The 113,207-nt window shown below is 57.3% G+C and carries 114 protein-coding genes, 1 tRNA gene and 5 pseudogenes (2 of these 120 cut by a window edge); 65 read left to right on the top strand and 55 right to left on the bottom strand.

The window, feature by feature from the left end; translation table 11 throughout:
• The 6 genes in view from BK660_RS18245 to BK660_RS18270 are tightly spaced (at most 57 nt apart) and all read left to right on the top strand, a layout consistent with a single transcriptional unit that may run on beyond the window.
• On the top strand, positions 1-55 hold the 3' portion of the coding sequence (locus BK660_RS18245; protein WP_123434418.1) for a sugar ABC transporter ATP-binding protein. It extends 1,499 nt beyond the left edge of the window; 55 of the gene's 1,554 nt are visible here — the last part of the coding sequence; its start codon lies beyond the left edge, outside the window; the stop codon is at positions 53-55.
• Positions 52-1,029 carry an ABC transporter permease gene (locus BK660_RS18250; RefSeq protein WP_123434419.1) on the top strand — a complete coding sequence of 326 codons (978 nt, stop codon included), beginning with the start codon at positions 52-54 and terminating at the stop codon, positions 1,027-1,029. Before BK660_RS18245 ends, BK660_RS18250 begins: the two co-directional genes overlap by 4 nt.
• Positions 1,030-1,032: 3 nt before the next feature.
• Positions 1,033-2,052 carry a LacI family DNA-binding transcriptional regulator gene (locus BK660_RS18255; RefSeq protein WP_123434420.1) on the top strand — a complete coding sequence of 340 codons (1,020 nt, stop codon included), beginning with the start codon at positions 1,033-1,035 and terminating at the stop codon, positions 2,050-2,052.
• A 57-nt stretch (positions 2,053-2,109) separates the two neighbouring features.
• Entirely contained in the window at positions 2,110-3,027 is a 918-nt protein-coding gene (gene rbsK, locus BK660_RS18260; protein WP_123434421.1) for a ribokinase, read from the top strand.
• Complete coding sequence (gene rbsD / locus BK660_RS18265) at positions 3,024-3,428, top strand: D-ribose pyranase (protein WP_123434422.1); 405 nt, start codon at positions 3,024-3,026, stop codon at positions 3,426-3,428. Before rbsK ends, rbsD begins: the two co-directional genes overlap by 4 nt.
• A 43-nt stretch (positions 3,429-3,471) precedes the next feature.
• A complete protein-coding gene (locus tag BK660_RS18270) occupies positions 3,472-4,500 on the top strand; it encodes a nucleoside hydrolase (protein ID WP_123434423.1) in 1,029 nt (342 codons plus the stop codon).
• A 32-nt stretch (positions 4,501-4,532) separates the two neighbouring features.
• On the opposite strand, the gene BK660_RS18275 is transcribed toward BK660_RS18270, so the two are convergent.
• Positions 4,533-4,745 carry a hypothetical protein gene (locus BK660_RS18275; RefSeq protein WP_123434424.1) on the bottom strand — a complete coding sequence of 71 codons (213 nt, stop codon included), beginning with the start codon at positions 4,743-4,745 and terminating at the stop codon, positions 4,533-4,535.
• A 132-nt stretch (positions 4,746-4,877) separates the two neighbouring features.
• On the opposite strand from BK660_RS18275, the gene BK660_RS18280 reads away from it, so the two are divergent.
• Both BK660_RS18280 and BK660_RS18285 read left to right on the top strand, forming a co-directional pair.
• Positions 4,878-5,183: a hypothetical protein gene (locus BK660_RS18280; RefSeq protein WP_123434425.1), complete on the top strand. Its 306-nt coding sequence runs from the start codon at positions 4,878-4,880 to the stop codon at positions 5,181-5,183.
• A 164-nt stretch (positions 5,184-5,347) separates the two neighbouring features.
• On the top strand, positions 5,348-5,668 hold the full coding sequence (locus BK660_RS18285; protein ID WP_123434426.1) for an I78 family peptidase inhibitor: 321 nt from the start codon (positions 5,348-5,350) through the stop codon (positions 5,666-5,668).
• Positions 5,669-5,740: 72 nt separating this feature from the next.
• Here the strand turns inward: BK660_RS18285 and BK660_RS18290 are convergent, their stop codons facing one another.
• Positions 5,741-5,953 (bottom strand): cold-shock protein, encoded by a 213-nt coding sequence (locus tag BK660_RS18290; RefSeq protein ID WP_003179963.1) that lies wholly within the window; start codon positions 5,951-5,953, stop codon positions 5,741-5,743.
• Between the two features lie 292 nt (positions 5,954-6,245).
• Entirely contained in the window at positions 6,246-6,545 is a 300-nt protein-coding gene (locus BK660_RS18295; RefSeq protein WP_123434427.1) for a hypothetical protein, read from the bottom strand.
• Between the two features lie 383 nt (positions 6,546-6,928).
• Here BK660_RS18295 and thrS point away from each other — a divergent pair, with 383 nt between their 5' ends.
• The 9 genes from thrS to BK660_RS18340 all read left to right on the top strand — a co-directional run bounded on the left by thrS (position 6,929) and on the right by BK660_RS18340 (position 14,384).
• Positions 6,929-8,851 carry a threonine--tRNA ligase gene (gene thrS / locus BK660_RS18300; protein ID WP_010455934.1) on the top strand — a complete coding sequence of 641 codons (1,923 nt, stop codon included), beginning with the start codon at positions 6,929-6,931 and terminating at the stop codon, positions 8,849-8,851.
• Positions 8,851-9,402 carry a translation initiation factor IF-3 gene (infC, locus tag BK660_RS18305; RefSeq protein ID WP_172668659.1) on the top strand — a complete coding sequence of 184 codons (552 nt, stop codon included), beginning with the start codon at positions 8,851-8,853 and terminating at the stop codon, positions 9,400-9,402. Before thrS ends, infC begins: the two co-directional genes overlap by 1 nt.
• 60 nt (positions 9,403-9,462) lie before the next feature.
• Complete coding sequence (rpmI, locus tag BK660_RS18310) at positions 9,463-9,657, top strand: 50S ribosomal protein L35 (RefSeq protein ID WP_008145659.1); 195 nt, start codon at positions 9,463-9,465, stop codon at positions 9,655-9,657.
• A 27-nt stretch (positions 9,658-9,684) separates the two neighbouring features.
• Positions 9,685-10,041, top strand: coding sequence for a 50S ribosomal protein L20 (gene rplT, locus BK660_RS18315; RefSeq protein WP_007905879.1), 357 nt, complete (start codon positions 9,685-9,687; stop codon positions 10,039-10,041).
• Between the two features lie 109 nt (positions 10,042-10,150).
• Entirely contained in the window at positions 10,151-11,167 is a 1,017-nt protein-coding gene (gene pheS, locus BK660_RS18320) for a phenylalanine--tRNA ligase subunit alpha (RefSeq protein ID WP_007905876.1), read from the top strand.
• 26 nt (positions 11,168-11,193) lie between these two features.
• Positions 11,194-13,575, top strand: a complete 2,382-nt coding sequence (gene pheT / locus BK660_RS18325; protein WP_123434428.1) for a phenylalanine--tRNA ligase subunit beta — start codon at positions 11,194-11,196, stop codon at positions 13,573-13,575.
• A 3-nt stretch (positions 13,576-13,578) separates the two neighbouring features.
• Complete coding sequence (gene ihfA, locus BK660_RS18330; RefSeq protein ID WP_002553164.1) at positions 13,579-13,881, top strand: integration host factor subunit alpha; 303 nt, start codon at positions 13,579-13,581, stop codon at positions 13,879-13,881.
• On the top strand, positions 13,862-14,218 hold the full coding sequence (locus tag BK660_RS18335) for a MerR family transcriptional regulator (protein ID WP_003179985.1): 357 nt from the start codon (positions 13,862-13,864) through the stop codon (positions 14,216-14,218). The genes ihfA and BK660_RS18335 overlap by 20 nt, the downstream gene beginning before the upstream one ends.
• Before the next feature lie 89 nt (positions 14,219-14,307).
• Positions 14,308-14,384 (top strand) — tRNA-Pro (locus BK660_RS18340).
• A 755-nt stretch (positions 14,385-15,139) separates the two neighbouring features.
• Here the strand turns inward: BK660_RS18340 and BK660_RS18345 are convergent.
• Positions 15,140-16,009 carry an SDR family oxidoreductase gene (locus BK660_RS18345; RefSeq protein ID WP_123434429.1) on the bottom strand — a complete coding sequence of 290 codons (870 nt, stop codon included), beginning with the start codon at positions 16,007-16,009 and terminating at the stop codon, positions 15,140-15,142.
• A gap of 113 nt (positions 16,010-16,122) precedes the next feature.
• Here BK660_RS18345 and BK660_RS18350 point away from each other — a divergent pair, with 113 nt between their 5' ends.
• Positions 16,123-17,043, top strand: coding sequence for a LysR family transcriptional regulator (locus tag BK660_RS18350; protein ID WP_123434430.1), 921 nt, complete (start codon positions 16,123-16,125; stop codon positions 17,041-17,043).
• 115 nt (positions 17,044-17,158) lie between these two features.
• On the opposite strand, the gene BK660_RS18355 is transcribed toward BK660_RS18350, so the two are convergent.
• The 5 genes from BK660_RS18355 to BK660_RS18380 all read right to left on the bottom strand — a co-directional run bounded on the left by BK660_RS18355 (position 17,159) and on the right by BK660_RS18380 (position 22,418).
• Positions 17,159-17,698, bottom strand: a complete 540-nt coding sequence (locus BK660_RS18355) for a cytochrome P460 family protein (protein WP_123434431.1) — start codon at positions 17,696-17,698, stop codon at positions 17,159-17,161.
• A gap of 133 nt (positions 17,699-17,831) precedes the next feature.
• Positions 17,832-18,608 (bottom strand): alpha/beta fold hydrolase, encoded by a 777-nt coding sequence (locus tag BK660_RS18360; RefSeq protein WP_123434432.1) that lies wholly within the window; start codon positions 18,606-18,608, stop codon positions 17,832-17,834.
• 356 nt (positions 18,609-18,964) lie between these two features.
• On the bottom strand, positions 18,965-20,302 hold the full coding sequence (locus BK660_RS18370; protein ID WP_123434434.1) for an OprD family outer membrane porin: 1,338 nt from the start codon (positions 20,300-20,302) through the stop codon (positions 18,965-18,967).
• 190 nt (positions 20,303-20,492) lie between these two features.
• A complete protein-coding gene (locus BK660_RS18375; protein ID WP_123434435.1) occupies positions 20,493-21,275 on the bottom strand; it encodes a sulfite exporter TauE/SafE family protein in 783 nt (260 codons plus the stop codon).
• Between the two features lie 237 nt (positions 21,276-21,512).
• Complete coding sequence (locus tag BK660_RS18380; RefSeq protein WP_123434436.1) at positions 21,513-22,418, bottom strand: AraC family transcriptional regulator; 906 nt, start codon at positions 22,416-22,418, stop codon at positions 21,513-21,515.
• A 109-nt stretch (positions 22,419-22,527) separates the two neighbouring features.
• Here BK660_RS18380 and BK660_RS18385 point away from each other — a divergent pair, with 109 nt between their 5' ends.
• Positions 22,528-22,869 carry a carboxymuconolactone decarboxylase family protein gene (locus tag BK660_RS18385; protein ID WP_123434437.1) on the top strand — a complete coding sequence of 114 codons (342 nt, stop codon included), beginning with the start codon at positions 22,528-22,530 and terminating at the stop codon, positions 22,867-22,869.
• Between the two features lie 176 nt (positions 22,870-23,045).
• Complete coding sequence (gene rclC, locus BK660_RS18390; RefSeq protein ID WP_123434438.1) at positions 23,046-23,621, top strand: reactive chlorine resistance membrane protein RclC; 576 nt, start codon at positions 23,046-23,048, stop codon at positions 23,619-23,621.
• A 71-nt stretch (positions 23,622-23,692) separates the two neighbouring features.
• Here the strand turns inward: rclC and BK660_RS18395 are convergent.
• The 3 genes and pseudogenes from BK660_RS18395 to BK660_RS32455 form a co-directional block, all read right to left on the bottom strand.
• Positions 23,693-24,361 (bottom strand): annotated as a pseudogene (locus tag BK660_RS18395) (aldehyde dehydrogenase family protein); the annotation flags it as partial.
• 207 nt (positions 24,362-24,568) lie between these two features.
• The gene (gorA, locus tag BK660_RS18400; RefSeq protein ID WP_123434439.1) at positions 24,569-25,930 is read right to left on the bottom strand and encodes a glutathione-disulfide reductase; all 1,362 of its coding nucleotides are present in this window, start codon (positions 25,928-25,930) and stop codon (positions 24,569-24,571) included.
• A 46-nt stretch (positions 25,931-25,976) separates the two neighbouring features.
• Entirely contained in the window at positions 25,977-26,210 is a 234-nt protein-coding gene (locus BK660_RS32455) for a hypothetical protein (protein ID WP_148057445.1), read from the bottom strand.
• A 483-nt stretch (positions 26,211-26,693) separates the two neighbouring features.
• Here BK660_RS32455 and BK660_RS18405 point away from each other — a divergent pair, with 483 nt between their 5' ends.
• From BK660_RS18405 to BK660_RS18415, 3 genes are all read left to right on the top strand, one after another.
• Positions 26,694-27,446, top strand: coding sequence for a glutathione S-transferase family protein (locus tag BK660_RS18405; RefSeq protein ID WP_259698510.1), 753 nt, complete (start codon positions 26,694-26,696; stop codon positions 27,444-27,446).
• Positions 27,447-27,755: 309 nt separating this feature from the next.
• The gene (locus BK660_RS18410) at positions 27,756-28,730 is read left to right on the top strand and encodes an alpha/beta fold hydrolase (protein ID WP_123434441.1); all 975 of its coding nucleotides are present in this window, start codon (positions 27,756-27,758) and stop codon (positions 28,728-28,730) included.
• A 101-nt stretch (positions 28,731-28,831) separates the two neighbouring features.
• Positions 28,832-29,572, top strand: coding sequence for a cysteine hydrolase family protein (locus BK660_RS18415; RefSeq protein ID WP_221178649.1), 741 nt, complete (start codon positions 28,832-28,834; stop codon positions 29,570-29,572).
• A 12-nt stretch (positions 29,573-29,584) separates the two neighbouring features.
• Here the strand turns inward: BK660_RS18415 and BK660_RS18420 are convergent, their stop codons facing one another.
• The 3 genes from BK660_RS18420 to cynS (BK660_RS18430) form a co-directional block, all read right to left on the bottom strand.
• Complete coding sequence (locus BK660_RS18420; RefSeq protein ID WP_185045109.1) at positions 29,585-32,488, bottom strand: winged helix-turn-helix domain-containing protein; 2,904 nt, start codon at positions 32,486-32,488, stop codon at positions 29,585-29,587.
• Between the two features lie 425 nt (positions 32,489-32,913).
• Complete coding sequence (locus tag BK660_RS18425) at positions 32,914-33,156, bottom strand: DUF2790 domain-containing protein (protein ID WP_404942946.1); 243 nt, start codon at positions 33,154-33,156, stop codon at positions 32,914-32,916.
• A 61-nt stretch (positions 33,157-33,217) separates the two neighbouring features.
• The gene (cynS, locus tag BK660_RS18430; RefSeq protein WP_123434444.1) at positions 33,218-33,685 is read right to left on the bottom strand and encodes a cyanase; all 468 of its coding nucleotides are present in this window, start codon (positions 33,683-33,685) and stop codon (positions 33,218-33,220) included.
• A 130-nt stretch (positions 33,686-33,815) separates the two neighbouring features.
• Between cynS (BK660_RS18430) and cynR the strand changes: the two genes are divergently transcribed.
• From cynR to BK660_RS18450, 4 genes are all read left to right on the top strand, one after another.
• Entirely contained in the window at positions 33,816-34,700 is an 885-nt protein-coding gene (gene cynR / locus BK660_RS18435; RefSeq protein ID WP_123434445.1) for a transcriptional regulator CynR, read from the top strand.
• Between the two features lie 151 nt (positions 34,701-34,851).
• Positions 34,852-35,481, top strand: a complete 630-nt coding sequence (locus tag BK660_RS18440) for a glutathione S-transferase family protein (RefSeq protein WP_123434446.1) — start codon at positions 34,852-34,854, stop codon at positions 35,479-35,481.
• 206 nt (positions 35,482-35,687) lie between these two features.
• Positions 35,688-36,608 carry a LysR family transcriptional regulator gene (locus BK660_RS18445; RefSeq protein ID WP_123434447.1) on the top strand — a complete coding sequence of 307 codons (921 nt, stop codon included), beginning with the start codon at positions 35,688-35,690 and terminating at the stop codon, positions 36,606-36,608.
• Positions 36,608-37,519: a LysR family transcriptional regulator gene (locus BK660_RS18450; protein WP_123434448.1), complete on the top strand. Its 912-nt coding sequence runs from the start codon at positions 36,608-36,610 to the stop codon at positions 37,517-37,519. Before BK660_RS18445 ends, BK660_RS18450 begins: the two co-directional genes overlap by 1 nt.
• A gap of 14 nt (positions 37,520-37,533) precedes the next feature.
• On the opposite strand, the pseudogene BK660_RS33085 reads toward BK660_RS18450, so the two are convergent.
• A pseudogene (locus BK660_RS33085) lies at positions 37,534-37,689 on the bottom strand (alpha/beta hydrolase); the annotation flags it as partial.
• 127 nt (positions 37,690-37,816) lie between these two features.
• Between BK660_RS33085 and BK660_RS18460 the strand changes: the two are divergent.
• From BK660_RS18460 to BK660_RS18475, 4 genes are all read left to right on the top strand, one after another.
• Complete coding sequence (locus BK660_RS18460) at positions 37,817-38,440, top strand: DJ-1/PfpI family protein (protein WP_123434449.1); 624 nt, start codon at positions 37,817-37,819, stop codon at positions 38,438-38,440.
• Positions 38,441-38,484: 44 nt separating this feature from the next.
• Entirely contained in the window at positions 38,485-39,030 is a 546-nt protein-coding gene (locus tag BK660_RS18465; RefSeq protein WP_123434450.1) for a cysteine hydrolase family protein, read from the top strand.
• 32 nt (positions 39,031-39,062) lie between these two features.
• Complete coding sequence (locus tag BK660_RS18470; protein WP_123434451.1) at positions 39,063-39,743, top strand: glutathione S-transferase family protein; 681 nt, start codon at positions 39,063-39,065, stop codon at positions 39,741-39,743.
• A gap of 226 nt (positions 39,744-39,969) precedes the next feature.
• Positions 39,970-42,015 (top strand): 2Fe-2S iron-sulfur cluster-binding protein, encoded by a 2,046-nt coding sequence (locus BK660_RS18475; RefSeq protein ID WP_123434634.1) that lies wholly within the window; start codon positions 39,970-39,972, stop codon positions 42,013-42,015.
• Between the two features lie 19 nt (positions 42,016-42,034).
• Here the strand turns inward: BK660_RS18475 and grxC are convergent, their stop codons facing one another.
• From grxC to cynS (BK660_RS18495), 4 genes are all read right to left on the bottom strand, one after another.
• Entirely contained in the window at positions 42,035-42,298 is a 264-nt protein-coding gene (grxC, locus tag BK660_RS18480; protein ID WP_123434452.1) for a glutaredoxin 3, read from the bottom strand.
• Positions 42,299-42,327: 29 nt separating this feature from the next.
• Positions 42,328-42,990: a carbonic anhydrase gene (locus BK660_RS18485; protein ID WP_123434453.1), complete on the bottom strand. Its 663-nt coding sequence runs from the start codon at positions 42,988-42,990 to the stop codon at positions 42,328-42,330.
• Positions 42,991-43,031: 41 nt separating this feature from the next.
• Positions 43,032-43,280, bottom strand: a complete 249-nt coding sequence (locus BK660_RS18490) for a DUF2790 domain-containing protein (protein ID WP_123434454.1) — start codon at positions 43,278-43,280, stop codon at positions 43,032-43,034.
• 104 nt (positions 43,281-43,384) lie between these two features.
• The gene (cynS, locus tag BK660_RS18495; protein ID WP_123434455.1) at positions 43,385-43,852 is read right to left on the bottom strand and encodes a cyanase; all 468 of its coding nucleotides are present in this window, start codon (positions 43,850-43,852) and stop codon (positions 43,385-43,387) included.
• A 157-nt stretch (positions 43,853-44,009) separates the two neighbouring features.
• On the opposite strand from cynS (BK660_RS18495), the gene BK660_RS18500 reads away from it, so the two are divergent.
• Complete coding sequence (locus BK660_RS18500; RefSeq protein ID WP_148057446.1) at positions 44,010-44,567, top strand: cupin domain-containing protein; 558 nt, start codon at positions 44,010-44,012, stop codon at positions 44,565-44,567.
• A gap of 128 nt (positions 44,568-44,695) precedes the next feature.
• Here the strand turns inward: BK660_RS18500 and BK660_RS18505 are convergent, their stop codons facing one another.
• The 7 genes from BK660_RS18505 to BK660_RS18535 form a co-directional block, all read right to left on the bottom strand.
• Positions 44,696-45,172, bottom strand: a complete 477-nt coding sequence (locus BK660_RS18505; RefSeq protein WP_123434457.1) for a nuclear transport factor 2 family protein — start codon at positions 45,170-45,172, stop codon at positions 44,696-44,698.
• A 50-nt stretch (positions 45,173-45,222) separates the two neighbouring features.
• On the bottom strand, positions 45,223-45,855 hold the full coding sequence (locus BK660_RS18510; protein WP_123434458.1) for a carbonic anhydrase: 633 nt from the start codon (positions 45,853-45,855) through the stop codon (positions 45,223-45,225).
• A gap of 231 nt (positions 45,856-46,086) precedes the next feature.
• Positions 46,087-47,034 (bottom strand): LysR substrate-binding domain-containing protein, encoded by a 948-nt coding sequence (locus BK660_RS18515; protein WP_123434459.1) that lies wholly within the window; start codon positions 47,032-47,034, stop codon positions 46,087-46,089.
• Between the two features lie 212 nt (positions 47,035-47,246).
• A complete protein-coding gene (locus tag BK660_RS18520; RefSeq protein ID WP_123434460.1) occupies positions 47,247-47,675 on the bottom strand; it encodes a response regulator transcription factor in 429 nt (142 codons plus the stop codon).
• 114 nt (positions 47,676-47,789) lie between these two features.
• Positions 47,790-48,365, bottom strand: coding sequence for a response regulator transcription factor (locus BK660_RS18525; protein WP_259698519.1), 576 nt, complete (start codon positions 48,363-48,365; stop codon positions 47,790-47,792).
• A gap of 62 nt (positions 48,366-48,427) precedes the next feature.
• Positions 48,428-50,266, bottom strand: coding sequence for a PAS domain-containing sensor histidine kinase (locus tag BK660_RS18530; RefSeq protein WP_259698520.1), 1,839 nt, complete (start codon positions 50,264-50,266; stop codon positions 48,428-48,430).
• A 178-nt stretch (positions 50,267-50,444) separates the two neighbouring features.
• A complete protein-coding gene (locus BK660_RS18535; protein ID WP_123434462.1) occupies positions 50,445-51,044 on the bottom strand; it encodes a lecithin retinol acyltransferase family protein in 600 nt (199 codons plus the stop codon).
• Between the two features lie 309 nt (positions 51,045-51,353).
• On the opposite strand from BK660_RS18535, the gene BK660_RS18540 reads away from it, so the two are divergent.
• A complete protein-coding gene (locus BK660_RS18540; protein WP_123434463.1) occupies positions 51,354-51,800 on the top strand; it encodes a cupin domain-containing protein in 447 nt (148 codons plus the stop codon).
• Between the two features lie 77 nt (positions 51,801-51,877).
• On the opposite strand, the gene BK660_RS18545 is transcribed toward BK660_RS18540, so the two are convergent.
• Complete coding sequence (locus BK660_RS18545) at positions 51,878-52,507, bottom strand: LysE family translocator (RefSeq protein WP_123434464.1); 630 nt, start codon at positions 52,505-52,507, stop codon at positions 51,878-51,880.
• Between the two features lie 408 nt (positions 52,508-52,915).
• On the opposite strand from BK660_RS18545, the gene cynS (BK660_RS18550) reads away from it, so the two are divergent.
• Entirely contained in the window at positions 52,916-53,383 is a 468-nt protein-coding gene (cynS, locus tag BK660_RS18550) for a cyanase (protein ID WP_123434455.1), read from the top strand.
• A 61-nt stretch (positions 53,384-53,444) separates the two neighbouring features.
• Positions 53,445-53,777, top strand: coding sequence for a hypothetical protein (locus tag BK660_RS33625; RefSeq protein WP_123434465.1), 333 nt, complete (start codon positions 53,445-53,447; stop codon positions 53,775-53,777).
• 148 nt (positions 53,778-53,925) lie between these two features.
• On the opposite strand, the gene BK660_RS18560 is transcribed toward BK660_RS33625, so the two are convergent.
• Both BK660_RS18560 and BK660_RS18565 read right to left on the bottom strand, forming a co-directional pair.
• Entirely contained in the window at positions 53,926-54,939 is a 1,014-nt protein-coding gene (locus tag BK660_RS18560; protein WP_123434466.1) for an SLAC1 anion channel family protein, read from the bottom strand.
• Between the two features lie 301 nt (positions 54,940-55,240).
• Positions 55,241-55,423: pseudogene (locus tag BK660_RS18565) on the bottom strand (aromatic ring-hydroxylating dioxygenase subunit alpha); the annotation flags it as partial.
• 1 nt (position 55,424) lies between these two features.
• On the opposite strand from BK660_RS18565, the pseudogene BK660_RS18570 reads away from it, so the two are divergent.
• Together BK660_RS18570 and BK660_RS18575 are read left to right on the top strand one after the other, a co-directional pair.
• Positions 55,425-56,084: pseudogene (locus tag BK660_RS18570) on the top strand (cyclase family protein); the annotation flags it as partial.
• Between the two features lie 62 nt (positions 56,085-56,146).
• On the top strand, positions 56,147-57,790 hold the full coding sequence (locus BK660_RS18575) for an arylsulfatase (RefSeq protein WP_123434467.1): 1,644 nt from the start codon (positions 56,147-56,149) through the stop codon (positions 57,788-57,790).
• A 17-nt stretch (positions 57,791-57,807) separates the two neighbouring features.
• Here BK660_RS18575 and BK660_RS18580 read toward each other — a convergent pair whose 3' ends face one another.
• The 12 genes and pseudogenes from BK660_RS18580 to BK660_RS18635 form a co-directional block, all read right to left on the bottom strand.
• Positions 57,808-58,194 (bottom strand): hypothetical protein, encoded by a 387-nt coding sequence (locus BK660_RS18580; protein ID WP_123434468.1) that lies wholly within the window; start codon positions 58,192-58,194, stop codon positions 57,808-57,810.
• The gene (locus tag BK660_RS18585) at positions 58,191-58,553 is read right to left on the bottom strand and encodes a P-II family nitrogen regulator (RefSeq protein WP_123434469.1); all 363 of its coding nucleotides are present in this window, start codon (positions 58,551-58,553) and stop codon (positions 58,191-58,193) included. The genes BK660_RS18580 and BK660_RS18585 overlap by 4 nt, the downstream gene beginning before the upstream one ends.
• Positions 58,550-60,334: a DUF1538 domain-containing protein gene (locus BK660_RS18590; RefSeq protein WP_123434470.1), complete on the bottom strand. Its 1,785-nt coding sequence runs from the start codon at positions 60,332-60,334 to the stop codon at positions 58,550-58,552. Before BK660_RS18590 ends, BK660_RS18585 begins: the two co-directional genes overlap by 4 nt.
• Before the next feature lie 138 nt (positions 60,335-60,472).
• A pseudogene (locus BK660_RS18595) lies at positions 60,473-60,910 on the bottom strand (response regulator); the annotation flags it as partial.
• A 74-nt stretch (positions 60,911-60,984) separates the two neighbouring features.
• Complete coding sequence (locus tag BK660_RS18600) at positions 60,985-61,485, bottom strand: outer membrane beta-barrel protein (protein ID WP_123434472.1); 501 nt, start codon at positions 61,483-61,485, stop codon at positions 60,985-60,987.
• 294 nt (positions 61,486-61,779) lie between these two features.
• Entirely contained in the window at positions 61,780-62,742 is a 963-nt protein-coding gene (locus BK660_RS18605; protein ID WP_259698511.1) for a helix-turn-helix domain-containing protein, read from the bottom strand.
• Positions 62,739-63,110 (bottom strand): hypothetical protein, encoded by a 372-nt coding sequence (locus BK660_RS18610; protein ID WP_123434473.1) that lies wholly within the window; start codon positions 63,108-63,110, stop codon positions 62,739-62,741. Before BK660_RS18610 ends, BK660_RS18605 begins: the two co-directional genes overlap by 4 nt.
• 157 nt (positions 63,111-63,267) lie before the next feature.
• Positions 63,268-63,615, bottom strand: coding sequence for a hypothetical protein (locus BK660_RS18615; protein ID WP_259698512.1), 348 nt, complete (start codon positions 63,613-63,615; stop codon positions 63,268-63,270).
• Positions 63,616-63,696: 81 nt separating this feature from the next.
• Positions 63,697-64,176, bottom strand: coding sequence for a hypothetical protein (locus BK660_RS18620; RefSeq protein WP_123434474.1), 480 nt, complete (start codon positions 64,174-64,176; stop codon positions 63,697-63,699).
• Complete coding sequence (locus tag BK660_RS18625; protein WP_123434475.1) at positions 64,173-64,997, bottom strand: transcriptional regulator; 825 nt, start codon at positions 64,995-64,997, stop codon at positions 64,173-64,175. The genes BK660_RS18620 and BK660_RS18625 overlap by 4 nt, the downstream gene beginning before the upstream one ends.
• A 302-nt stretch (positions 64,998-65,299) precedes the next feature.
• Positions 65,300-65,761 carry a hypothetical protein gene (locus BK660_RS33095; protein ID WP_123434476.1) on the bottom strand — a complete coding sequence of 154 codons (462 nt, stop codon included), beginning with the start codon at positions 65,759-65,761 and terminating at the stop codon, positions 65,300-65,302.
• 103 nt (positions 65,762-65,864) lie between these two features.
• On the bottom strand, positions 65,865-66,545 hold the full coding sequence (locus BK660_RS18635; RefSeq protein WP_123434477.1) for a DUF3313 domain-containing protein: 681 nt from the start codon (positions 66,543-66,545) through the stop codon (positions 65,865-65,867).
• A 285-nt stretch (positions 66,546-66,830) separates the two neighbouring features.
• Between BK660_RS18635 and BK660_RS18640 the strand changes: the two genes are divergently transcribed.
• The 7 genes from BK660_RS18640 to BK660_RS18670 all read left to right on the top strand — a co-directional run bounded on the left by BK660_RS18640 (position 66,831) and on the right by BK660_RS18670 (position 73,219).
• Positions 66,831-67,811, top strand: a complete 981-nt coding sequence (locus BK660_RS18640) for a quinone oxidoreductase family protein (RefSeq protein WP_123434478.1) — start codon at positions 66,831-66,833, stop codon at positions 67,809-67,811.
• Between the two features lie 13 nt (positions 67,812-67,824).
• Positions 67,825-68,673 (top strand): TauD/TfdA dioxygenase family protein, encoded by an 849-nt coding sequence (locus tag BK660_RS18645; protein ID WP_123434479.1) that lies wholly within the window; start codon positions 67,825-67,827, stop codon positions 68,671-68,673.
• An 81-nt stretch (positions 68,674-68,754) separates the two neighbouring features.
• Positions 68,755-69,807, top strand: a complete 1,053-nt coding sequence (locus BK660_RS18650) for a beta-keto acid cleavage family enzyme (RefSeq protein ID WP_123434480.1) — start codon at positions 68,755-68,757, stop codon at positions 69,805-69,807.
• A 91-nt stretch (positions 69,808-69,898) separates the two neighbouring features.
• The gene (locus tag BK660_RS18655) at positions 69,899-71,230 is read left to right on the top strand and encodes an MFS transporter (RefSeq protein WP_123434481.1); all 1,332 of its coding nucleotides are present in this window, start codon (positions 69,899-69,901) and stop codon (positions 71,228-71,230) included.
• A complete protein-coding gene (locus BK660_RS18660; RefSeq protein ID WP_123434482.1) occupies positions 71,227-71,889 on the top strand; it encodes a DsbA family oxidoreductase in 663 nt (220 codons plus the stop codon). Before BK660_RS18655 ends, BK660_RS18660 begins: the two co-directional genes overlap by 4 nt.
• Positions 71,886-72,212: a Rieske (2Fe-2S) protein gene (locus BK660_RS18665; RefSeq protein ID WP_123434483.1), complete on the top strand. Its 327-nt coding sequence runs from the start codon at positions 71,886-71,888 to the stop codon at positions 72,210-72,212. The genes BK660_RS18660 and BK660_RS18665 overlap by 4 nt, the downstream gene beginning before the upstream one ends.
• On the top strand, positions 72,209-73,219 hold the full coding sequence (locus tag BK660_RS18670; protein ID WP_123434484.1) for a YeiH family protein: 1,011 nt from the start codon (positions 72,209-72,211) through the stop codon (positions 73,217-73,219). The genes BK660_RS18665 and BK660_RS18670 overlap by 4 nt, the downstream gene beginning before the upstream one ends.
• A 390-nt stretch (positions 73,220-73,609) precedes the next feature.
• Here BK660_RS18670 and BK660_RS18680 read toward each other — a convergent pair whose 3' ends face one another.
• Positions 73,610-74,644 carry an AraC family transcriptional regulator gene (locus BK660_RS18680; protein ID WP_123434486.1) on the bottom strand — a complete coding sequence of 345 codons (1,035 nt, stop codon included), beginning with the start codon at positions 74,642-74,644 and terminating at the stop codon, positions 73,610-73,612.
• A 353-nt stretch (positions 74,645-74,997) separates the two neighbouring features.
• Here BK660_RS18680 and BK660_RS18685 point away from each other — a divergent pair, with 353 nt between their 5' ends.
• From BK660_RS18685 to BK660_RS18725, 9 genes are all read left to right on the top strand, one after another.
• Positions 74,998-75,564: an RBBP9/YdeN family alpha/beta hydrolase gene (locus BK660_RS18685; RefSeq protein WP_123434487.1), complete on the top strand. Its 567-nt coding sequence runs from the start codon at positions 74,998-75,000 to the stop codon at positions 75,562-75,564.
• A 128-nt stretch (positions 75,565-75,692) separates the two neighbouring features.
• The gene (locus BK660_RS18690; RefSeq protein ID WP_123434488.1) at positions 75,693-77,696 is read left to right on the top strand and encodes a DUF1302 domain-containing protein; all 2,004 of its coding nucleotides are present in this window, start codon (positions 75,693-75,695) and stop codon (positions 77,694-77,696) included.
• Between the two features lie 41 nt (positions 77,697-77,737).
• Complete coding sequence (locus BK660_RS18695) at positions 77,738-79,096, top strand: DUF1329 domain-containing protein (RefSeq protein WP_123434489.1); 1,359 nt, start codon at positions 77,738-77,740, stop codon at positions 79,094-79,096.
• 148 nt (positions 79,097-79,244) lie between these two features.
• Positions 79,245-80,333: a WD40/YVTN/BNR-like repeat-containing protein gene (locus tag BK660_RS18700; protein WP_123434490.1), complete on the top strand. Its 1,089-nt coding sequence runs from the start codon at positions 79,245-79,247 to the stop codon at positions 80,331-80,333.
• Between the two features lie 15 nt (positions 80,334-80,348).
• On the top strand, positions 80,349-82,886 hold the full coding sequence (locus BK660_RS18705) for an efflux RND transporter permease subunit (RefSeq protein WP_123434491.1): 2,538 nt from the start codon (positions 80,349-80,351) through the stop codon (positions 82,884-82,886).
• 6 nt (positions 82,887-82,892) lie between these two features.
• On the top strand, positions 82,893-84,671 hold the full coding sequence (locus BK660_RS18710) for an acyl-CoA dehydrogenase C-terminal domain-containing protein (protein ID WP_123434492.1): 1,779 nt from the start codon (positions 82,893-82,895) through the stop codon (positions 84,669-84,671).
• 41 nt (positions 84,672-84,712) lie between these two features.
• Complete coding sequence (locus tag BK660_RS18715; protein ID WP_123434493.1) at positions 84,713-86,356, top strand: fatty acid--CoA ligase; 1,644 nt, start codon at positions 84,713-84,715, stop codon at positions 86,354-86,356.
• A 530-nt stretch (positions 86,357-86,886) separates the two neighbouring features.
• Positions 86,887-87,210, top strand: a complete 324-nt coding sequence (locus BK660_RS18720; protein WP_027921435.1) for a hypothetical protein — start codon at positions 86,887-86,889, stop codon at positions 87,208-87,210.
• Positions 87,211-87,412: 202 nt separating this feature from the next.
• On the top strand, positions 87,413-87,703 hold the full coding sequence (locus BK660_RS18725) for a hypothetical protein (protein ID WP_148057447.1): 291 nt from the start codon (positions 87,413-87,415) through the stop codon (positions 87,701-87,703).
• An 89-nt stretch (positions 87,704-87,792) separates the two neighbouring features.
• Here the strand turns inward: BK660_RS18725 and BK660_RS33100 are convergent, their stop codons facing one another.
• Positions 87,793-87,999, bottom strand: coding sequence for a hypothetical protein (locus tag BK660_RS33100; protein WP_123434495.1), 207 nt, complete (start codon positions 87,997-87,999; stop codon positions 87,793-87,795).
• A gap of 327 nt (positions 88,000-88,326) precedes the next feature.
• On the opposite strand from BK660_RS33100, the gene BK660_RS18735 reads away from it, so the two are divergent.
• The 3 genes from BK660_RS18735 (at position 88,327) to BK660_RS18745 (ending at position 90,879) form a co-directional block, all read left to right on the top strand.
• Positions 88,327-88,542 (top strand): TOBE domain-containing protein, encoded by a 216-nt coding sequence (locus BK660_RS18735; protein WP_027921432.1) that lies wholly within the window; start codon positions 88,327-88,329, stop codon positions 88,540-88,542.
• Between the two features lie 74 nt (positions 88,543-88,616).
• A complete protein-coding gene (locus BK660_RS18740; RefSeq protein ID WP_123434496.1) occupies positions 88,617-89,636 on the top strand; it encodes an ABC transporter substrate-binding protein in 1,020 nt (339 codons plus the stop codon).
• Positions 89,637-89,652: 16 nt separating this feature from the next.
• Entirely contained in the window at positions 89,653-90,879 is a 1,227-nt protein-coding gene (locus BK660_RS18745; RefSeq protein ID WP_123434638.1) for an RtcB family protein, read from the top strand.
• Between the two features lie 21 nt (positions 90,880-90,900).
• On the opposite strand, the gene BK660_RS18750 is transcribed toward BK660_RS18745, so the two are convergent.
• The 4 genes from BK660_RS18750 to BK660_RS18765 form a co-directional block, all read right to left on the bottom strand.
• Entirely contained in the window at positions 90,901-91,326 is a 426-nt protein-coding gene (locus tag BK660_RS18750) for a hypothetical protein (protein ID WP_123434497.1), read from the bottom strand.
• Positions 91,327-91,449: 123 nt separating this feature from the next.
• Complete coding sequence (locus BK660_RS18755; protein WP_123434498.1) at positions 91,450-91,863, bottom strand: VOC family protein; 414 nt, start codon at positions 91,861-91,863, stop codon at positions 91,450-91,452.
• A gap of 181 nt (positions 91,864-92,044) precedes the next feature.
• The gene (locus BK660_RS18760) at positions 92,045-92,647 is read right to left on the bottom strand and encodes a TetR/AcrR family transcriptional regulator (RefSeq protein WP_123434499.1); all 603 of its coding nucleotides are present in this window, start codon (positions 92,645-92,647) and stop codon (positions 92,045-92,047) included.
• Entirely contained in the window at positions 92,634-93,485 is an 852-nt protein-coding gene (locus BK660_RS18765) for a 3-hydroxybutyryl-CoA dehydrogenase (RefSeq protein WP_123434500.1), read from the bottom strand. Before BK660_RS18765 ends, BK660_RS18760 begins: the two co-directional genes overlap by 14 nt.
• A 167-nt stretch (positions 93,486-93,652) precedes the next feature.
• Here BK660_RS18765 and BK660_RS18770 point away from each other — a divergent pair, with 167 nt between their 5' ends.
• Positions 93,653-94,669 (top strand): AraC family transcriptional regulator, encoded by a 1,017-nt coding sequence (locus BK660_RS18770; RefSeq protein ID WP_123434501.1) that lies wholly within the window; start codon positions 93,653-93,655, stop codon positions 94,667-94,669.
• Between the two features lie 19 nt (positions 94,670-94,688).
• Here BK660_RS18770 and BK660_RS18775 read toward each other — a convergent pair whose 3' ends face one another.
• On the bottom strand, positions 94,689-95,594 hold the full coding sequence (locus BK660_RS18775) for a hypothetical protein (protein WP_123434502.1): 906 nt from the start codon (positions 95,592-95,594) through the stop codon (positions 94,689-94,691).
• 448 nt (positions 95,595-96,042) lie between these two features.
• On the opposite strand from BK660_RS18775, the gene BK660_RS18785 reads away from it, so the two are divergent.
• Positions 96,043-97,857 carry an ABC transporter ATP-binding protein gene (locus tag BK660_RS18785; RefSeq protein WP_123434503.1) on the top strand — a complete coding sequence of 605 codons (1,815 nt, stop codon included), beginning with the start codon at positions 96,043-96,045 and terminating at the stop codon, positions 97,855-97,857.
• Here the strand turns inward: BK660_RS18785 and BK660_RS18790 are convergent.
• The 3 genes from BK660_RS18790 to BK660_RS18800 all read right to left on the bottom strand — a co-directional run bounded on the left by BK660_RS18790 (position 97,829) and on the right by BK660_RS18800 (position 101,264).
• Entirely contained in the window at positions 97,829-98,764 is a 936-nt protein-coding gene (locus tag BK660_RS18790) for an alpha/beta hydrolase (protein WP_123434504.1), read from the bottom strand. The genes BK660_RS18785 and BK660_RS18790 overlap by 29 nt on opposite strands.
• A gap of 231 nt (positions 98,765-98,995) precedes the next feature.
• On the bottom strand, positions 98,996-99,994 hold the full coding sequence (locus BK660_RS18795; RefSeq protein WP_123434505.1) for an NAD(P)H-quinone oxidoreductase: 999 nt from the start codon (positions 99,992-99,994) through the stop codon (positions 98,996-98,998).
• A gap of 58 nt (positions 99,995-100,052) precedes the next feature.
• A complete protein-coding gene (locus BK660_RS18800) occupies positions 100,053-101,264 on the bottom strand; it encodes a YbfB/YjiJ family MFS transporter (protein ID WP_123434506.1) in 1,212 nt (403 codons plus the stop codon).
• 113 nt (positions 101,265-101,377) lie between these two features.
• Between BK660_RS18800 and BK660_RS18805 the strand changes: the two genes are divergently transcribed.
• Positions 101,378-102,253 (top strand): LysR family transcriptional regulator, encoded by an 876-nt coding sequence (locus BK660_RS18805; protein WP_123434507.1) that lies wholly within the window; start codon positions 101,378-101,380, stop codon positions 102,251-102,253.
• A 160-nt stretch (positions 102,254-102,413) separates the two neighbouring features.
• Here the strand turns inward: BK660_RS18805 and BK660_RS18810 are convergent, their stop codons facing one another.
• Positions 102,414-103,136, bottom strand: coding sequence for a pirin family protein (locus BK660_RS18810; protein ID WP_123434508.1), 723 nt, complete (start codon positions 103,134-103,136; stop codon positions 102,414-102,416).
• Positions 103,137-103,498: 362 nt separating this feature from the next.
• On the opposite strand from BK660_RS18810, the gene BK660_RS18815 reads away from it, so the two are divergent.
• A complete protein-coding gene (locus tag BK660_RS18815) occupies positions 103,499-104,449 on the top strand; it encodes a GlxA family transcriptional regulator (protein ID WP_123434509.1) in 951 nt (316 codons plus the stop codon).
• Between the two features lie 185 nt (positions 104,450-104,634).
• On the top strand, positions 104,635-106,119 hold the full coding sequence (locus tag BK660_RS18820) for an ATP-binding protein (RefSeq protein ID WP_123434510.1): 1,485 nt from the start codon (positions 104,635-104,637) through the stop codon (positions 106,117-106,119).
• On the opposite strand, the gene BK660_RS18825 is transcribed toward BK660_RS18820, so the two are convergent.
• The gene (locus BK660_RS18825) at positions 106,084-108,888 is read right to left on the bottom strand and encodes an ATP-binding protein (RefSeq protein WP_123434511.1); all 2,805 of its coding nucleotides are present in this window, start codon (positions 108,886-108,888) and stop codon (positions 106,084-106,086) included. The genes BK660_RS18820 and BK660_RS18825 overlap by 36 nt on opposite strands.
• 334 nt (positions 108,889-109,222) lie before the next feature.
• On the opposite strand from BK660_RS18825, the gene BK660_RS18830 reads away from it, so the two are divergent.
• The 3 genes from BK660_RS18830 to BK660_RS18840 all read left to right on the top strand — a co-directional run bounded on the left by BK660_RS18830 (position 109,223) and on the right by BK660_RS18840 (position 112,176).
• Positions 109,223-109,798, top strand: a complete 576-nt coding sequence (locus BK660_RS18830) for a flavodoxin family protein (RefSeq protein WP_123434512.1) — start codon at positions 109,223-109,225, stop codon at positions 109,796-109,798.
• Between the two features lie 32 nt (positions 109,799-109,830).
• Positions 109,831-110,655, top strand: coding sequence for an alpha/beta fold hydrolase (locus BK660_RS18835; RefSeq protein ID WP_123434513.1), 825 nt, complete (start codon positions 109,831-109,833; stop codon positions 110,653-110,655).
• A 75-nt stretch (positions 110,656-110,730) separates the two neighbouring features.
• Entirely contained in the window at positions 110,731-112,176 is a 1,446-nt protein-coding gene (locus BK660_RS18840) for a catalase (protein ID WP_311202908.1), read from the top strand.
• A 208-nt stretch (positions 112,177-112,384) separates the two neighbouring features.
• Here BK660_RS18840 and BK660_RS18845 read toward each other — a convergent pair whose 3' ends face one another.
• Positions 112,385-112,825, bottom strand: a complete 441-nt coding sequence (locus BK660_RS18845) for a helix-turn-helix domain-containing protein (RefSeq protein WP_123434515.1) — start codon at positions 112,823-112,825, stop codon at positions 112,385-112,387.
• 207 nt (positions 112,826-113,032) lie between these two features.
• Between BK660_RS18845 and BK660_RS18850 the strand changes: the two genes are divergently transcribed.
• A protein-coding gene (locus tag BK660_RS18850) for an MBL fold metallo-hydrolase (protein WP_123434516.1) crosses the window boundary here: on the top strand, positions 113,033-113,207 show its 5' portion. 812 nt of this gene lie beyond the right edge of the window; only the first 175 of its 987 coding nucleotides appear in the window; the start codon lies at positions 113,033-113,035; its stop codon lies beyond the right edge, outside the window.

Here is a 113,207-nt window from a genome sequence, read left to right on the forward strand (position 1 = left end):
CTACCAAAAACGTGATGCGTTGCTCAACGAAGCAGCGCCTAGGGACCTTCCATGAAAACTGCATCTTCTGCCGGCAAACGTAGTGGCAACTTCTACGGCCTGGGCACCTACCTGGGCCTGGCCGGTGCCTTGCTGGCGATGATTGCGCTGTTCTCGGTATTGAGCAGCCACTTTCTTTCTTATGACACGTTCAGCACCCTGGCCAACCAGATTCCTGATCTGATGGTGCTGGCGGTCGGCATGACGTTCGTGTTGATTATCGGCGGCATCGACCTCTCGGTCGGTTCGGTGTTGGCACTGGCGGCATCAACGGTCAGCGTGGCCATTCTCGGCTGGGGCTGGAGTGTTCTACCCGCCGCGTTGCTCGGTATGGCGGCGGCCGCATTGGCCGGGACCATCACCGGTTCGATCACCGTGGCCTGGCGGATTCCGTCGTTCATCGTGTCTCTGGGCGTGCTGGAAATGGCCCGGGGCGTGGCGTATCAGATGACCGGATCGCGCACCGCTTATATCGGTGATGCCTTCGCCTGGTTATCCAACCCGATTGCCTTCGGCATCTCGCCTTCGTTCATCATTGCCTTGCTGATTATCATCATTGCCCAGGCCGTGCTGACCCGTACGGTATTCGGTCGCTACCTGATCGGCATCGGCACTAATGAAGAAGCGGTGCGTCTGGCGGGGATCAATCCAAAACCCTACAAGATTCTGGTGTTCAGCCTGATGGGGCTGCTGGCCGGCATTGCCGCGCTGTTTCAGATCTCCAGGCTCGAGGCCGCGGATCCGAATGCCGGCTCCGGGCTGGAGTTGCAGGTCATCGCCGCTGTCGTCATCGGCGGCACCAGTTTGATGGGTGGCCGTGGCTCGGTGATCAGCACCTTTTTCGGCGTCCTGATCATTTCCGTATTGGCAGCGGGCCTCGCGCAGATCGGCGCGACCGAGCCCACCAAACGCATCATCACCGGCGCGGTGATCGTGGTGGCGGTGGTGCTGGACACTTATCGCAGTCAGCGCGCAAGCCGGCGGACCTGAATCATGGCAACGATCAAGGATGTAGCCGCACTCGCGGGCATTTCCTACACCACGGTGTCCCATGTGGTGAACAAGACCCGGCCGGTCAGTCAGGAGGTGCGGATCAAGGTCGAGGAAGCGATCAAGACACTGGACTACGTGCCGAGCGCCGTAGCCCGTTCATTGAAAGCCAAAACCACCGCGACCATCGGGTTGCTGGTGCCCAACAGCCTCAACCCGTACTTCGCCGAGCTGGCCCGAGGCATCGAGGATTACTGCGAGCGTAAGGGTTATTGCGTCATTCTCTGCAACTCCGACGACAACCCGGACAAGCAGCGCAGCTACCTGCGCGTATTGCTCGAAAAGCGCATCGACGGTTTGATCGTGGCGTCGGCCGGCGGTGATGCGGGGCTGGCGGAAGGCCTCGCCGGTGTGCGCACGCCGATGGTCATCGTCGACCGCGGGCTGGAAGGCGTGAATGCCGATCTAGTGCGCATCGATCACGAATACGGCGCGTACCTGGCCACTCGACATCTGCTGGAACTGGGGCATCGGGACATCGCCATGATCGGCGGTCCGGCGGGTACCAGCGTGGCACAAATGCGTCTGGCCGGTTATTGCCGTGCCTTGCAAGAGGCGGGCGTCGATGTGAATCGCGCGCGCATGCTGGAAAGCGATTTCACCAGCACCGGCGGTTACAACGCGGCGGCGATTTTGCTGGAGCGCAATCCGCCCAGCGCGATCTTTGCCGGCAACGACATGATCGGCATCGGCGTGCTGCGAGCGGCCGCCGAACGCAACGTTCGCGTACCGAGCGAGCTGTCGGTGATCGGCTTCGACGATATCCAGATGAGCCGATATGTCTACCCGGCGCTGACCACGGTGGGGCAGTCGATCCTGCAACTCGGTGAGATGGCGGCTGAAGTGCTTTTGCGCAGGATCGCCACACCGGACATCGCCACCGATCAGCGCATCGTGACGCCCAGTATTGTGCTGCGAGAGTCGACTGCGCCGCTCGCCGGCGTGTTCGCCCAGTTTCGTTGAAACGCCGCGCAGCTAAACCAGAAGCACTGCAGACACAGAATTAATGAGTAGCAATGTATGCCAGCAAAAGTAGTGGTGATAGGCAGTCTGAACATGGACCTGGTAACCCGGGCGCCAAGGCTGCCGCGTGGCGGTGAAACGCTGATCGGTCAGTCGTTTGCCATGGTGTCCGGTGGCAAGGGCGCCAATCAGGCCGTCGCAGCAGCCCGTTTGGGTGCCGAGGTGTCGATGGTCGGTTGCGTGGGCAACGATGCCTATGGCGCAGAACTGCGCGCAGCGCTGTTGGTCGAGGGTATCGATTGTCAGGCCGTCAGTACGGTTGAAGATTCCAGCGGCGTGGCGTTGATCGTGGTCGATGACAACAGTCAGAACGCCATTGTCATTGTCGCGGGTGCCAACGGCTCGCTGACGCCGCAAGTCATCGACCGTTTTGACGCCGTATTGCAGGCGGCGGATGTGATTATTTGTCAGCTGGAAGTACCGGATGCAACGGTGGGCCATGCCCTCAAGCGGGGTCGTGAGCTGGGCAAGATCGTCATTCTCAACCCTGCGCCCGCCAGTCGCCCATTGCCGGCGGACTGGTTTGCCGCCATCGATTACCTGATCCCCAACGAAAGCGAAGCTTCCGCCCTGACGGGATTGACGGTGGATTCCCTGGAGTCTGCAGAAACCGCCGCAACCCGATTGATCGCAATGGGCGTGGGTAAAGTGATTATCACCTTGGGCGCCCAAGGTTCGCTGTTCGCCGACGGCTCGCGTCTGGAGCATTTCCCGGCACCGAAGGTCAAGGCCGTCGATACCACCGCTGCAGGGGACACCTTTGTCGGTGGTTTCGCCGCCGCATTAGCGTCCGGCAGCAGTGAAGCGGACGCGATTCGTTTCGGTCAGGTTGCCGCGGCCTTGTCGGTCACCCGGGCTGGCGCACAACCCTCGATTCCCACCTTGTCCGACGTACAGGCGTTTAAAGCACCATGAAAAAAACACCGCTGCTCAATATCGCGTTGTCGCGGCTGATTGCCTCGCTGGGTCATGGCGACATGGTCGTGATCGGCGATGCCGGACTGCCGGTCCCGCCAGGTGTCGAACTGATCGATCTGGCGCTGACCCAGGGCGTTCCGGACTTCATCAGTACCTTGAAGGTTGTACTGAGCGAAATGCAGGTCGAAAGCCATGTGCTGGCCCGCGAGATCCTCGACAAGCAGCCGCCGGCATTGAGTGTTCTGGACGAGTTGAGCGTTGAAGGCGCGCTGGGTTCGCGCGAGTTGCTCAGCCACGACCAGTTCAAGATCCTCAGCCGTCAGGCGCGGGCGATTGTTCGTACAGGCGAATGTGCGCCGTACTGCAACATCGTGCTGGTGTCGGGGGTGACGTTCTAGCGCCCTGTACTGATCGTTTTTCCCCACGCACAAGGAGTGCGAAATGCCCCACTATGCTATGAAGTTGCATCATCTGCTTCGGAGTCTGCTGCTTTTGTCCCTGATTACTGCAACGAGCGCCCACGCGGCGGAAAAGATCGATTTGATCATCGACACTGATCCGGGTACCGACGACGTGGTCGCTTTGCTGTTTGCCCTGGCATCGCCCGAAGAGCTGAACGTTCGTGCGCTGACTACCGTGGCCGGCAACGTGCGTCTGGACAAGACGTCGCGAAACGCGCGACTGGCCCGTGAGTGGGCAGGGCGCGAAGACGTGCCGGTTTATGCCGGTGCGCCGAAGCCGCTGATGCGCATGCCGATCTATGCCGAGAACATTCATGGCAAAGAAGGGCTGTCAGGCGTCACCGTCCACGAACCCAAGAAAGGGCTGGCTGAAGGCAGTGCGGTCAATTACTTGATCGAGACCTTGAAAACGGCCAAACCCCACAGCATCACCATCGCCATGCTCGGTCCGCAGACCAATCTGGCCCTGGCGTTGATCCAGGAGCCTGAAATCGTTCAGGGCATCAAGGAAGTGGTGATCATGGGCGGTGCGCACTTTAACGGTGGCAACATTACGCCGGTCGCCGAGTTCAACCTGTTCGCCGATCCGCAGGCGGCCGAAATCGTGTTGAAAAGTGGTGTGAAACTGACTTATCTACCACTGGACGTGACCCACAAGATCCTCACCAGCGAATCGCGCCTGAAGCAGATCGCGGCGATCAACAACAACGCCAGCAAGCTGGTGGGCGATATTCTTAATGCTTACATCAAAGATGACATGGAGCACTACGGAATTCCGGGTGGCCCGGTGCATGACGCCACCGTCATCGCCTACCTGCTCAAGCCTGAGCTGTTTAGCGGTCGCTCGGTCAACGTGGTCGTCGACAGTCGTGAAGGCCCGACCTTTGGTCAAACCATCGTCGACTGGTATGACGGCCTGAAAGCGCCGAAGAATGCTTTCTGGGTTGAGAGTGGTGATGCCCAGGGCTTCTTCGACTTGCTGACGCAGCGTCTGGCTCGTTTGAAGTGATTTTCAAGCCCGCAGGTGCCAGCCTGCGGGTTTTACACCCGTCCAGCCTCTACGGCGGCTTTTTGGTCCGCCAGGTGTTTTTCGAAGATCTGCTCGATGAACGACTGGGCGGCCTCGGTTCCAAGGTCCCGGACCAATAGATCGATACCGATAATGGCGAGCTCTTCCGTACTGCTTGGGCTGTAAGAGCTGTGCCCGTCCTGCCATTTGGCTTTGATGTCGGCGTCGATGCTTACGGTGGTCATGATGGTGCTCGTGAAGTCGGGGAAGTCTGAGTATCGAGTTAACCATTTTGCGCGGCGTTTGGCACTCCGACTTAGGCATGGGAGGAGGGCTATGCGACACTTGGTCTTTGATGAATTTTCAAGGACCGCGCTGTGCAGATCGATTTGAACACCCCTGACGGTTTGACCCTTGAGGCAGTGCGCCAACTGTTGGCCTCCGCCAGTGACGATGAACACACGCAACTGCGGGTCACTCAAGGCGGCATCGCTTACATCTCCTCGGGAGTCGTAGGCGGCACTGACATCGGCGGGCTGCGTTTTCGGCTGGAGACGTGGGCCAAGGGTTCGGGCTATGTAGGATTGGTCGCTGCCAGCGACGAAGTCTGGGTCATGCAGATTTTCAACGCGTTGAAAGACAACTGGCCGAACCCGCCGTACGACTACATCGACGTCTATTGAGCGCTGTTCATATTCAGTCACGATTGAGTGCTGAAGGGCTGGGCGATGCTCAGGCAAACTCTGCGCTTGTGCGGATCGAGGGCAGGGTGAGGGCATTCACCTTGAAACCTAACGCCGAAATGGCGGTCGCACGATCTCTGCTTAATTATTGAAAAGGAGGCTTCATGCCTTGGAAGCTCGCGTCATTGGGTACTGTGTTGGCCGTCACTCTGCTGGCAGGTTGCAGCAGTACGTCATCCGAGTCGGCAACTGACCCTGTAACGACGACTGACACGGGTCATAGCCGCTGCGAATCAAAGGCTGCGCAATTCACCGTCGGCAAAACGGCTTCGCCCGAATTGCTGGAGCAGGCGCGCACTCGCGCAGGCGCACACAACGCCCGGTTCCTGTCGCCGAACGATATGGTGACCCTGGAGTACCGCTCTGATCGCCTGAACCTGAACACCGATGCCAATAGGGTGGTCACGCGCGTCAACTGCGGCTGATCGCACCAGGCTTTTGTTTCGCCCATAAAAAACCCCGTCACATGGACGGGGTTTTTTTAGTGCGCCAGAAACTTACTCTGGGCGAACTTGTGCAGCTTGCATACCCTTTTGGCCTTTCTCAGCCACGAAGGAAACGGTTTGGCCTTCTTTCAGGCTTTTGAAACCGTCGCTTTCGATAGCTTTGAAGTGTACGAACAGGTCGTCACCGCCACCTTGAGGAGTGATGAAGCCGAAGCCTTTTTCATCGTTGAACCATTTAACGGTGCCGGTTTGGCGATTAGACATGGTGTATCTCCAAGAAACATATATTTTCAGTAGTGCTGTGCTGCTCAGGCCAACTGGGCACACCGGAGTATCATAGTCGAAATGTTCGCTTTGGGAGCCCCCCGGACGTGCTGTTTGCCCTCATATAGCATGCTTTTCGTCGCGTCGAATGGCTGAAAGCCCCGGTTTAAGCGGCTTTGCGCTAAAAAACAGGGCAGTAAAAAAAGCCATAAAACCTGCGTAAATTATGTAAATCGGCCCTTTTTTGGCTGATTTTGACCTGCCAATCCTTCAAAAGCCGACCTGTGAACCCTTATTTCTGGACTCGGCACGCCGAGATTTCTTTCAGTGCACGCTGACTCAATTCGGCGCCAGGTGGATTGTTTTTGTCCATCAACTGAGTGATCTCCTGGGAGGTGAATTTTTTATCGAGAACTTCGGCACCGCATGCACAGTGCTTCTGCGCTTCAGCCATATTCAACTTTTGGCTGGCAGCTTTGGTGCAATCGCTCATGTACTGGGCTTTCACACCGGCTGGCCATGCGGCATGTGCGCTCAGTGGCAGCATCAAGGCAAGCGGGGCGGCGAAGGCAAAAAGACGGGTAAGACGCATGTCAGGAACTCCTTGGGGTCGATAATCTGTAGCGATTCTCAGCCTATTTGAGGTGGCCCGTACATCTCAAGTTCACTCTGCGCGGTAAAAGTGTGGAAATCTTCATTGTCTGGCTACGCAGGCGTCGACGACCGTTCATCTGTGCTAGCATGCCTCGCTCGGGCGTTTGCAAGCTCCGGAGACCTTCAGTCCCGGTGGCGGTAATTGCCCGAATAACCCTGATTTGAATCCCAGTCACTCTGGTTCGGTTTTCCGGTTGGCCGCAAGGCTCCTGCCGCTGTAAGGCAGGCGTTCGTCATTGAATGGCCTGGATCGGATCTTGTACTGGCTCATCCCAACCCACGTGACCTTTGGTAGGGGTCACCACTAGGAGAGGAGGCGCCATGCCAACTATTACTCTTCCCGACGGCAGTCAACGTTCATTCGATCACCCGGTTTCCGTAGCCGAGGTCGCTGCATCCATTGGTGCTGGCCTGGCCAAAGCCACCGTGGCCGGCAAGGTCAATGGCAAGCTGGTCGACGCCAGCGACATCATCGACAGCGATTCCACGCTGCAAATCATTACGCCAAAGGATGAAGAGGGGCTGGAGATCATTCGCCACTCTTGCGCCCACCTGGTTGGCCATGCGGTCAAGCAGTTGTACCCGACCGCCAAAATGGTGATCGGGCCGGTCATTGACGAAGGCTTCTATTACGACATCGCCTTCGAGCGTCCTTTTACTCCGGACGACCTGGCCGCCATCGAACAGCGCATGCAACAGCTGATCGAAAAAGATTACGACGTGATCAAGAAAGTCACTCCGCGCGCCGAAGTGATCGAAGTGTTCAAGGCCCGTGGCGAAGACTACAAGCTGCGCCTGGTCGAGGACATGCCGAACGAACAGGCCATGGGCCTGTACTATCACGAAGAATACGTCGACATGTGCCGCGGCCCGCACGTGCCGAACACACGTTTCCTGAAATCCTTCAAGCTGACCAAGTTGTCCGGCGCCTACTGGCGTGGCGATGCCAAGAACGAGCAATTGCAGCGCGTTTACGGCACCGCTTGGGCAGACAAGAAGCAGCTGGCGGCTTACATCCAGCGCATTGAAGAAGCTGAAAAGCGCGATCACCGCAAGATCGGCAAGCGCCTGGGCCTGTTCCACACCCAGGAAGAGTCGCCGGGCATGGTGTTCTGGCACCCGAACGGCTGGACTCTGTACCAGGTCCTCGAGCAGTACATGCGCAAGGTTCAGCGCGACAACGGCTACCTGGAGATCAAGACTCCTCAAGTCGTTGACCGCAGTCTGTGGGAGAAATCCGGGCACTGGGCCAACTACGCCGACAACATGTTCACCACCCAGTCGGAAAACCGCGACTACGCCATTAAGCCAATGAACTGCCCTTGCCACGTGCAAGTGTTCAATCAGGGCCTGAAAAGCTACCGCGAGTTGCCGATGCGGCTGGCCGAATTCGGTGCTTGCCACCGTAACGAGCCATCGGGAGCGTTGCACGGCATCATGCGTGTGCGTGCGTTCACTCAGGATGACGCCCACATCTTCTGCACTGAAGAGCAGATGCAGGCTGAATCGGCTGCGTTTATCAAGCTGACCATGGACGTTTATGCCGATTTCGGCTTCAAAGACGTCGAGATGAAGCTGTCCACTCGTCCGGAAAAACGCGTTGGTTCTGACGAATTGTGGGATCGCGCCGAAGCGGCATTGGCTGCAGCCCTTGATAGCGCGGGCCTGCCGTACGATCTACAGCCGGGCGAAGGTGCGTTCTACGGTCCGAAGATCGAGTTCTCGCTGAAAGATTGCCTCGGTCGTGTCTGGCAGTGTGGTACCCTTCAGCTCGATTTTAACCTGCCTGTCCGTCTGGGAGCCGAATACGTCTCCGAAGACAACAGTCGCAAGCACCCGGTAATGTTGCACCGGGCGATCCTGGGCTCCTTCGAACGTTTCGTCGGAATCCTGATCGAGCACTACGAGGGTGCATTCCCTGCGTGGCTGGCTCCGACCCAGGCAGTGATTATGAATATCACTGATAAACAAGCCGATTTTGCTGCTGAAGTTGAAAAAACCCTCAACGAAAGCGGATTTCGTGCCAAGTCTGACTTGAGAAATGAAAAGATCGGCTTTAAAATCCGCGAGCATACTTTGCTCAAGGTTCCCTATCTCTTGGTTATCGGAGATCGGGAAGTCGAGATGCAGACTGTCGCTGTGCGTACTCGTGAAGGTGCTGACCTGGGCTCGATGCCCGTCGCCCAGTTCGCTGAGTTTCTCGCGCAAGCGGTTTCCCGGCGTGGTCGCCCAGATTCGGAGTAATTATTATTAAGCGTGAAATGAGACAAGATAAACGAGCTGCACCGAAAGCCCCGATCAACGAGAATATCTCGGCACGCGAGGTTCGGTTAATTGGGGCTGAAGGCGAGCAGCTTGGGATTGTGTCAATTGAAGACGCGCTTCTTAAGGCTGAAGAAGCCAAGCTCGATTTGGTGGAAATTTCCGCCGATGCAGTACCCCCTGTTTGCAAGCTGATGGACTACGGCAAGTCGATCTTCGAGAAGAAGAAGCAGGTTGCTGCGGCCAAGAAAAACCAGAAGCAGATCCAGGTTAAAGAAATCAAGTTTCGTCCAGGGACGGAGGAAGGGGATTACCAGGTAAAACTGCGCAACCTGGTACGTTTCCTGAGTGATGGGGACAGGGCCAAGGTATCCTTGCGATTCCGCGGCCGTGAGATGGCCCACCAGGAGCTGGGGATGGAACTCCTCAAGCGAGTTGAAGGTGACTTGCTCGAGTACGGTTCGGTCGAACAGCATCCTAAGATGGAAGGACGCCAGCTGATCATGGTCATCGCCCCGAAAAAGAAGAAGTAATCATCAGGGCACGGCAGGCCTTCTGATTATGTTTATCAACTGAATGCGGAGTATCCGAACATGCCAAAAATGAAAACTAAAAGTGGTGCTGCTAAGCGGTTTCTGAAAACTGCTAACGGTATCAAGCACAAGCACGCTTTCAAGAGCCACATCCTGACTAAAATGTCGACCAAGCGTAAGCGTCAACTGCGCGGTAGCAGCTTGCTGGCACCGTGTGACGTGGCAAAAGTCGAGCGCATGCTGCGCCTTCGTTAATTTAGTCAAGAATAGAGGAAGTAACTCATGGCTCGTGTAAAGCGTGGCGTCATTGCCCGTAAACGTCACAAAAAAATTCTGAAACTTGCTAAAGGCTACTACGGCGCTCGCTCGCGCGTATTCCGTGTTGCCAAGCAAGCGGTAATCAAGGCAGGCCAATACGCCTACCGTGACCGTCGTCAGAAAAAACGTCAGTTCCGCGCTCTGTGGATCGCTCGTATCAACGCTGGTGCACGTATCAACGGTCTGTCCTACAGCCGTTTCATCGCCGGCCTGAAAAAAGCGTCCATCGAGATCGACCGTAAGGTTCTGGCTGATCTGGCAGTGAACGAAAAAGCGGCGTTTGCTGCGATTGTCGAGAAAGCTAAAGCCACCTTGGCTTAAGTACCCCCGACAGTCACCCGGCCTCACCTCTGTGGGGCCAGGTGTTAAACGTCATAAATAGGGGAAGAGCCTTCAAGCTCTTCCCCTATTTTGTATCTGGAGTCTGTACATGGAAAACCTGGACGCGCTCGTCTCTCAAGCACTAGAGGCTGTGCAAAGCGCTGAAGATATCAATGCCCTGGAGCAAATCCGGGTTCACTACCTTGGCAAAAAGGGTGAATTGACTCAGGTGATGAAGACCCTGGGGAATTTGCCGGCAGAAGAGCGTCCGCAAGTCGGCGCCCTGATCAATGTTGCCAAGGAGCGTGTCACAGAGGTTCTCAATGCCCGCAAGGCACTGTTTGAAGAGGCCGACCTGGCCGCCAAACTGTCTGCCGAGTCCATTGACGTGACCCTGCCTGGCCGCGGCCAGACCTCCGGTGGTCTGCATCCGGTTACCCGGACTCTGGAACGTATCGAACAGTTCTTCACTCACATCGGCTACGGCATTGCCGAAGGCCCTGAGGTCGAAGACGACTATCACAACTTTGAAGCGCTCAACATCCCAGGCCATCACCCGGCCCGGTCGATGCATGACACCTTCTATTTCAATGCCAACATGTTGCTGCGCACCCATACCTCGCCGGTACAGGTCCGCACCATGGAATCGAAACAGCCGCCGATCCGCATCGTCTGCCCAGGTCGTGTGTACCGTAGCGACTCCGATATTACCCACTCGCCGATGTTCCACCAGGTCGAAGGCCTGTTGGTTGATCGCGATATCAACTTCGCCGACCTGAAAGGGACCATCGAAGAATTCCTGCGTGTGTTCTTCGAAAAAGAACTGGCCGTGCGTTTCCGTCCTTCGTACTTCCCGTTCACCGAGCCATCCGCCGAAGTCGACATGGAATGCGTGATGTGCAGCGGTAAAGGCTGCCGCGTCTGCAAGCAGACGGGCTGGCTGGAAGTGATGGGCTGCGGCATGGTTCACCCGAACGTGTTGCGCATGTCCGGGATCGACCCGGAAGAGTTTTCGGGCTTTGCCTTCGGCATGGGCGTTGAACGTCTGGCCATGCTGCGTTACGGCGTGAACGACTTGCGTCTGTTCTTCGACAACGACTTGCGGTTCCTCGCGCAATTTCGCTAGTCGTAACGAATTCTTAGGAGAGCAGGATGAAATTCAGTGAACAATGGCTGCGTGGCTGGGTAAGCCCGCAGGTAAGTCGTGACGAGCTGGTTGCTCGTCTGTCGATGGCCGGTCTTGAGGTCGATAGCGTTACGCTGGCCGCCGGCGAATTCACCGGTGTGGTGGTGGGCGAGGTGCTGAGCACCGAGCAGCATCCGGACGCTGACAAGCTGCGTGTGTGCCAGGTCAGCAATGGCTCTGAGACCTTCCAGGTCGTCTGCGGCGCGCCAAACGTGCGCCCGGGCCTGAAGATCCCGTTCGCCATGATCGGTGCCGAGCTGCCGGGCGACTTCAAAATCAAGAAAGCCAAGCTGCGTGGCGTTGAGTCCAACGGCATGCTGTGCTCGCAGGCCGAGCTGCAAGTGGGCGAAGGCAACGATGGTCTGATGGAATTGCCGGTCGATGCGCCGGTCGGTCAGGACATTCGTGAGTACCTGAGCCTGGACGACGCCAGCATCGAGGTCGACCTGACCCCGAACCGCGGCGACTGCCTGTCCCTCGCCGGTCTGGCCCGTGAAGTCGGCGCGCTGTACGACGCCACCGTCACCCGGCCGGTCGTTGCCACCGTTGCAGCCGTGCACGACGAAGTGCGTTCGGTTGAAGTGCTGGCGCCAGCCGCTTGCCCGCGTTACCTGGGTCGTGTGATCCGTAACGTCGACCTGTCCAAGCCTACGCCGCTGTGGATGGTTGAGCGTCTGCGTCGTTCCGAAGTGCGCAGCATCGACGCGGCTGTCGACATCACCAACTACGTGATGCTGGAGCTGGGTCAACCGCTGCACGCCTTCGATCTCGCCGAAATCAATGGCGGCATCCGCGTGCGCATGGCCGAAGAAGGCGAGAAGCTGGTGCTGCTCGACGGCCAGGAAGTCACCCTGCGTAGCGATACCCTGGTGATTGCCGACCACACCCGCGCTCTGGCTATCGCCGGCGTCATGGGTGGCGAGCACAGCGGTGTGAACACCGCGACCACTCGCGATATTTTCCTTGAAAGCGCGTTCTTCGATCAGATCGCCGTCGCTGGCAAAGCCCGTTCCTATGGCCTTCACACCGATGCCTCGCACCGCTACGAGCGTGGCGTGGACTGGCAACTGGCCCGTGAAGCCATGGAGCGCGCCACTGGCCTGCTGCTGGAGATCACTGGCGGTGAAGCCGGTCCGATCATCGAAACCGTCAGCGAACAGCACCTGCCGAACATTGCTCCTGTGACGTTGCGCGCACAGCGCATCACCCAAATGCTGGGCATGGAAATGGATTCGGCCGAAGTCGAGCGTCTGCTCAATGCTTTGGGCCTGAGCGTTTCAGCCGATGGAGCAGGGCAGTGGCGCGTTGAAGTGCCAAGCCATCGCTTCGACATCAGCCTGGAAGTCGATCTGATCGAAGAGCTGGCCCGTCTGTACGGTTACAACCGTCTGCCGGTTCGCTACCCGCAAGCTCGCCTGGCGCCACAAGCCAAGGCCGAAGCGCGCAGCGAGCTGCCTGAGCTGCGTCGCCTGCTGGTCGCTCGTGGTTACCAGGAAGCGATCACCTACAGCTTCATCGATCCGAAACAATTCGAACTGTTTAATCCGGGTGTGGAACCGCTGCTGTTGGCCAACCCGATTTCGAACGACATGGCGGCTATGCGCTCGTCCTTGTGGCCAGGTCTGGTCAAGTCGCTTCAGCACAACCTGAACCGTCAACAGGATCGCGTCCGTCTGTTCGAAAGCGGCCTGCGCTTCGTCGGTCAACTCGAAGGCCTGAAGCAAGAGCCAATGCTGGCCGGTGTGGTGTGCGGTAGCCGTCTGCCGGAAGGCTGGGCACAGGGTCGCGACGTCGTGGACTTCTTCGACGTCAAGGCTGACGTGGAAGCGGTATTGGGCTTTGCCGGTGCGCTGGGCTCGTTCACTTTCGTGCCGGGCAAACACCCGGCGCTGCACCCGGGTCAAACCGCGCGCATCGAACGTGAAGGCCGTCTGGTAGGTTTTGTCGGCGCCATCCACCCCGAATTGTCGAAAACCCTCGGTCTCGACCGTCCGGTCTTCGTGTTCGAGCTGGTTCTGGCAGAAGTGGCGTTGGGCAAAATGCCTAAATTCCAGGAGTTATCGCGCTTTCCTGAAGTGCGTCGTGACCTTGCACTGATCGCCGAAAAAGACGTCGCAGCCAACGCCGTACTGGACGTAATCCGTGAAAATGCAGGGGAATGGCTGACGGACCTCAGGCTATTTGACGTGTATCAGGGTAAAGGCATTGATCCTGATAGAAAAAGCCTCGCAGTCGGCTTGACCTGGCAGCATCCATCGCGCACTCTTAATGACGATGAGGTGAATACCACGACGCAAAATATCCTCACCTCGCTCGAACAAAGGTTGAACGCCACGTTAAGGAAGTGACGTATGGGGGCTCTGACGAAAGCTGAGATGGCGGAACGTCTGTATGAAGAGCTGGGCCTGAATAAACGGGAGGCCAAGGAATTGGTCGAACTGTTTTTTGAAGAAATCAGGCACGCTCTTGAAGACAACGAACAAGTCAAATTGTCCGGTTTCGGCAATTTCGACCTTCGGGACAAACGCCAGCGGCCTGGCCGCAATCCGAAAACGGGGGAAGAAATCCCGATCACGGCTCGCCGTGTGGTCACCTTTCGTCCAGGGCAGAAGTTGAAGGCCCGAGTTGAGGCTTATGCTGGAACCAAGTCATAACGACGAGCTCCCCGTCATCCCAGGCAAACGCTACTTCACCATCGGTGAAGTCAGCGAGCTGTGTGCGGTAAAACCGCACGTGCTGCGTTATTGGGAGCAGGAGTTTCCTCAACTCAACCCCGTCAAACGCCGCGGGAACCGCCGGTATTATCAGCGACAGGACGTGCTGATGATCCGGCAGATCCGCGCGCTTCTTTACGATCAAGGGTTCACCATCGGCGGCGCGCGCCTGCGCTTGTCCGGCGATGAAGCCAAAGACGACACCACTCAATACAAACAAATGATTCGGCAGATGATTGCCGAGCTGGAAGATGTGTTGGTGGTTCTCAAGAAATAATTTCCTGCGTTTGAATACTTCCAGTTTTCAAAAGCTTGCGATATATTCTTGAGCGTCCTTCGAGAAGAGGGATGAGTTTCACGCCTAGTCGGGGCGTAGCGCAGTCCGGTAGCGCACTAGCATGGGGTGCTAGGGGTCGAGTGTTCGAATCACTCCGTCCCGACCATATTCTTCAATGATTTGGGCCAGTGTTCACAGCACTGGCCTTTTTCATGTGCGTGAGATTTGCGGGATAATGTGAGTTCGCGCCGCTTTTGGCCCTTTTTCGCGCTGCCATTGGCACCAATCCTGTCTGATATTTCTCTTCCTTTCTCAGCTTTTTCGCATGTCAGATAGCCTTGCCAAACGCCCTGTTTCCGGGCGATTCGGGCGTTTTTCCTCACCCGCTCCGCGGCGCTAAACCCTGGAAGCTCAGTTCCGATTCTTCGTTCTTAAAGGTCACCATCCAAAATCAGCGAAACCGGCTGTACGTCACGCGGGCCGTGCCTTTGAAGACAAACGGAAGCAGCGAAAGCCGGACTTCCGATTGTGCGCTAGGGAAACGGAACAGAGCGCGGGGAGGGCGCATCTATTCGAATTGATTGCTGACGGGCTGTGGGCCTTCTGAAGACCCTTTGATCACAAGGCCCAGGGGCCGATTTGGAATCAAACCATCGCGTCCGAGAGCCTGACTCATACCTCCAAATTCGACGTTTTTTGGCCCAAACCGCAGTGCCAAACAGACCGCAAATTCACCCGACTTCTTGCTGTTTTGGTGACAAACCATTTTGCAGGTAGTTGGCACCGATTGAGTGCCGCTGAACCCTCGAAAGATCCGTCGGCCGCGGCTTCTAGCGGTCAGCTCGGAATCTCTTGCAAGGTCCTAGTCGGTGCCAAATCCGCTGCTAACTCACAATACGTTGCTAACTCAAGGCGCGATATTTAAAGATTGAAGGCTTCCCGAAGAATATCCTCCAAGTCTTTCGGCTTACGGCCCAACAGTGTTTCAAGCGTACGACTGCTCTGGTCGAAAGCGCCTTTATCGATGGCCTTACCCCAGTCGCTGATGAATTTCGCGACCGCGGTTGGCCAGCCTTCACTTTCCCGAGCGGCAATGAATACTTCAGCGGAAATTGGCTGGTACTCAACCGGCATGCCCGTCAATCGAGAAAACCCGTCGGCGATATCCTGAAATGACCACGTCTGTCCCGCATTCAGCAAGTAGGTGCGGTTCTCATGCCCAGTCTGGGTGAGCAGTGTGGCCCCTGCTTCTGCCAGCTCTGCGTAGGTGGCCGGCCCGATTCGACCTTGACCTGCCGGGACGCTGAAGCCTTCTTTTGCCGCATTGGCACCGATGAAGAAGGGCAAATCGTCGGCGTATAACGGATGTTGAATAATCGTGTACGTGAGGCCCGACTTTTCTAGCAGTCGCTCGGTAGCTATATCGCTCTCCGTCACCCCTTCAATCGGTGCCAGCTCATCGTTGATCCGTTGAATACTGGTGTAAACCACATGGCGAACACCTGCCCGGCCGGCAGCAACGATCACGTTTTTATGGTGGGCAACACGATCACTGAACGCTACGGCTGATACCAGGTAGATTTTTTCTACTCCTTCGAATGCCGCCACCAACGAATCGTAATCGGTGTAATCCCCGTAGCGCACTTCTATTCCTAATACAGCCAAAGGCTCAGCCTTCTCAGTATCACGTGCCATTGCCACAACATTTGATGCCGGGATTTTTTGTACCAGTGAACGCAAGACTGCATTGCCCAATCTGCCTGTCGCGCCAGTAACTAGAATTTTTGCCATGAGCTTTGCTTTCCAATCGTGATGATCCGGTAGGCACAATCATGACGAAAGCATCAGGGATAAATTAGTCTCCAATCGGTAGAATCACCTTCAACCAAAAGTTGGAGATGACCATGGAAACTCTCGGCAATCTGGAATCGTTCGTTCGTGCCGCGGAGGCCAGCAGCTTCTCCGAAGCCGCCAGGCGTATGGGGGTTTCGGCTGCTGCCGTGAGTAAGAATGTGGCACGGCTCGAAGCCAATTTAGGCACCCGACTCTTCCAGCGCAGCACAAGAAGCCTGACCCTCACTGAGGCAGGAGAATTGTTCTATCAACAAGTTTCGGGCGGCCTCGAAACCATCCAGGGTGCTATCGCGCAATTGGGCGAAGCCCGAGAAGTCCCGGCAGGACGATTGCGGGTCAATTTGTCTCCGTCTTTCGCTTACGATTATGTCCTGCCACTACTCAAAAGTTTCAAACAGCGTTACCCCGAGGTTGTTCCGGACTGGCACTTGGAAATCCGTCGCGTCGATTTGATTGGTGAAGGTTTTGATGTGGCCATCGGTGGCGGAATTGAATTGTCTCCGGGAATCGTAGCGCGAGAGTTGGCCAAACTTCATCTTGTCGCTGTTGCAGCTCCGCAGTGGTTGGAGGGGCGGACAATGCCTGTTGTTCCTGGAGAGTTGCAGGGGGTGGATGGCATCGTCATGCGTTCGACCAGCTCAGGGCGTTTGCTCAACTGGACACTTCGGGATGCTGGAGAAGGGCGGTTTGACCTCAACCTGAAACCAACGGCCATCATGAACGATCCAGAAGCGTTGTGTAGCTGTGCACTGATGGGGCTGGGTGTCGGGCTGGTACCAATGGAGCGCGCATGGCCCTGGTTGCAAAGCGGTGATCTGGTTCGATTGTTACCGGATTGGTACGTGGATCTCGGTGTCGTTTCGGTGTACTTCTCGTCTCGAAAAGCTTTGCCGGCCAAAACACGGGTGTTCGTGGATTTTCTGCTGGAGCATTTTCAAGGATCGCTCAGCCAGCGTTTCCGTGCCGATTGACGCCTATGGCAATTGGCTCAGCAATATATCCGCGACACGACGTAATTCAGCTTTGCTTGCAGCAGCCTTGGCTGCAGGCCAGTCCCTAGTGAGGCTGCTAACGAGTCTTGGCCAGTTATTCTGAGTACTTTGTGAAGATCAGGTCTGTCGCAGGGGGCAGTTTCGTATGGCAGGCGAAGCAGCCATTTATGATCTTTTCACTGGGATTGGGTTTGCCGTTTTCAAACTGCCCATAACCCCATCCGCCTGTACTGGCGTAGCGCTTGGAGTCTTTGACTTCGATCTGGACGTTCGTGGGCTCCCCCGCGATAAAAGACTGGTCCCGACCAAACACAGCATTGTTTTGCGCGGAGGGTTCATATTTATAAGCGAGCCGAGCGATGACAGTGCCATCTGGAAATGGAAGTGTCCTATCCCTAAACGCTTTCATGGCGACATCATTTCCCAGAATTACACGGATGTCAGGTTTATCACCTTCCTCATGAGCAATGCTGACAAATTGCCAGTTTCGGTAGCCCGGCGGGAGTGTCACGCCGAAAATTGGCGATCCTTCTGCGACTGGGGCAGGGGTTGAATCAGCGTATGCAGCAACCGAAAAAACCAGCCCGCAGAGAAAACTGGTGATCGCGGTTAGAACGAGCCATTTTAAAGTCATCACAAATTCTCCAACGATGGTTTACGCAGTTGTGTCGACTACATTGACGACGGCCTGCAAGAGCATCCGGCCTTGCGACCGGATGCTGATTGAACGAATGCCGCGACCGCACATCGACGGTTGCAAGCAGTCGTCATTTGGCGGTGGCAGCCGTTTCAATCAGGCTGGCAACAACCTTCGGATTGGATACCATCACGACGTGGGAAGCGCCTTTGACCGCCACGGTCTTTTTGGCATGCGCACGTTCGGCCATGAACGCCTGGGCTTGCGCGGGGATGTTCTTGTCCTTGTCACCGTAAACGAACCATGAAGGGATGGTTTTCCACGCCGGTTCGCTCGATTTTTCGTTCAGCGCCGCTGCGGTCACAGGGCGTTGGGTCGCAGCCATAACCTTGGCGTCGGCGTTCGACACGTCCGCGGCGAACTGATCGTGAAACTTGTCCTGTTGGATGTAGAGGTCCTTACCACCGTCGGCTAACTCAACCGGTGGCGCCAACGTTGGGCCAAGTGTGTTACCTGGGAAGCGACCTGCCAGGTCTGCGGTGGACTCGCCTGCATCGGGTGCAATAGCAGCGACGTAAACCAGGGCTTTGACGTTGGCATTTCCATAGGCCGCTTCGCTGATGACCGGCCCGCCATAAGAGTGCCCGACCAATACAACTGGCGTCTTGATGCTCGCCAACACATCAGCTACCGACTGTGCGTCGCCCTTGAGCGAGCGAAGTGGGTTGGAGGCCGCGATCACTGGATAGCCGTCCTTTTCCAGAATCTTGACCACGCCATTCCAACTGCTGGAGTCGGCGAAGGCACCGTGCACTAACACCACGGTCGGTTTGACCGGAGCAGCGAGCGCAGCGGTCGCACTGACCATTGCCGCCGCGAGGGTCAGACCTGCGAATAACTTGTTCATCGAGTGTTCCTGTATGTGAAGAGAATTGTCGCAGTGAGGTCAATTTGAAATGAGTGCAGGGGCACGCCTCTGCTACTGGCTGCAAATCGATCAACTGCGTGGGTCATGGTCTGCTTGAGGCAAGCATGTGAGAACGACCAGAAAGAACAATCTACTGTTTCACTTTGTGGAATGGTTGCGGGGTTCACCGAAGCCTGCGAGTGGCGGCAGGGCAGACAGACAGAAAACTTGAGGGGGAGGGGCGGCGACTTCATCCAGTCAGGTATCCATCACAAAACGCCCGCGTCGAGGGCGATAGTCCGTGTGATGGAGAAGTCCCGCTTGAATGGCTCAGTACGCAGCGTGGTTGTGGGGACCTACAACAAATAGCTGTAGTTGAAGATCAGGCGTGTCTGGTCCTGGTCTGGTAGCGCAGAGTTGTCACCGCGATAAGTTCCATGGCGCAGGGTCGTCCCAAAGCCTTTCAATGGCCCGATTGGAATGACGTAGTCAATCCGTAAATCACGTTCCCATTCCGCGTGATCGCTTCCACCTCGAATGTCTTTGATGTTGTCGCCGCTCAGGTATGAGAACGAGGCTTTCAACCCTGCCATACCGAGCTTCGTGAAATCGTAGGAATACTGACCGAAATTGGTCTGTTCGCCAGCCCTGGAAAAGTTGCCCACCATCGCGTCAGTGAACAGATAAAAAGCTGTGCCTCCGTTTCCCTCTGGGTTGTTATGACTGTCTACAACGTTGCCCTGGTTGAGCCATACGAAGCCCCCATCATCGTTGACGCTTTCGTGGCCTAACATCAATGCGTGACCACCCAGGCTGTAGGTGAACATGGCGCTCCAGGTTTTGTTGTCGACTTCCCCTGGGGTCTTGGCAAAACCCCCGTTATTGTTGAAACGGTATCCGGCGTCGCCATTTTTTCCGTCGGAACTGCTATCGAAGTACCGCAAATCTGATTTGAAGGACTGTTCGTCACCTAGCGGCAGGACATGAACCAGGCCAAGGAAATTCTGTTTGTAGTAGTTTTCGAGTTTGGCGAAGTAGTACTGAAACGTCAGGTCCTTGGTCGCTTTCCAGTCACCGCCAGCGAAGCGAAAATCGTTCGATTCTTGTGTGCCACCTGCAACGGACAATCCCGTGGGGTTACTGGTAGCCCGCCCTGAGGATTGGTCGAGCTTACCGGCTGTAAGTGTGAGGCCATCGATTTCCTTGGAGGTGAGGATGCCGCCTCCAAAATTTTGTATGACGAGCCGTGAATCTGTGGCAACAAGAATCGGCAGGTTAGGCGTGAAAACATTGCCGACGGCTAACTCTGTTTTTGAGAGACGTGTTTTGATATTCGCGCCTGCTCTGCCCCATGAGTGAACGGCGGAGCCGTCAGAGTCACTTGGGAAGAACGTGTTAGCGTCGGGGTGATGGCCTTTGCCGCCGTCCAGATGGATGGCAACCAACGAAGATATGTCGAGGCCAAACCCTACCGTGCCTTGAGTAAACCCCGATACGAAACCGAACTTAAGCGCTGTTGCTGTTTCGCGCTGGTCGGCCCCGCCCTCGTGATTATCGTTTGAGTAATACATTGTGCGAGAACTGATGGTCGCTTGACTGTCTTCAAGGAAACCATGCGTTGTGGAGTCTGCGGCATGGGTACCGATTGAGAAACCAGCGAGAATCATCGCAACTGGCAAGGTATTTCTTTCCATAAAAGCTCCTGAGTTGTCGGCGCTGATTGAAAACTGACTCACCTTGCCATTTGAAAAATGAAGCTGTTCTTATCTGGTTTTTAGTCGATCCGGATAGCTTAGCAGCAGTCCCGCTAGAGGGGGGGTAAGGTCCACCCTTGGCAAAATAGCCACAAGCGCTTCGGCGAGGGTGGACGACTCGACTGACGAGTCATGTCAAAAAATCCATACCAACCACTACCAGCATCAGCGCGAAAAGCAGCTTCAGGATTCTGGGTGACAGCTTGTGAGCGAGCTTCGCACCGACGGGTGCGAAAAACATGCTGGTAAGGGCGATGCCAATCACTGCCGGCAGGTAAATAAAACCGAGGCTGTGTTCTGGCAACACTGGATCGTGCCATCCAAGAATCATGAAGCTGATCGTGCCCACTACTGCTGTTGGGAAGCCGCAAGCGGATGATGTTGCCACGGCCTGCTGCATGGTCAGGCTGCGCCAGGTCAGGAACGGCACAGTCATGGAGCCTCCACCGATTCCAAAAATAGCCGATGCCCAGCCGATAACAATCCCCGCCATGGCCAGCGCAGGTTTGCCTGGCAAGCCACGGCTGACTTTGGGTTTGAAGTCCAACGCCATTTTGATCGCGACTGCTATTGCGAACACACCAATGATTTTCTGCAAATCCGGGCCGGCGATGAAGCTTGCAGTCACTGAGCCCAAACCGGCGCCGATAAGAATTCCGACTGTCATCCAGGCGAACACCTTCCAGTTCACCGCGCCGGCGCGATGATGGGTGCGTACGGACAGGATCGTTGTAAATATGATGGTTGCAAGTGAAGTGCCCACCGCCAGATGAGTCAGTACCGAACTGTCAAAGCCCTGGAGGGTGAAGCTGAACACGAGCACTGGGACGATGATGAGGCCGCCGCCGACCCCAAACAAACCAGCCAATACTCCGGCACATGCGCCGAGAGCCAGATAGAGCAGAAATTCCACGGTAATCTCCGGAGACCATGGCCTGTTGCTGACGCGGCGATTGCGCGAATTCAACATGCGATGTCAGGTAGGGAAGCGTATTCGACTCGGTGTCCGTGTCGACGGGTCATCTTCCGCTGCTGTCAAAAACTTCGGAATTACCAGCTTGTACAATCCAGCGTTTCATCTGATGCAATGGTCAGGCTAGTAGGTCGAACTGAGTGTGCTTTTCTCCGGCAGATGAAAATATCGAAGAAACTAGATTCCGCGTCGCACTCTCCCGGGCGCTTCTCCATAAATCTCTTTGAATTTCTTGCTGAATGCCGCCTGAGATTGATACCCGACCTGGGCCGCAATATCACTCAATCCCAAGTGTGAGTGACTCAAGAGGCTGAAGGCCAACTCCATTCGGACCTGCGTCAATAACACCCACGGCGATACGCCAGCTACCCGAACGAATGCCCGCATAAAGGTCGCGCGCGACATGCTCGCGGTTTCGGCCAAGCCTTCAATTGTCCACTCGTGAGCCGGGTCAGCCAACATCGCCTGCCAAGCGCGGCCTAAGCGTTTATCGCTGAGCAAGGCCAGCGTACCGCTATCGTGTCCATGGCTGGCCAAGTGTGCGCGAAGGATCAACGTGAACAACGCCTGAGAAAAAGCATCGAGCAAAAATCGTGCACCGACCTGGTCGCCATCTGCTTCACCACGCAACAGTTCGACTAGCGCCGCTAAGGGTCCGTTGGCGGGTAGGGCACCGCTAGGGATCACCAGATATTCAGGGAGGGCTGCAAACAACAGTGAAGCCCGGTTGTAGTGAAAACCACCACAAAGCATATCCAGATCCTTGCTGACGCCACCGATGCGGTATATCGGTAATACCCCGCCAGAGACGAGTTTCGGCGCGACGGGCTCAACCGTTTTTCCAGGGCTATGCATGACATGCGGCGCTCCACGTGGCAGCAGCAATATGTCTCCGGCTCGCATTGGCAGGCGCTGACCCTGCGGAAACTCCACCCGGCATTCACCTTCCAGCACAATGTGATAAGGCGCCTTTCCCAGGACCTCCTGCTCGTGATCACGAGCCCAGTCCCCCTGAAACTGACATCGCAGATCGAGACTCCCTCGAACGTTAGCCAAGCTTATGAGTTTATCGATTGAATTCATTTGAGAGCTTCGCAGAAAAAACTGAGCGGATTGAACAAACTCAAATCGCGCCGTAAGGGAAAACTGAGCGTGTAGAAACAGTACACCAACCTGCTCAGGAGTTAATGCAATGTTCAGTAACTGGTCCGAATTGTTGCCCACCATCCAGAAAGCCTTTGGCGCACTGGGCAAGAGCAACCCTAAAATGGTCAAGGCTTACATGGCCCTCGGTGAAGCCGCTGCCGAAAATGATGTGTTGGATGTCAAAACACGCGAGCTGATCTCGATTGCTGTTGCCGTCACCACTCGATGCGACGGTTGTATCGCCGCTCACACAAATGCAGCGATCAAGGCTGGTGCGAGTCGCGAGGAGGTCGCTGCGACGTTGGCTACGGCAATTTCGATGAACGCTGGCGCTGCATACATCTATTCGCTGCGCACGCTTGAGGCGTATGACTCGTTGAAAAACTGAGCGGCTACATCATTCCTCTGAGGCCTCGGCACTGTGAAGTTCCGGGGCTTTTTTTATGCCTTAAAAACCTCAAGGACACCTTGAGAGGATCAAGCAATAACTTGAGCATGACGCACAAAAGTGCCGGCGGAAAACCCCCCAGACTGGCTCCACATTCAATTATTCGGAGAAGTCTCATGCTCACCTCATTCACTGGCTGGCTACGGTTCATCAGTAAAGTTGACACGTTTGGCTCATCACTCATGCGACTGGCAATCGCTGTGGTTTTCCTTTGGATTGGTTTCCTCAAATTCATCCCTTACGAGGCAGATAGCATCACGCCGTTTGTTGCCAACAGCCCGTTCATGTCGTTCTTCTATGAGCACCCGCAGGAATACAAAGCGCACCTCACCCATGAAGGTGAACTGAATGCTGACAAGCGTGCCTGGCAGACAGCCAACAACACGTATGGCTTTTCTACTGGCCTGGGCGTTGTCGAAATCCTGATTGGATTATTGGTGCTGTCCAACCCGATCTCACGACGTACGGGTTTGCTCGGTGGTGCGATGGCCTTCGGTACGCCACTGGTGACGTTGACCTTTCTGATCACCACACCTGAAGCCTGGGTTGGTGCGCTAGGCGATGGCCAACACGGCTTTCCCTATCTGTCCGGTGCCGGTCGCCTGGTACTCAAGGACGTACTGATGCTGGCCGGCTCTCTTCCTGTGATGGCGGACTCCGCCCGACAATTACTCCGCGAACGTCGCGTTTAATTACGCATACCAGCCAACCTCGTGTTCAGAGCGTCGGCGACCGCGCTGTTGGCGGTCGCTGAAGGTTGTGACTAGCGCCTTACGCCAAGATCGACCTGCGTCATGCGACTGCGAATGGTGAACACACCATCGCCGGAAAGAATCGCACTGCGCGCAAACAATCGACCACTCTTCCAGTCCGAAAGACCCGGCTCCGGCTTATTCAACGCGTACTGCCCATCGACCCAGCGCGTGATGCCGTTGCCGACAAATGGCGCGTTGACCGCGTTGTAGAAGCGCTCATGTGCCGCGTCATCCTCACTGATCAACGACACCGTGAACTGCGGGCTGTAGCAGTTGAACAAGGCAATCGCAGGGTCCAGGTCGTCAACGATCTTCAGGCTGCTTTCCGGGGTTTCTTCCCATTCCCACTCACGACCCAGTTGATCTTCCGGCGGCGATTCGGCCAGCGCTTCGGTGCGTTAGCCTTCGGCGCGATAGACCTCGATGGTCGCAGTTTGCCAATCCTTTGGCAGGAACGCCTCGTTGCCTTCGACGATGTGCAATTTGCAGCCTTGGCCCTGTACCTTGCCAGCCTGTTGCAACGCGCCGAGAAACAGCGACACCAGTTCGGCAGCGCGGTCGCCGTGGATTATGCAAACGTTCAGGGGGTTGCAGACCTTGCGGTCGAGGGAGTTGCGCATCACGGCGGCGAAGTGCGTGGCATCAGCATCGGTGTGGTCGAGCGACCACGCGCCTTGGCTCGCTCGATAGCTACCGCCGCGGCCTGCTGGTCAGCCAACGGGATCAATAACAACTCACTGCTGGTCGCTCCACCAACAGGTGGTTCCCGAGCTGGAAGCGAGCTGCCAGCTCGGGAGTGAGACTAAACGTTCGAGTGCAAGGGACATGAAGCGGTTTCACTGCGGTGTGGTCGACCGAAAAATGTATCCGATCAACCACCCACGTCAGCTGCCGGCGACAGGTGTACGCAAGGTTACAAACTCTTCTGCCGAAGTGGGGTGCACACCGATGGTTTCATCGAACAAGCGCTTGGTCGCACCTGCCTTCAGAGCGATTGCCAGCCCTTGAATGATGTCCCCTGCGTCCGGACCGACCATATGCGCGCCCAATACTCGATCAGTACGTGCATCCACCACCAGCTTCATCAGCGTCTGCTCGGATGACTCCGTGAGGGTCAGTTTCATCGGCTTGAAGCGGCTCTCGTAGACTGTCACTTTGTGGCCATTCTCCAGCGCTTGCTCCTCAGTCAGTCCAACGGTGCCAATGTTTGGCTGACTAAATACCGCGGTAGGAATATGCCTGTAATCTACTGGGCGATATTGCTCGGGCTTGAACAGGCGGCGCGCAACTGCCATACCTTCTGCCGTAGCTACCGGGGTCAATTGCACTCGGCCAATCACATCACCCAACGCAAGAATCGAAGGTTCACGAGTTTCATAGTTGTCGTTGACGTCTATGTAACCCTTCTCATTGAGTTCGACGCGGGTATTCTCCAGGCCCAGATTATCGAGCATTGGCCGCCGCCCGGTAGCGTAGAAAATGCTGTCGGTCTCCAGTTGACTACCGTCGTTGAGCGTAGCCAGTAGACTGCCGTCCGATTGTTTGTCGATCTGGACGATATCCGTATTGAATTTCAGTTGCAGACCGCGTTTGGTCAGTTCTTCCACCAGGTGGGTGCGAACTGATTTATCAAACCCGCGCAGGAACAGATCACCGCGATACAGAAGGCTCGTGTCGGCACCCAGGCCGTTGAAGATTCCGGCAAACTCGACCGCTATGTAACCGCCACCGACCACCAGCACACGCTTAGGCAGTTGCGGCAGAAAGAAGGCCTCATTAGAAGTGATGGCATGCTCACGACCCGGGATATCCGGAATTTGTGGCCAGCCGCCGGTCGCAATCAAAATGCGTTCGGCACTGAAGATCTGCCCATTGACTTCGACGTGGTTCGGATCGGTCAGGCGTGCGTGGCCTTCAAGCAACGTCACGCCACTGTTAATCAGCAGCTTGCGGTAGATGCCGTTGAGTCGCTCGATCTCGCGGTTCTTGTTGGTAATCAACTTTTCCCAGTCGAATTGTGCTTTGCCGGCAGTCCAGCCAAAGCCCTCGGCCTGTTCGAAGTCATCGGCAAAATGCGAACCGTAGACCAGCAATTTTTTCGGCACACAACCGACGTTGACGCAGGTACCACCGAGGTAGCGGCTTTCGGCAACTGCCACTTTCGCGCCAAACCCCGCGGCAAAACGTGCTGCTCGTACACCACCGGAGCCCGCACCAATTACAAACAGATCAAAGTCGTAGGTCATTTCATTTCTCTACAAGGGGTGAACGGCTCTTGGCTGTCCAAAGTCATTAATGGGTAGGGTGTCGAAGCGTCAGCGCGCGCTTCAGTGAAGTGCGCAACTTCAGGAAAAAAACACTGCCGGCAGATGGCTTAGAGCAATCTTTCAGCGCTGCAAAACCGGAATCGCGGGCAAGCGCTCCCATCAGTTGGGGGAGTAGAAAGCCGCTTTCGTGCTCACTTTGCGACATGACCGAATAGTCCGGCCATGAGCTGCTAATGCTGGAGTGATTGAAATCAATCATGTGAAGACTCCCAAGATGAAGAACGCTGCAATGACCCGAAACGGTTAGTTGCTTCTGGTACCAGTCTCGCCATCAAGGGGTGATTAGAGAATGGGCAAGGATGTCATGACTTAATTGTGCTGGATGAAACAATGGGGTCAGAACGTCGACTGAAGCTAAGACCGCGACCCAACCAAGTCATGTCATGCGTGACTTGTCCGTAGACCGGGATCATGCACTTGGCCGTTGCCATTCGTCTGGTCGGCAAGCTTGCGCAGAAGGTCAAACGCCGTCAGCCGAGAGCCCTCGCTGAAGCGCTCGGGAGCGTACTTTTTCACTCGACTTACAGGTTGAACCAGGAAAAGGGCGGGGCGGTTACTCGTGGGAGCCTCTTGTTCACTTGTCAACGGATTGGTCTACATTGAATGGGCTTGCAAAGGTGTACGTCATCACCAACATCGGTTACAGCAACGTCTGATTGACGACGACCTCCTCGCGGTCTACATGCCGCAGTTGATTCCGTATGCCCACAAGCTCGTTTTTGATGTGTTGCAGACACGGCATCTCTGGCATCGCAACTCGACTTCTCAAGCCAGGGTCTCGATAACGTCCATCTATGTTGGAGCAATCGTCATGAGCCTCACCCTCTATGGTTTTGACGGCAGTCCATACGTGCGCACAGTGAAGATGTTACTCAAGGAAAAAGGTGCGGAATTTAATCAGCTACAGGTAAACGTGATGAAGGGTGAACCGCATTCGCCGGAACACCTCGCACGGAATGCATTCGGCAAGGTACCCGTCGTCGATCACGACGGTTTCAGAGTGATCGAAACAGCGGCGATCATGAGCTACCTGGATGAGGTTTTGCCTGGGCCTTCGCTGACCCCGAAAACTCCGCGGGATCGAGCCAGAAGTCATATGGCTCAGTCAATTTACGACTCCTATGGCTATGGCTCGATGGTTCCAGTCTTCGGTTATTACCTGTTCCCTGACTTTATCGGAGGACAGAATGATGCCTCTCGCCTGCAAGGCATCGAAAAGTCGAAACTAGTGCTTACCGAGTTGATGAAGATCAAAGGCAGCGATCCATTTCTTGCCGGCCCGTCGCTGAGTATTGGCGATTTATACCTGGCACCGGCGTGCGCTTACTTGGCGATGACTCCGGATGCAGAACAAGTGTTTGCAATCAACGGCTTTGCTGATTGGTGGTCCCGCATCCAGGCATTGCCCAGCTTCACATCCACCCCACCGCAGTAGTTTCGTTGCAGATCGTGCTCAGTACGCCAAGACGTTTTCTCTTAGGCTCCGACGCGACATTCGGGCATGCGGACAGGCTTGAATCTGACGCTTGAAACCTCTTTTGACGTTTTTACACATCCTCGATTGAGGGTGTGTAAAAACGTTTTTTTGTGGCGCAAAGAAATGGTTGGGGGCTTTGCACTTCATAACACCGTTTTACATCTCTTTACTCGTTGACGCGCCTACGGCCGCTCATAGTTTGTCGGTCTCCCGCTCATGACAAGATCAGGTATCACTGATCTTGCTGCTGGCTATCGGAGTAGAAAAATGACCGACAAATCTCCGCTTTCCCATGATGAAGCGACTCGCCGCAGTCTGATATTGATCGGCGTTGGTGCGGCAGTCACTACCCTGCTACCGAAAGCCGCTCAGGCGCAAACTGCTGCGCCAGCAAAATCACACAACGTCACGGCCAATACGATTTCTACCAGCGAAGGGGTAGTGCTCTACTACAAGGACTGGGGCCCGAAAACCGGACCAGTCGTTACCTTGAGCCATGGTTGGCCACTGGACTCTGACAGCTGGGATGGTCAGGCGTTTTTCCTCGCAAACCAAGGCTTCCGGGTGATTGCTCATGACCGACGTGGGCATGGGCGATCCAGCCAGCCGTGGGACGGGAATGACATGGATCACTATGCCGATGACTTGGCCACGGTGATCAATACCTTGGATCTGAAGAACGCCACGATTATGGGTTTCTCCACGGGTGGGGGGGAGGTCGCTCGTTACGTGGGCCGTCACGGCACATCGCGTGTGGCGAAAATCTGTCTGATATCTGCCGTGCCCCCTCTGATGTTGAAAACTGCTGAAAATCCAGGCGGTTTACCTATCGATGTGTTCGACGGCATCCGTGCCGGGATGATTGCCGACCGCTCGCAATTGTTCAGAGACATTCCGGCGGGCCCGTTTTATGGGTTCAATCGGCCAGGGGCCAAAACCTCCCAAGGAATGATCGACTCCTGGTGGCGTCAAGGCATGGTGGGTGGGTTCAAAAACACCTTTGATTCAATCAAGGCCTTTTCAGAAACGGACTTCACCCAGGACCTCAAAAAATTCGATAAACCGACTCTCATTGTCCATGGAGACGATGACCAGATCGTGCCTATCGACGCCGCTGGCCGGGCCTCGAAAAAACTTGTTCCTGACGCAACCCTATTGGTTTATTCGGGGGCGCCCCACGGTTTGACGGAGACCCATCGAGAGCAACTCAACAAGGACCTTTTGGCATTTCTACGCAGTTGATGGTCGCAACTGACTGGAGAGAAATCATGTCTGAGAAATTCCGTCCCATCGGCAGGCGCTCATTTGTAATGGGCGCTGTTGCAACCATGGCAGCAGGCGCAATGCCTGCCTTTGGCGCTGAAAAAGCGCCCCCCGCAGGACTTGAGAAGTACGCCGCCCCAAAAAATCCAGCATTGCCGAAATCGACGATGAAGCTGGATCTTTCCCGGACAGCACTTGTGGTGATCGATCCGCAGATTGACTTCATGAGTTCCAAGGGGCTTGCATGGGGAATGACTGGCGAATCCGTGACGGAGCAAAATCTTGTTCCTAATCTCTTGAGCCTGTTCAAAGCTGCGAAGGCTTCAGGCATTACCGTCGCCATTTCTCCGCACTATTACTGGGCCACGGATCACAACTGGAAGATCCAGGCTCCCGTCGAAGTGATGCAGCATTCAATAAAACTCTTTGATCGCAAGAGCGCTCTCGATCTGGATGGTTTTGCCAACTCGGGAAGCGATTTCATGCCCGAATTCAGGCCGTACATAGAAGACGGCAAAACCTTCGTCTGCTCACCTCACAAGCTCTACGGCCCGCAGGTCAACGACTTGACTCTTCAGCTGCGCAAGCAACTCGTTGACCAGGTGATTCTGACGGGAATGCTTGCCAATCTCTGTGTCGAATCACACATGCGTGAACTGCTTGAACAAGGGTTCGAAGTCGCGGTGGTGCGCGATGCAGTGGCGGGACCGAAACTACCCGAAGGTGATGGTTACTTGGCCGCAATCATCAACTACCGGTTCATGGCTAACGCCGTATGGACCACCGAGGAAGTGCTCGGAATGTTGGGAGGCAAGGTGTAATTGAACAGCCTGTCACGGGGCCAGACTTGGCCTCGTGAGGGGTAGCTCCCATGTCATGAGTTTCAATTTTTCTGGTCGACTCAACGCGTGCAGCAACTGTTTTGCCGTGCACAGATCTGCTGAATCAAAGCCTTCAGTAAATCGGCAATACACCGATTGAAGCAGGTCGCCTGCTTCGGTAATCCGACCCTGCAGCAGTTGCAAACGAGTCAAGGAAATGGCTGCTCGTAATTCCCAAGCCAATGCTGATTGGCGTGCTGCGCAAGCCAGTGATCGATTCAAGTATTGCTCGGCCAATGCCAGATCTGGATTCGGGCGCAATGCGTACAATTCGGCGATGACGCGCAGGATCTCGGGCGTATCAAATGTCTCTCCGACGTTCTCCATCATCTCTAGCGCGCCGCCAGCGACTTCCAGTGCATTGGCATACCTGCCTTTGGCTGCGAATCCTTCTGCAAGGCTTTTCACAAACATGGTTGTGAGCACCTGGTGGTTTCCGATGCTGAGCACATTCAAGCAATCGTGCAGAAGGTGGATGCCTGCATCAACTTGGCCTTGGCAAATCAGAAGGATGCCTTTCAATCCTAAGCCTGCCGCATGATCGGTCTCGAAGGCGTTTTGTTGTGCTTTTGACAGGAGCTTATCAATCGTATTTTGGGCTGCCTTCCAGTCGCCAATCCACAAGAAAACTGTCGTTAGATAGATCTTTGAAAGACAGATGGTAGCGGGATGTCGCAGGTTGTATGCATCCTCCAGAGCTTGTCTGCCAATATGTACAGCTTGATCCGGGTAGCCACGCAACCATAGAACTCTAGCCAGGGAGGCCAGCGCGCGAATGCGATAGTCATAACCGAAGGAGAAGTCATCACCCGTTACTTTCAATAACCCAGGATTTGACTTCGTTCTGCATGATCGCAACCCCCACTCCTTCTGACCGAAAGGATGATTTTCTTCACCCAGTGTCCATTGCATCATGGCGATCTCTTTAGGGTCAGTGATTCGCGCGCCAAGACTCAAATTTTGCTGGTGACTCTTTCTGTGCCCGCTGAATTCACCAGCGCTTTTCGTAACGAAATTTCGGGGTGGAGGAAAGAGGACATCATCTAGATTCTCGACGTATTTAAAACCCCTTTCGCGAGTAGTGGGCGATGCATGCAGAGTGCCTGACGTGAGCATTGAGGACATCGAGAACGTCCCATCCTGCACCCTTCGCGGAGAGGTTCCGTTAGCGACTTCCATTCGTGCGGCCAAGGCCCGCTCGCTCCAGCGTCGGCATTCATCGAGCATCGATAGACCAACGAAAAGCGGGGCGGATGCCGCCGCGAGACGAATGCCGAGCAGTGCGTTTCCATGCTCGGAAAATGCCCATTCCAGAGTTGTGCAAATATTTCCCAACTGTTCGATGTAGCGTTGAATTCGCTGGTATTCCGGGAGCGTCTCACCTGGTACGTTGAGCCTCTCAAGGAGCGAAATCAGGTAGATGGCATGACGTTCGGTGGTCAAGTCGACTTCACCGCTCGCTCTTAATTTTTCCAGCGCATAGGCCCGCATCGTATGTGGCAGCCGGTAGCGCATGGATCGATCGGCACGTTCAGCAAGGATCAAAGACTTTGTGACTAGCCGCCCAATAGCGTCAATGACCAGGGACTCATCGATTTGCGATTTGACTATCTCCGTGACCATTTCAAGGGAGAAGACACCGGTCAGGACTGACAGTCGCCGTAGCACCATAGCCTCGGTTTCAGACAGCAGGTCACAGCTCCAATCGAACATCGCCCTAAGCGTTTGATGGCGTGGCAGTGCTGTACGCCGACCGTCCCAAAACAGGCTGACACGATTGTTGAGCAGCTCCGCGATGCCCCGGATGCCATAGGCTTCAACCTGGCCAGCAACCAACTCTATGGCCAAGGCAATTCCATCAAGTTTGCGACAGATGTGACCCACCACTGGCGCGTCGCCATCAGTCAGGATGTATGCGTTGTCGTTGTTATGAACTCGCTCGACAAGCAGCTGCACCGCCGCAAACGTTAACGCGCTCGCCGCCGTTAATCCCCGCAGCTCTGGCGGACAGGCTAGAGGGCACAACCGATAGAGGTGCTCACCTTCAGCCCGTAACGGTTCGCGACTGGTGACCAGAATGTGCACTTGCTCAGTTTGCGCATATAGTTTTTCCGCAAGGCGGGTGGTGGCAACTATGACGTGATCACAGCTGTCCAGCACCAGCAGTAATCGCTTGCCTCGCAGACAGGTAATCAACGCCTCAAGGACATCGTTACCGCGACACTGAATGCCCAATGCGGATGCCAGTGTTCCCGCTAATAAACTCGGATCAGTGATTGCACTCAAATCCTGAAAGAGCAGTTGCCCCTGGAAATGTGGCGCCAAATGGTGGGCCGCTGCCAATGCAACAGTGGTCTTGCCCATACCGCCAGGGCCGCAAATCGTTACGAATCGGTGAGACTCGATTAGGTCGGCGACTGCAGGCACGGTTTCGTCACGACCTATCATGCGTATCAGGCGTGGAGGCAGTTCGCCGACTGGGCACTGGTACGATGTTTGTGCGCTGTCAGAGCTTGGAGCGTGGGATATAGAAGCTACGAAGCTGTAGCCACGACCGGGAATGTTGGTGATATAGCTCACGTCGTTTTCGGCACATGACAATACTTTTCGCAACGCAGAAATGTGCACACGCAGACAGCTCTCATCCACGATCACGTCCTGCCAAACCGTTCTAATCAGATCGCGGTTGCTGACCACTTCACCCGCATGTTCAACCAGTGCAATAAGCACGTCGAGGGCGCGGCTACCCAGATCTATCGGGGTTCCGCTTTTCAATAACAGTCTTTGGGAAGGGAGCAGATGAAAGTGGCCGAAGATTATCGACTGGGGGCTTTGCGCATCCAATGAACCAGGCACTGACCTGTTCATGATCCGCAAGCTCGCGCGGTTTGGCGCTGGGTGTTTCGATCAATTGATCGGGGACGTGACTCGATAGCTGAGGCCATATTCATGGGCATCACTGACGGTGGGTGAACTTACCTTGGCAGCCCACTGTGTAGCGTCCGTGACTCCAGTTCCAAGCGTGCCGTACTGATAGCTCCCTGTGTAAAATTTTATTCATTCTGCAGTGTAGGCGTCGTGTGCGGCTTGGGTGATGAAATTTGTAACTCACAGCCTGAATCGGCTGATGTGCCTTGCTGAATGGGTAGGCAGAGCGCGCAGTCGTCGGACATTGAAATACTTTGGAATCAGGTTTTCTGAATTCTCAGGTTTAGCCTGACGTGACGATTGGACATTACTTCAGATTAGACTGCGCGTTGTCTGTGATGGTGGGTGTTAACTCAGCCCGTGCTGCATCCACCACCTTCCACCAGGTACGTCGCCACACGCCGTACACCTTTGGAGTCTTCATACACCATCTCGGCTTGCACGACCCCGCAGGCGTTGCTGGTATCAGAAGTGCTGATGGTTTTCGCTACATCCGAAGGGAAGCCAGTGCGCCCGGTCTGTGCATCATTGGCGGCGAACGCGCTACCTGCAGCAACGGTGAGGAACAACGCAATAATGGTTTTCATGGTTTTCATGGGCTTTTCTCTAGTCAGTATTGAGTGATGGCCCGCACGAAGGGCGCGGGCCGGCACCCGTTTAGAAAGGGCGCAGCGGCAGAAACTTACCGTCGAGGGTAATCACAGCACGGTGACCGCCTTCCGGGTCTTCGACTTTCTTCATGTTCAGCTTGAAGTTGATCGCGCTGATGATGCCGTCGCCGAACTGTTCATGAACCAGGGCTTTGAGGGTGGTGCCGTAGATCTGGATCATTTCGTAGAAGCGATAAATGGTCGGATCGGTGGGGACACCCGACAGGCTGCCGCGCAGCGGGATGATCTGTAGATGCGCTACGGAATAGGCATCCAGGTCCAGTTTGTCGCCAATCACTTTGGCCGCTTTTTCTGGCAGAGGGTGCTGACCGAGCAGGGCTGCGGTGACGTAAGCCAGGCCAAGACCGGTGCCTTCAGCCAAGTCTTCAAAGGACAGGTTTTTGCGGGCTTTGGCTTCCAGAATTTCGGCGGTCAGTTCAAGGCTGGTGTCGTTGTAAGCGTGAGACTGTTGCATGTGTATCTCCTATCGGTTTTGCTGGGTTGGTATTGCTTGGGTGTGAAGCAATCCTCTGCCGATAGACCGATAGCGTCCAAGACCGATATACAATGCAGCACATAAGCAGTGCCTATAGAGGGGAGTTGCCATGCTGCTAAGACATTTGCGGTATCTGTTGGCGGTCGCGGATAACGGCGGCTTCACCCGTGCCGCGCAAGTGCTGCATGTTTCCCAGCCCACGTTGTCGCAACAGATCCGGCAGTTGGAAGAAACGCTCGGAGTTGTTTTGTTCGACCGAACCTCGCGCACGGTCAAGGCGACCGATGCAGGGCAGGCCTATATCGAATGCGCACGTCGCGTGTTGGTAGAGTTAGCGGCTGGTAAGCGAGCACTTCACGATGTGAAGGATTTGTCTCGCGGCACCCTGCGCCTGGCAATGACTCCGACTTTTATGGCGTATCTCGTCGGCCCGCTGGTTCGGGACTACACGGCTCTCTATCCCAACATTCATCTGGAGATTTTTGAGTTGTCGATGGGCGATATCGAAACCGGGTTGGCGGATGATTCCCTGGATATCGCCATTGCATTTGATCAAGTCAGGAATGCCGACATCGAATCGATCCCTGCATTTATCGAGTCCTTGGGGCTGATGGTCGGGCGAGATCACCCGCTATACGAATGCAAGAGCGCGCTGACTTCGGAGCAGGTTGCTCAGCTGGAGTTCGCGCTCCTGACACCCAACTTCGTCACGCGGGTCTGTATTGATGAATACTTCGCAAAAACCAACATCACGCCGAAGGTTGTGATTGAGGTCAACTCGGTTAATACATTGCTCGAGGTCATTCGGCATACGCCTGTTGCCACGATTCTTCCGGAAGCTATCGCCACCCAGGACCGTGCCCTTCGAAAAATAGCGCTGGTAGGAAAGGGGCCGCATCGCGGGGCCGCGTTGCTGCGGCGCAAAAACAATTATCACAGTGCAGCGTCGGTCGCTTTTATGAGCTTGATGCTGGGAAAGGACGTGGACCCGTAAAACCCGACATTCAGGAAGCTGGTATTCATCATTTCAGCCTGCGGAATGCTGGATTGTAAAAGCTGGTCATTCCTGTGTTTGAGAGGGGAGGAGAAGATAGCTTCCTCGACGCGATAACCGGGTCGAACTCAAACAACAATCGGAGTACGTCATGTCCCAGCAAGCGATCAAACTTTATCGTCACCCTTTGTCCGGTCACGCTCATCGTGTCGAATTGATGTTGTCCCTGCTTGGCTTACCAACCGAACTTGTTTTTGTAGACTTGATGAAAGGCGCGCACAAAACCCCTGAGTTTTTGGCTCGCAATAGTTTTGGGCAAGTGCCCGTGATCGATGACAACGGCACCGTCCTGGCGGACTCCAACGCAATTCTGGTTTATCTCGCCGCCAAATACGGTAAAGGGCAATGGTTGCCAAGCGATCCAGTCGATCAAGCCAACGTTCAACGCTGGCTGTCGGTGGCCGCCGGTCAGATCAATTCCGGCCCTGCCACTGCCCGGTTGATCACCGTTTTCGGAGCAGGTTATGACGCGGAAGAGGCCATCAAACGTTCTCATGGCTTGCTTAAAGTCATGGAAGAAGAGCTGGGGCGCAACACCTTTCTGGCTGGCGATAAGCCAACCATCGCTGATGTTGCCGCTTACACCTATGTGTCCCATGCGCCGGAAGGTAACGTCGCACTCACTGACTACCCGAATGTCCGTGCCTGGCTGAGCCGTATCGAAGCTCTGCCGAACTTCGTTGGCATGCAACGCACCGCGAAAGGCTTGCAAGAAGCGTGATTCAAAACAAAGGGGCTTGCCGAAATGACTTCCGGCAAGCCCCTTTTTTATTTTTTCCGCAGTTTTTCCCTGCAAATAGCATTTTTTTGCAAAAACCTCCGGCACATAACGTGCGAAAGACGCTATCGCCAACAATACTGCCAGATTGAGCTGTAAGCGTTCGCAATCACATACCTCGTTGTTCTTTGATCAAGAGAGGGTCGCCCATGGATCGCTTTCATGAGATGCAGATTTTTATGGCGGTGGCCGAGGAGGAAGGTTTTGCCGCCGCGGCGCGTCGGTTGAATATCTCGCCTCCCAGCGTGACCCGTGCAATCGCCGCGATGGAAGAACGAATTGGCACCCAACTCCTTTCCCGAACGACCCGCAGCTTGCACCTGACTGAAGCAGGGCAACGCTATCTGGAAGATTGTCGACGGATACTGAACGAAGTCGATGAAGCTGAGGAGGCCGCCGCCGACAGCTATTCGATACCGCGCGGGCACTTGACAGTAACCGCTCCGGTTATGTTTGGTGAGCTGTACATAGCGCCGCTGTTGGCGGAGTACCTGGACCAGTTTCCCTCTGTGCATCTCAATGCTTTGCTGGTCGACCGCGTAGTGAGCATGGCTGACGAAGGCGTAGACGTGGCAATACGCATCGGGCATTTGCATGAGAACAATCAGCACGCCATCAAAGTTGGTGAAGTGCGACAGGTAATATGTGCCGCACCTGCTTATTTTGAGCAGTACGGCAGGCCGCAGCACCCTGGAGAGTTGAGTACAGCCAACATTGTCATGTCGTCCGCCAGCCACCTCTTGAGCGATTGGCAATTTGTGAATGAAGGCAATGCACTGAGCTTTCGTTTTGAACCACGGTTGGTGGTAACCGCGAATCAGGCAGCAATCAATATTGCTTGTTTGGGCTGGGGGCTCACTCGTGTTTTGTCCTACCAGGTAGCCGGTCATGTTGCTAATGGCGGGCTGGAGGTGGTGCTCCAGGAGTTTGAGCCACCAGCGCTACCGATTCAGGTGGTTTACCAAAAAAACAATCGAGTGCCCGCGAAGGTTCGTACGTTTGTTAATTTTCTCGCGGACCGACTTGGCCAGGATGCCGCCCTGAAGCCCGTTGTGAAGAGCGCAGACTGATGGATCGCTATCATGAGATGCAGATGTTTGAGGCATTGTCCGAACGTCCCAGCCTCGCCTCAGCAGCACGCCGTCTTGATGTATCCGGTCCGACGGTCGTTCGTGCCATTGCTCGGCTGGAGGCGCGGCTGGGAGTAGCGTTGTTGGTGCGTAGTACGCGAGGGGTCGCGTTGACCGAGGCCGGTGCAGCTTTCATGGTGGATTGTTCGCGCATTCTCAAGGAGATTGAGGAGGCTGAAGCTTCTGCCAAGGGGCTGCATGTCGAAGCTCAAGGCAATCTGAAGGTGATGTTGCCATTGCTTTTCAGCCGGTATGTCATGACATCGATGTTGGCAAATTATATGAGCATGTATCCGGCGGTCAGGGTATTCGCCCAATACCATGATCGGTTTCCGAACATGAATGAGGATGGGCTGGACGTCGCGGTGTTGGTGGGCAACTTGCCAAATTCGTCTTTGATTGCGCGGCCTGTCGGTCATGTGCGTTCAATCGTATGTGGCAGCCCTGCTTACCTTGCAAGACAGGGTGAACCACAAGTACCTGAGGACCTCAGGCATCATCGATTGGTTGCCACGCACGCTTATCGAGACAAGGTTCAGTGGGACTTTCAACAGCAAGGAGAGCTAAATGCCATCAAGGCTCGTACGCGGTTGAGTTGTGCCACCGTGCAGGCAGCCATCGATGCGACAGCTCACGGTGCAGGACTGACGCGCTGCCTCAGCTATCCGTTGTACGACTATTTGAATAGCGGGCAATTGCGTCGTGTTTTACAAGCCTATGAGTTACCCGCGTTGCCCGTGCATGTGGTCTACCGCGAGGGGCGCAAAGCATCGATGCGTGTGCGCAGTTTTGTCGATTTCATCGTCGACGGCCTCCGCGAGCATCCGGCCATGCGCGCGGATGCTCCCTGAGTTAATGCCTCTGGTTACTTTGCGGTAGCTGTCGTTTCAATCACGCTGGCAACGGCTTTCGGATTGGACACCATCACAACGTGGGACGCGCCTTTGACCGCAACGGTCTTTTGGGCGTGCGCCCGCTCAGCGATAAACGCCTGTGCCTGTGCAGGAATGTTCTTGTCTTTATGAGCGTTTCAGTGAGCGAAACAGTGGATTGTATTTTTTGGCCGTTCTCCGAATAGCGGTTAAAGCGGAGCATGCACCCACACACTCAGACAGATATTCACACCCGCCGATGGAGGCTATTTCCTGATGAAACGCGTGCTTATGTTGTTGGCCAATGGCGTTGAGCCTCTCGAAATGGCGGCCTTTACCGATGTGCTTGGCTGGGCCGATTTAATCGGTGATGACTCTATTGAATTGGTCAACGCCGGCCTTCGTAGAACAATCGTTACCACGTTTGGGCTCACCCTGACCCCGCGCTTCTTACTGAATGAACTGGATTTGAGCAGCTTTGATGCGTTGGCATTACCCGGTGGTTTTGAACCCGCGGGTTTTTACGAGGAAGCACTAAGCGAACCCTTTCTGGACACCATCCGCCACTTTGTCGAGGCCGGTAAACCAGTGGCCAGTGTCTGTGTGTCTTCGGTATGCCTGGGCGTCGCTGGAGTGCTGCGGGGAAGAAGTGCCACGACCTACCACCAGGAAGGTGGCAAACGAAAAAGTCAGCTGCTTGAGACCGGTGCTCATTTCGTAGACCGGCCGTTGATCGTCGATAACAACATCATCACCTCAAGCGGGCCAGGCACTGCTACCGAAGTCGCGTTTCTGCTGCTGGAGAAACTGACCAGCGCTGAAAACTCTGCGCATGTCCGCAAAAAAATGCGCTTTGCGACCCCGTCTCAAGAATGGTTCGAGACACCCCAAGTCCCCTGATTCAAACACTTCGCTCTGTACCCATAATTTATTTAGGTAACTGTATGACTGGCACTGCACTCATCGTCGTTGACATCCAGAATGACTATTTTTCTGGCGGTAAATGGGAACTCAATGCTACCGACGCGGCCGCTGACAATGCTGCTCGTGTGATCGGTGCGGCACGTGAACGGGGGGATTTAGTCGTCCATATCCGTCACGAAACCTTAGCCCCCAATGCGCCGTTTTTTGTCCCGGGAACCGAAGGTGCGCAGTTGCACGAGAAGGTGCGCAACCTCGCGGACGAGTTGGTTATCGTCAAACACTTCATGAACCCGTACCGCGAAACTGAACTGCTTCATGTGCTTGAACACAACGAGATCGAACGGGTCACGGTGGTCGGAAACATGAGCCACATGTGTATTGATGCTGTCACTCGCGCGTCTGACGACTTCGGTTTCGAGACGACGGTTATTCACGATGCCTGTACGACTCACGACCTGGAGTTCAATCACGTCAAGGTTCCTGCACCTCTGGTGCATGCGGCTTTCATGGCGGCCCTGCAATTTGGTTACGCCAAGGTGCTAAGCGCAGATGAGTATCTGGCCTAGTTTTTTTGCTGTTTTGCCCAGAGGTCAAACAAATGTCCAATCTCTCTAGCGCTGTGGATTACTACTACTGGCCAACGCCCAACGGGCAGAAAGTCGCCATCTTTCTTGAAGAGTCGGGACTGCCTTATACCTCTCACCCAATCAACATCAGCAAGGGTGAACAGTTTTCTGCCGAGTACACCCGCCTTTCGCCGAATCAGCGCATTCCGGCTATCGTCGATAGCGAGGCTGGCGTGTCAGTTTTTGAGTCGGGTGCCATTTTGTTGTACCTGGCACAACGGCACAGGCAATTTATCCCTGCTGATAACCAACAGGCGGCTGAAGTCCTGCAGTGGCTGTTCTGGCAGGCGGCGAGTTTGGGCCCAATCCTGGGGCAGACTGTGTTTTTCCTGAATTTTGCTTCCGAACATGTCCCGCTCGCGGTGGCGAGATTCAGTAAAGAGACGGAGCGCCTTTACGGGGTGTTGGAGAAACAGCTGACTGAGCAACCGTACATCGCCGGCGAGTATTCGATAGCCGACATGGCGATTTACCCTTGGGTGCTTCAGTACGACAAACAAGGAATAACACTCGATGGATACCCGCACATAGCCGCGTGGTTAGCCAAAATCAGTGCGCGTCCAGCCGTGATTCGTGCCTACGCTAAAGGGGAGTTAATTCGCCCCTCGGGACAAACCGAGCAAGACAGGAAAAAGCTCTATGAGCTTCCTTAGCTCATTCGTTGTTGTTAGTGAGTGTGTTAGCTCAAAGGCCCTTTCAAGCCTTCGAGCCCGCGAAGTATTTGCAGGCCGTGGGCCTGCGAAACGCTGAGTTGATGATCACCGGTAAGCGCGAGTTTGACCCGCCGCCGGGAAACATCTTTCCTCGCTGAACGGCGAGTGAAATGCACCTGTTTACGAATGTGAATACGTAGAGGTGATCATGAGTCAGACAGACGGGCTGGGGGAATCACCCTGGCATGAAGGCGAACGGCACTTGCAAGAAAGCGTTGGCGTCGCGCAGGTCATGGAGGCAAATGGGCGCAGGGTCGTACGCGACTTTATGCCAGACCAACATCGACTGTTCTATAGCCAACTCCCGTATTTGATTTTGGGTGCTGTCGATGAGAACGGCACTCCTTGGGCAACACTTGTCGAAGGCTCCCCAGGCTTTGCCCATTCTCCCGATCCGCGTGTGCTTCAAATCGACTGCCTACCTGCGGACGGTGACCCTGTTAAGTCGGGATTGAAAAAGGGTGACGCTGTCGGGTTATTGGGTATCGACCTGAAGACTCGAAGGCGAAATCGTATGAATGGCAACATCAGCACCGCCTCTCCTGGCGGTTTTGCCATTTCTGTCGTTCACAGTTTCGGTAATTGCCCGCAGTACATCCAGCTACGTAGTGTCGAGCCCGTCAGTCTGGGGCATGCTTGCTCCAATACCGTAGCCGAGCATCTCAATGAACTTGATGAGGCCGCAAAGGAGACGATCAACAAAGCTGATACGTTTTTTGTTGCCAGCTACCTGGACCAGGACGGCAAGCGTTCAGTGGATGTTTCTCACCGGGGCGGCAACCCAGGCTTCGTCAGGATTGAAGGTAACGTTCTGACGATTCCCGATTTTGCGGGCAACCTGCACTTCAATACCTTGGGCAATTTTTTACTCAACCCACGCGCTGGGCTAGTGTTCATCGATTTTGAAACCGGCGATGTACTGCAAGTCGCTGGACGCACCGAAATCATTCTCGACAGCCCGGAGATCGGGGCATTCCAAGGAGCAGAGCGGCTATGGACGCTGACCGTTGAACAGGTGGTTCGACGTCACGCGGTTTTGGCGCTACGTTGGCAGTTTGAGGGCTTTTCACCCAACAGTCTGATGACGGGTAGTTGGGAGCAAACCGCGGGACGTTTACAGGCTGATGCCTTACGTGACAAATGGCGGCAGTTACGGGTAACCCGCATTGTTGATGAAAGCAGCTCAATTCGATCCTTCTACTTTGAACCTGACGATGGTGCAGGCTTGCCGCGCTTTGAGGCTGGCCAGCACTTGCCGGTACGTATTTGCGTGACCGAAGGCGAGGCACCTTTGGTCAGAACTTACAGCCTGTCGGGCGCACCCTCCGACAGTTTTTTTCGCATCAGCGTCAAGCGTGACGGGGTGGTTTCGTCGCATTTGCATGACCGCGTTCAGGTGGGCGATCTGATTGAGGCTCGTGCACCGCAGGGGCGTTTCACCGTTCATGCCGATGAGTATCGGCCCTTGGTGCTATTGGCAGCAGGGGTCGGGATAACGCCCATGCTCTCGATGCTACGTGAGGTGATCTATCAAGGGGAGCGTATCCGGCGCACACGTCCCACCTGGTTTATTCAAAGTGCACGCACTTTGTCTGAACTTGGGTTTCGCGACGAATTGTATGAATTGGCAGTTCGCGCCAAAGATAAAATCCGTGCGTTACGAGTACTCAGTCAACCAGAGCCTCATGCACGCGTAGGCGAACACTATGAAATGGCTGGACGCATCGATGTCGAGTTACTCAAGGCGTTGTTGCCCTTGGACGATTATGATTTTTACCTGTGTGGACCTGGGCCATTTACCCAAGCGCTGTACGACGGATTACGCGAATTGCGCATTGGCGATGATCGTATACATGCAGAGACTTTTGGCCCGTCGACGTTGGTCCGTCAGCGGGATCAATTGACTCCAGCAGTCGAGCAAGTGCCAGCGGCAAGCAGCCCGGTCAAAGTGTTGTTTGCAGGATCGTCTAAAGAGGCACGTTGGGAGCCAGGTGGCGCAAGCTTACTGGAGTTAGCTGAAAGCCGTGGTCTGAATCCAGACTTTAGTTGTCGGGGTGGGTCGTGCGGAACTTGCCGTACCAAACTGATTAGTGGGCAAGTGCACTACTTGAATTTGCCAGCAGAGATGCCGGCCGAAGGGGAAGTGCTGATTTGCTGCGCTGTACCTGCACAAGCCAAGGAGGGCGACGCCCCCCTTGTACTGGATTTGTAATGTGGGTGCCATCGACCGCTCATCCCACCAAGCGTGGGCTGAGCGCTTCGTCGATACCGCCTTCGCTTTCAAGTTGAGCCAGGTCGTCGAACCCGCCTACGTGGTGATTACCGAAAAAGATCTGTGGGACAGTGCGGCGCCCACTTCGGCTAACCATTTCATTCCTCACCGGTGCGGACTGTACGTCGATTTCGGTATAGCGAATGCCTTTGGCATTAAGCAGCTTCTTGGCAGCACGGCAGTAAGGGCAGGTACTGGTGGTGTACATAGTGACTTCAAGCATGGTGGTTACTCCGTAAATAGTTTTGGTGATTAAGCAACGTCTTTTGCAGGACGGGCATGCACGGCAACGGTGGTCGGGTGCTTGGCCAGTGATTTGAACGTTTTGTTGTCGGCATCCAGAGCATCGACTGAACCGGTTCCGATGTCGTAAACCCAACCATGAAGATTCAGCAGACCTTTTTCCTGAGCCAGGCGCACGCTCGGGTGGGTTTGAATATTGGCCAGTTGGGCGATGACGTTTTCCCGGACCATCGAACTTACCTTGGCTGCTTCATTTGCATGAGGGCGCGATTCGTTGATGACTTTCGCTGACTCGGAATGCTGCAACCAGCCAGCAACAGCGGGCAGGTGATCCATGCATTTGCACTTGGCGACAGCGGTCATGGCACCGCAATCGGAATGGCCGCAGATCACGATGTCGGTGACGCCGAGCACAGCGACTGCATATTCGACTGTTGCCGACACACCACCGGGATGCGGGCTGTAGGACGGCACGATGTTTCCGGCGTTACGGATCACGAACAGTTCGCCAGGTTCTTGCTGGGTCAGCAGTTCAGGTACAACGCGGCTATCGGAGCAAGTGATGAACAACGTACCTGGATGCTGGGTGGTTGCCAGGTGTTTGAACAGATCAGTCCGTTGTGGAAATGCGTCCTTTTGGAACTTCAAAATACCGTCGATGAGCGCTTTCATAATGTGAACCTCTGATTGATTGCTAAGTGATGGAATGACGATCAGTTGGTGCAGCCGGCACCGATCACGCTGTATTCCAGAATATGGGTACTACCGTGTGAATCTTTGTAAGTCATTTGCACGGGGGTTGGACCGCACACATCCGCCGCAGGGGTGATGTTGACTACCTTGGCGATATCCAGGTGCATGCCGTAGGCGTATGGAACGGCATTCGGCGTGACCACAGCTTCCTGTGCATAAGCTGACAGCGAAGCCGTCAGGGACAAGGCGAGAAACAGAATTTTTTTCATGACGAATCCTCCAGTCAAAGTTGGTGTTCAATAAAGTTGGTTAGTAAATTTTTTGGAGCAGGCCCGCAGTGGCTGCGGGCCGAATTACAGTTTCATTTGCATCCTTAGAAAGGACGCAGTGGCAGGAACTTGCCGTCGAGGGTGATCACTGCGCGGTGGCCGCCTTCTGGGTCTTCGACTTTCTTCATGTCCAGCTTGAAGTTGATCGCGCTGATGATGCCGTCGCCGAACTGCTCATGAACCAGGGACTTCAGGGTGGTGCCGTAGATCTGGATCATTTCGTAGAAGCGGTAAATGGTCGGATCAGTCGGGACGCCAGACAGGCTGCCGCGCAGCGGGATGACTTGCAGGCGGGCTACCGAGTCGGCGTCCAGGTCCAGTTTTTGGCCAATCACTTTGGCTGCGCTTTCTGGCAGTGGGTGTTGACCGAGCAGAGCGGCGGTGACATAAGCCAGGCCCAGGCCAGTGCCTTCAGCCAGGTCGGCAAAGGACAGACCTTTGTTGGCTTTTGCGTCCAGAATTTCGGCGGTCAGTTGCAGGCTGGTGTCGTTGTAAGCGTGAGACTGTTGCATGGTGGATCTCCTGTCGGGTTTTACTGAGTGGGTGTTGCAAGGTTGGTGTCGCTTGGTGTGAAGCAATGTTCTGCCGATTCACCGATAGCGTCCAAGACCGATATCCAATGCGGCGCATAAGCAGTACCTATGCATGGTGGCTACGGAGGATATGAGCGTGAAAACGTCTGAGATGTTGTTGCTGGTACCCAACGGTTATCCCGTGTGGATCGACGTGCCGCAGGCGACCACGGGAGGTGCGGGCACGGCGATGCGCTTTGTGTTGCCGGTCAATGCCCACAATTTGCCGTTAATGCATCGCCATGAGACGAAACTGGTGGTGGCGCTCAGTGGCGCATTGGAGATTCGTTCGGGTCGACAACGAATTGCGTTGCTCAAAGAAGGCGACGCGGTAAAACTTCATGCCGGAACCGCGCACCGAATCCATCAGCAGGGAGCGTGCCCAAGCACGGTAGGAATTGTGTTGTGGCCTGGAGTGGTTGAGTCGGCTTTTCGCGAGCTGGCTGACGCGGCTAAACACAACACTATTCTGCGTAGCGAGATGGTTGAGATACTTTCCCGCTATGGTGTTGTTTGGACTACTGGTGCTGCGAGAGAAGAGCCTCAAACGCCAATCGTGCGTCCGCTCCAGGAGTGGTTCGCCGAATTGCCAGAGACCGTCGCGAAATTACTGGCACTCAAATGGGCGGCGTTGGGAGACAATCTCGCACAGTAGTCTTTGCGTAGACCTGAAAATCGCGTTGGCAAGCGCATGAGCACTTACCAAATGATCAACTGGGGGCGGCCAACAAAAAAAGCACCGCCCAATTTTCTGCCTGATTACCTTGGTCGAGAAGGTGCACGTTAAAGACCCAAATCAGAAAGGCCAGGATGATCATCAGGACGACGGCCGAGTGGCCAACGGAATTTTCGCTCTGTCTCTTTGATTGGCATATCGTTGATGCAGGCAAAACGATGTGCCATCAGACCGTTTTCAGCGAACTCCCAATTTTCGTTCCCGTAGGAGCGGAACCAATTACCTGAGTCGTCATGCCATTCATAGGTATACCGCACAGCGATGCGATTATCGGTGAACGCCCACAGTTCTTTGATCAGTCGATATTCCAGTTCTTTGTTCCATTTTCTGGTCAAGAACGCAGCGGCCTCTGCGCGATTTGTTGCGAAGTCGACGCGATTTCGCCATTTGGTATCAGGCGTGTAGGCGAGAGAAACCTTTTCCGCATCTCGTGTGTTCCAGCCATCTTCGGCAAGACGGACTTTGAGGATCGCCGTCTCACGAGTGAAAGGTGGTAGCGGTGGACGAGTTTCAGAGTCGGCCATGATTTTTACTCCCGATAGGTTTCCCAGGTTTTCGATAGGAGTTGCTGAGGTTATGCCTTTGTTTCAGGGAACTCTGCGAGTGAAACGAACGTATTTGTTTTTCCGTCAAGCGTGTCAATTGACCCGGTTTCTATGTCATAGACCCAGCCATGCAGGTTCAGTTTTTTTTGCTCTAGAGCGAGTCTGACGCTCGGGTGGGTTTTTAAGTTGGAGAGTTGAGCGATCACGTTTTCTCGAACCATGGAGCTGACGCGCTCTTTATCGGAGGCGTGCGTACGGGTCGCATTCATCACCTTTGCAGACTCCGCGTAGCTCATCCAGGCGGCTACAGCCGGCAGATGGTTCAACGATTTTCCACTTGAAACGGCGGTCATTGCCCCGCAATCGGAGTGCCCGCAGATGACGATATCTTCAACGCCAAGTACCGCAACGGCGTATTCGACAGAGGCCGTCACGCCGCCAGGTTGTGGTCCATAGGACGGCACTATATTTCCAGCATTACGAATAACGAATAGCTCTCCTGGCTCCTGCTGTGTCAGCAATTCCGGAATAACTCTACTGTCCGAACACGTGATAAATAAAACTTTTGGATTTTGAGTCGTGGCAAGGTATTTGAAGAGGTCGGTTCGCTGCGGGAACACTTCTTTTTGAAACTTGATGAAACCTTCAATGAGCGCTTTCATAGGCAAGTTCCGGTGTTTAGGGCATGGGTGGAATTTCGAAGGCCGATGTTAGATTGCTCGTTGAATGCCGTCCAAGAACAAGAAGGAGCAATGATTCATTGGTTATGTTGGATCAATCTAATGTGCGTGCAACTTTCTCTTGGCTGAAAATAAAAGATGGAAGTCCCGCAAAATCCACAGCCAAGTAAAGCAACAATAAGACGTGGGTGGGCGCTATTGTTGATCAGGATATTAAGCAGCCACCTTTGTCGGGCTTATTTCGATCAGCGTTGCATTTTTTTCGCTCAGGTAATGACTAACGCGTGAGCGCAACCAACGCTCTGCGGGATCGTTGTCCAGCGTGGCGCTCCATGACATTGAAAGATCGAGGGCAGGGAGGGGCATCGGAACGGGATCCGCGCGTAATCCACTTTGCCGAGTCATGGCTCTGGCTACGTAATCAGGCACTACGGCTAGCAAATCCGTGCCTTCGAGTAGTGTTTTAAGAGCACTGTATTGTGGAACTGCGAGGACAACTTGACGTTGCCGCCCAAGAGATCCCAACGCTCGGTCAATATAATCGGACGTTTCACCATTGACTGAAACAGAAACGTGCGGTCGATTGCTGTACTCGTTGATGTCCAACGCTCCTGCGTAAGCGTTTGCACTCAAAACGGAAGGGCGGATGCTTCGCAGAAATTTTCGTTTGGCATTGGCGGGAAGCTCACGACAGTGACATACACCCAATGACACCTCACCTGTTGAGAGCTGATGTGCCAGTAATGAGTGATCGGTACGACGCACTACGAAGCTGACTTGAGGGGCTTCCATTCGCAGTTGGCGAAGCAGTTCAGGCAGCAATGAATACTCCACGTCATCGGAGAGCCCTATTCTGAAGACTGTTGCGCTGGTGACAGGATCAAATTCGCTGGTGTTGCCCAGCGCAGCAGCCATGGTGTCCAGCGCTGGGGTTAAAGTACGCTGTATTTCAAATGCTCTGCTCGTAGGCTCCATGGTTCTACCCATGCGAATGAACAGCGGATCATCGAAAAATTGACGCAGTCGATTTAAAGAAGCGCTGATGGCTGATTGGCAAAGAAACAACTTCTCACCGGCACGTGTAAGATTCCTTTCGTGCATCAATGTTTCGAAAACAATCAAAAGGCTGAAGTCGATTTTGCGAAGGTCATTTCTATTCATCGTCATCACCACCAGGGCTGCGGCCCGCCATTGTGCTTCAACTCAATGAGCGATGTTCAAGGGGCATCTGACTCATTGTCCATGAGCCGGTAAGCGGATGGTAAAAACCGGATCAATTAACTGGGTTTAGATCCGGCTTTTTTCTAGAACCGCTTCGTTGGCTTGTTTGTATTGTGAGTGATGATGATTTAATTAGCACGTCTACGTAGGTTTCACTTGTCTAAGGTATAAGTGGTAGAGGGTAATACTTGGGTATAGGTGATACTTGCCTCTCTATTCTTCAAAATCTGTTCAATACAGTCAATCATCACTTGTCCATCAAATGGCTTGCTGAGAAAACAGATCGCTCCCGAGGATTTCGCACGTTTGCGAACTGACTCCTCTGGGTACGCGGTGATGAAAATTATGGGGATGTCGTGCCCTTTACTGAGCAGTTCGGCTTGCAGTTCCAGCCCCGTCATACCCGGCATCTGGACGTCTGAAATCAGGCAGTCCGTCTCGTAGCTTCTTGCGCTGGCGAGAAAATCTTCGGCACAGGAAAAAAGACTAGGTTCACAGCCCATGGACCGTACCAGACTACTGAGAGCGATTCGGCCAGGTGCGTCATCGTCGACGATGGAGATCACAGGGATTTTATTCACTGCGCAGATCCTGGGCGCGACATGAATGGATTCGAAACAGCTAAATAGCCATCGCGCCAATTCCACTCTATTTGCGGATGGCCCTGAAAGAAATCATACACATGTATGTACTGCTTAGCGTTTTGGCCCGACTCCCAGGGTTTCCGCCATTCGAACCAGGTCTGCAAATGACTTCGCGCGCATTTTTTTCATCACATGCCCGCGATGGATTTTGACGGTAATTTCACTCAGATTCATTTCTCCCGCGATTTGTTTATTCATCAAACCCTTGGCTGCGTGGGCCATGACCTCCCGTTCACGGGCTGTCAGCGATTGGTAGCAAGCATGCAATCCTGCGTCTTGCTGGTCGATCTCTCGGCGCTTGGCATCCCTCTGGTGCGCGGCGGCGACGGCATCCAGCAAATCCTGATCGCGGAACGGCTTGACCAGAAAATCCACGGCACCGGCTTTCATCGCTTTGACTGACATGGCGATGTCGCCATGACCCGAGATGAAAATGATCGGCAAGGCGACCTTCGATTCAGCCAACTGATGCTGGAACTCCAGGCCACTTGCGCCTTGAAGGCGTACATCGAGGACCAGACAGCTGGGCGAATCGGGATCGGGAGATTGCAGAAACTCCGTCGGGGATGAAAACGTCTCTACTCGAAGACCTACCGATCGGAAAAGACTGCTGAGCGCTTCGCGCATGGGGGCTTCGTCATCTATCACAAACACAACAGGCCCCTTGGCCAAGGAAGAAGAATCGTCGTTCACGCAGACTCCTTATTGTTGGTCGGGAAAGACAAGTGAAATACGGCGCCTTCTCCGGCTTCACTGGTTGCCCAGATGCGGCCTCCATGGGCATCGATGATCGAGCGGCAAATGGATAACCCCATTCCCATCCCGTCTGGTTTGGTGGTGTAGAAGGCGTTGAAGAGCTTGGGCATGCTTTGTGGCGAAATACCGGGGCCATTGTCCTGGACATCAACACACACCTCGCCCGCACCGGAACGTCGAAGGCGCAAATGGAGCGTGCGAGGTTTACCTTTGGTAGCGGACATCGCCTGCACGCCATTTATGATCAGATTGATGATCACCTGCTGGAGTTGCACGCGGTCACCGATGATCTCGGCCGCCGCGGTATCGTATTGATGGTCTAGCACAATTTTGTTCCGCCTGACCTCCCTGTCGACCAACGCCAATGCCTCTTCAATAACCTCCATCAGGTCTACCGGAGCGCTTTGAGGATCGGTTTTGCGTGACATTGCCCGGATACGCCGAATCACCTCGCTCGCTCGATGCGTCTCGCTCATCATCCGCTCCATCGCGCTACGCACTTCGTCGAGGTCTGGCACCTCGCGATTTAACCAACGCAAACCGGCGGTGCCATTGGTGGTCACGGCAGCCAATGGCTGGTTAACCTCATGGGCTATCGATGCTGCCAGTTCACCCAGCGTAGTGATCCGGGTTACGTGAGCCAATTCTGTTTGGGCGCGATGGAGAGCTTCCTCCGACATTTTGGCATCCGTCACATCCATCAGCGCACCAATGTACTCAAAATTGCCAGCGGCATCATGGACAGGATGAGCCAGCATTTGTACATGCTTGACCCGCCCATCGACCATTAACAGCCGATATTCCACTTTGATGTGAGGCTCTTTCTGGTAGGCGTGCTTGATCGATGTTTTCACCAAGTCCAGATCATCCGGATGAGTTTTCTTGAGCACGCTGGACAGCAATGGCAGTTCTTCATCACCGAATTCGAATATTCGCCGGGCTTCGGTTGACCAATACATTTCCCCGCTTGGAATCTTTAGACCAATGCTGCCGGTTTGACTCAGCCACTGAGCACCGGCCAGGAACGCTTCGCTGCGTCGCAGAGCATTGATGGCCCTTTTTTGCTCGGTGATGTCGTTGTGAGTCGCCAGAACCGCTTTTGGCTGATTTTTCTCGTCCCGTGACAGGGAGCAACGACTTACAACCGTCACGGGTGATCCGTCACGCCGGTGTTCCACAACTTCGCCTTCCCATCGGCCGGTTTCAATCAGCGAGTTCATCACCTGCTCCCAGGTGAGCGTCAGTTGTGGCCGCAGAAGCGTTCGAAAGTCCTGACCTATGGCCTGTGCTTTGGACCAACCATACAAGGCTTCGGCGCCCGGACTCCACGTAGTGATGATGCCATTCATGTTTCGAACAATGATGGCGTCATGGGTTTGCGCGAGCAGACGCACTTGTTCCTGCAACTCATCATTGGCGGCTTTGTTTTTGAGTGCCAGTAAAGTGGTGATCCCAATCGCAGACAGACTGACAAGGCAACGGGCGAACGCCGAGCTATTGAAATCGGTGCCATGGGAAAGAAAAAAGGCAGTTAACGTCAATCCAATGCAGCAGAGCGAAACGCCAATCACCCCCTTCCTGGAAAACAGGTTTACCGACATCAGAATGACGGCGACGTAGAGCACCGCTATGGCGATATGTATGGAGGTGAGTGTGTCGATGATGAAAATGATGCTGGCGAGCGAAGCGGCGCCGGATCTCTGGAGGAGTGTACGAGGGGCGAGGGGGTGTGGATTTTCTACAGCTACCGTCGGTTCAATTGAGATTTTCATATCAATCAACAGGCCTGCTGGTTGTGCATTGCATCACGGGTGATTGCAGTGAACACCCCCGAAGACATTGCAGCAAGCAAAACCCATTGTCGGATATCAACGAGCGTTGGCTCGTAGCAAAAAACGACGTCGCAACTGTGTTGCGACGAATGAAGACGGTGGAAGGGTAAGTGAGTGACTATGCAATTAAACCGGTCTTCGATGAAAGGAACATGCGAACCAGGCGCAAGGGACGATGGAGGTACTCGGATACTTGCGCGCTATAACTATTACCGTTAATACACCAATTGCAAAAGTGCTCGCAGTTGTTCGACAGGATTTTGTACTGTGATTCTCCGACTCTGGAGAGGGCTCTTATAATGATCTCGTCGCTGGAAAAGGCACATTGTTCCTGATGAACCCAGACTGAACTGCCATTGCCGAAGTGAGCGAGGTCAGTGACTTCAATCGGGCCGGCTTGCAGCGATGCACTCAATCCAGCGTAATGAGCCACCTTGCCATCGCCAAGATAGATGCCGTGATGGACATAGAACTTGCGTGGACTCACAAGGTGAGAACCTGCGCTCAGACGATCAGTGTCGTGGACTAAGCGCGTTGCGGGATCTGAGGCGGTTTTACTTGGTTTTGAGGCGCTATCACTGTCGCAGGAGCGCGAACCGTTTTCAAAAAACGATTCATTCAGGTTTGATTCACAATCTATATTGACGACTGCTGAGTTCAAATAGATCGAACCCAGGGAGGATACTATGCCAATTGTTTTCATCAGTAACTTGTTCATGATGAAGTCCTCTGGAACCTTTGAAAGTAGAGTACCTTTCCGGAGGAAAATAATCAGTCGTGCATAGGTTTATGCGAAATAGTCACTTTATATGGGGGGCTCATACTTCAGTATTAATCGGTGCGCCGTTGGAGAGCGATCATGCCTGCAGGGTTTGTATCAGAACGTATCCCTTCTATTGCCAGCTACCTGCGCTTACAAAATCCCAGCCTGCCCGACATGAGCGAGATACAACATTGATCTGAAATGGATACACCGCACGAGCGGACCCATACACGGCCTCTACCGCGCACTGACCGGAGAAACTCAATGTCTCGTTTCAATACCCTCAAGACTGTCGGCATCCTTGGTACAGCCCTGGCCGCCGCCTTATCCCTCTCTGCATTCGCAGGGATGGCACAGGCTCAAGAGACGCCAGCGGCAAAAAGCTGGCAGACAGGGCTCCATCGCACCGATCTGGTCAAACGCGATCTCGGTGGTTCCGACCGTGAGGTGATCCAGGTTCGCGTTGATTTTGAGCCGGGTGTCGCAGCGCCCAAGCATTCTCACCCAGGCGTGGAAGTGGCTTACGTCATCAGTGGCATCTTCCAGTATGAACTCGAAGGGCAACCGACCGTGACGCTCAAGGCGGGGGACTCCTTGTACATCCCGGAAGGGACGGCGCACATCGCGACTAACATCGGCACGACCACAGGCTCGGAACTGGCGACCTACATCGTCAAGAAGGGCGAGCCGCTGGTTAACTTGCAGAAATAGGCTGCACTTGCCGACTGCCTGGAGAATTCGACCTTCAGGCAGGCGGCACGGATCATGTTCTCCAGATGGGCGTTTACTCAGCCTTGCTGAATGAACGCCAAACGCACAGCGAACCCGATTAGCAGCGTGCCGAATAGCCATTGCTGAATCCGCTGCGCCTTGGCATTTCGCTCCAACCAGCGACCTACCCACGCACTTGCCGTCGCATACACAGAGTCGAAGGCAAGGCCCGTGATAACCAGCACCGCACCTAGCACTGCCAGTTGCTCCCAAACCGAAGATCGATTGGGATCCAGGAACTGAGGCAGCAAAACCGAGCAGAACAATAGCGCCTTTGGGTTAAGCAAGTTGGTCAGTAGCCCACGCCGAACAGCCGCTCTCAAGGAGGGTGGTGGCAGGTGGTTGTCCTCGGTTGCGCAAGAGCTTTCCCCACTGATTTTGAACATTTGTAGTCCAATCCAGAGTAGATATGCAGCCCCTGCATATTTTACGACGTCGAACGTCCAAGGCAGAATTTTGAATAATGTTGCCAGTCCCATCGCAGTCAGTGCTACGTGGCAGGCTCGGGCAATTGCAAGACCCAAGGCTGTTGCCAGCGCCGCAGTTCGGCCCTGTCTCGCACCGGTTTGCAGGAGCAGGATCATATCGGGGCCAGGCATCAAAAAGATCATTGAGAGGGCTAAGAGATACAGCGCTAAATCTTCCATCTTGGAGCAGCTCGGTGACTGATTAGGGAGATAAAAGTTTAGGGCGAAGGGGTAGGGCAGGTGGTTGCGTATTGAACTAAAAATACGCCATGTTTTGGCAGATCATGCCGTTGATTATTTCTCTAATGCTTATTACTGCCAAATAATCTTAATTCGCACGCCATATGTGCCGGCTCTCCCGCGGCCACCTGCGCGCAATAACTCCCAACGAGATATCCGCCCGAGATAACAGCATCTCTGGCGTTTCTGCGCTTGTGAATCCCGCACTCACAATGCATAGGTCCTGCTTATGTGCTGCATTGGATATCGGTCTTGGACGCTATCGGTGAATCGGCAGAACATTGCTTCACACCCAAGCGACACCCACCCGGCAACATCCACTCAGTGACACCCGACAGGAGATCCACCATGCAACAGTCTCACGCTTACAACGACACCAGCCTGCAACTGACCGCCGAAATTCTGGACGCAAAAGCCAACAAAGGTCTGTCCTTTGCCGACCTGGCTGAAGGCACTGGCCTGGGCCTGGCTTATGTCACCGCCGCTCTGCTCGGTCAACACCCACTGCCAGAAAGCGCAGCCAAAGTGATTGGCCAAAAACTGGACCTGGACGCCGACTCGGTAGCCCGCCTGCAAGTCATCCCGCTGCGCGGCAGCCTGTCTGGCGTCCCAACTGACCCGACCATTTACCGCTTCTACGAAATGATCCAGATCTACGGCACCACCCTGAAGTCCCTGGTTCATGAGCAGTTCGGCGACGGCATCATCAGCGCGATCAACTTCAAACTGGACATGAAAAAAGTCGAAGACCCAGAAGGCGGCCACCGCGCAGTGATCACCCTCGACGGCAAGTTCCTGCCGCTGCGCCCTTTCTAAGCGGATACCGGCCCGTGCTCCCAGTGCGGGCCATCATTCAATACTGACTAGAGAAAAGACCATGAAAACTGTTACCCAATTACTTGCTGTCGCCACCTTTGCACTCAGCGTTAGCGCATTCGCGGTACCGAGCAATCAGGAAGATCACTTCTTCACCCAGGCCACTGAATACCAACAGACTATTGCCACTGATGGTTCGGATCACACGCCACAAGGCCAGGCGCTTGCCTCCGATGGGGCGGATCACACGCCACAAGGCCAGGCGCTTGCCTCCGATGGGGCGGATCACACGCCACAAGGCCAAACCCTTGCCGCCGATGGCTCAGACCATACGCCAGGCATGCAGGTCGCTTCTGATGGTTCGGATCGCACGCTGATCCATCGTCTGGCGTGAACACCCTTGTGTGCCTCCGCCCAAGCCGGGCTTTATAAACAAAAAAGAAATGCTCCGCTGGTATACGCCTGCGGGGCATTTTTCGTTTTAGTAACTGCGCCTCACTGAAGAAAATCTTAAAGCCCTATTTAGAATGCCTTTCCAGCTTTCAGTGCGCAGTGAGATCACCGGTCAGGGCGCGCAACTCGCCGCGGAGGATGCCGAGCAACGTCCGTGCTAACAATCCGAGAATCACGCTGGAGGCCAGGGTTAGTAAAAATAGTGCAATACCGTTGGCGTATTCGTTTTGCTCGTAGGCTGCGTAGCGCATTGCAGCGGAAGCCGAAGACGCTAACGGAAAGCTTACAGACCACCAAGCCACGCGAAATGGACAGCAACCAGCCAGGCTCCATAGACGCCCGATCACGACTGCCAGCAAGAACAGCATTAGCATGAGCAACGCTTCGGCGAACGCATCAATTTGACCGATGGTCGTGACGTAGGACGAGAAACCGACTGCGAATGGGGCGACCACAATCATCAGGGACGGCTGCAAGGTTGTCGGCATGGGCGCCTGGAACATCAAGCGCGAAAAAATCATCGTAAACAGCGGTATTGCGAAGAACAAACCCACGGCTAGCGAAAAAATCATGACGCCATGGATCGATTGGAAATGCAGCATTGGAACGGCGAGCGGCACGTTGATCATGCCTACCACCGGGATGATCCATGCTGGCGCTGTGTGTTCTACCTGCAGCTGAACGCTCATCCAGCGATGGACAATCATCCAGGCAAACAGCGTCATTCCAACGGTACCCAGTACCCAGACAATGCGTGCCAGCGGAAGGCTGATTTCAGCCAGCAAAATGGGCAGCAGTAAAAGACTGATCAACGGTGTTCCGAAGAGGCTGCCTGCGATGGGGTGATTGAACTCCGCTTTTACTAATTCGAAGCTGCTCCACATTTTGACCGCATAGCCAACCACCAGGCCTACGAAACCCAGCATCGCCATGTAGCCTGTAAACTCGCCGATCCACTGGGGCGCACCGAAATATGTGTGCGCCATGCGCCATGCCACGGCCAGGCTACTGAGCGCCATGATGGCGCCGAACAGTGCCACCGGCAGATACCCCATCGCTCCCATCTTGGTACCGATTTCTTGTGGAGTCACAGCGGTGCTCATACCGTTACCTGTTCTCGTGAAGGGATGCATGGGGCCGCATTGGGAGGGTTGTTTACATCTCCTTAACCTTCCCGTTTCATCAACGTAAACCACCCGGTGATGCGACAGGAACTCCGTAATCGCACTCGCTCGCAGGGTGGAGAACAGCGCTCGAATACACTGGAGACGTGACCCTTAAGCCTAGTCGAGAGGATGACAATCGTGATCGAAGCCGAGCGAGGTTCTCGCGGGGTGTGATTTCACCCGCCAAGCTCCGAACCACAGACGCAGCACACTCAGTGAAGTTGCCTGCGCCGTGTACTCAAGAGGTGGATTGGCGAAGCTGCTCAATAATCCGGCGTGCGCGATTAGCACCAACATCGACATGTATATCAATCATCGGCCGCATACCGAACTGGCACATATTCTTGTACTGAGCTTCGATAATCACCTTGTCTTCATCAAACGTCATAACCGTTTGCTCAACGACCTTGGCCTTGATGGCGTCGGCGATGTTCCCGGGATTGCAACTCGATCAGATGCCCGGCAACGAATCCTGGGCGGCCGAGCGGCTGCACATCACCACTCACAGTGGAACGCACATGGATGCGCCCTGGCATTACGCCTCGACCACGAATGGTGGTGAACCGGCGTTTGGCATCGACGAGTTGCCGCTGGAGTGGTGCCTGCAACCGGGCGTGAAACTGGATTTCCGGCACATGGCGGACGGGCACGTGGTGACCGCCGATGAGATTGAAGCCGAACTGGCGCGAATTGGCCATGAGTTGCAGCCGCTGGACATCGTGCTGATCAACACCCGGGCCGGCGCGATATTTGGGCAACCGGGTTACCTCGATGCCGGCGTCGGCATTGGCCGTGAAGCCACCCTGTATCTGCTGGAGCGCGGTGTGCGCGTCGTCGGCACCGATGCCTGGAGTTGGGACGCACCGTTCAGGTACACCCGCGAGCGTTTTGCCGCTGACGGTGATGCCTCGATTATTTGGGAGGGGCACAAAGCCGGGCGCGATATCGGTTATGGGCAAATGGAAAAGCTCGCCAACCTTGAAGCCCTGCCGGCCAGCGGGTTCGTGGTGTCGTGTTTCCCCTACAAGATCAAGCATGCGTCAGCGGGGTTTGTTCGGGCGGTGGCGATATTCGAAGAATAAGCACCGCGCCTGGCTCGTAGCAAAATCCATGGTCTTCGATTGAACAGAATAAGAGAGAAAACATGCCTCTTTTGCGCATGCCCCTGACGTTACTGTTGGGTGCACTGACACTCAGTAGCAGCCTGGCCATGGCGGCCAGTGCTGATGCGAAGCAACCCAATATTTTGCTGATTCTGGCCGACGACCTGGGGTATTCCGACCTGGGCAGTTTTGGTGGAGAAATCAATACACCCACCCTGGATGAACTCGCCCATCAAGGCTTGCAGCTCACCAGCATGTACGCGGCACCGACCTGTTCGATCACGCGCTCTATGCTGATGTCCGGCGCCGACAATCACCTCGCCGGGCTTGGCACCATGGCGGAGGCCTTGCAGCCGTTTCAACGGGGTAAGCCGGGTTATGAGGGTTACCTGAATCAACGTTCCTACTCGATTGCCGAGTTGCTGAAGGAGGGCGGTTACAACACCCTCATGGTCGGTAAATGGCACTTGGGGCTGGAGGCGGATCAGGGACCGGATCAACGCGGGTTCGAGCAGTCTTTTACCCTGCTGGAGGGCGGGGCTGCCCACTTCAAACCCTCGAATATCGACCCGACAAAAATCGAGCAGGTGCACTACCGTGAAAACGGCAAAGCGGTAGAGTTGCCGGAGAGTTTCTATTCCACCGACTTCTACACCGACAAGCTGATCAGCTACCTGCAAAACAGCCAAAAGGACGGCAAGCCGTTTTTTGCCTACGCCGCTTACACCTCTCCGCACTGGCCCTTGCAGGCACCCAAGGAATACCTCGATAAGTACAAAGGGCGGTTTGATCAGGGGTATGACAGCGTACGTCTGGCGCGTATCGAACGGATGAAAAGTCTTGGCCTTATGGCGAACGACGCCCAGCCTGCGAACCCGCTCCCGGTGAATCCAAAACTGCCAGGCTGGCAGCAACTGAGCCCGGAACAGCAACGTGTTGAAGCGCGGAAGATGGAAATCTACGCGGCCATGGTCGATAACCTCGATCACAACATTGGCCGAGTGGTGGATTACCTGCGCCAGAGCGGCCAGTACGACAACACGTTGATTGTATTTATGTCGGACAACGGCGCGGCAGGAGAGAACCACGCCCAGTTCTATCCGCCAGGCCCGCGCACCGATAACCGTTACGCCAACCTCGGTCAGGCAGGGTCGCAAATCGACTACGGCCTGCGTTGGGCAGAGGTCAGCGCCGCACCGTTCCATTTGTTCAAAGGCACCACGGCCGAAGGTGGCATCAGCGTGCCGGCAATCATCCAACTGCCCAAGACACTGCGTCGTCAGGGTGTGGAACGCGGTATGGCGCGGGTTGATGACCTGGCGCCCACCTTCCTCGACCTGGCGGGAATCGAGGCGCCAACCGACGTGAGCAAACACCCGATTACAGGCCAATCAATGCGCTCAATGCTCGCCGGAGAAGGTAGCCCGCACCGTCATGACAGCTTGGCCGGCGAACTGTTTGGCAATGCTTATTACCGGGAGGGAAACCTCAAACTGTTGGGCATGCGCCCGCAAGCAGGGTTTGGCGGCGACGCGCAGCCGCCGCAATGGCAGTTGTTCAATGTGGCGCAGGACCGCGGCGAAACCACAGACCTGGCCGCTGCCCGACCAGAGACGGTGCAGCGGCTCAAGGACGCATGGTTGAAATATGCCAAGGAGGTAGGTGTGGTGTTTGCAACGCATTAGCCTGATAGCGTGCGCCGCTATGCCGGGTTCCCCTCGTGTTCTTCCGTTACTCCCTCAGGCATCGCCACTGCAGTAGCGAAATTCAACGCCGACATGTACATCAACCCTCTGCCAGGCTCGGTCAGCCTGGCGTTTACACAGATGAAGTCGAACACCTCATCTGCCTGAGCTTCATCGACCACCACATTGACCACTCGAGACAGAGTCGCCTCAGGCACTTCGTTCGGGGGCGCTTTGGCGGCCTGCAGGATGGCCACGCCACGGCAATGAACGCTGTCTGCACGCGTAATGCCATGCACCTCTCGCAATAGCTGCAGCAGATTGCGTTCCGTGCCATCGTCGGGCAACACGCAGGTAATGAGTTTTGCAGCCCCACCCGGTACTCCCGCGACCGCCACGCTCACGAGGCATTCTCCTGTTTCAGCATCTCGCGGGGGATGTAGGTCGCCACTTTTTCCACGGGTGTCGCATAGATCATTCCAGCACCGGGAACATGCAGATTGGCCGCGTGATAGATCGCCTCGAGTACTGCGCCCTGGTAGTCGGCAGCGACCAGCAGGCTCACCACTTCCTTTTCCGCATCGATGGCGATGCTGAGCAGGCCGAGTCGCTCACGGGGGCCGATCCCGTTGGCGTGGTAAACAATGGCGCCTGGCGCGCCCATGCCCTGGGCCGCGCGGATTACAAGATCCGCGCGCCCGACGGGGACAATGCAGGTGATCAGTGCAACGTCAGTGAGGTAGGTAATGCCTTCCGCTTTCATCCTGCTTCTCCTGTGCCCATTAATTGCTTCGCTGGCTCTTCGGTGGCGGCCTTTGTCTGTCTCCACAACTGGAAACGCGCCCACTGTCCGAGGAGCATGACGCTGATCACCGGGCCGACGGAGGCCATGCAAAGAATGCCGAAACCCTCGACGGCGTTGGTCGCATTGCCCAGTCCCAGGCCCATGGCCAGAACCAGCGGAACGGTGATTGGCCCGGTAGTGACACCCGCGCTGTCCCAGGCCACGTTGACAAACTCCTCGGTGGAAAAAATCGTCAGTACCACCGCGAACAGGTAGGGCGGCACCACCAGCCAGACCAGTGGCAGGCCGAACACCAACTTGGCCACCCCCACGGCAATGCCGCAGGCGACTCCTATCGATACCGCACGGATAAGGCCGCGCTTGCGGATAAACCCGTTGGTCAGCGTCTCGGCGGTGACGCCGAGCGCATTCAGCGCGGGTTCGGCGACGGTCGCCCCGTACCCGAGCACCCAGGCGAACACCAGGGCCAGAATCAACCCCACCTCATACCGGTAGAGCGGGGAGTCGTCCGCGCCTGGAGTCTGCATGAAGGCCGCGGGAATCAGCGAACCCGCACTGCCTCCCAGCTTCGACAGACCGTAGGTCAACCCGAGATTGAACACGCACATGCCCACCACGGTCAGGGCGATGCCGAGGAAGATCTCTCCGCGCCGTGGCAGGCTTTGGCGCAGCAACAGTCTCAGTACGATCAGCAGGAATATCACCAGCGGCACGATGGCCCGCAGCCCGGAAACAATCTCCAGTCCCGGGCTGACCGTGTGCCAGTCAGCCGCCGTTTGTCCGGCACTGGCTGCGACCTGCGCCGCGGCGATGATGTCTGCCGGCGAGGAGATGGCCGACACGTACAGGCCCAGCAGCATGACGCCAATGACAGGAAACAACGAGGCGAGGGTGACAATACCGAACCCGGACAGCCCGGAACCGCCCTTGCCCGCGGCTGCCGCGATGCCAATGCCCAACGCCAGCACCAGCGGGACAGTGACCGGCCCGGTGGTGACCGCGCCGGCATCCCAGGCCAGGCCGATAATCTTTGCCAGCTCAGGATCACTGCTCATGTACACCGTCAGCAGCAGAACGGGCGCGAGTGATAAATAGATCAACGGCTTCAGGCTCCAGCCGTAGAGGAAGCGCAGCGTGCCGATGACGGCAGCCAGACCGACGCTGGCCCCCACCACCAGAACCAGCGCGCTGGTCCACTGATTGAGGATCGCCCATAGGTAGGGCGCCCGCTCTGCAGAAACGTTCTGCCCGGCGGCGCGCAGTGCGCCAATGGCGGGCTCGGCGAACGTCACCCCGATGCCCAGCAGCAGGGTCACCAGCAACACCACTGGCAGCGATAACTTGCGTGGAAGGTTGCTGCCGATGATTTCGCCGAAGGGCATCAGGCCGAGTTTCAGGCCTTCCATGAACAGCATCAGGCCGACGATGACGGCGAACAGGCCGGCCGTGACCAGCATCGAGTCCTCAACCAACTGGCGCAGGATGATGATCTGGAACAGCACCAGGTACAGGGCCAGCGGCACCACGGCGCGAAGTTGCTCCATGAACCGGACATTGAGATAGGGCTTGAGGATGGCGGCGATCTCGCCGCCACGTAATTTCACCGCTTTGTGTGGGGCGGCCTGCCAGTGGCCATCGGTATTGCGAACCGGGGCGCAGACCAACTCACGCATGGGTATTTCGCGGCGACCCGCTCCGATCTTGTGCAAGTATTCGGCGTAGCGAATGGTGTCTTTCATAGAGTCATCTGCTGAGGTTGATCTACGGGTGTTCGACCATCAGGCGGTCTCGTTTTTGTCGCGGTGTTCCCTGACCTCCGTTGAGTCATCAGCGTAGCAGGGGAGATGAGGAGTGACTCGATGTGAACCCGTTCCCTTTAAACCCAGTTCCAACTGAACCAGGTTGATCAACTCGTAGGCGTCAATCGGCTTCAGCAGAAAGTCCACCACATTCAAATGCATGGCCTCGATGGCATCTCGAACTTCTGCATCTCCGGAAACGATGACAATGGGCAGATCCGCCCACTCGGACTTGCGGATCTCGCGAATCAACGCCAGGCCACCCAGCGGATGCATACGCAAGTCCGTAATCACCAGCCCGATTGAACTGTCGATTTCCAACAAACACAAAGCCTCGGCGACACCGTCAGCCGTGACGCAGGCGACGCCATTGACCTGGAGAATTTCGGCCAGCAACTCGCGTGTGGCGTCGTCATCATCAACGATCAAGGTTGTTTGAAGTGGCAATCCCGGGCCCTGGAGGGCGGCGTTGATTGCCGCTCGTTCGGCGTCACTTAAAAGGTCGTGATCGATCATCAGCTTCTTGGTATGGAAGAGGGAATCGGTGTATGCATTGAGCGACCGATACGACCGCTCAATGCAAGTGCGTATTACCAGAGGATGTATGCAGAGGCCGTTGTTTGATTCAGATCGATTTCGCCGACTTGCAGAACTTCATATTCGGCACGGATACCAATGTTGCGAAATACATCAAATTCAACGCCGGCACCGTAAGTCAGGTCCACGCCCGTGTCGTCATCGCTGGCATTACCGTCTGCATCCCAGGCGTGAGCACCGACACTGCCGAACAATCGTATGCGGTCACCTATCGGAAAGCCGATATGGGCAGCGGCTTGAACGGATTTTCCATCGAAATCAAGATTCTTGTCTTCGAACTGGCCAAGATCAACAAAGGCGCCTTCGAACGCCAGATAACTGTTTAGACGATAGCCTGCAAAAACCTTATAGCTGGTGTCGTCATCGCTTAGATGGGATTTGTCGGTTTCAATGCTGCTGACGCCAGCGCCAAGATACAAACCTTTGTCATCCGCGAGTGCCTGAAAAGACAGTAACGAAAGCAGCGAAACGAAGCCAAGGTTTCGAAATAGCATGGGAGGTGAAGTCCTTCTACAAGGTTGTCGGTGGTGAGGTGAAGGCCAGGAATTTGAGTGATCGCGAAGGTTGATAGAAATCAATGATTGATATTTTTCTGCGTTATAAACCGTCAATCAGCCAAGCTAACGCGACACCACATAAATAAGCGGCCAGGCAAAAGAAGATCTTCTGTTTGAGCGGTAATGAATTCAATCGATAGCGCATGCTGGTCCCTTCGGCTGAGAAATAAGCAATGTGGGCTATGTGGGGGGTGGAGGAAAATTAATGATTGTTATTTTTGCAACTGGCGCTTATCGAAGTTGCAGTTTTGATGAGTGGCGCCGGGCGGTTTCCGAGGGCACTTCCCCATAAGCATCGTGATACGCCTTGGAAAACCTGCTCAGGTGATGGAAGTTCCAATACATCGCCGTTTCAGTGACGGTTGGCCAGGTGTTGCGGATCAAGTCTCGACGAACATTGGCGAGCCTTACATTTCTAATGTAGGCAATCGGCGTCACGCCGAAGGTTTCGACGAAGCCATGATGCAAGGTGCGAGTTGTGGTGCTGAGTTGTTTGACCAGGGCTTTCATGCACAGCGCTTTTTTTGCATTGGCGTGGATGTATTCAATGGCCTCTATCGCAACCCTTCTTCGGGTCGGGGTTTTAAGCGCGGAGCGCCCAACCGGCGTCAGAGCCCGTAGCAGTGAAGTCAGCAGCGCACTTTCAATACCCGAAGTTTTCGAGCTGTCACGCGGCTTTAAAGAAGGGGTTTTAACGTCGACCGCGTAAGCGCTGAGGGCTTGAATAGCCGATTGTATTAATTTGAAGTGGGCCACCTGAAAGCGCTGTTCCTTTCGATTGGCCAGCACGTCGATCGCGGGGTGATTTTCCAGGCACTGCGCATAGTGTTCCAGCGTCGTGGTCAGGGTGAACAGCGTTTCGTTCGGCTCGCAGGTGTAATGCACAGGTTCATCGCTGTGCAGCGCGATGATTTCATTGGGGCGCAATTCATGATCATTGACGATGGGGCGACCAACGGACGTCTGTGAAATGGCAAAGCTCACACAGCCATGAGGGACAGCGCTGATCATGGTGACAGCCGAATCAAACTCCAGTCGACTGCACTGCACTCTGGGGCTATGCATGAGTTTGTGTTGGCGAATGTTCGCCTGATGTTCTGCCGGGATGAGGCTCATCTCCCATCGGCCAATGGTTCTATTGGCGTTGTCCGCAGGCGCAGCGGTTACATGAAAGACTTCATCGGGGATGTTCATGGAATGGAAGGCTCTTCAGCTGAATGGACGGCGCCAGGCAATGCCGGCATAAGCTCCAGCGACGCGGAAAAAACATAGGCGTCGCTCAAGGGGGAATCCACCAGGCTCTGAAGTTTACAGGGCGCTATCTTCGAACCGAAGATTGACGATGTTTCATTTGCCGGGCCGATCGCTGCGGCATCAAAGGCAAAAAAATCTTCAACTCGATAGTCTGTGCAAATCTTGTAACGAGAGTGTTCATCGTCCAGCGTCTTCTTGTTGCTTTCAACACGCGTCATCTCGGCACTATAAACTTCCTTGTCATAGGCCATGGCCTTGAGAGAAAGCAATACACCAAACGAAACGGTTGCGAAGTTTTTTAGCTGCATTGACGTGCTTTCCTTGTTAATGATTTTTCAGTCAGAGCCTGGTGTCAGCCGCATGATGCTCACAGGCTTGGCCTGTGGATGATCACGCGCCGGCGGTGCTGATTAAAGTCAAAAACTCATATTGCCCATGGTCAGGTAGTCAAGCGCAAAACAATGATCAAAGCAGGATCAGAGCGGGGTCGTCATTGATAATGTGTTGTGGCGGAGAAGGTAGGGAGTTGTCGTTTGCCCCTTCGTCTTCATGAGATTCATTCTCGGAGTAAATCTGCAGGTGCGACATCTTTAGTTTTTCATTCGGGCTCAATTCTATCGAGTAGAAATCGATTTCCATGCTGCCGTTGGAGTATTCATCGTGTGCCACTGAATGAAAGGGCAATGCCGCTAGAGACAGGACTGCCAGCATCTTGGTCATCATCGGTATGACGGCTCGCAAAAATGTATGTTTCGGGATAAGCCCGGAGCCGCTCTTGTGCTGAATAACAGCAAATACGGCTCCAAAAACCATAGAGAAGGGACTTTGAAGAGAAGGCGCGCTTGATACAAATCAGTAATTATTATTTTTATTAATGACCCGGTTTCAGCAGGCTCAGTGATTCATGCAGCGCAGGCGGCCAAGATCGTGCACGTAAAAACACACAGTGTTTTTGTCATTGGTCGGGATCAATTCGTAGTTCAGAACGGCGCCTTCCTGCAAAACATACTGGCGTCTGAAAAAAAGATCAGGCGTTTTTTCAATGGCAAACAGTTCGGAATCCTGGCTAAGTTTAACGTTGCTTATTTTTATCTGAACGTGATGTTTACTTTCGCGAATGATGTCCGCCGTAATCGTAGCGTTACGAATTTTTCCGTTCAGGCTTTCCAGAGTGGTTTGCGTCAGTCGACCGTGGCCGATGGTCAAATACTCTTCAGTGTTGAGCTGATTCAGGTCTTCCAGCCATTGACGGGTAATGGTTTGATAACTGGTATTTTCCATGTAATAGGATGGCGAATAAAACAGGGAGAAAATACAAACGGCGTTGATGATTGCGAGCACTGTCCAGTGCGCAATCGGCGGTATTGACTTCATAGGGTTGTCTCCAGGCATTGTCGAATCATCAATGCGAGGTCTTTTTGATCGCTATTTAATTGCAAATTTACAGTGCTTTCATCCGGGCGAACGCATGAAACGGAATAGTTTGATTTAAACAGGTTCAGCCAGACCTGACCTTTCAAGTTCAGCGAAGCCTGTTGCACCTGTTTAGCCGAAAGATCCCTCAGTGATTCAGCTTCAGCGACGCTATTACCTACTGCATGGATCGTCAGGTCGTTCTGTTTGAGGCTGGAAACTTCTACTTTCCGTGTGTCGAAATCAGAGTGGAAACCAGCAAATGCACAGACGCCCAAGGTCAGGACATAAGCGACTGACAGAGCCTTGGTCATGTAAGTCGATTTTGTGGTTTTGCCAGAAGGTAGCGGGGCAGGCTCATCTTCGGCTGGCGCAACAGGCTCTTCAATAACGGGCGCAGAAGGTTGTGCGGCTTCCTCTGTAGGCACCGGCAAGTCTGACTGTGCATCGACGACATACTGACGGTTGAAACAATAGCCTCGTCGAGGAACCGTCATCAGAATCTCATGATCCCGACTGTCATTAAGCAGGTTTCTAAGGGAAAAGACCGCCTGATTCAAACTGCCGGAGGCAACCACGCGGTCATTCCAGGTGTAGTCGATGATCTCATCACGGCTCTTGGTCTGGCCGGGCTCCATCAGCAGCAGGTCCAGCAGACGGGATTCAGCCCGGCCAATCGTGGAATTTTGAACATCGCCATAGGGCGTCGTGATGGAAAGCAAGGCGGTATCGGGGTCGAAAAGGGCCATGGCACCATTTTTCAACTTGAAGGCGTAGCGCATGGGGGTCCTCCGTTCGGCGGTTCTGGCTGAGTATACAGACGGTTTGGATAGGCTGGATTTGACGCGATCCATACGGGTCAGGGAGCTGAACGGCTACAAGCAGACAAGCGCGGAAGGTGCGGAGGGAGCCATTAGAGAAGGCTGGAGTAGCGCATAAAAAGCATCACTGGAATCAAGCAAGGGTAACCCACGGAGTTTCTATCGAGGGCAGTGATGATGCTCGATACGGGTCTTCGGCGCTATCCGAAAACTGCGAGGCGGGTTTTTCAGGCAGGCCAGCGCTCCCTCAAGGAGCGCCTGGATCAAGGCAAAATGTTGTAGCCACGCTGTTGCAGGCAACTGCTGTACACGGAGTTGTTGGCGGTGATGCTTTGGTCGGTGGCGGCAGCGTCCTGACGGCGCTCCTGGCGTTGTCTTGATCCCCCTATCACCACACCGGCCGCGGCGGCGCTGCGTGCATTGTTCTGGCGATAGTCTTGCTTGATATCGTCGTCGACCTGGTCGTAGAGGTTGTCATGTTGCCGGCCTCGAACCTCCGCGGCAGTGGCGCCGACGACCGCCGCTTTGGTCGCGCCTTTTACCCGACCACCGGATGGCGTTGTGTTCTGTATCGGGAATTGGGCATTGGCCTGTGATTGGCAGGCGCTGGTGTCTTGCTGGATCGTCTGGGAAGTTTGGCTTTTAAGTGGCACCACCGTCACTGCCAATGCCTGCGAACTGGCAAGCAATGCCAGGGCCGATAAGGTTAACGTCAGTATTTTCATCAAGCCGGACTCTCGTAAAACGTCGTTTCGTGGCCTGACGGTTTGTTCAGGCCAGAGGCTGAAACCCCACGCACGTCTACTCGCAATGGGGCATCTCGCAGGGTTACTGCTTGGTCAGCAGTGCGTGCATGTCGTTCGTCACGTCTTTAAGTGCGACCTTGAAGTCATTGGCAGCGATAGGCTGGCTGGCGTTGTTCAACGTCGCGCCGAACACCTTGCGTACCACCTTGGCGACTGCCAAACCGGTGTTGGCATCTATCAGGTCGGCTTCAATAAACATCTCCGCGGTCTGATCGCGATGGCCGGTAGCGGCTTGAGTGGCGCCGATAATCCCGCCGATTGGGACGGCCTCATACCAATGCATGCCCTCGTTGTTGGCGCTGACATGGGTAATTGCCGCCTGCAAGATCAAGGTCCGCGAAGCGGCCGGTGCCTGTTTTGCATTCGAGACAATGCTGTAGGAGGGGGCAAGAGCAGTCTTGATGCTGTTGCTGGCCATCGTCTGTACGTCTTGCAGGGTTTTCAGGTTGACGCGTTCGGTCGGTTTCGGCGCAGGGTACAGCTCTACTTCCTTGAACACGACCGTGGAATAGGCGCGAGGATCAAACCCGGGCGCCACCCAGCGCAGCACTTTCTGTTCGCTCGGCGTCGTTTGCTCTTCCAGCCCCTGATAATTGGCCAGGAAGCCCGAATACTGCTCTTGCTGCGCCACTTTCGAGACGCAGCCGACCTGAAACACGCAGCTCAAGGCGATACCCGCAATCCATTTATTCGACATGCTCATGTGTTCTGTTCTCAAGTGATGAAAGTTGTCATTCAGGTTCCGGCAAAGCGGGGCGGATGCTGCCCGCAGAGGCTGGATAATCCGAATCAATAACCCTCAAAAACTATTAAACGTGGCTGTCAGCGCATCTGCGGCCTCAACCCGAATCTTTCCCCCAAGGGGTGTGTCATGAAATGAAAAGCCATTGTCGTCTGATGAGAAGCGGCTACCCAGGCGGCGTCCTACAGTCCAATCAGCGCAATTCGACGCAGCAAGCCAACAATGCAGATTGGAGAATAAGAAATCATGGCCAAAGCCGTCCGCTTCTACGAAACCGGTGGTCCCGAAGTCCTTCGCTATGAAGACGTGGAAGTCGGCGATCCCGGTCCAGGCCAGGTTCGTCTTCGTCATGTGGCGGTCGGCTTGAACTATGCCGACACCTACTTCCGCAATGGCACCTACCCGATCCCTATGCCCAACGGCATGGGGGTTGAGGCTTCCGGTGTGGTTCAGGCCGTCGGGGAAGGCGTGACCAATGTGCAAGTGGGGGATCGCGTCACCTACACCGGCTTTCTCAATACCCTGGGTGCCTACAGCACCGAGCGTCTGATCGCGGCCGCCCCGCTGATCAAGTTGCCGGAAACCATCAGCTTCGAAACCGCCGCCGCCATGACCATGCGCGGCCTGACCTCGTCGTACCTGATGCGCCGCATCTACGACTTCAAGGCGGGCGACACTATTTTGCTGCACGCCGCTGCCGGTGGTGTCGGCCTGATCGTTTCGCAGTGGGCCAAGTTGCTCGGCGTGAACGTCATCGGCACCGTGTCCACCGAGGCCAAGGGTGAAATTGCCCTGGCCCACGGTTGCAGCGAGGTCATCAATTACAGCCATGAAGACGTCGCAAAACGCGTTCGTGAAATCACCGACGGCGTGGGTGTCAACGTGGTGTTCGACAGCGTCGGCAAAAACACCTTCGAGGGCTCGCTGGATTCGCTCAAGCGTCGTGGCCTGATGGTGTGTGTCGGTACTGCATCCGGTCCGATTCCGCCGTTCAATCCAGCGCTGCTGGCGATGAAAGGCTCGCTGTACATGACGCGCCCGGCCCTGGCCGACTACATCGCCGATCCGGCGGAAAAAGCCGAGCTGGCCGGCGAGTTGTTCGACCACGTCGGCAGCGGTCGCATCAAGATCGAAATCAACCAGCACTATGCCTTGCAAGACGCTGTCCAGGCCCACCGCGACCTGGAGTCACGCAAGACTACCGGCTCGTCGATTTTCGTCATTTAAGGAGCTACCAGCCATGAAAGTCGAACAATTGACCTGCAGCATTGGCGCCGAACTGATCGGCGTCAACCTCGCCGACGCGGTGCATGACGACGGTTTGTTTGCCGAGATTCGTGCCCAGTTGCTCAAGCATCGGGTGGTGTTCCTGCGCGATCAGGACATCAGCCGCGCCGACCACGTGGCCTTCGCCCGTCGTTTCGGCGAGCTGGAGGACCATCCGGTGGCCGGCAGCGATCCGGATCATCCGGGGCTGGTGCGCATCTACAAGAACCCGGACCAGCCAATGGACCGCTACGAAAACGCCTGGCACACCGACGCCACCTGGCGCGAAGTCCCGCCGATGGGTGCCGTGCTGCGTTGCGTAGAGTGCCCGCCCGTGGGCGGCGACACCATGTGGACCAACATGGTCCAGGCCTATGCGAACCTGCCGGAAGACGTAAAGGTCAAGATCGCCGACCTGCGTGCCCGTCACAGCATCGAAGCGAGCTTCGGTGCTGCAATGCCAATTGAAAAACGCCTGGCGCTCAAGGCGATGTACCCGGACGCCGAACATCCGGTGGTGCGCACCCATCCGGAAACCGGCGAAAAGGTGCTGTTCGTCAACGCGTTCACCACCCACTTCAGCAACTACCACACCGCTGAGCGGGTGCGTTTCGGCCAGGACGCCAACCCCGGCGCCGGCGAGTTGCTGCGCTACCTGATCAGCCAGGCGTACATCCCTGAGTATCAGGTTCGCTGGCGCTGGAAGCCGAACAGCATCGCCATCTGGGACAACCGCAGCACCCAGCATTACGCGGTCATGGATTACCCGCCGTGCCATCGCAAGATGGAACGCGCCGGGATTATTGGCGACAAGACGTTCTGATCGCCCCTCTGAATTCGAACTCGTAGACGCGCCTGCCAGGCATGACCGGCAGGCGGACAATCATAAAAACTGGAGTGACTCATGCAATTCTTCGACGATTCCCTGCACCCGGAAACCATGGAAAAAGTGGTCATCACCGTGGCCCCGTACGGCCCTGAGTGGATGCCGGAAGATTTCCCGGAAGACATCCCGCTGACCATGGACGAGCAAGTCCAGAAGGCTGTCGAGTGCTATGAAGCCGGCGCGACTGTGCTGCACTTGCACGTACGCGAGCTGGACGGCAAGGGTTCCAAGCGCCTGTCCAAGTTCAACGAATTGATTGCCGGCGTACGTGAAGCGGTGCCGGATATGATTATCCAGGTCGGCGGTTCGATTTCCTTCGCACCGGAAAGCGATGGCGAAGCCGCGCTGTGGTTGTCCGACGATACCCGCCACATGCTGGCCGAGCTGACGCCAAAACCGGATCAGGTCACGGTGGCGATCAACACCACCCAGATGAACATCATGGAATTGCTGTATCCGGAATACCTTGAAGGCACTTCCCTGGCCAACCCTGCCTTTCAGGCGGCCTACAGCGAAATGACCGTCCCGGCCGGCCCGTCCTGGGTGATCGAGCACCTCAAGCGTCTGATGGACAATGACATCCAGCCGCACTTCCAGCTGACCGGCATGCACGCTTTGGAAACGCTGCAGCGCATGGTGCGCAAGGGTCTCTACAAAGGTCCATTGAACCTGACCTGGATCGGCATCGGCGGCGGTTTCGACGGCCCGAACCCGTTCAACTTCTTCAACTTCATCCACCGCGTACCGGACGGCTGCACCCTGACCTCCGAGTCGCTGCTCAAGAACGTGCTGCCGTTCAACACCATGGCGATGGCCATGGGTCTGCACCCGCGCGTGGGCAACGAAGACACTATTATTGATCACAAGGGCGACCGTTTTGGTTCGGTTGCCCAGATCAAGCAAACCGTGCGTATCGCTCATGAACTGGGTCGCGAAATCGCTACCGGTAAAGAAGCCCGCGAGATTTATCGCATCGGTGTGAAGTACGACACCATCGAAGAAACACTGTTGGCCAACGGAATGGCCCCCAACCGCAAGGCTGGGCAAAAAGGTGTGCCGCAACGCGGCTGACCGACAGCGGGAGCGAGGGGGGTAGACCCCTCGCTCGCTGCAGTGAAACACGCTCGATAACAACAATAAAATAATGTTTCGAGGAGGCTGCATGGCCTTTCACCCAATCGCCGCCGACGATGACGACACCAGTGGTGTCGGCGTTGCGCGCAAATATGCCTGGATCGTCTTCGCACTGACGTTCGGCCTGTTGATTTCCGATTACATGTCCCGCCAGGTGCTGAACGCGGTATTCCCGATGCTCAAGGGCGAGTGGGCGCTGACGGACGGCCAGCTGGGTTTGCTCAGCGGCGTGGTGGCCTTGATGGTCGGCCTGCTGACGTTTCCGTTGTCGCTGATGGCTGACCGCTTCGGTCGGGTCAAAAGCCTGGCGCTGATGGCGCTGCTGTGGAGTCTGGCCACGCTGGGTTGTGCGCTGGCGCAGGACTACCAACAAATGTTTATCGCCCGCTTCATGGTGGGTGTCGGTGAGGCTGCGTATGGCAGCGTCGGTATTGCCGTGGTGATTTCGGTGTTCCCGAAACACATGCGGGCCACCCTGGCCAGTGCCTTTATGGCAGGCGGGATGTTCGGTTCGGTGTTGGGCATGGCCCTGGGCGGCGCGATCGCGGCCAAGCTGGGCTGGCGCTGGTCGTTTGCCGGCATGGCCCTGTTTGGTCTGCTGCTGGCGGTGCTGTACCCGATCATCGTCAAGGAAGCGCGCATTGCCCCGCAACGCGCCGCCGAGGCTGGCAAAAAAGTCGCCGCGGTGGTCAAGCGTCCACTGCGCACGTTGTGCTCCAGCCCTTCGGTGATCGCGGCTTACATCGGCAGTGGCTTGCAACTGTTCGTGGGCGGCACCGTGATTGTGTGGATGCCCAGCTACCTCAACCGCTATTACGACATGGCACCGGACAAGGCGGGCGGGGTCGCGGCGATCATCGTCCTGTGCAGCGGCGCCGGGATGATCCTGTGCGGCATGCTCAGTGATCGCATGTGTCGTCAGTCGGCCGAACGCAAGGTCGCTTTGGCCATCGCGTATTGCCTGGGCAGTTGCCTGCTGCTGTCGGCGGCGTTCGCCTTGCCGCCGGGACCTGCGCAATTGCTGTTGATTTGCCTGGGCATGTTGATTGCCGCCGGCACAACCGGCCCGGCCGGGGCGATGGTTGCCAACCTGACCCACTATTCGGTGCACGGTACGGCGTTTGCCACGCTGACGCTGGCCAACAACTTGCTCGGCCTGGCGCCGGGGCCGTTCATCACCGGCAAGGTGTCGGACATGATCGGCTTGCAGGCGGCCTTCCAGCTGGTACCGCTGGTGAGTATCGCGGCAGCGGCGGTGTTCTTTTTTGCCAAGTGCCATTACCACAAGGATATCGCCCGGTTGGCGGGTGAACGTGTCAACGATTCTGTAAGTGAAGCTGCGGTAGAGGTGAAGGTGTGAGTGTTCGTTTACGTATCGATGTGTTTTTCGATTTCATCTGCCCTTGGTGCTTGATCGGTAAACGCCAACTGGAACGCGCACAAGCGTTGCTGCACGCGCAGCAACCGGATGTGCTGGTCACCACGGTATGGCACGGGGTGCAGTTGTTGCCTCACCTGCCGGTACAGGGGGAACCGTTCGCCGAGTTCTATCTCAACCGTCTGGGCAGTGCCGAAGCGGTCGCCATGCGTCAGGCCCAGGTGCAGCAGGCGGCGAAAGCGGTCGGGGTAGACGTCGACTTGAGTCGCATCACCACCATGCCCAACACCGCGGACGCCCATCGTTTGTTGGCGCATGCCAACTCGCGGGGTAGCACGGCTCAGCGCGACCAGTTGCTTGAGCGTCTGTTCGCCGCGTACTTCCAGAACGGCGAGGACATCGGTCGCCGCGAGACGTTGATCACCATCGCTCAATCGTGCGGTTACGACGCTGACGCGGTGAGGGACTACCTGAAAGACGAATCCAGTCCCTTTGTCGGTAACGAGGTCGGGGCCTCCAGCGGTGTGCCGAGCTTTCTGTTCGACCGCCAATTAACGCTGGTCGGCGCGCAGCCTGCCGAGGTGATGCTGGGCGTCATGTACGAAGCCCTGGAACGCCAGCGCATGCAGACTCCGTCATGACCCGTCGTGTCCCGGTGCCTGCCGCAAAACTCCCGCAGGCGGGTGGTCGTGCGCTGTTCGAATTCGAGAACAAAAGCCTGGCGTTGTTCAACGTCGACGGCGACGTGTTTGCCATCGATGACAGTTGCCCGCACCAAGGCGCGTCGCTGTGCGGCGGGCGTCTGGACGGCAAGGTGATTCAATGTTGCGCCCATGGCCTGCGCTTCGATCTGCGCAGTGGTTATCTGCTCAATTCCACCCAGCTCAAAGTCAACAACTACCCGGTCGAGCTCGTCGACGGCCAGGCTTTTATCGTTATCGCTTCTGAGGAGTCCGCGCCATGAGCGCCATTGCTCTCACCCGTATCCATAGCCGAACACGCGAACTGGCCCCGGGGTTTATTGTCAGCCTGATCGTGGCGGCAGCCGCTACGTTTTTGTCCGAGCACTACGGTGCGCCAGTGATGCTGTTTGCCTTGCTGCTGGGCATGGCGCTGAATTTCCTGGCCGGGGAGGGCGTGTGCAAGCCCGGTATCGAATTTACCGCGCGCACCGTGTTGCGCATCGGCGTGGCCTTGCTGGGGATGCGCATTACCCTTGAGCAGATTGCCGGTCTGGGCTGGAAGCCAGTCGCGCTGGTGGTGACGCTGGTGGTGGTGACCATTGGCGTTTCGGTGATTGCGGCCAAGATGCTCGGTTTCCAGCGTTTGTTCGGCATGCTCACCGGTGGCGCGACGGCGATCTGTGGCGCTTCGGCGGCGCTGGCGCTGGCGGCCGCCTTGCCCAATCATCCGCAGAAAGAACGCGCCACACTGTTTACCGTCATTGGCGTGTCAGCCCTTTCGACGATGGCGATGATTGTTTATCCAATGATTGCCAACTGGTTTTCATTGTCACCGCAAATGGCGGGTATTTTCCTCGGCGCCACCATCCACGATGTCGCCCAGGTGGTCGGTGCCGGTTACAGCATGTCGACCGAAACGGGTGACACGGCCACGGTGGTCAAGCTGATGCGAGTCGCCATGCTCCTGCCGGTGATCGTCTGTGCGGCCATGGTCACGCGCATGCAAGGCGCCGAAACGGGCGGCAAACGACCGCCGTTGCTGCCGTGGTTCGCTGTCGGTTTTCTGCTGCTGGCGTGCATCAACAGCACGGGATGGATAGCGCCCGTCGTGCAAGGCACGGTCAATGATTTGTCGCGTTGGTGCCTGGTGGTGTCCATCAGTGCCCTGGGCATGAAGACTCAGCTCAAGGAGCTGGCCTCCGTCGGCATCAAGCCCATCCTCCTGATGGTGGGGGAGACGGTGTTCCTCGTCGTCCTGGTGCTGCTGTTGCTGCGCTGGGGGTTCTGAGCCCGATCAACATCCGTTTTTATGGCAGGGCCGCACTGGGTTTGACTCCTCAGCGCTGTGCGGCTCTCGGTCGGTGTCACAAACATCGGCTTTTCGCGGCGACTGTATAAGCAGTCGCCGCTTTTTTCGTGGGTTCGAAAACACTTCATCACCCACTGCCTGAACACACCGTGGCCAAGACTCGTTGTGGTGAGGAGGTTTTGTTGTGAGTAGGCTTTTGTGGCGAGGGGGCTTGCCCCCGTTCGGTTGCGAAGCAGCCGTCGTTTTTTTGGGGCTACTGCGCAGCCCAACGGGGGCAAGCCCCCTCGCCACAAAAGCCCCTTTGCCACAGGACAGCGGTTACACGTAGTCGTAGGCAATGGCGCGAGGAGATGAAACCTGGATGGGGCCTCAGGATTCGCTGTGACCCGGGGCAGGTTTTGCAGTGCCTTGCTTTTGTGCACGCCACGCGGCCGGCGGCATGCCGAACTGGGTGATGAACCAGCGCGTGAACGAGCTCGCCATCGAATACCCGAGCATGTCGGCGATGCGCCCCAGCGAGTAATTCGGGTTCTCCAGGTAACGCAGCACCAGGTCCCGGCGCACATCGTTGATCAGGTCGTTGAAGGCGCAGCCGTCATCCTTGAGGCGACGTTGCAGCGTCCGTACGTTCATGCCCTGGGTCTGGGCGATCTGCTCGATGGTGGCGCGCCCCATTGGCAGCAGCAGGTAAATGGCCTTGCGCACCTCGAACAACAACGACTCGCCTTCATGGCTCAGCAGCGAGTCGAGGTAACCCTGGGCGTAACGGGCCATGGCCGGGTCGGCGTGGGGGTTGGTCACGTCCAGGCTGGCATTGGGGCAGACAATGCCGTTGAACTCGCTGCCGAACTCCACCGTGCAGCCAAACAGGCGACGATGCAGTTGCAGGTTGTCTGGAGGCTGGTGTGTGAAGTTGACGCTGTAGGGGTGCCAGTGCGCGCCGAGCAACGCCGCGCACAAACGGAACATGACACCGATGGCCAGTTCGTTGGCTTGCCGGGAGGGCATCGGCGTGTCGGTCACGACCTCTTCGCGAATGATCACCATCTTGCCGGCTTCTTCAATGAAGATGGCCAGCGAATCATTCATCAGGTGACGGTAATGCACCACCACCTGCAAGGCTTCGCGCAGGGTGCGCTGGTGCGTGAGCAGCAGGCTGACTACGCCGAAATCCGAGAGCTGGCGTGACTCGGCCATGCTCAGGCCGAAGCTCTGGCAGCCACTGGCGACGGCCGAATCTTCCAGCACGCGCACGGCGGAATCGATGGGGATCCGGTGTTCCGGCGCCAGCAACTGCGCCCTGCTCAAGCCGTTGGCAGCCAATACATCACGCGGGTTGAAACCCAGGTAATTGGTGACCTCCAGGTAGTTGGTCAAGACGGCGGCGCGAACAAGCTTGGTCATGCGTGGGTCTTCCCTGGGCCGGTTAGGGTGAAAATGAGCGTGGCGACTATATCCAGCACGTCGTGAAATGGAAAGTTGTTGCTTGAGTGTAGTCAGGCGCCCGGTTCTCCCTCTAAACGTAGCCGTCTGATCGCGATAAATCCGTCCACGTATTGATTACAGTGGCCTTGGGCAAACGTGCCGTGGTTTTCGACCAGCGGGCACCTCACGTCGACACCCCCGAATTTGTCATGAAAAGAAAAGCGACTGACGTCTAATGTAAAGCATCCGGGGTGGGCGCTCTTTAATGTCAGCACTACAAAAACGTCTGACCAATGAGTCAGTCGAGTCATCGAGAAAGCGTAGGTGCTGACGTGGACAAACTGCAAACTGCTGCAACCGTTTTAATCGTACCGGGCTTGCGTGAGCACGTGGCCGAGCATTGGCAGACTTTGCTTGAAGCCAGGCTCGCCAAGGTACGCAGCGTCCCACCGCTTGAAACCGACAAACTCGACTGCGCGGCACGGGTCCGTGCGATCCAGCACGAGCTGGAGCAAATCGACGGGCCGGTGATTCTGGTCGCCCACAGTGCCGGCGTGTTGATGGTCGCCCACTGGGCCGCGTTGCACAGCCGTCCGATCAAGGGCGCTCTGCTGGCCGCGCCACCGGACCTCGATGCCACCTGGCCCGCAGGCTACCCTTCTTCCGAATCGCTGCGGTCCCATGGCTGGAATCCGCTACCCGAAGGTCCGCTGCCGTTCCCAAGCCTGGTGATTGGCAGCACCAATGATCACCTTGCCAGTCTCGAAGCCGTCAATCGCATGGCTCGAGGCTGGGGTGCAGAACTGCGCAATCTCGGTGCAGTAGGTCATCTGAACCCGGCTGCAGGATTTGGCCACTGGCCAGAAGCCGAAGCTTTCATCCTCGAACTGGATCGCTAATTCAGGCGCCGATTGGCCGCAAGCCAACCGGCATTTGCCCTCACTCCTGAGCAACGCAAATCCCTGGAACAAGGGAATGCGTGAGGGCGGCTGCGCTTAAAACAAATACAAAAGGCGGAGACAACGCAATGCACAACAATAAGAGTCACGGGTTCACGGTTTCACGCTACACATTGCTGGCCTCAGCCATTCTGGCCGCGTCCATGCCGACCGCCCAGGCGGTTGAACTGGATACCGGTAATCCGGACTGGACCGCGCGTCTGGATAACACCATCAAGTACAACTACGGTGTGCGCACCGAAAGCGCCGACAAGCGCATGTTGGGGACGCCGAACAACAACGATGGCGACTACAATTTCCGCAAAGCCGGCACCAACATCACCAACCGTATCGACCTGTTGACCGAGATGGACGTGGTCTACAAAAACGCCATGGGCTTTCGTGTCAGTGCCGCCAGCTGGTACGACAAGGCGTACGAGAACACCGGCTCCAACTCCAACCCTTTCGTCAACGGCAACGATGCACGCTCCGGCCTGGTCGCCAACGACCCACGCCTGGCCGCCGTCACCAACGACAACGTCGGTTTTGGCAGCTCGCACCTGAGCAACTATGCCCAGCGTTATTACACCGGTCCGTCCGGTGAAATCCTCGATGCGTTCGTGTTCTACAGCACCGAGGTGGGCGAGGAATCCTTGCTGAGTATGAAGGCCGGTCAGCACAACGTGTTCTGGGGCGAGACCATTCTCAACCCGGTGCATTCGATCAGCTACGGCCAGTCCGGCCTCGACCTCGCCAAGCTGGCGGCGTCCCCGGGCACTGAAGCCAAGGAACTGTTTGTACCGCGTAACCAGCTGTCGACGACTTTCACCGTTAACCCTGAGTTGACCATCGGTGCCCAGTATTTCCTCGACTGGGACGCGGCTCGCTTGCCTGAAGCCGGCACCTACTACGGTGGTTCCGATCTGGTGGGCTTCGGCGCGCAATCGTTCCTGTTGGGCAACACCAACGCCGTGGTTCCGGGCAGCCCGCTGGGTTGCGGCCTGGCGCCATGCAACGGTTTGACCAACGTGGTGCGTGGACATGACCTGACGCCGCACAGCAGCGGCGACTGGGGTGTCATGGCCAAGTGGTCGCCGGCCTGGCTGGACGGGACGCTCGGCGTCTACTACCGCGAGACGTCGGAAATCCTGCCGCAAGCCTGGCTGGATGCCCGAGGCATTTCGTCGGCCAACGCGAATGGCACCCGCCCAGCAGGGCAAGTGCCTGCCGTGGTCAACACGCTCAACTCGTTGAACACCGCGACCTATCAACTGGCCTATGCCGACGACATCAAGATTTTCGGCCTGAGCCTGTCCAAGGACGTCGGCGGCGTGAGTGTGGGTTCCGACCTGAACATCCGTCACAACATGCCGCTGGCCAGTATCCCGGCAATCGTCAGTTCCACCAGCCCGCTGGGCCTGGGCAAGGGCCTCGGCCTGTTGCCGGCGCGCACCGATGCCACGGGCGTGATCTACGACACCCCGAGCCGCGGCGACAGCATGAGCGCCACCGGCGAGACGTTGCACTGGACGTTGAACGGTCTGATGACCCTGCCTAAAACGCCGGTGTTCGATCAGGCGACTGTGCTTGCCGAGCTTTACTACAGCAACCTGTTGAGCATCGATGACAAAAACAAGGCGCTCTACAAAGGCGAAGACAGCTATCGCGGTATCGACAAACCGACCCGTGACAACTGGGGCATCGCGGTCAACTTCACACCGACCTGGTACCAGGTATTCCCGGGCGTTGACCTTAACGCGCCAATGTCCGTCAACGTCGGCATCGACGGCGTATCGCCAGTGTCCGGTGGCGGTGCCAAGGACACGGGCAACTATGCATTCGGCGTGGGTGCCGTTGTGTACAACAAATACTTTGTCGACCTGAAGTATGTGGACTCTTTCGGCCAGACCGACAAGTGCAATAAAAGCGGCGTGAGTACCGGCCCGACGGGGGGCGACGGCTCTACTCCAAACGCCTTTAGCGGTAACGAAAACTATGCGTGCTACGCCGGTGGCTACTCGTCCTTTTCCGGTGGCGGAGCCACGACTGAGGATCGTGGTGCTGTTTACCTGACAATGAAAACCACCTTTTGATTCATCACTCGCTTACTCGACGTAAGCAGGAGAACCTCAACATGAAATTTGTACAAACCGTGTTGGCTGCCTCGCTGGCGATGGTTGTTGCCGCCCAGGCACACGCTGCTGTATCTGCTCAGGATGCCGCCAAACTGGGCAGCAGCCTGACCCTCGTCGGCGCTGAAAAAGCCGGGAATGCCGATGGCTCCATCCCGGCCTATGACGGTGGCCTGACCACGCCGCCCGCCAGCTTCAAGGCCGGCGACAGCATGCGCCCGGATCCGTTTGCCAATGAAAAACCGCTGCTGGTGATCGACGGCAAAAACGTCGATCAGTACAAGGCTCAACTCACTGCGACCACCGCGGAACTGGCCAAGCGTTTCCCGACGTTCAAAGTCGAGGTGTACCCGACTCACCGCACCGTTTCGCTGCCTAAAGCGATCCTCGACAACGGCGTGAAAAACGCCACCGGCGCCAAGTCCCTTGAAGGTGGCCTGGCCATCGACAACGTGCTGCCGGGCATACCGTTCCCGATTCCGCAATCGGGTAACGAGGCAATGTGGAACTTCCTGTTGCGCTATCAGGGCGTGAGCATCAGCTCCAAGTACGACTCCTGGAACGTTGACTCCGCGGGCGTTCCAAGCCTGGCGACCACCGGGCAGGCGTCCATCTCCTACCCGATCTACGAAAACCTGGCGCAGCCGATCACCAGCTCCGACGTGTATTACCAGATGAAGCTGGCCTACACCGGTCCTGCGCGCCGGGCTGGCGAAGCGATCATGCTCAAGGATGCCGCCAACCCGCTGCAACAACCGCGTCGTGCCTGGCAGTACCTGCCTGGCCAGCGCCGTGTGAAGCTGGCTCCAAACCTGGCCTACGACACGCCTAACCCAGGCACCGCCGGCGCCGGTACTTACGACGACGTGTTCGTGTTCAACGGTGCGCTGGATCGCTACGACTGGAAGTTGGTCGGCAAGCAAGAAATGATCGTGCCGTACAACACCTACAAGCTGACCTACGTGCAGGATCCGAAGTCGATCACCACGCCTAACCACCTGGCACCCGACTTTGTGCGCTGGGAAAAACACCGCGTGTGGGTCGTCGAAGGCACCCTCAAGTCTGGCGCTCGTCACATCTACGCCAAACGTCGCTTCTACCTCGACGAAGACAGCTGGACAGCTTTGGCCTCGGACCAATATGACGCCCGTGGTCAGCTGTACCGTGGTTCCTTTGCCTTCCTCAGCCAGAGCTATGACAAGCAGGTGCCTGACTCCACGCCGTTCATGATTTATGACCTGGTGGGCGGTTCCTACAACATCAACGGTGTAGTCGGCCCTTACGGCGGCATCAAGTACGTCGATCCGCTCTCCAAGGCGCAGTGGTCGTCGGAGTCCCTGGCGGGCGCCGGCATTCGCTAAGCAAACCGCAACAAGGCGTTCATCGGTCCACGGCCCGCAAGCCGTGTGACCGCGCGACGGTCGGTGCACGCCGATCGTCGCAGCGCCGGTTTTCAACGTCGGGCTGCACGCTGCAGTCCCTGACGCGGTTTTCCCAAGAGGACGCGGTATGTGTTCGTACAAAAAGTACCTGCAGTTAACGCTCGGCGCCCTGCTTGTCATGTCGCAGGGCGTCACCCAGGCGGCCGGTTACATCGATGTGCTGGACCTGCCTGCCAAAGTCAGTCCGCTGGCGGTCAGCAGCCCGTTGACCGGCATGACCCGTGCGGGCGACCGATTGGTTGCCGTCGGGCAGCGTGGGCACATTCTCTATTCCGATGACAGCGGTAAACACTGGCAGCAAGCAGCTGTGCCAGTGAGTGCCGATCTCAGTGCGGTGAATTTTCCATCGGCCAGGGAAGGCTGGGCGGTCGGCAATGATGGCGTGGTGTTGCACAGCAGCGATGCGGGCGCGACCTGGGCCAAGCAGTTGGACGGCCGTCAGATCGGTGAATTGCTGGTCAAGCATTACGGTGCATTGGCCAGTGCCGAACCGGACAACGAACAATGGTCACACTGGGCCGCCGAAGGCCAGCGGCTGGCAGAGCAGGGCGCCGATAAACCCTTGCTCGACGTCTGGTTCGCCAACGAGCAGGTCGGCTATGTGGTCGGCGTGTTCAACCTGATTTTGCGCACTGAAGACGGCGGCCAGACCTGGACCCCGTTTCAGGACCGCACCGATAACCCGCAAGGCTTTCACCTGAACGCTATCGCCTCGACCGGCGACGCGTTGTACATCGCCGGCGAGCAGGGCCTGTTGCTCAAATGGGATAACGCCAGCCAGCGTTTCGCTGAAGTGCAAACGCCTTATCAGGGCAGCTTTTTCGGCGTGCTCGGCAAGCCCGGCGAAGTGCTGGTCTACGGTTTGCGCGGCAACGTATTGCGCAGCACCGATGGCGGCCAGAACTGGACCGCGCTGGACACCGGCCTGCACATCAGCGTCACCGCCGGCCTGATCGATAACCGTGGCGACTACCGCTTGTTCACCCAGGGTGGGCAGATGCTGGTCAGCCAGGGTTCTGGCGCGCAACTGCACCTGGTTCAGCAGCCTGTACCGACGCCGATAGCCGGCGCCACCGAGGCCTCCGACGGCTCGTTGGTCGTGGCTGGCAGCCGTGGCGCACTGGCGCTGTCCGTCGTTAAGACCTCGAACCCTTAAAGCGAGAACCCAGACATGGGCAACATAAAACAACAAGAAGCCATGCCGGTGATCCGCGACGTGCGCGATTTCGACCGCCGCTCCGGCAACCTGCTGGAACGCCTGGTCTTCAACTACCGCCCGCTGTTCATGCTGCTGATGGCGCTCGCCACCGTGGTGCTGGGCTTCATGGCGGCGACCCGCCTGGAGCTGCGTCCCAGCTTCGAAAAAATGATTCCGCAGAGCCAGCCGTACATCCAGAATTTCCTGGAGAACCGCGCGTCGCTGCGTGGTCTGGGCAACTCGGTACGGGTGGTGGTGGAAAACACCCAGGGCGACATTTTCGACCCTGAATACCTCGACGTGCTCAAGCAGGTCAACGACCAACTGTTCCTCACCGAAGGCGTTGATCGGGCGTGGATGAAGTCGTTGTGGAGCCCGTCGGTGCGCTGGACCGAAGTCACCGAGGAAGGCTTCCAGGGCGGCTCGGTGATGCCCGACACCTACGAGGGCAAGCCTGAACAAATCGAACAATTGCGCCAGAACATCTCTCGTGCCGGGATCGTCGGCAGCCTGGTCGCCAGCGACTTCAAATCCAGCATGCTGATTGTGCCGTTGATGGACAAAGCCTCGGCTACCGGCCAGAGCATCAACTACCACGCGTTCTCGCAGATGCTCGAAGAGCAGTTGCGCGACAAGATTGAATACGCCGGTGACAGCGCCGCGCGCAAGTCCGGTGTCGAAGGCAAGGGTCACTACAAGGTTCGGGTGATCGGCTTCGCCAAACTGATGGGCGACCTGATCGACGGCCTGATTCAGGTGATGATGTTCTTCGGCCTGGCCGTGATCACTTCGCTGGTGATCATTTACGCCTATACCCGCTGCGTGCGCAGCACCTTGCTGGTGGTCGGCTGCTCGCTGATTGCGGTGGTCTGGCAACTGGGCATCGTCGCGTGGCTGGGTTACGCCATCGACCCGTATTCGGTGCTGGTGCCGTTTTTGATCTTCGCCATCGGCGTGTCCCATGCCGCGCAGAAGATGAACGGGATCATGCAGGACATCGCCCGCGGCACCCACAAACTGATCGCTGCGCGCTACACCTTCCGCCGTCTGTTCATCGCCGGCGTTACCGCGTTGCTGGCCGACGCCGTGGGTTTTGCGGTGTTGATGCTGATCGACATTCCAGTGATCCAGGACCTGGCGATCACCGCCAGCATCGGTGTCGCGGTGCTGATCTTCACCTCGCTGCTGCTGATGCCGGTGGCGCTGTCGTACGTCGGCGTGGGCGCCAAGGCCGCCGAACGTGCCTTGAAAATCGACACCCGTGCGGAAAAGAACAAAGGCTTCGGCCGACTCTGGGATTTGCTCGACCGTTTCACCACCCGCAAGTGGGCCACCGGTGCAGTCGTGGTCGCGGTGTTGATGGGCGTCGGCGGCTTCATGGTCAGCCTGCACCTGAAAATCGGCGACCTGGAAAGCGGTGCCCCGGAGCTGCGGGCCGACTCGCGCTACAACCGCGACAACGCCTACATCACCCAGCATTACGCGCTGTCCAGCGACCTGTTCGCGGTGATGATCAAGACCGCGCCGGAAGGCTGCCTGAACTACAAAACGCTGGTGCTGGCCGACCGTCTGGCCTGGGAACTGCAACAGAGCCCGGGTGTGCGGGCGACGACGTCGCTGGTCAACGCCGTGCGCCAGATCACTGCCGGCACCTACGAGGGCAACCCCAAGCTCAACAGCATCCAGCGCAACCAGGACGTGCTCAACTACGCGGCGCAACAGGCCTCGGTCAACTCGCCGGAGCTGTTCAACAACAACTGCTCGCTGATGCCGGTGATCGCTTTCCTCAAGGATCACAAGGCCGAAACCCTCGACGCCGTGGTCGCCATCGCTGACCAGTTCGCCAAGGAAAACAGCACCGAGGATCGCCAGTTCTTGCTCGCTGCCGGCAGCGCCGGGATCGAAGCCGCGACCAACATCGTCGTGCGTGAAGCCAATCACACCATGCTGCTGTACGTGTACGCGGCGGTGACCTTGTTCTGCCTGATCACCTTCCGCAGCTGGCGCGCGACGCTGGTGGCGCTGCTGCCGCTGGTGCTGACCTCGATCCTCTGCGAAGCCTTGATGGTGGCGATGGGCATCGGTGTGAAAGTCGCGACCTTGCCGGTGATTGCGCTGGGCGTCGGCATCGGCGTCGACTACGCGTTGTACCTGCTCAGTGTCCAGCTGCATTTCCAGCGCCAGGGCCTGTCGTTGTCGCAGTCGTACCGCAACGCCGTGTCGTTCACCGGCCGCGTGGTCGGGCTGGTCGGCATCACCCTGGCCGCCGGCGTGGTGTGCTGGGTCTGGTCGCCGATCAAGTTCCAGGCCGACATGGGCATCCTGCTGACCTTCATGTTCCTGTGGAACATGCTCGGCGCGCTGATCCTGATTCCGGCGTTGTCGTATTTCCTGCTGCGCGAAAAATCCCTGGAAACGCGTCCTGTCGAGGACGCACCGCAGGCGCCGGCCGAAGCAGCCAGCACCTCGCACACTTCACCTGTTCCTCATGCCTTGAGCACACCTGAGTAAGTCACTATGTCCGAATACAAAGCTCCCTTGCGCGACATGCGCTTCGTCCTCAATGAAGTCTTTGAGGTGTCCAGCCTGTGGGCGACATTGCCTGGCCTGGCCGAGGTGATTGATGAAGAGACGGCTGCCGCGATCCTGGAAGAGGCCGGCAAGATCACCGGTGAAGTGATCGCACCGTTGAACCGCAATGGCGATGAACAAGGCTGCACCTGGAACAACGGCGAAGTCATCGCGCCGGACGGTTTTGTCGCCGCGTACCAGGCGTTCGCCGAGGGCGGTTGGGTCGGCGTGGGCGGTGATCCGCAGTTCGGCGGCATGGGCATGCCCAAGGCGATTTCGGCGCAGGTCGAAGAGATGGTCAACTCGGCCGGCCTGTCCTTCGGCCTGTACCCGATGCTGACGGCCGGTGCGTGCCTGTCGATCAACGCCCACGCCAGCGAAGAACTCAAGCAGCGTTACCTGCCGAACATGTACGCCGGCACCTGGACCGGTTCGATGTGCCTGACCGAGGCCCATGCCGGCACCGACCTGGGCATGATCCGCACCCGCGCCGAGCCTCAGGCCGACGGCAGCTACAAGGTTAGCGGCAGCAAGATTTTCATCACCGGCGGTGAACACGACCTGACCGAAAACATCATTCACCTGGTACTGGCCCGACTGCCGGATGCACCGGCCGGTCCGAAAGGCATTTCCCTGTTCCTGGTGCCCAAGGTGCTGGTCAACGACGACGGTTCCCTGGGCGAGCGCAACGCGCTGTCTTGCGGCTCCATCGAACACAAGATGGGCATCAAGGCTTCCGCCACCTGCGTGATGAACTTTGACGGCGCCACCGGCTGGATCGTCGACGCGCCGAACAAGGGCCTGGCGGCGATGTTCACCATGATGAACTACGAGCGTCTGGGCGTCGGCATTCAGGGCCTGTCCCTGGGCGAGCGTTCGTACCAGAACGCCGTCGAGTACGCCCGTGACCGTCTGCAAAGCCGTGCGCCAACCGGTGCGCAGAACAAGGACAAGGCTGCCGACCCGATCATCGTCCACCCGGACGTGCGCCGCATGTTGTTGACCATGAAAGCCTTGAACGAAGGCGGCCGTGCGTTCTCCAGCTACGTGGCCCTGCAACTGGACACCGCCAAGTACAGCGAAGACGCGACCACGCGCAATCGTGCACAGGAATTGGTCTCGCTGCTGACCCCGGTGGCCAAGGCGTTTCTCACCGACATGGGCCTCGAAACCACATTGCACGGTCAGATGATTTTCGGCGGCCACGGCTACATCCGCGAGTGGGGCCAGGAACAATTGGTGCGTGACGTGCGCATCACCCAGATCTACGAAGGCACCAACGGCATCCAGTCGCTGGACCTGGTCGGGCGCAAGATCGTCGGCAGCGGCGGGGCGCTTTACCGTTTGTTCGCCTCCGAGGTCCGCCACTTCGCCGCCAATGCCAGCGCAGAGCTCGGCGAGTTCAGCAAGCCGTTGAGCGCCGCCGTTGACGTCCTCGACGATTTGACCGCGTGGGTGCTCGACCGGGCGCAAAACAACCCGAATGAAATCGGCGCGGCCTCGGTCGAGTACCTGCAAACCTTCGGCTACGTCGCCTACGCCTACATGTGGGCATTGATGGCCAAGACTGCCATCGGCAAGCAGGCCGAAGACGACTTCTACGTCAGCAAACTGGCCACTGCACGCTTCTACTTCGCCCGCCTGCTGCCCCGCATCCATTCATTGAGTGCGTCAGTCAAGGCCGGCAGCGAGTGCCTTTACGAACTGGACGCGACGCAATTCTGATCGCCGAGCCAACGCAATAGAAAGAATCGGGAACCCCAAACATGATGGCGACAAAAATAATTCCGCCCGCCGACGGCGCTTATGCCTATCCGTTGCTGATCAAGCAATTGTTGCTGTCCGGTGCGCGCTACGAGCCGGGTCGCGAAATCGTCTACGCCGACAAACTGCGCTACGACTACCTGACGCTCAACAAGCGCATCCGCAAACTGGCCAACGCCTTGACGGCCGCCGGCGTGAAAGCCGGGGACACTGTGGCGCTGATGGACTGGGACAGTCATCGCTACCTGGAATGCTTCTTCGCCGTGCCAATGATCGGCGCGGTGCTGCATACGGTGAACATTCGCCTGTCGCCGGATCAGGTACTGTTCACCATGAACCACGCCGAAGACGATCTGGTGCTGGTGCATGATGATTTTCTGCCGCTGCTTGAGCAGGTCCAGGATCGGTTGACCACCGTCAAAGGTTATCTCCAGCTCACCGATGACAGCGCCGCCAACACCTCGTTGCCGGTGCTGGGTGAATATGAGCAGCTGCTGTCCCAGGCATCAGACCAGTACGACTTCCCCGATTTCGACGAGAACTCGGTGGCGACCCTGTTCTACACCACCGGCACCACCGGTGACCCGAAAGGCGTGTATTTCACTCATCGCCAACTGGTCCTGCACACCCTGAATGCCGTCGGCACGTTGGGCGTTTATCAAGGCCAGCCGCTGCTGCGCTCCGATGACGTGTACATGCCGATCACGCCGATGTTTCACGTGCATGCGTGGGGCGTGCCGTATGTCGCCACGTTGATGGGCCTGAAGCAGGTTTATCCGGGCCGCTACGAGCCGAACAGCCTGGTCCGGTTGTACCGTGAGGAGAAGGTCACTTTCTCCCATTGCGTGCCGACCATTCTGCAAATGATCCTGAACTGCGAGGCCGGGAAACAGACCCGCTTCGAGGGCTGGAAAATGCTCCTCGGCGGCAGCGCGCTGACCTTGGGTATCGCCAGCGAAGCCAGTGCCAAAGGCATGGTGGTGCACAGCGGTTACGGTATGTCGGAAACCTGCCCGTTGCTGTGCCTGAGCTACCTGCGTGATGACGTGCTCAAACAACCCATGCAAGAACAATTGGCCACCCGCATCAAGACCGGCACACCGGTGCCCATGGTTGACCTGAAAATCGTCGATGCCAGCGGCAACGATGTGGTGCATGACGGTGAGTCTCTTGGCGAAATCGTGGTCCGCGCGCCTTGGCTGACCCAGGGTTATTTGAAAGAACCGGCAAAGGGCGCCGAGCTTTGGCTCGACGGCTGGATGCACACCGGCGACATGGCTTCCATCGACTCGATGGGGGGCGTGGAAATCAAGGATCGCATCAAGGACGTGATCAAGACCGGGGGCGAGTGGATCAGCTCGCTGGAACTGGAAAGCCTGATCAGCGAACACGCGGCGGTGATGTCTGTCGCGGTCGTCGGTATCGTCGATGAACAGTGGGGCGAACGGCCCATGGCGATGGTGGTGTGCGAGCCGGGGCAGTATCTGGACAAGCAGATCCTCGAGACGCACCTGCAGACGTTTGTCGAGTGTGGGCGTATCAACAAATGGGCTATTCCGAAGCAGTTCAAGTTCGTGGCTGAAATTCCCAAGACCAGTGTCGGGAAGATCAACAAGAAGCTGATTCGGGAGAGTGAGGCGGGCTGACGGTTATCAGGCTCGTTGGGTAGATGAAAGAACGTGGCGTGGGGGAGACCTCATGCCACGTTTTCGTTTGGGGTTACTTGTTGGTTTTGGGGCGTTATTTAAGGATTTGGCCTACGCCGTTTTCCTACTTACCTGACTTCTTTACTGATTGATTCCCCGCAAAGTCTCGCGCGCTCAAAACGCTGCGCGAGGGCGAAATTTCTGGGCAAGGTCGTCGGAAGTTTCCTTCAACTCGTAGCGGCTTTCATGAACTGGTGCGTAGTGAGATCCATGGATAGTCTTTGGCTGTCGCTGCGAATGCAGTGGCAGGGTGTAGGAACCCTTGGATTTTCACCGCGCGTCAGCGCTGTCGTGTGATTGCGGCACTTAATTAGTGTCCGTAAGATCGTTCGCGGCGGCTGTGCGCGGGACACGCTTCGGCGTGGCTGAGTTTGGTGGATCCTCAGTTTCCTACTCCCGCGTACGGCTGCCACCCAAGCCCGTAGGAAGGCCGTTGGTAGCTTAAATTTATCCGCCAAAGGTCTGAAAAAATGAAAACCCTTCACCCCGATCCACCCTACGAAAAACCAATCCCCCACCCCAAAAGCCGCTTCATGGCCCTCACCAGCAACTGCACCGACATGCCCACGCTGTTCGTCGACACCCACGCACCGCTCGACGTTTTATACGAAGCCGCCAACTACCGAATTCGTGCCGTCACTCAGGTACTGGAGAACATGTCGATGCGCGGTTCGGTCGAGTGCGAATCCTTCATCCTCAGCGACTTCGCGCTGCTGTGCGCCATCCCATTGCGCGATGGCTGCGATGTGCTGGATGTAGTGGGGCGGCGGTTGCGGGCGCAGGCTTCGGATTAGCGCCGCTGAATGATCGTTCCCACGCTCTGCGTGGGAATGCAGCCCATGACGCTCTGCGTCAAACGGACACCGTGTAGAGTCGGGATTACAGAGTTTCACGCTCGGCTGCGAGGCCCTGACGTTCGCCCCGGTCGTCTGCCACTTTGGTGATCGCCAAATGACGACTAGGCTTAGCAGTAAGGCTTTCAGTGAGGTAGGCACTATGGAGACTTACATCGTTTCCCACGCAAAAAAGGACCCTGACGGCAAATTTGTCGAGTTCACATGGAAAAAGGTCGATGGGCACATGCACGCGGTCGGGCCCAGCGAGGTGGTCAGCTTTGACGAAGTCTGCAAATCCCTCGCTCAAGGCGATGAAGTATTTGTTCACGATACGGTGGGGGGCAAGGGAACGCGGGCATTCCTTGGCAACAATTCTTCGGGTGAGACAACGATTGAGCTTGAAGCCGGTGTATCGGAACTTGAGCAAATCGGCGATATGCCCAGGTTCTGAACCCCGGCGAATGTTTTCTGGCGCACTGGATGAGTGCGCGGGGAGTGGTCACCAACCGGTTAGTGCCACTCCTCGCCGAGCATGCACAGTCAGAGCAAGTAACCTGGTGCCTGTCCCTGGTGGTTGTCCTGCGCCCCAGCGATCAAGTGCAATGGAATGTGCTGTTGTTCTTCCATGACGGGTACTTCGAAGCACCCCACAATTTGAACGTGCCGCTCACTCAATCCGGTCGACTCTTGTGCCTGTAATTTAGCCATTCTCGCGTGGTTCGCTGCGATTTCACTGAGGGTTGACACGTTAAATCTCCGGTGACTCACCAGGCGTTATGCCGGGGTCCTTAAATGTTGAGTTGATTGTTGCTGCGTCAGAATAACGTCGTTTCCGGGCGGCTACGACCGGCCTTTGCAATCCCCACGCCAGACACTTTGAGCCTTGCGTCAAAGATTTGCCTATACGACGAATGGTGCAGGCGTCCTCGTAGCCGGGCAATGATTCGAGGTTTAATATTCAAAAAAGGAATAAATAGATAATTATTTATTCCTTTTGTTGTTTGTGCAGGTGGTGCACTTTGAGGGCCTGCGCATCCGCACGGATGCGTCCGCCACCAGACAGGAAGCCTCATCATGACCATCAAAGCGATCAACGTCCGCAACCAGTTCAAGGGCGTCATCAAGGAAATCGTCCAAGGCGAAGTGGTGTCCGAAATCGACGTGCAAACCGCCTCCGGCATCGTCACCTCCGTGATTACCACACGCTCGGTGCGTGACCTTGAACTGAAAGTGGGCAGCGAAGTGATTGCCTTCGTCAAATCTACTGAGGTCTCGATCGCCAAGCTCTAGCCCCGTCGGTTTGACATCAACCATCAGCGGCTTCGGCCGCTTTTTTTCGGCGTCCCCGTCACCTTGAGGTTTTCATGACAACACCGTTCAAGCGCTCCGCTTTGACCCTGCTCGCCACTTCCGTGGTGGCGCTGAGCGCATTACTCAGCCCGGTGGTCCAGGCCGAAGGCAAAATCAGCATTGCCCAGCAATTTGGCATCGGCTACCTGATTCTGGATGTGGTGCGCGACCAGCAGCTCATCGAAAAACACGGCAAGGAGCAGGGCCTCGACATCAAGGTCGACTGGAACAGCATCTCCGGGGCCACCGCCATGAACGAAGCGCTGCTCGCCGGGGCGCTGGATGTGGTGTCGGCGGGCGTGCCGCCGATGCTGACGATCTGGGACCGGACCAAGGGCAAGCAAAACGTCAAGGCCATCGCCTCGCTGGGGTCGATGCCCAATTACCTGCTGACTAATAATCCGACTGTAAAAAGTCTCAAGGACTTCACCGAAAAGGACCGTATCGCGGTGCCGGCGGCGGGGGTAGGTTTCCAGTCGCGGACCTTGCAGATCGAAACGGCCAAGCAGTTTGGCGCGGAAAACTTCAAGAGGTTTGACGACATCTCCATCAGCCTGGCCCACCCCGATGCGACATCGGCGCTGATTGCCGGCGGTTCAGAGATCAACTCACACTTCTCCAGCCCCCCGTTCCAGTACCAGGAACTGCAAAGCCCCAATGTGCACAAAGTGCTGAGTTCCTACGACGTACTGGGTGGCCAGGCCACGTTCAACGTGCTGTACACCACGGAAAAATTCCACGACGAAAACCCGAAAACCTACAAAGCGTTTTACGCGGCACTGGCCGAGGCCGAGCAGATCATCAAGGCTGACAAGCCCGCAGCGGCACAGACCTATATCCGTGTGGAGCAATCGAAACTATCCTTGCCATTGGTTGAGAAAATCGTCGCCGACCCGGAAATCGACTTCACCGTGGTGCCACAGCGAACCTACATCTATGCCGAGCAATTGCAGACGCTGGGTGTGCTGAAAAACAAGGCCGACAGCTGGAAAGACTATTTCTTTGAGGAAGCACATGGCGGTGCAGGCAGTTGAGACACCTTCGAACATCATGCAAACGCCGACCTACCAACGGCTGGACGTCGCCAACGGCAAGCCGATCAAGCTCTGGACCGAAGGCGTCCCGGTCGAAAGCGAAGCCCGGCAGCAACTGATCAACACCGCGAAGATGCCGTTCATCTTCAAGCATCTGGCGGTGATGCCTGACGTGCACCTGGGAAAGGGCTCGACCATCGGCAGCGTGATCCCGACCGTGGGCGCGATCATCCCGGCGGCCGTCGGCGTCGACATCGGCTGCGGCATGATCGCCGCCTGCACCACACTGACCGCTGCGGACTTGCCCGACAACCTGCACGGCTTGCGCAGCGCCATCGAGAAAGCGGTGCCCCATGGCCGCACGCTGGGGCGTGGCGTCCGGGACAAAGGTGCCTGGCACAGTGTTCCGAAACAGGCCGATCATGCCTGGTCGGCGCTGGCCTCACGGTTCAAGGCAATCACCGACAAGTACCCGAAACTTTCCCACACCAACAATCGCGCGCACCTGGGCACGTTGGGCAGTGGCAACCATTTCATTGAAGTGTGCCTGGATGAGACCGACCGGGTCTGGTTCATGCTGCACAGCGGTTCTCGCGGGGTCGGCAATGCCATCGGAAACCTGTTCATCCAACTGGCCCAGGCCGACATGCGTCAGCATCTTGCCAATTTGCCGGACCGTGACCTGGCCTATTTCAAGGAAGGCAGCCGGCACTTTAACGACTATGTCGAAGCCGTCGACTGGGCGCAGGATTTTGCCAAACAGAACCGTGCGCTGATGATGCAATCGGTGATTCAAGCGACCCGGCAAGTGATCAGGAAACCCTTCGAGGCGGCGCTGGAAGCGGTGAACTGTCACCACAACTACGTGCAAAAAGAGCGGCACTTCGGCGAGGACATCCTGGTCACCCGCAAAGGCGCGGTGTCGGCGAAGAAGGGCGAGTTGGGGATCATTCCAGGGTCGATGGGCGCGAAAAGTTTCATCGTCCGTGGGCTCGGCAATGAGCAGTCATTCTGCTCTTGCAGCCACGGCGCCGGCCGCACCATGAGCCGCACCAAGGCGAAAAGCCTGTTCACCGTCGAAGACCAGGTTCGGGCCACCGCCCACGTGGAATGTCGCAAGGATGCAGCGGTGATTGACGAAATCCCGATGGCCTACAAAAACATCGACGACGTGATGCACGCCCAGCGCGAACTGGTGGAAGTGCTGCACACCTTGCGCCAGGTAGTGTGCGTCAAGGGCTGAGCACTTCCAGTCACCGAACGATTATTTGTACTTGATCACGATGCCTTTGAGTTTTCGGCCCTGAATCGTTTCGATGTCGCGGCTCCACAGCGGCCCGCTGACGTACGCGCCGACGGTGCCGATATGGTCATAAACCACCACCACGGCATCACCACCGAGTTTGGCGGCTTCCTCCCGCAGTTTTTCTTCGACCTGGGTAATCGGCGGCGCCGGGTCGACGCTGGCATCGATCAGCACTTCACCCAATCGAACGTGCGGGCGAGTGGGTTCGGTGCGCAACACCACCACTTCACTGGCCAGCGTGGGCGCAGGATGTTCCACACCCACGTACGCGGTGGTCTGGGCATCGACGGTGGCGCAACCATTGAGCGCGAGCAGGGCGGCGACGAGCCCTCCCGCCAGCAGCGACATTTTGCAGCGGGTGGACCAAGGGGCATGTGCAGGCATAGCGGGTGTCCTCCGAACAAACCGTTGCCACGCAGGTGGCTTGTTGACGGTAGCAGACGGCCCGGGAGTTGCCAGAAAGAAGCCCAGCCCAGGCAGGTTGGGCTTTTTCATGCCTCGAAAAAATCACTGATCTTTCTCGCAGTTGACCATCCACGACACACCAAAGCGGTCCACCAGCATGCCGAAACGCGCCGCCCAAAACGTCTGTTCCAGCGGCATTTGCACGGTGCCGTCTTCCGATAAAGCCGTGAAGACCCGTTCCGCTTCAGCGATGCTGTCGACATTCAGCGACACTGAAAAACCGGCCATGTCATCGACAGGACGGTCCGGTGTGGTGTCGGACCCCATGATCGCCTGATCACCCACCACCAGGCGGGTGTGAATGATCAGGTTATGAAGGTCGGTCGGTACGTGCTCGCCGGCCGGGGTTTCACCGAAGGTCATCATGGCTTCGATCTTGCCGGGCAGGCTTTTCTCATAAAAGGTGAAGGCGGCTTTGCAGTCGCCGTTGAAGATCAGGTAGGGATTGATTTTCATGGTGTGCTCCCGGTAACGAAGGAGGCCGGGCGTGGTTGATCAACCGCCGACCCACAGTAATTGGACGCCATTAGCAAAGCGTTAGAGGGAGGGTTTGGCAAAATTCGTTTAGATGATTTTTCTATTGAATCGGGGTGTTTTATCGCCTGAGCACGCGTGCACCTGACATTGCATCAGGTGCTCACGCCACCGCGCGTGGCGCCGAAGGCCGCAGCAGACGCTCAATGGCCCCGCTCACCATGTTTTCCAGCAGTTCATCGCGCTCATGGTCATTAAGCTCATGTTGCATCAACCAACTGGGGGCGCTGTTGAGCAAGTTGGCGATGGCGTGTGCCGTGGCGCGTTGCGCCTGTTCACCGACCCGGGGTTTGGTGCCGAGTATCAACAGCAGCCGATGTTCGTATTGCTCGCGCAATTGCCGGACGCGCGCCTGTTGCTCGTCATTGAGGCAACCGCTGTCACGCTCCGCCAGACGAAAATGCCAGGGCATTTCCCGGTGCAGATTCAAATGCGCACGGATCAGGTTTTGCAGCCTGTCACGTTTCGCCGGCCCCTTTTGATCGAGGCGCCCCAGGGTCGCCAGCAGCTCTTCGTAGAACTCCTCGATCAGGTCGAGCAGCAAGTGCTGCTTGCTCGGGTAGTGGTGATACAACGAGCCCGAGGACAGCCCCAGGCACGTCGCCAGTTCACGCATGCCAACCTGACCGAAACCCTTGCTGGAGAACAACTCCAGCACCTTGTCCCGGTACTCGTTAAAGCGCGAGCAACGCTCAGGCATAGGCATGGAAGCCACGTCCTGTTTTACGTCCCAGATAACCGGCGGCGACCATTTCCTTGAGCAGCGGAGCGGGGCGGTATTTGCTGTCGTTGAAGCCGTCGTAGAAGGCTTCCATGATGGCCAGCAGGGTATCCAGACCGATCAGGTCGGCCAGGGCCAGCGGGCCGATCGGCTGGTTGCAGCCCAGGCGCATGCCGGCGTCGATGTCTTCGGCACTGGCCAGGCCTTCCTGGAACACCAGAATGGCTTCGTTGATCATCGGCACCAGAATCCGGTTGACCACGAAACCCGGGCGGTTGCCGGCGGTGATCGCGGTTTTGCCCAGGGTGGTCGCCATGTCCAGGGCGAGGGCGTGCGTGGCGTCGCTGGTTTGCAGGCCGCGAATCACTTCAATCAGGCCCATCACCGGCACCGGGTTGAAGAAGTGCAGGCCGATGAAGCGCTCAGGCTGGCTGACGCTGGCGGCGAGTTGGGTAATCGACAGCGACGAGGTGTTGGAGGCAATCACGCACTCGGCACTGACCTGCGCGGCGATTTGTTGCAGCACGCGCAGTTTCAGGTCGAGGTTTTCGGTGGCCGCTTCGATCACCAGTTGCGCGTTTTTCAGGCTGTCGTATTGGGTGCTGGTGCGAATCCTGTCGAGGGCGACGTGCTTCTGCTCCTCGGTCAGCGTTTCCTTGGCGACCTGGCGATCAAGGTTTTTGCTGACGGTGGCCAGGGCTTTTTGCAGGGCACTCTCGGAGATGTCGATCAGGGTCACGGTGAAGCCGGCCAACGCACAGACCTGCGCAATCCCGTTGCCCATGGTGCCCGCGCCGATCACGCCGATGTTTTGCAGATTCATTGTTGCCGTCCTTCCACTCATACCTTGCGATACCTTGGCCGTCACAACGGTCGAAGGCGTACTATTGGCCGCGAGTCTAGAACCGGCCGGTCAGTTGTCCTATGCCGCAACTGTTCAACGGTGCTGGTGTTTTTTGCCATTCAAGTGTCAGGGAGCGAAACGTTCACATGCGGGAAAACGACTCGGTTGCCGTTTATTTCGTGCAGGCCATGATCCACGCCCTGGGAGGAGATTCGCCGCGCCTCACGGCTGTGCTGGAACAGGCCGGTATCGACCCGGCGTTGATGGCTGAGCCCACGGCGCGGGTGCCGGCCAGCGCATTTGCCGAGCTGTGGCTGCTTCAGATCCGCGAGTTGAACGACGAATTTTTCCGGCTCGACTCCCACGGCATGCCGCCGGGCAGTTTCGCCTTGATCTGCCGCGCGTTGATTCAGGAGCCCGACCTGCACAAAGCCATGCGCCAGTGCCTGGCCAATTTCGGCCTGTTCCTGCGCGACTTTCGCGGCACCCTGAGCGTGCGCGGCAAGCGCGCCATCATCAGCCTCGACACCCACGCGCAAAACGACGACGTCAGCCGTTTTGGCGAAGAGACGTTCCTGGTGCTGATGATCAGCCTGATGTGCTGGCTGGGCGGGCGCCGCATTCCGATCGACCGCGCGGACTTTCGCCATGAGCGCGTATCCCTCAGCGACGACCGCTTGCTGTGGGGCCCCAACCTGACCTTCGGCGCCGAGCGCACCGAAATCGAATTCGCCAGCCACTACCTGCGCCTGCCGGTGGTGCAAGACCTGGCCTCACTCAAGGTATTCCTGCGCACGGCTCCGCAATGGCTGGTGATCCGCTTCCGCAACCAGCACGGCCTGGCCTCGCAAGTCCACCAGCGCCTGCGAAACAGCGATTACAGCGAATGGCCGACCCTGCAGGATTTCGCCCTGGAACAACACCTGAGCCCCAGCACCTTCCGCCGCAAACTCGAGCGCGAAGGCTGCTCATATCAGGAGATCAAGGACGAAGTACGGCGCGGCGTGGCGTTTGAACAATTACGCCAGAGCAAGGCGAGCATCAGTGATATTGCTGAACGGCTGGGCTTTCAGGAACCGAGCGCGTTTCATCGGGCGTTCAAGAAATGGACGGGGGAGAGCCCGGGGCGGTATCGGGCGCGGTTTCAGGTGGGTGTGGAGTAAAGTCGACTGTTCTGGTGTATCAGTCATTCCAAGGAAAGCGCTGAAGGATATAGCGAGGTTTGCTGGAGCCGATTCGCTTGGCGCTTAATGTTATGTCGTAGGTTTTATAGAGATTTGCGTTCACCTCATTCGGATTGGGGATCGCTGTTGGGATACTTCCGTAAATAACCAAACCGTCGATGGTCCGAAATTCGAATGCCCGCTTATCCGGGAGCGCCCCAATAAACTCACCTGTAAACGTCTCTGTCGTTTCCTGGATGTTATCCAGGCTTAGCCGAGCTTTGCTTCGGCGGACCTGTTCACTGTCTGTAAACTGAAATTGACCGTTGCGAGTGGTGAGTGAACAAGAGGCGTCGTAGCTGGACAGCTTTCCCAGGAAATCTGCGACGCTCGACAGGGCTCTATCGGCCAGTCTCGACACCGGTTCGGAGAGCTCTTCATCACTTTTGGTCGATGCTTCGAGCAACTCGGTCATCAAGTCGATGGCTTGTGAAACCGAAGAGGTACCTTCCATTCCCACTTGCGCCGTAGAAGGGACTTCCTCCAGTTCGAAGCCAAATGAGCCTAGGGCCGTTCCCGTTATGAGTAACTGATTGTTTGACCGATTTGGAATAGGACCCTTATCGGCAAGGGTGCCGGAGATCGACGCAGCAATGGTGGCAATAGCTTCGCTGAACGCCTGCGTTGCTGCGGTGCCAAATTCGGCCAATACCCCCTGTGTACCTAAAACGGGGGCCCCGCGATAGGTAATGACGACATTCGCAGGTTGGTACGTGTTCTGACTATTTTCTTCAAGCGCTGATTTTGCTTGTTCAATTCGAGAGCGAATGGACATTGCAGATAGCTTACTGAGTCCAGGTTTGGCTAGCTGCTTCTCCAGAAAGTGGAGCTCTGCCGTCGTGTGCAGGTATTCGTTTCTATTCATGCGCAAGTTCCTGTTTGCGAGCTGTCAGCATGGCCAGAGCCGCTCGATCCTCCCGAGGATCAAGGTCAACCCGTAGAAATCCTTTCCACTGTTTTGACCTGCGATGGGCCCACATGCTGTACCAGTACGAGGTCATTTCTACCAAACGTTCAGGGGGATCACGGAGTGTGACTGATCGCGAAGCGTTCTATGAATGCCAAGAGATCAACCTCATAGGGAGATCGGTCCATCCCTGCAGGGTTTTGTTCATTGATAGGAGGGAGAAGTCCCTCAGGGTTCCATTCAGGTATCAATCCCGGCTTCCTTGCTCAGTGATCTGAAAGTCGGACGATCCTCATCCTGACGTCCTCTCGCGTCAAGCGAACAAACGTTACAGTTGATTCGCATCACGCTCGTTGCCGGGCTGAAGTACCCTGTCACCTTGTTTGTCCTCTGCGAGCTTGCCCCCATGCCAGCGGCCCTCAACCGCCTCACCGCCCTGTTCGACCAGGCCCGACGCGCCTTGCTCTTAGTCTGGGGCACCTCCCGTGGATTATTCCTCGGCCTGGTCCTGGCCACCCTGATTGCCGGTGTCCTCCCGGCGCTGGCCGCGTGGATCGGTCAACGCATTGTCGACGCAGTGGTCAGCGCCATGCAGTTGCATGCGCAGCAGGGCAGTGCGCCGTTGTGGCCGGTGGTGCGTTATGTGCTGATGGAGGCGGGGGTGCTGGCGTTGTTGTCCGGTACGCAACGGGCGCTGTCGGTTCAGCAGTCGCTGTTGCGCGTGCAGTTGGGGCAGAAGGTCAACACGATGATTCTGGAGAAAGCCCAGACGTTGTCGTTGGTGCAGTTCGAGAATTCCGAGTTTTACGACAAGCTGGTGCGGGTGCGGCGCGAGGCGTCGACCCGGCCGCTGGCGCTGGTGATGAAGTCGTTGGGGCTGATCCAGAACCTGATTGTGCTGATCAGCTTCGGTGTGTTGCTGGTGCACTTTTCGCCGTGGGCGCTGGTGCTGTTGGTGGTGGGGGCGTTGCCGGTGTTTTTCGCCGAGGCGCATTTTTCCGGGGACGCGTTTCGGCTGTTCACCCGCCGGGCGCCGGAGAGCCGGCAGCAGACTTACATCGAGACGCTGCTCTCCCACGAGGGGTACATCAAGGAGGTCAAGCTGTTCGGTTTCGCGCCGCTGTTGTTGAAGCGTTATCGCGATACCTTCGCGCGTCTCTACGCCGAAGACCGTCGGTTGACGTTGCGTCGCGATGGCTGGGGTTTTGTCCTCGGCTTGCTCGGCACGGCGGCGTTTTACCTGGCGTATGCGTGGGTGGTGGTCGATGCCGTTCATGGCAACATCACTTTAGGGCAAATGACCATGTACCTGGTGTTGTTCAAGCAGGGGCAAACCGCGGTGAGCAGCAGCTTGAGCGCCATCAGCGGGCTGTATGAAGATGGCCTTTACCTGTCGAACCTCTATGAGTACCTGGCCGAACCGGTGGTGGCCGATACCGGGACGCTCACGGAAGGCGCGGTGCCCGGCGATGGCTTGCGTTTTGAGGGCGTCGGCTTCACGTATCCGGGGGCGAGTCGTGCGGCGCTGGAGGGCATCGACTTGCACATGGTTCCGGGCCGCAGCCTGGCGCTGGTGGGGGAGAACGGCTCGGGCAAGACCACACTGATCAAGTTGCTGACCCGTCTGTACCGGCCCGATCAAGGTCGCATTTTGCTCGACGGCAGCGATTTGCAGGTATGGCAGGAAGTCGCGCTGCGGCAGCGCATCGGCGTGATTTTCCAGGACTACATCCGCTACCAATTCTCGGTGGGCGAAAACATCGGCGTTGGCGACACCTTGGCGTTCAACGATGAACAGCGTTGGCAGGACGCGGCGGCCCAAGGCATGGCCGCGCCGTTTATCGAACGTCTGGATCGCGGCTATGCCACGCAACTGGGGCGATGGTTTGCCGGTGGGCAAGAGTTGTCCGGCGGGCAATGGCAGAAGATCGCGTTATCGCGTGCCTATATGCGTCGCGATGCCGATATCCTGATTCTCGATGAGCCGACATCGGCCCTCGATCCGGCGGCGGAAGCGGCGGTGTTCGAGCATTTCAGCGAGCACACCGAAGGGCGCATGACGTTGCTGATTTCCCATCGGTTTTCCAGTGTGCGCAATGCCGATCACATCATCGTGCTGGACCAGGGCACGATCCTCGAGCGTGGCGATCACGACAGCCTTGTAGAGGCGGGCGGGCGTTACGCGCAGCTGTTCAACCTGCAAGCCCGGGGTTACCGCTAGGTTTGGCTTTCATCAAACCATCGATTGCCTGGCGGTACTGACTGCCACCCAGAATCATGCTGTTGTTGTGCGTTCCACCGGGCACCAGCAGCAGCCGCTTGGGTTCATTGGCGGCATTGAACAACTGCTGGCTGAAGCGTGAGGGCATGAACGGGTCGGCCAGGCCGTGGACCACCAGCAGCGGCATGTCGATGTCGACGATCTTGTCGATGGAATCGAATTTCTGCGACACCAGCCAACGCACCGGCAGCCATTTCACCGGCAGGTTGCTGTCGGCCACTTGCGCCACGGCATCGCCCAGCGAGGTGAATGTGGATTCGATCACAAGGCCGCGCACCGGTACGGGGTCATGGTGCTTTTTCGCCTGCGCCGCCAGGTCCGCCGCGAGGTCAATGGCCACCGCGCCGCCCAGGGAATGGCCGTAGATCAGACGCTTGCTGGCGTCCGGTTGCATCTGGATGAAACGCTCCCACGCTGCCCGGGCGTCTTCGTAAACACTGGCTTCCGAGGGCAGGTCACCTTTGCTTTGGCCGAACCCACGGTAGTCGATGGCCAGCACCGAGTAGCCCATGGCGCGCAATTGCTCGATGCGAAACGCCTGGCCCGTGAGATTCCAGCGCACACCGTGCAGGTAAAGGATCGACGGCGCATCCCGGCGCGCCGCCGGCCACCACCAGGCATGCAGGTTTTGCCCGGCCTTGAAACTGGCGGGCTTGATGTCGAACTCCTGCACATCGCTCGGCAAGCCGCGATACCAACCGGCTGTGCCCGGCTCGATGCGAAACAGCAGCTCGCGCTCTTTGTAGTTGAGCACGCCACAACTCACCGGCAGGCCGATGATCAACACGGCCATGCACAGCAGCGGTAGCCAGCGGCGGGTCAAGCGGCTCATCAAACTCGACAACATGCGGCGGTCCGGAAGGTCAGCGGGAAAGGTCGGGTTTTAACAGATGCGGGGTGGGGACGGGAATAATTTCGACAGTCGTATAAGGTTTTGTGGTGAATGATCGGGCCCCATCACGAGCAGGCTCACTCCTACAATTGACCGAGTTCTTCCAGAAGAAAAGCGATCCACTGTGGGAGCGAGCCTGCTCGCGAAGGGGCCAGTGTTACCAAAGCCAAAACAATTGGTGTTCGATCAATCCACCTTCAACACAATCTTCCCAACATGATCCCCACCCTCCATCCGCGCATGGGCCTGCGACGCATCGTTGAGCGCATACACTTTGTCAATCATCGGCAGGCAACGCCCGGCGGCGAGCACGGGCCAGACGTACTCGCGCAACTGTTCAGCAATCGAGGCCTTTTCTTCGCGGGTACGTGAGCGCAACAGGGAACCGGTGATGATTGCGCGCTTGGCCATGATCGCCAGCAAGTCGACATCCTTGGCGTGAGCGCCACCAAGGAAGCCCAGCATCACCAGTCGACCTTCCATGCCCAGCGCCGCGATGTTCGGATTCAGGTACGAACCGCCCATGATGTCGAGGATCACATTTACGCCTTTGCCGGCGGTTTTTTGCGCGATGACCTCGGCGAAATCCTGGTCGCGGTAGTTGATCGGCTCGGCCCCCAACTGGCGGATCACCGCACATTTGTCTTCACTGCCCGCCGTGGCGAAGGCCTTGACCCCGAATTCGCGACAGAGCATCAACGCGGTGGTGCCGATGCCGCTGGTGCCGCCGTGGATCAGTGCGCGCTGGCCTTTGCTGGCGCCGCCCATGTCGAAGAGGTTGGCCCACACCGTGAAGAAGGTCTCCGGGATCGCCGCCGCATGTACCCAATCCATGCCATCAGGGATCGGCAACGTCTGGCCGGCCGGTGCCACGCAATACTGTGCGTAGCCGCCGCCGTTGGTCAGTGCGCAGACCTTGTCGCCCACGATAAATTCGCTGACGCCGGTGCCGATGGCCACCACTTCCCCAGCCACTTCCAGCCCCGGGAACGGACTCATGCCGGGTTTCAGCGGGTACTTGCCGGCCCGTTGAAGCGCATCGGGGCGGTTGATCCCGGCAGCGTGCACACGAATCAGCACTTCACCTGCCGCCGGGGTGGGCACCGGCTCCTGGCGCGGCTTCAACACCTCGGGGCCGCCGGGCTCGGTGATTTCAATCAGGGTCATGGTTTGAGGCAAGGTCATGTCGAAGTCCTGGGATAGAGAAGTCATAACAGTGGGACCGCATCAAGGGCGCGGTGATTCAGTTCAAGACAGGCAGCACATCATCACGACGGTTGAGCAAACGCATGCCCTGTTCCAGCAGCAGTGCAACCACAATCGCACCGGCCGCGATGACAAACAACAAGGCGTGATGACCGCCGCTGGCATTGAACAGAGCTGAATAGGCAAACCCGGCGATGGCCTGAAAGGTGGCGAACGACACCGTCGCGCGGCTCCAGGCCACTTGCTGCTGGTGATGCTGTGGGATCAGTTCGTGAACCCGTGCCAGCGCCAACGGGACGATGCCCGGCGGGAACGAGCCGAGAATCACTGCCAGCAAGGCCAGCGCGGTAAAAGAACTCGATATCGCCAGCAGGCCAACGGCAATCGCCTGCACCACCAGCACCACGCGAATACTGACTTTCGCGCCGAACTGATCCGCCAGAAAGCCATAACTCACTGGCCCGATAATCGCGCCAAGGCCATACATCACCCAGATCAGCGCGCCGACATGCGGCCCGGCACCGAGGCCACGGGCCACGTAATCCACCAGGAACACCATGGCAGGCACCAGCCCGGCGGCCATGAACGCGTATTGAGCGAACAGCAGGTAAACCCGTGGATCAGTGGCAGTCTTGGGGGCGTCGGTAGTTGGTGCGACGGCTGCGTGGTGCGCCTCTGACGGCCAGCCGAACCAACTGGCAGCGGTGAGCACCAGGGACAACAGGCCAAGGCCGAACCAGGTCTGCTGCAAGCCAAGGCTCAGCAGTGGCGGAACAATCGTTCCCGAACCGGCAATGCCCAGGCCAATGCCGAGAAAAATTGCACCGCTGGCCAATCCTCGACGCGATGCCGGTACGTGGGGCAACACGGTCGCGGCCACCAGCACCATGATCGCGCCCCCGGCAACGCCCGACAGCAGGCGCCAGCCAAAGAACCAGCTCACCGACAAGGGAAAACCACAGGCGAAGAACGATAACGTCACCGCCAACATCATCAGCCGCAGCGCGGTTTTGTTGGAGGTGCGTTGCGCGACAGGGCGGCCGATCAGGGCGCCAATCAGATAGCCGACGAGGTTGGCGGCGCCGAGGTAAACCACGTCGCTGGCGGAAAACCAGTGCGCCTGGATCAACGAGGGAATCAACGGCGTGTACGCAAACCGCGCCAGGCCAATGCTGACCAGGCTGGCGCTGAGGCCGGCGAAGATCGGCAGCCAAATGGCGCCGCGCGAGGGGGTCGATGAGCTGTGCATGAGCAGGATCCTGAAAGGTATTCGCTGGCCTTCAGCCTATCGCGATTATCTGATGCAATAACGCAGCGATTTTGCGCTATCGTGATGCGTATCTGCATCAGCAGGAGAGCCGCATGAATTGGGATGACGCACGGGTATTTCTTGCGGTTTGCCGCGAGTCGACACTGCGCGGCGCCGCGCGGGTGCTGGGGGTCGACCAGGCCACGGTGGGACGGCGGATTACGGCGCTGGAAAAGTCATTGAGTGCCACGTTGTTCCTGCGCACCTCGGAAGGCTACGCACTGACCGCGGTCGGTGAGGCGGCGTTGGCGGCGGTGGAAAAAATGGAGCGTTCGGCGCTGGAACTGCAGCGGCAGATCCAGGGGCTGGATGATCGGTTGACCGGGCTTGTTCGGGTCAGCACCACGGATTCCATGGCCATCGATTTCCTGATTCCGGCCATCGCGCGCCTGCATCAACAGCATCCCGACGTACGCGTGCAACTGGACGCCTCGACGCAGATTCTCAGCCTGGCCAAACGCGAAGCCGACATCGCCGTGCGCAATACCCGGCCGGATAATCCGGACCTGATCGCGCGACGAATTGCCCGCTGGCCGGTGGGGCTTTTTGCGTCCCAGGCGTATGTGGACGCCAACGGCGTGCCAGCGCCGGGTTCGGCGTTTGAAGGGCATGATCTGGTGGTGTATCAGCCGTACCTGCAAAGCCAAAAGGACATGACGCTGGTCTCGGAGCCGTTGACCCGCGGGCGGATCGTGTCGAGCCTGAGTTCCAGTCTGCTGGTGCGTCGATCCATTGCGGCGGGTATCGGGCTGGGGGAAATTCCGGTGTACATGGGGGAGAGGGACGGGCTGGTCAGACTTTGGCCGGAGCGCACGCGTCCGCTGCCGTATGACGTCTGGCTGGTGACCCACGCCGACTTGCGGCACACCGCGAGGGTGCGGGTGGTGATCGAAGAAATTGTCGCGGTGTTCTCCGGCACCGGCGAATAACACGCACCCTGTAGCAGCTGGCGAAGCCTGCGTCCGGCTGCGAAGCAGTCGTATATTCATGCGACGCGGTCTAAATGGCAGACCGCGTGCGCCGGGTTTACGACTGCTTCGCAGCCGGACGCAGGCTTCGCCAGCTGCTACAGGGATTTGCGTTTAACAGTTAGGGCATTTCAGGCAGCTCTTGCGGGCGCAGGTCGAACACCAGCACTTCGGCATCCACACCGTTGCTCAACGTCAGCACCTGTTCATCACGTACCCGCACGCCATCGCCTTCCTGCAACTGCACGCCGTTGAGTTCAACGCTGCCACGGGCCACGTGCACGTAAGCATAACGATTCGCCGCCAGTTCCAGCGCTGCGCTTTCCTTGCCGTCGATCAGCGCGGCGTACACCCGTGCATCCTGGCGCACCTTCAGCGATCCCTTGTCGCCGTCGGGGGAGATGATCAGTTGCAGACGCCCGCGTTTCTTTTTCGTGCTGAAGTGTTCTTGCTGATAGCGCGGTTTGGCGCCGCTCACTTCCGGCACGATCCAGATTTGCAGGAAATGCACAGGACGTGTCGCCGAGTGGTTGTACTCGCTGTGGGCCACGCCACTGCCGGCACTCATCAACTGCACGTCACCCGGGCGGATCACCGAACCGGTGCCCAGCGTGTCCTTGTGTTCCAGCGCGCCTTCGAGCACGTAGGAGAAAATCTCCATGTCGCGGTGAGGGTGCTGGCCAAAGCCTTTGCCGGCCGCCACGCGGTCATCGTTGATCACCAACAGGTCGGAAAAACCCTGTTCTTTCGGGTTGCGATAGTTGGCGAAGGAAAAGGTATGGAACGACTTCAACCAACCGTGATTGGCCGCGCCGCGATCAGAAGCTTTGCGAAGGGTCAGCATGATGAAATCTCCTGTTGGGACGTTGATTCGTCCGAGTGAGGAGAAGGTTAATGGTTACTGGCGGGTGCAATAAGTAGATGGAAATTGAAACACTGTCCTGATCTGGTTGACAGTTGTGTGCGGTCGATCACGCATTCTTTCCCGACGCTGACGCCACGATTAGCCATAATGCACAACACCCTTTTGTGGCGAGGGGGCTTGTCGGAACGCCGCATCGCCCCGTTGGGTTGCGCAGCAGCCCCAAAATCTTGTGAGCGCTGCGCACTCAAACGGGGGCAAGCCCCCTCGCCACAGGGTTAGCTCCCACACGGGACCGGTGTTCAGCCGATGGATCTTCCTTTTACTTCAGTGATGTCTAACCCATGAAAACCGTGGCAATGGTGTTATTCCCGGGCTTCCTCCTGCTCGACATGGCCGGTCCCATGGAGGTGTTTTCCATCGCCAACCGCTACCTGGCCCCGGCGGACCACTACCACCTCACGACCATCGGCACCGAGCCCGGCGCATTGCGTGCATCCAACGGCGTCAGCGTCCAGGCCGATCTGCACATGGATCAGGCGATTCAAGATTACGACCTGTTGCTGGTGCCGGGCGGCCCCGGTGCCTATAACGAGAAACACCTGCCGTTGCTCGAATGGCTCAAGGGCGCGGTGAATCGCGCCGGGCGCTACGGTTCGATTTGCACGGGCGCCTTCGTGTTGGGGTTCGCCGGTTTGCTCGACGGCTACCGCGTGACCACTCACTGGCACTACACCGAACGGCTGATCAAAGGCTTCCCCCAGGCCACGGTGGAGACTGATCAGATTTACGTGCTGGACCGTAACCTCATCACCTCCGGTGGTGTGACCGCCGGCATCGACCTCGCGCTGGCGGTGGTCGCCGAAGACCATGGCAAAAAAGTCGCGCAAGACGTGGCCAAAGTGCTGTTGGTGGTGATGAAACGCCAGGGCGGACAGGCGCAGTTCAGCCCGTTGATGGCCACGGTTGCCCCGCACGAAACGCCGATTACCCGGGTGCAAAACTATGTGCTGGAACACCTGGATGAAGCGTTCTGCATCGAGCGCATGGCCAGCCTGGCAACCATGAGTACGCGGCATTTCACCCGGATTTTTGCCCGGGAAGTGAACATGACACCGATGGAGTTTTTGCAAAACGCGCGCATCGACCGCGCCAGGAGCCTGCTGGAAACCAGCGACCTGCCGCTCAAGACCGTGGCGTTCAAAAGCGGCTTCGGCAGCGTGCGCCACATGCGTTTTCTGTTCGGCGAAAAGCTCGGCCTGACACCTGGCCAATACCGCGAACAGTTCAGCTAGCGTATTGTGTCCGTCATGCGCACCTTGATGGCCGGGACGCTCCCTCCGTGGCCGTTGAACCGTCACGCAGGACTGCCAAGATACCCGTGAACTCTTTGCAAGGGAGGTGCGGGAGCCTGGAAGGCGAGTGCGAAGGAAGTTTGTGGCACTTTGAGCCGGGCCAGGTTTTCAGCACGCGAACGTGCATGAACAGCCTCACAGATTTGAACAGCGAAGCGGTGCTGCATTTCGGCCCCTACGCATTCCACCAGCGGCAACGGCTGATCCTGGACGGTGATCGGCCGCTGCGCATGGGCGGGCGGGCCCTGGACATCTTGCAGGTGCTGGTCGAACGCGCGGGGACGGTGGTCAGCAAAGACGAACTGATTGCCCGGGTCTGGCCGACATCGGTGGTCGAAGAAATCAACCTGCGCGTGCACATCGCTGCGCTGCGTCGCGCCCTTGGCGACGGGCAAGACGGTCAGCGCTATATCGTCAACATTCCCCAGCGCGGATACAGTTTTGTCGCCCCGGTGCAGCACCTGCCGGCGGGCGCGCCGGTGTCGATCCAGTCCCTGCAGAAAGCTCAACACAACCTGCCGGCACGGCTCACGCCGGTGACCGGTCGCGACTCGATGGTCGGCAGTCTGGTGCGGCAGTTGCCGGTGCGGCGTCTGATGACGCTGGTTGGCCCCGCCGGCATCGGCAAGACCACGGTGGCGCTGCGTGTGGCGGAACTGTTGTTGCAACACTATCAGGACGGTGTCTGGCTGGTTGATCTGGGGGCGATTGCTGATCCCGCGCACGTCATTGACCATCTGACGCGCACCCTTGAACTCGATGTCGGGACTGCCCTTGAGGGGTTGGCGCAGCGCCATGCGTTACTGGTGCTCGACAACTGCGAGCACCTGCTGGAGCGCTGTCGAACGCTGGTTGAAAGTCTGCTGATTACGGCGCCCCGGCTGTCGATTCTGGCCACCAGCCGCGAACCGTTGCTGGCGACTGGGGAAACGCTGGTGCGTCTGCCGTCGCTGACGGTACCGCCCAAGTCCGAGTGGCAGAGCGTTGCGCAAGTCATGGGTTATTCGGCCGTGCAGCTGTTTGTCAGTCGCGCCCGCACCCGTCAACAAGGCTTTGCCCTGCGCGATCAGGACCTCAACACCGTCGGTGACATCTGCCGCAGACTTGATGGTTTGCCGCTGGCCATCGAGCTGGCGGCCGCGCAAATCGACGCACTGGCGTTGGTGGGGCTGCAATCACAACTCGACAATTGTTTTCAATTGCTGACCCATGGTCGGCGCACGGCCGTTCCCCGGCACCAAACCCTGAAAGCCGCGCTGGACTGGAGCTATGAACAGCTGAGCCTATTGGAGCAAACGGTGTTGCAGCGCCTGGCCGTGTTCAAAATGGCCTTCACCCTGGACGCCGCCATTGCGGTGATCAGTTGCTCGACACTGCCACCCGGAGGCGTGATGGACGCGGTGCAGCACCTTGCACTCAAATCGTTGTTGTCACTGGAGGAGGCCAGCGGTGTGACCCGTTACCGTTTCCTCAACACCACGCGCCTGTATGCCCTGGAAAAACTCGAGCACGGTGGGGCGTTTCGCGATTTCGAAAGGCGCTACGCCCGTTTCATCAGCCGGGGGCGCTCCGCGTCAGCTGGGCAAGTGGCGTTGCAACTCGTCGAGTAACCGGCGGACTTTCAACAGGTCCGGAGTGGCATGGCCTTCGGTGAATCGCTGGTAGACCGGTGCCAGCAATTGATGGGCCTGCTGATAGCGGCCCTGACGCTGCCAAAGCTGGGCCAGTGATGTGGCGCTGCGCAGTTCCCAGGCGAGGGCGCCCTGGGTTCTGGCCACGTTCAGAGCCCGCATCAGTACGGCCTCGGCCGCCTGGTTCTTCAACGGACAATCCTCTTCCAGCAGCGCATTCGCCTTGGCCCGCAGAATTTCTGCCGTGCTCCAGCCGGCGATGCCGGTATCCGCGCGGTGCAGCAAGGCGTCATCGACGAAACCGCTGTCCAGCGTGACCATGATGTCCTTGATCAACCCGCTGCCGGGTGGGGGCGGCGAGTGTGCCTCTGCGTTGTCGATCACCTGCGCGTAATGTCGCGCCCACGTGTAGAACAGCAGCACCGAGTGTTTTTGCGCTTGCTCCAGCAGCAGGCGCAGCAGTTCACGGGCGCTGCGGGTGTCGCCGTTGTAGTGGGCGATCAGGCAACCGGCCAGGGCCAGGGTGTAGCAAATCGAGGTGCCGTGGTTGATCTGGATCGCGATGTTCAGCGCCTGCCGGGCCGTACGCCAGGCCTGCTCCGGTTGGCCCTGCAACCAGAGGATGCGCGCCAGAATTGTCAGGGAAGCAACGCTCTGGTCGTACTGCACGCCAAAACCGTGGGTGAAGCGGTTGAGGTGGCCACTGTGGGCCATGCGCTGGATCACTTCTTCGGCGTTGACCCGTGCCCGCTCCTGATCCCCGGCAAAGTGCAACGCGAGCACGCGCAGTCGGTGGGTGCTCAACGCGAGCACAGCGTCGTCATGCCCGCCGATTCGATCGAACTGCAGGCTTTGCTCCAGCGCCAGTTGATAATGACCGCAGCTGAGATTGACCGCCATGTGCCCGGACACCGCCCGCAACTGACCGGCCATGTCACGGCACTGTCTGGCCAGGAGTCTGGCACTGACGAAGGCGTCGATGGTTTCCGCAGTGCCGCCCTGGGTGTGGTAGCAGGAGCTGCCGAGGGCCAGTTTGAGGCTCATTTTCAGCTGAGGGCAGGGCTCGGGGGTGGCGTCGAGCAGTGTCAGGGCCTTGCGCACATAAACGCCATGCTCCTTGAGCAGCGACAGTTCCTGCCACAGCGGCATGGACGTCGCGGCCAACTGGATGGCCAGTGCTTGCGGCCCGTGCCCGTTCAAGCCCCAATCGAGTGCCGCGCGAATGTCCTCCAGACCCCGGGCATAACGCTCGATCCACAGACTGGTCGGGACGAGTTCCCAGTCATTGCGTGCCTGGTGCATCAAGGCCAGGCAACGTTCAGCATGGCGGATTCGCGTGTCTGACAAGTCGGCGGCCTGGTCGAGTTTTTCCAGGGCATAGCTGCGTGTGGTGTCGAGCAGGCGATAGAACACTTCTTCATCGCCCACTTCCACGTTCAACAGCGACTTGGCCACCAGTTGGGTGATCGCACCAAACACCTTGCCGGGGTCGATGTGTTCGCCGACGGTCACCGCCGCTGCGGACTCCAGAGTGAATCCGCCCCTGAACACGCCCAACCGGCGCAGGCAGGTTTGCTCGCAGGACGTCAGCAGTTCGTAGCTCCAGTCGAGCGTGGCGCGCAGCGTCTGGTGCCGACCCAATGCCGGCTGACACCCTTGGGTCAGCAAACGAAAACTGCCTTGCAACTGCTCCAGCACACCACTCAAGCCCAAGTGGCCGACTTGCGCGGCGGCGAGTTCGATGGCCAACGGAATGCCGTCCAGGCGATGGCAGATGTCGATCAACAGCGGCAACTCGTTATCGCTGAGTTCAAAGCTGTCGTGGCTGGCCATCGCCCGCTCGACGAACAATTGCAGCGCCGAAAACGTCATGGCCTGAGCGCGATCCAGCACGGCGATGGGCGGTGGGCAATCCAGCGACTCGAGGCGCTGGACGAACTCGCCTTCGGCTCGCAGGCTTTCGCGACTGGTGGCCAAAATGTGCACCTCGGGCGCGGCGCGCAGGGTGCTTTCGCAGAGCAGGGCGATGGCGTCGACCAGGTGTTCGCAATTGTCGATGACCAGCAGCATCTGGCGGTCGCGCAGGAAGGCTGCCAGTGCGCTCACCGGTTCGCCATCGTGCAGGGACACATCGAGCAGCGTCGCCAAATGGGCGGTGATCATCAGCGGGTCGTTGATCGGTGCCAGGTCCAGCAGGCGAATGCCGTCCCGGTAGCGTCCGATCAACTGTTCGGCGACGCGCAGGGCCACGGTGGTCTTGCCGATGCCGCCGGGGCCGACGAGGGTGATGAAGCGCTGGCGTGCCAGTTGTGTCACCAGTGCATCGACCAGGGACTGGCGCCCGATCAGGCGAGTGCGCCGTACTGGGAGATTATGGCCGTTGGGTACCGGTCCTTCGGGTTCGGGGTGTTGCTCGATCCGTTCCTGCGAATAGGGCGCGACAAAGCTATAGCCGCGCTGCGCCACGGTGACGATGTAGCGCTGGCCGGCCTGGCCGTCGCCGAGGGCTTTGCGCAGCGCCGCCATGTGCACCCGCAGGTTGATGTCCTCCACCACGCTGTTGGGCCAGACCGCTGCGATCAGTTGCTGTTTGCTGACCACCTGCCCGGCGTGCTCCAGCAGGATCAGCAGAATGTCCATGGCACGCCGGCCCAGGCGCAGGGGCTGGTCGGCCTCCATCACCAGGCGCTGTCCGGGGTAGATCCGGTAGGGGCCGAAATGCACAGCCTGTTCGGGGGAGAGGGTCAACGTGTCGCTCCTGCTTGCATCCGTCTAGTACGCGGTTTTCGAGCATGTTCCGCAGGTTTTCGGATCAGTGCAATCCCGGGTGGCGGGTGACTGTCGGGTGTTCGCTGCGACTGTCTGTACCCGTCACCCTTGGCCGGTGCCGTGTTTACGGTAACAAAGCCGGGGTTACGGCTTTTGGTGCGCCAGGGAAAATTAACAACGTTTAACTCGTGCTGCGTCTGGTCTACGCCCAAAACTCTGGTTCTTCAACGTCCGCCGGTCAGTCGCAGTTCGCAACACCTGTAGGTGTTGGCATTGAAGTCAAGCAGGGATTTATTGTCATGAGGACACCGGAATGAGCAACGTGGTGGTGGTCTATCACAGTGGCTACGGGCACACCCGGGTCATGGCGCAGGCCGTGGCCCAGGGGGTGGAACGGCACTTGGGCAGCACCTGCCTGTTGATTCCAGTGGAGGAAGTGGACGACCACTGGGACCGCTTGCACAGCGCCGACGCCATCATCTTCGGCGCCCCGACCTACATGGGCAGCGCCTCGGCGCCGTTCAAAGGCTTCATGGAAGCCACTTCAGCGTTCTACCTGGCCCAACCCTGGCGCGACAAACTGGCCGCCGGGTTCACCAACTCCGGCAGCCTGTGCGGCGACAAGCTCAACACCTTGCTGCAAATGGCGGTGTTCGCGGCCCAGCACTCAATGATCTGGGTCGGCCTCGACCTGCTGCCGGCGCGTTCCGGTACCGGGGTGTTCGATGGGCAGATGAATCGCCTGGGCAGCTCGCTCGGTGCCATGTCCCAATCCAATGTCGAACAACCTCCCGAACTCGCCCCACCGCCCGAAGATCGCTGCACCGCCGCGCACCTGGGCGAGCGGGTGGCGCGGCTGGCTGAACGCATGAACCACTCACCGGTTTGATAAACCCCCGACACTCGCAAAGGAGATAGCCCATGACGATGTTCACCACCCGCGACGGCACCGAGATTTACTACAAGGACTGGGGCACCGGTCAGCCCATCGTCTTCAGCCACGGCTGGCCGTTGAACGCCGACAGCTGGGAATCGCAGATGATCTTCCTGGCGTCCAAAGGCTACCGGGTCATCGCCCATGACCGCAGGGGTCACGGGCGCTCCAGCCAGCCGTGGTCCGGTAATGACATGGACCACTACGCCGACGACCTGGCGCAGTTGATCGAATTGCTGGACCTCAAGGACGCGGTGCTGTTCGGCTTCTCCACCGGCGGCGGTGAAGTGGCGCGCTACATCGGTCGCCATGGCACAGGGCGGCTGGCCAAGGCCGGGCTGATCTCCTCGGTGCCGCCGCTGATGCTCAAGACCGAAGCCAACCCTGGCGGCCTGCCCCTCGAAGTGTTCGACGGCATTCGCCAGGCGTCCCTCGTCGACCGCTCGCAGCTGTACATCGACCTCGCCAGCGGCCCGTTCTTCGGCTTCAACAAGCCAGGCGCGAAACCGTCCCAAGGCATGATCGACGCGTTCTGGATGCAAGGCATGATGGCCGGCCACAAGAACGCCTATGACTGCATCAAGGCCTTCTCCGAAACCGACTTCACCGAAGACCTGAAGAAATTCGACATCCCGACCCTGGTGGTGCACGGCGATGCGGATCAAGTGGTGCCGTTCGAAGCAGCGGGCGTTGCTTCGGCAAAACTGGTGAAAGGTTCTACGCTAAAGATCTACCCCGATGCACCCCATGGCTTGACTGACACTCACAAGGATCAGCTCAACGCTGAGCTGTTGGCGTTCTTACAGGGATGATGAACCCCGGCGCGGATGTGCATCTGCGCCGGTTTCCGCTGCTGGTGAGAGCAGCTTACCGTCGAGATCATGTCCATGAAAAAGCTGACGAATGCCACCGGTGCACCGGTGGCCAATAACCTCAATATCCAGACTGCCGGTCCTCGTGGGCCGGCACTTTTGCAAGACATCTGGCTGTTGGAAAAGCTGGCCCACTTTGACCGCGAAGTAATTCCCGAACGACGCATGCACGCCAAGGGCGCGGGCGCCTACGGCACGTTCACCGTCACCCGCGACATCAGTCGCTACACCAAGGCCAGCATCTTCAACACCGTGGGCAAGCAAACGGAGCTGTTCGTGCGTTTTTCCTCGGTGGCCGGCGAGCGCGGCGCGGCGGATGCGGAACGTGATATCCGCGGTTTCGCAGTGAAGTTTTACACCGACGAAGGCAACTGGGACATCGTCGGCAATAACACGCCGGTGTTTTTCTTCCGTGACCCGCTGCGCTTTTCCGACCTTAACCACGTGGTCAAGCGTGACCCGCGCACCGGCCTGCGCAATGCCACCAGCAACTGGGATTTCTGGACCCTGCTGCCGGAGGCGCTGCACCAGGTGACCATCGTCATGAGCGATCGCGGGATTCCCACCAGCTTTCGCCACATGCACGGTTTCGGCAGCCACACCTTCAGCCTGATCAACCGCGACAACGAACGGGTGTGGACGAAGTTTCATTTTGTCTGTCAGCAAGGCATCGAAACCCTTACGGATGCCGAAGCGCAAGCGGTGGTCGGCAAGGATCGCGAGAGTAATTTGCGCGACCTGTACGAAGTCATCGAGGCGGGCAATTTCCCGAGCTGGAAACTTTTCATCCAGGTAATGGACGAAGAGCAGGCCAAAACGCACCGACATAACCCGTTCGACCTGACCAAAGTCTGGCCACACGGCGAGTTTCCGCTGATCGAAGTCGGCGTCATGGAGCTCAACCGCAACGCCGAGAACCATTTCGCCGAAATCGAGCAAGCGGCGTTTTCACCGGCCAACGTGGTGCCGGGCGTCAGCTTCTCGCCGGACCGCATGCTTCAGGCGCGGTTGTTTTCCTATGGCGATGCGCAACGTTATCGCCTCGGGGTGAACTTCAATCACATCCCGGTCAATGCGCCACGCGCCCCGGCAATAAACAGCTACCACCGCGACGGCGCCATGCGCACCGACGGCAACCTCGGCGGCACTGCCAGTTACTTCCCCAACAGCGTGGGTGAATGGCCGGATTCGCCGGAACTGGCCGATCCACCGCTGCCGTTGGAAGGCTTTGCGCAGCACTATGATCATCGGTTGGAAAATGATCATTACGAGCAGCCCGGCAATCTGTTTCGGTTGCTCGATCCGGAGAGCAAGCAGCGTCTGTTCGACAACACCGCGCGGTCCATGAATGGCGTACCGCAGGCGATTCGTAATCGGCACATCGAAAACTGCACCAAGGCTGATCCGGCGTATGGGTTCGGGGTGGCAGAGGCGTTGGAGCGATTGTCGCCATTGGGTTAACCAGCCGCTACCTCGCGAGGCAACGTTCGGCTCTGTAGCAGCTGACGAGCAGCGCGAGGCTGCGTCCGGCGACGAAGTCGTCGTGAATTCAGGCAGCGCGGTGTTTCAGAAAAACCGCGTGTACAGTATTTACGACTGCTGCGCAGCCGAACGCAGCCTCGCGCTGCTCGTCAGCTGCTACAGGGGCGGGCGCAGCTGCTTCAGGGTGTTATTGCGGGTGAAGTTGAGCGGTGTAGGCGGGTGGGTGAGGGTGTGAGCGCACTGTGCGGCAGCGCCACGCAAACGGATTGATGCCTTCGCTGCGGGTGAAGATGTGGCAGAAATGCGCCTGATCGCAGAAGCCGCATTCGAGGCTGATTTGCGTGAGGCTCAAGTCGGTGTCGCGGATCAATTGCTTGGCCCGCGCAATGCGTTGCAGACGTATCCAGTCCTGAGGCGAGTAACCGGTGCTGCATTTGAACGCGCGGGAGAAATGACTGCGCGAGAGGGCGCACGCCCGTGCCAGTTCAGTGACCTCGACGGTTTCATCGAGACGGTCGAGGATCAGTTGTTTCGCCAGGCTTTCGCGCCATGGGGTCAGGCCGCCGGTGGTCTTCTTGGGCGATTCAGTGACGGCCGCGCGGGCGACGTATTGCTGAGAATGGGCCATGACAAATGTCCGTGTCGGTGAGCTTCATTCTTCGTCGCGGGGTGTTGGCAGGCGAGTTAAACGTTGTTAATTCCGTCCTCGCGCATATCCGGCAAAGGCGCTAACTCAGCACATTGCTGCAATTTCTTCAGGCGCAGTACTTGCACTATCGACGTCATCCGGTGGCGTTACGCGTGGCCGCTTTTTTTATCGATCAAGGGTGAAGGCATGAAACATTCTCTGGTTTGCGCGCTGGGGCTCGCGATAGCGCTGGCGTCCGGTACTTCCTCGGCGCAGGCACCGGCGCAAGTCGGCACACAGGCGCCAGGCTACTTTCGCCTGGCGGTGGGCGATTACGAAGTGACGGCGTTGTTCGATGGTTACAACGACCTGTCGCCGAAGC

This window comes from Pseudomonas brassicacearum (assembly GCF_003732265.1).
In the GTDB taxonomy this organism is placed as follows: domain Bacteria; phylum Pseudomonadota; class Gammaproteobacteria; order Pseudomonadales; family Pseudomonadaceae; genus Aquipseudomonas; species Aquipseudomonas brassicacearum_D.

Bases quoted from the DNA above. Each gene is read 5' to 3' on its own strand.
- BK660_RS18820 (WP_123434510.1), top strand. From the start codon at position 104,635: ATGAACAGCCTCACAGATTTGAACAGCGAAGCGGTGCTGCATTTCGGC.
- BK660_RS18535 (WP_123434462.1), bottom strand. From the start codon at position 51,044: ATGAACAAGTTACTGATGAAAACAATTGGCATAGTATCCTCCCTGGGT.
- BK660_RS18345 (WP_123434429.1), bottom strand. From the start codon at position 16,009: ATGGCAAAAATTCTAGTTACTGGCGCGACAGGCAGATTGGGCAATGCA.
- rbsK (WP_123434421.1), top strand. From the start codon at position 2,110: ATGCCAGCAAAAGTAGTGGTGATAGGCAGTCTGAACATGGACCTGGTA.
- BK660_RS18575 (WP_123434467.1), top strand. From the start codon at position 56,147: ATGCCTCTTTTGCGCATGCCCCTGACGTTACTGTTGGGTGCACTGACA.
- BK660_RS18695 (WP_123434489.1), top strand. From the start codon at position 77,738: ATGAAATTTGTACAAACCGTGTTGGCTGCCTCGCTGGCGATGGTTGTT.
- BK660_RS18295 (WP_123434427.1), bottom strand. From the start codon at position 6,545: ATGCGTCTTACCCGTCTTTTTGCCTTCGCCGCCCCGCTTGCCTTGATG.
- BK660_RS18255 (WP_123434420.1), top strand. From the start codon at position 1,033: ATGGCAACGATCAAGGATGTAGCCGCACTCGCGGGCATTTCCTACACC.
- BK660_RS18590 (WP_123434470.1), bottom strand. From the start codon at position 60,334: ATGAAAGACACCATTCGCTACGCCGAATACTTGCACAAGATCGGAGCG.
- BK660_RS18740 (WP_123434496.1), top strand. From the start codon at position 88,617: ATGACAACACCGTTCAAGCGCTCCGCTTTGACCCTGCTCGCCACTTCC.
- rplT (WP_007905879.1), top strand. From the start codon at position 9,685: ATGGCTCGTGTAAAGCGTGGCGTCATTGCCCGTAAACGTCACAAAAAA.
- BK660_RS18465 (WP_123434450.1), top strand. From the start codon at position 38,485: ATGACTGGCACTGCACTCATCGTCGTTGACATCCAGAATGACTATTTT.
- BK660_RS18585 (WP_123434469.1), bottom strand. From the start codon at position 58,553: ATGAAAGCGGAAGGCATTACCTACCTCACTGACGTTGCACTGATCACC.
- BK660_RS18540 (WP_123434463.1), top strand. From the start codon at position 51,354: ATGTCTCGTTTCAATACCCTCAAGACTGTCGGCATCCTTGGTACAGCC.
- BK660_RS18615 (WP_259698512.1), bottom strand. From the start codon at position 63,615: ATGGTTTTTGGAGCCGTATTTGCTGTTATTCAGCACAAGAGCGGCTCC.
- BK660_RS18485 (WP_123434453.1), bottom strand. From the start codon at position 42,990: ATGAAAGCGCTCATCGACGGTATTTTGAAGTTCCAAAAGGACGCATTT.
- cynR (WP_123434445.1), top strand. From the start codon at position 33,816: ATGCTGCTAAGACATTTGCGGTATCTGTTGGCGGTCGCGGATAACGGC.
- BK660_RS18440 (WP_123434446.1), top strand. From the start codon at position 34,852: ATGTCCCAGCAAGCGATCAAACTTTATCGTCACCCTTTGTCCGGTCAC.
- BK660_RS18505 (WP_123434457.1), bottom strand. From the start codon at position 45,172: ATGGCCGACTCTGAAACTCGTCCACCGCTACCACCTTTCACTCGTGAG.
- BK660_RS18605 (WP_259698511.1), bottom strand. From the start codon at position 62,742: ATGAACATCCCCGATGAAGTCTTTCATGTAACCGCTGCGCCTGCGGAC.
- BK660_RS18545 (WP_123434464.1), bottom strand. From the start codon at position 52,507: ATGGAAGATTTAGCGCTGTATCTCTTAGCCCTCTCAATGATCTTTTTG.
- grxC (WP_123434452.1), bottom strand. From the start codon at position 42,298: ATGCTTGAAGTCACTATGTACACCACCAGTACCTGCCCTTACTGCCGT.
- thrS (WP_010455934.1), top strand. From the start codon at position 6,929: ATGCCAACTATTACTCTTCCCGACGGCAGTCAACGTTCATTCGATCAC.
- rbsD (WP_123434422.1), top strand. From the start codon at position 3,024: ATGAAAAAAACACCGCTGCTCAATATCGCGTTGTCGCGGCTGATTGCC.
- BK660_RS18490 (WP_123434454.1), bottom strand. From the start codon at position 43,280: ATGAAAAAAATTCTGTTTCTCGCCTTGTCCCTGACGGCTTCGCTGTCA.
- BK660_RS18760 (WP_123434499.1), bottom strand. From the start codon at position 92,647: ATGCCTATGCCTGAGCGTTGCTCGCGCTTTAACGAGTACCGGGACAAG.
- BK660_RS18470 (WP_123434451.1), top strand. From the start codon at position 39,063: ATGTCCAATCTCTCTAGCGCTGTGGATTACTACTACTGGCCAACGCCC.
- ihfA (WP_002553164.1), top strand. From the start codon at position 13,579: ATGGGGGCTCTGACGAAAGCTGAGATGGCGGAACGTCTGTATGAAGAG.
- cynS (WP_123434444.1), bottom strand. From the start codon at position 33,685: ATGCAACAGTCTCACGCTTACAACGACACCAGCCTTGAACTGACCGCC.
- BK660_RS18290 (WP_003179963.1), bottom strand. From the start codon at position 5,953: ATGTCTAATCGCCAAACCGGCACCGTTAAATGGTTCAACGATGAAAAA.
- rclC (WP_123434438.1), top strand. From the start codon at position 23,046: ATGCTCACCTCATTCACTGGCTGGCTACGGTTCATCAGTAAAGTTGAC.
- BK660_RS18805 (WP_123434507.1), top strand. From the start codon at position 101,378: ATGAATTGGGATGACGCACGGGTATTTCTTGCGGTTTGCCGCGAGTCG.
- BK660_RS18410 (WP_123434441.1), top strand. From the start codon at position 27,756: ATGACCGACAAATCTCCGCTTTCCCATGATGAAGCGACTCGCCGCAGT.
- BK660_RS18360 (WP_123434432.1), bottom strand. From the start codon at position 18,608: ATGAACAAGTTATTCGCAGGTCTGACCCTCGCGGCGGCAATGGTCAGT.
- BK660_RS18640 (WP_123434478.1), top strand. From the start codon at position 66,831: ATGGCCAAAGCCGTCCGCTTCTACGAAACCGGTGGTCCCGAAGTCCTT.
- BK660_RS18665 (WP_123434483.1), top strand. From the start codon at position 71,886: ATGACCCGTCGTGTCCCGGTGCCTGCCGCAAAACTCCCGCAGGCGGGT.
- BK660_RS18525 (WP_259698519.1), bottom strand. From the start codon at position 48,365: ATGCGCGAAGCGCTCAGCAGTCTTTTCCGATCGGTAGGTCTTCGAGTA.
- BK660_RS18765 (WP_123434500.1), bottom strand. From the start codon at position 93,485: ATGAATCTGCAAAACATCGGCGTGATCGGCGCGGGCACCATGGGCAAC.
- BK660_RS18275 (WP_123434424.1), bottom strand. From the start codon at position 4,745: ATGACCACCGTAAGCATCGACGCCGACATCAAAGCCAAATGGCAGGAC.
- BK660_RS18845 (WP_123434515.1), bottom strand. From the start codon at position 112,825: ATGGCCCATTCTCAGCAATACGTCGCCCGCGCGGCCGTCACTGAATCG.
- BK660_RS18270 (WP_123434423.1), top strand. From the start codon at position 3,472: ATGCCCCACTATGCTATGAAGTTGCATCATCTGCTTCGGAGTCTGCTG.
- BK660_RS18530 (WP_259698520.1), bottom strand. From the start codon at position 50,266: ATGAAAATCTCAATTGAACCGACGGTAGCTGTAGAAAATCCACACCCC.
- BK660_RS18355 (WP_123434431.1), bottom strand. From the start codon at position 17,698: ATGACTTTAAAATGGCTCGTTCTAACCGCGATCACCAGTTTTCTCTGC.
- BK660_RS18720 (WP_027921435.1), top strand. From the start codon at position 86,887: ATGAAAACCCTTCACCCCGATCCACCCTACGAAAAACCAATCCCCCAC.
- BK660_RS18745 (WP_123434638.1), top strand. From the start codon at position 89,653: ATGCAAACGCCGACCTACCAACGGCTGGACGTCGCCAACGGCAAGCCG.
- cynS (WP_123434455.1), top strand. From the start codon at position 52,916: ATGCAACAGTCTCACGCTTACAACGACACCAGCCTGCAACTGACCGCC.
- BK660_RS18775 (WP_123434502.1), bottom strand. From the start codon at position 95,594: ATGAATAGAAACGAATACCTGCACACGACGGCAGAGCTCCACTTTCTG.
- BK660_RS18840 (WP_311202908.1), top strand. From the start codon at position 110,731: ATGAAAAAGCTGACGAATGCCACCGGTGCACCGGTGGCCAATAACCTC.
- BK660_RS18670 (WP_123434484.1), top strand. From the start codon at position 72,209: ATGAGCGCCATTGCTCTCACCCGTATCCATAGCCGAACACGCGAACTG.
- BK660_RS18370 (WP_123434434.1), bottom strand. From the start codon at position 20,302: ATGGAAAGAAATACCTTGCCAGTTGCGATGATTCTCGCTGGTTTCTCA.
- pheS (WP_007905876.1), top strand. From the start codon at position 10,151: ATGGAAAACCTGGACGCGCTCGTCTCTCAAGCACTAGAGGCTGTGCAA.
- BK660_RS18380 (WP_123434436.1), bottom strand. From the start codon at position 22,418: ATGAATTCAATCGATAAACTCATAAGCTTGGCTAACGTTCGAGGGAGT.
- BK660_RS18790 (WP_123434504.1), bottom strand. From the start codon at position 98,764: ATGTTGTCGAGTTTGATGAGCCGCTTGACCCGCCGCTGGCTACCGCTG.
- BK660_RS18250 (WP_123434419.1), top strand. From the start codon at position 52: ATGAAAACTGCATCTTCTGCCGGCAAACGTAGTGGCAACTTCTACGGC.
- rpmI (WP_008145659.1), top strand. From the start codon at position 9,463: ATGCCAAAAATGAAAACTAAAAGTGGTGCTGCTAAGCGGTTTCTGAAA.
- BK660_RS18610 (WP_123434473.1), bottom strand. From the start codon at position 63,110: ATGCAGCTAAAAAACTTCGCAACCGTTTCGTTTGGTGTATTGCTTTCT.
- gorA (WP_123434439.1), bottom strand. From the start codon at position 25,930: ATGACCTACGACTTTGATCTGTTTGTAATTGGTGCGGGCTCCGGTGGT.
- BK660_RS18700 (WP_123434490.1), top strand. From the start codon at position 79,245: ATGTGTTCGTACAAAAAGTACCTGCAGTTAACGCTCGGCGCCCTGCTT.
- BK660_RS18460 (WP_123434449.1), top strand. From the start codon at position 37,817: ATGAAACGCGTGCTTATGTTGTTGGCCAATGGCGTTGAGCCTCTCGAA.
- cynS (WP_123434455.1), bottom strand. From the start codon at position 43,852: ATGCAACAGTCTCACGCTTACAACGACACCAGCCTGCAACTGACCGCC.
- BK660_RS18785 (WP_123434503.1), top strand. From the start codon at position 96,043: ATGCCAGCGGCCCTCAACCGCCTCACCGCCCTGTTCGACCAGGCCCGA.
- BK660_RS18450 (WP_123434448.1), top strand. From the start codon at position 36,608: ATGGATCGCTATCATGAGATGCAGATGTTTGAGGCATTGTCCGAACGT.
- BK660_RS18335 (WP_003179985.1), top strand. From the start codon at position 13,862: ATGCTGGAACCAAGTCATAACGACGAGCTCCCCGTCATCCCAGGCAAA.
- BK660_RS18810 (WP_123434508.1), bottom strand. From the start codon at position 103,136: ATGCTGACCCTTCGCAAAGCTTCTGATCGCGGCGCGGCCAATCACGGT.
- BK660_RS18655 (WP_123434481.1), top strand. From the start codon at position 69,899: ATGGCCTTTCACCCAATCGCCGCCGACGATGACGACACCAGTGGTGTC.
- BK660_RS18650 (WP_123434480.1), top strand. From the start codon at position 68,755: ATGCAATTCTTCGACGATTCCCTGCACCCGGAAACCATGGAAAAAGTG.
- BK660_RS18715 (WP_123434493.1), top strand. From the start codon at position 84,713: ATGATGGCGACAAAAATAATTCCGCCCGCCGACGGCGCTTATGCCTAT.
- BK660_RS18735 (WP_027921432.1), top strand. From the start codon at position 88,327: ATGACCATCAAAGCGATCAACGTCCGCAACCAGTTCAAGGGCGTCATC.
- BK660_RS18795 (WP_123434505.1), bottom strand. From the start codon at position 99,994: ATGACCTTGCCTCAAACCATGACCCTGATTGAAATCACCGAGCCCGGC.
- BK660_RS18445 (WP_123434447.1), top strand. From the start codon at position 35,688: ATGGATCGCTTTCATGAGATGCAGATTTTTATGGCGGTGGCCGAGGAG.
- BK660_RS18415 (WP_221178649.1), top strand. From the start codon at position 28,832: ATGCCTGCCTTTGGCGCTGAAAAAGCGCCCCCCGCAGGACTTGAGAAG.
- BK660_RS18755 (WP_123434498.1), bottom strand. From the start codon at position 91,863: ATGAAAATCAATCCCTACCTGATCTTCAACGGCGACTGCAAAGCCGCC.
- BK660_RS18350 (WP_123434430.1), top strand. From the start codon at position 16,123: ATGGAAACTCTCGGCAATCTGGAATCGTTCGTTCGTGCCGCGGAGGCC.
- BK660_RS18620 (WP_123434474.1), bottom strand. From the start codon at position 64,176: ATGAAGTCAATACCGCCGATTGCGCACTGGACAGTGCTCGCAATCATC.
- BK660_RS18385 (WP_123434437.1), top strand. From the start codon at position 22,528: ATGTTCAGTAACTGGTCCGAATTGTTGCCCACCATCCAGAAAGCCTTT.
- BK660_RS18830 (WP_123434512.1), top strand. From the start codon at position 109,223: ATGAGCAACGTGGTGGTGGTCTATCACAGTGGCTACGGGCACACCCGG.
- BK660_RS33095 (WP_123434476.1), bottom strand. From the start codon at position 65,761: ATGAAAATACTGACGTTAACCTTATCGGCCCTGGCATTGCTTGCCAGT.
- BK660_RS18625 (WP_123434475.1), bottom strand. From the start codon at position 64,997: ATGCGCTACGCCTTCAAGTTGAAAAATGGTGCCATGGCCCTTTTCGAC.
- BK660_RS18425 (WP_404942946.1), bottom strand. From the start codon at position 33,156: ATGAAAACCATGAAAACCATTATTGCGTTGTTCCTCACCGTTGCTGCA.
- BK660_RS18560 (WP_123434466.1), bottom strand. From the start codon at position 54,939: ATGAGCACCGCTGTGACTCCACAAGAAATCGGTACCAAGATGGGAGCG.
- BK660_RS18710 (WP_123434492.1), top strand. From the start codon at position 82,893: ATGTCCGAATACAAAGCTCCCTTGCGCGACATGCGCTTCGTCCTCAAT.
- BK660_RS18770 (WP_123434501.1), top strand. From the start codon at position 93,653: ATGCGGGAAAACGACTCGGTTGCCGTTTATTTCGTGCAGGCCATGATC.
- BK660_RS18725 (WP_148057447.1), top strand. From the start codon at position 87,413: ATGGAGACTTACATCGTTTCCCACGCAAAAAAGGACCCTGACGGCAAA.
- BK660_RS18635 (WP_123434477.1), bottom strand. From the start codon at position 66,545: ATGAGCATGTCGAATAAATGGATTGCGGGTATCGCCTTGAGCTGCGTG.
- BK660_RS18285 (WP_123434426.1), top strand. From the start codon at position 5,348: ATGCCTTGGAAGCTCGCGTCATTGGGTACTGTGTTGGCCGTCACTCTG.
- BK660_RS18815 (WP_123434509.1), top strand. From the start codon at position 103,499: ATGAAAACCGTGGCAATGGTGTTATTCCCGGGCTTCCTCCTGCTCGAC.
- BK660_RS18600 (WP_123434472.1), bottom strand. From the start codon at position 61,485: ATGCTATTTCGAAACCTTGGCTTCGTTTCGCTGCTTTCGTTACTGTCT.
- BK660_RS32455 (WP_148057445.1), bottom strand. From the start codon at position 26,210: ATGATTGATTTCAATCACTCCAGCATTAGCAGCTCATGGCCGGACTAT.
- BK660_RS18515 (WP_123434459.1), bottom strand. From the start codon at position 47,034: ATGAATAGAAATGACCTTCGCAAAATCGACTTCAGCCTTTTGATTGTT.
- BK660_RS18800 (WP_123434506.1), bottom strand. From the start codon at position 101,264: ATGCACAGCTCATCGACCCCCTCGCGCGGCGCCATTTGGCTGCCGATC.
- BK660_RS18835 (WP_123434513.1), top strand. From the start codon at position 109,831: ATGACGATGTTCACCACCCGCGACGGCACCGAGATTTACTACAAGGAC.
- BK660_RS18645 (WP_123434479.1), top strand. From the start codon at position 67,825: ATGAAAGTCGAACAATTGACCTGCAGCATTGGCGCCGAACTGATCGGC.
- BK660_RS18705 (WP_123434491.1), top strand. From the start codon at position 80,349: ATGGGCAACATAAAACAACAAGAAGCCATGCCGGTGATCCGCGACGTG.
- BK660_RS33625 (WP_123434465.1), top strand. From the start codon at position 53,445: ATGAAAACTGTTACCCAATTACTTGCTGTCGCCACCTTTGCACTCAGC.
- BK660_RS18750 (WP_123434497.1), bottom strand. From the start codon at position 91,326: ATGCCTGCACATGCCCCTTGGTCCACCCGCTGCAAAATGTCGCTGCTG.
- BK660_RS18405 (WP_259698510.1), top strand. From the start codon at position 26,694: ATGCCGCAGTTGATTCCGTATGCCCACAAGCTCGTTTTTGATGTGTTG.
- pheT (WP_123434428.1), top strand. From the start codon at position 11,194: ATGAAATTCAGTGAACAATGGCTGCGTGGCTGGGTAAGCCCGCAGGTA.
- BK660_RS18690 (WP_123434488.1), top strand. From the start codon at position 75,693: ATGCACAACAATAAGAGTCACGGGTTCACGGTTTCACGCTACACATTG.
- BK660_RS18680 (WP_123434486.1), bottom strand. From the start codon at position 74,644: ATGACCAAGCTTGTTCGCGCCGCCGTCTTGACCAACTACCTGGAGGTC.
- BK660_RS18510 (WP_123434458.1), bottom strand. From the start codon at position 45,855: ATGAAAGCGCTCATTGAAGGTTTCATCAAGTTTCAAAAAGAAGTGTTC.